At 70.1% G+C, this 110,173-nt stretch carries 110 protein-coding genes, 1 tRNA gene and 1 pseudogene (1 of these 112 cut by a window edge); 44 read left to right on the top strand and 68 right to left on the bottom strand.

Annotation, left to right across the window (positions count from 1 at the left end; translation table 11 throughout):
- A protein-coding gene (locus tag ASF71_RS21170; protein WP_056303810.1) for a hypothetical protein crosses the window boundary here: on the bottom strand, positions 1-970 show its 5' portion. It extends 152 nt beyond the left edge of the window; 970 of the gene's 1,122 nt are visible here — the first part of the coding sequence; it begins with the start codon at positions 968-970; its stop codon lies beyond the left edge, outside the window.
- A 180-nt stretch (positions 971-1,150) separates the two neighbouring features.
- On the opposite strand from ASF71_RS21170, the gene ASF71_RS21165 reads away from it, so the two are divergent.
- Positions 1,151-1,420, top strand: a complete 270-nt coding sequence (locus ASF71_RS21165) for a hypothetical protein (RefSeq protein WP_056303808.1) — start codon at positions 1,151-1,153, stop codon at positions 1,418-1,420.
- A gap of 58 nt (positions 1,421-1,478) precedes the next feature.
- Here the strand turns inward: ASF71_RS21165 and ASF71_RS21160 are convergent, their stop codons facing one another.
- Positions 1,479-3,218, bottom strand: coding sequence for an ABC transporter ATP-binding protein (locus tag ASF71_RS21160; RefSeq protein WP_056303806.1), 1,740 nt, complete (start codon positions 3,216-3,218; stop codon positions 1,479-1,481).
- A 271-nt stretch (positions 3,219-3,489) separates the two neighbouring features.
- Here ASF71_RS21160 and ASF71_RS23285 point away from each other — a divergent pair, with 271 nt between their 5' ends.
- On the top strand, positions 3,490-4,353 hold the full coding sequence (locus ASF71_RS23285) for a CAP domain-containing protein (protein WP_156373027.1): 864 nt from the start codon (positions 3,490-3,492) through the stop codon (positions 4,351-4,353).
- Between the two features lie 67 nt (positions 4,354-4,420).
- Here ASF71_RS23285 and ASF71_RS21150 read toward each other — a convergent pair whose 3' ends face one another.
- From ASF71_RS21150 to ASF71_RS21105, 10 genes are all read right to left on the bottom strand, one after another.
- Complete coding sequence (locus tag ASF71_RS21150) at positions 4,421-5,644, bottom strand: MFS transporter (RefSeq protein ID WP_056303805.1); 1,224 nt, start codon at positions 5,642-5,644, stop codon at positions 4,421-4,423.
- A 143-nt stretch (positions 5,645-5,787) separates the two neighbouring features.
- Positions 5,788-6,684 (bottom strand): helix-turn-helix domain-containing protein, encoded by an 897-nt coding sequence (locus ASF71_RS21145; protein WP_056303803.1) that lies wholly within the window; start codon positions 6,682-6,684, stop codon positions 5,788-5,790.
- 149 nt (positions 6,685-6,833) lie between these two features.
- Positions 6,834-7,298 (bottom strand): peptide-methionine (R)-S-oxide reductase MsrB, encoded by a 465-nt coding sequence (msrB, locus tag ASF71_RS21140; RefSeq protein ID WP_056303801.1) that lies wholly within the window; start codon positions 7,296-7,298, stop codon positions 6,834-6,836.
- A gap of 75 nt (positions 7,299-7,373) precedes the next feature.
- Positions 7,374-7,673 (bottom strand): cupin domain-containing protein, encoded by a 300-nt coding sequence (locus ASF71_RS21135; RefSeq protein WP_082506281.1) that lies wholly within the window; start codon positions 7,671-7,673, stop codon positions 7,374-7,376.
- 200 nt (positions 7,674-7,873) lie between these two features.
- Positions 7,874-9,436, bottom strand: coding sequence for an acyl-CoA carboxylase subunit beta (locus ASF71_RS21130; RefSeq protein ID WP_056303800.1), 1,563 nt, complete (start codon positions 9,434-9,436; stop codon positions 7,874-7,876).
- Between the two features lie 54 nt (positions 9,437-9,490).
- A complete protein-coding gene (locus ASF71_RS21125; RefSeq protein WP_235514667.1) occupies positions 9,491-9,835 on the bottom strand; it encodes a glycine zipper family protein in 345 nt (114 codons plus the stop codon).
- 221 nt (positions 9,836-10,056) lie between these two features.
- Positions 10,057-10,638 carry a xanthine phosphoribosyltransferase gene (xpt, locus tag ASF71_RS21120; protein WP_056303798.1) on the bottom strand — a complete coding sequence of 194 codons (582 nt, stop codon included), beginning with the start codon at positions 10,636-10,638 and terminating at the stop codon, positions 10,057-10,059.
- A 72-nt stretch (positions 10,639-10,710) separates the two neighbouring features.
- Entirely contained in the window at positions 10,711-12,420 is a 1,710-nt protein-coding gene (locus tag ASF71_RS21115; RefSeq protein WP_235514666.1) for a VanW family protein, read from the bottom strand.
- Positions 12,421-12,577: 157 nt separating this feature from the next.
- Positions 12,578-13,558, bottom strand: coding sequence for a phosphohydrolase (locus ASF71_RS21110; RefSeq protein WP_235514677.1), 981 nt, complete (start codon positions 13,556-13,558; stop codon positions 12,578-12,580).
- Positions 13,559-13,713: 155 nt separating this feature from the next.
- Positions 13,714-14,520 carry an enoyl-CoA hydratase/isomerase family protein gene (locus tag ASF71_RS21105; protein WP_056303794.1) on the bottom strand — a complete coding sequence of 269 codons (807 nt, stop codon included), beginning with the start codon at positions 14,518-14,520 and terminating at the stop codon, positions 13,714-13,716.
- Between the two features lie 392 nt (positions 14,521-14,912).
- Here ASF71_RS21105 and ASF71_RS21100 point away from each other — a divergent pair, with 392 nt between their 5' ends.
- From ASF71_RS21100 to ASF71_RS21090, 3 genes are all read left to right on the top strand, one after another.
- Entirely contained in the window at positions 14,913-16,163 is a 1,251-nt protein-coding gene (locus ASF71_RS21100) for an outer membrane protein (RefSeq protein ID WP_056303792.1), read from the top strand.
- 155 nt (positions 16,164-16,318) lie between these two features.
- Positions 16,319-16,687 (top strand): hypothetical protein, encoded by a 369-nt coding sequence (locus ASF71_RS21095; protein WP_056303790.1) that lies wholly within the window; start codon positions 16,319-16,321, stop codon positions 16,685-16,687.
- A gap of 74 nt (positions 16,688-16,761) precedes the next feature.
- Entirely contained in the window at positions 16,762-18,786 is a 2,025-nt protein-coding gene (locus ASF71_RS21090) for a DHH family phosphoesterase (RefSeq protein WP_082506291.1), read from the top strand.
- Between the two features lie 6 nt (positions 18,787-18,792).
- Here the strand turns inward: ASF71_RS21090 and ASF71_RS21085 are convergent, their stop codons facing one another.
- The 5 genes from ASF71_RS21085 to ASF71_RS21065 form a co-directional block, all read right to left on the bottom strand.
- Entirely contained in the window at positions 18,793-19,794 is a 1,002-nt protein-coding gene (locus tag ASF71_RS21085; RefSeq protein ID WP_056303786.1) for an aldo/keto reductase, read from the bottom strand.
- Positions 19,791-20,216, bottom strand: coding sequence for a MerR family transcriptional regulator (locus tag ASF71_RS21080; protein ID WP_082506280.1), 426 nt, complete (start codon positions 20,214-20,216; stop codon positions 19,791-19,793). Before ASF71_RS21080 ends, ASF71_RS21085 begins: the two co-directional genes overlap by 4 nt.
- 118 nt (positions 20,217-20,334) lie before the next feature.
- On the bottom strand, positions 20,335-21,357 hold the full coding sequence (locus ASF71_RS21075) for an SIS domain-containing protein (RefSeq protein WP_056303785.1): 1,023 nt from the start codon (positions 21,355-21,357) through the stop codon (positions 20,335-20,337).
- Positions 21,358-21,481: 124 nt separating this feature from the next.
- Positions 21,482-23,671 (bottom strand): DNA internalization-related competence protein ComEC/Rec2, encoded by a 2,190-nt coding sequence (locus tag ASF71_RS21070; RefSeq protein WP_056303783.1) that lies wholly within the window; start codon positions 23,669-23,671, stop codon positions 21,482-21,484.
- A 17-nt stretch (positions 23,672-23,688) separates the two neighbouring features.
- Positions 23,689-24,081: a helix-hairpin-helix domain-containing protein gene (locus tag ASF71_RS21065; RefSeq protein WP_056303781.1), complete on the bottom strand. Its 393-nt coding sequence runs from the start codon at positions 24,079-24,081 to the stop codon at positions 23,689-23,691.
- Between the two features lie 118 nt (positions 24,082-24,199).
- On the opposite strand from ASF71_RS21065, the gene ASF71_RS21060 reads away from it, so the two are divergent.
- Both ASF71_RS21060 and ASF71_RS21055 read left to right on the top strand, forming a co-directional pair.
- A complete protein-coding gene (locus ASF71_RS21060) occupies positions 24,200-24,817 on the top strand; it encodes a TetR/AcrR family transcriptional regulator (protein WP_056303779.1) in 618 nt (205 codons plus the stop codon).
- 40 nt (positions 24,818-24,857) lie between these two features.
- Positions 24,858-26,354 carry a 2-phosphoglycerate kinase gene (locus tag ASF71_RS21055; RefSeq protein ID WP_056303777.1) on the top strand — a complete coding sequence of 499 codons (1,497 nt, stop codon included), beginning with the start codon at positions 24,858-24,860 and terminating at the stop codon, positions 26,352-26,354.
- A 67-nt stretch (positions 26,355-26,421) separates the two neighbouring features.
- Here the strand turns inward: ASF71_RS21055 and ASF71_RS21050 are convergent, their stop codons facing one another.
- From ASF71_RS21050 to ASF71_RS21020, 7 genes are all read right to left on the bottom strand, one after another.
- A complete protein-coding gene (locus ASF71_RS21050) occupies positions 26,422-26,838 on the bottom strand; it encodes an organic hydroperoxide resistance protein (protein WP_056303909.1) in 417 nt (138 codons plus the stop codon).
- Positions 26,839-26,962: 124 nt separating this feature from the next.
- Positions 26,963-28,558 carry a flotillin family protein gene (locus ASF71_RS21045; RefSeq protein WP_056303775.1) on the bottom strand — a complete coding sequence of 532 codons (1,596 nt, stop codon included), beginning with the start codon at positions 28,556-28,558 and terminating at the stop codon, positions 26,963-26,965.
- A gap of 154 nt (positions 28,559-28,712) precedes the next feature.
- Positions 28,713-29,249 (bottom strand): hypothetical protein, encoded by a 537-nt coding sequence (locus tag ASF71_RS21040; RefSeq protein WP_056303773.1) that lies wholly within the window; start codon positions 29,247-29,249, stop codon positions 28,713-28,715.
- A gap of 50 nt (positions 29,250-29,299) precedes the next feature.
- Positions 29,300-29,950, bottom strand: coding sequence for a pyridoxamine 5'-phosphate oxidase (gene pdxH / locus ASF71_RS21035; RefSeq protein ID WP_056303772.1), 651 nt, complete (start codon positions 29,948-29,950; stop codon positions 29,300-29,302).
- Between the two features lie 28 nt (positions 29,951-29,978).
- Positions 29,979-30,443, bottom strand: coding sequence for a GNAT family N-acetyltransferase (locus tag ASF71_RS21030; RefSeq protein WP_056303770.1), 465 nt, complete (start codon positions 30,441-30,443; stop codon positions 29,979-29,981).
- A 58-nt stretch (positions 30,444-30,501) separates the two neighbouring features.
- Positions 30,502-31,326 (bottom strand): DNA-formamidopyrimidine glycosylase, encoded by an 825-nt coding sequence (locus ASF71_RS21025; protein ID WP_056303769.1) that lies wholly within the window; start codon positions 31,324-31,326, stop codon positions 30,502-30,504.
- Positions 31,327-31,388: 62 nt separating this feature from the next.
- Positions 31,389-31,715, bottom strand: coding sequence for a putative quinol monooxygenase (locus ASF71_RS21020; RefSeq protein WP_056303768.1), 327 nt, complete (start codon positions 31,713-31,715; stop codon positions 31,389-31,391).
- 62 nt (positions 31,716-31,777) lie between these two features.
- Here ASF71_RS21020 and ASF71_RS21015 point away from each other — a divergent pair, with 62 nt between their 5' ends.
- On the top strand, positions 31,778-32,419 hold the full coding sequence (locus ASF71_RS21015; RefSeq protein WP_056303765.1) for a pyroglutamyl-peptidase I: 642 nt from the start codon (positions 31,778-31,780) through the stop codon (positions 32,417-32,419).
- Here ASF71_RS21015 and ASF71_RS21010 read toward each other — a convergent pair.
- The 10 genes from ASF71_RS21010 to ASF71_RS20965 form a co-directional block, all read right to left on the bottom strand.
- Positions 32,416-32,730: a hypothetical protein gene (locus ASF71_RS21010; protein WP_056303763.1), complete on the bottom strand. Its 315-nt coding sequence runs from the start codon at positions 32,728-32,730 to the stop codon at positions 32,416-32,418. The two genes, ASF71_RS21015 and ASF71_RS21010, sit on opposite strands and share 4 nt — an antisense overlap.
- Positions 32,731-32,734: 4 nt before the next feature.
- Complete coding sequence (locus ASF71_RS21005) at positions 32,735-33,133, bottom strand: hypothetical protein (protein WP_235514665.1); 399 nt, start codon at positions 33,131-33,133, stop codon at positions 32,735-32,737.
- Positions 33,130-33,645 (bottom strand): hypothetical protein, encoded by a 516-nt coding sequence (locus ASF71_RS21000; RefSeq protein ID WP_235514676.1) that lies wholly within the window; start codon positions 33,643-33,645, stop codon positions 33,130-33,132. The genes ASF71_RS21005 and ASF71_RS21000 overlap by 4 nt, the downstream gene beginning before the upstream one ends.
- Positions 33,646-33,747: 102 nt before the next feature.
- Complete coding sequence (gene rplT / locus ASF71_RS20995; RefSeq protein ID WP_056303761.1) at positions 33,748-34,107, bottom strand: 50S ribosomal protein L20; 360 nt, start codon at positions 34,105-34,107, stop codon at positions 33,748-33,750.
- The gene (gene rpmI / locus ASF71_RS20990) at positions 34,107-34,304 is read right to left on the bottom strand and encodes a 50S ribosomal protein L35 (RefSeq protein ID WP_056303902.1); all 198 of its coding nucleotides are present in this window, start codon (positions 34,302-34,304) and stop codon (positions 34,107-34,109) included. Before rpmI ends, rplT begins: the two co-directional genes overlap by 1 nt.
- Before the next feature lie 124 nt (positions 34,305-34,428).
- Complete coding sequence (locus ASF71_RS20985; protein ID WP_056303759.1) at positions 34,429-35,277, bottom strand: GNAT family N-acetyltransferase; 849 nt, start codon at positions 35,275-35,277, stop codon at positions 34,429-34,431.
- Positions 35,278-35,498: 221 nt separating this feature from the next.
- On the bottom strand, positions 35,499-37,535 hold the full coding sequence (locus ASF71_RS20980; RefSeq protein WP_056303900.1) for an alpha-amylase family protein: 2,037 nt from the start codon (positions 37,533-37,535) through the stop codon (positions 35,499-35,501).
- 64 nt (positions 37,536-37,599) lie between these two features.
- A complete protein-coding gene (locus ASF71_RS20975) occupies positions 37,600-37,995 on the bottom strand; it encodes a Fur family transcriptional regulator (protein WP_056303757.1) in 396 nt (131 codons plus the stop codon).
- A gap of 83 nt (positions 37,996-38,078) precedes the next feature.
- Positions 38,079-38,801, bottom strand: coding sequence for a hypothetical protein (locus ASF71_RS20970; RefSeq protein ID WP_056303755.1), 723 nt, complete (start codon positions 38,799-38,801; stop codon positions 38,079-38,081).
- Positions 38,794-39,807, bottom strand: a complete 1,014-nt coding sequence (locus ASF71_RS20965) for a phage holin family protein (protein ID WP_200939759.1) — start codon at positions 39,805-39,807, stop codon at positions 38,794-38,796. Before ASF71_RS20965 ends, ASF71_RS20970 begins: the two co-directional genes overlap by 8 nt.
- Before the next feature lie 198 nt (positions 39,808-40,005).
- On the opposite strand from ASF71_RS20965, the gene ASF71_RS20960 reads away from it, so the two are divergent.
- From ASF71_RS20960 to crtI, 3 genes are all read left to right on the top strand, one after another.
- A complete protein-coding gene (locus ASF71_RS20960; RefSeq protein WP_082506288.1) occupies positions 40,006-40,584 on the top strand; it encodes a class I SAM-dependent methyltransferase in 579 nt (192 codons plus the stop codon).
- 230 nt (positions 40,585-40,814) lie between these two features.
- Complete coding sequence (locus ASF71_RS20955) at positions 40,815-41,714, top strand: phytoene/squalene synthase family protein (protein WP_235514664.1); 900 nt, start codon at positions 40,815-40,817, stop codon at positions 41,712-41,714.
- A 59-nt stretch (positions 41,715-41,773) separates the two neighbouring features.
- On the top strand, positions 41,774-43,459 hold the full coding sequence (gene crtI, locus ASF71_RS20950; RefSeq protein WP_056303752.1) for a phytoene desaturase family protein: 1,686 nt from the start codon (positions 41,774-41,776) through the stop codon (positions 43,457-43,459).
- A gap of 86 nt (positions 43,460-43,545) precedes the next feature.
- Here the strand turns inward: crtI and ASF71_RS20945 are convergent, their stop codons facing one another.
- The 6 genes from ASF71_RS20945 to ASF71_RS20920 form a co-directional block, all read right to left on the bottom strand.
- Entirely contained in the window at positions 43,546-44,697 is a 1,152-nt protein-coding gene (locus ASF71_RS20945) for a sensor histidine kinase KdpD (RefSeq protein WP_056303749.1), read from the bottom strand.
- Between the two features lie 98 nt (positions 44,698-44,795).
- Positions 44,796-45,227, bottom strand: coding sequence for a thioesterase family protein (locus ASF71_RS20940; protein WP_156373026.1), 432 nt, complete (start codon positions 45,225-45,227; stop codon positions 44,796-44,798).
- A 2-nt stretch (positions 45,228-45,229) separates the two neighbouring features.
- The gene (gene rbfA / locus ASF71_RS20935; RefSeq protein ID WP_056303747.1) at positions 45,230-45,517 is read right to left on the bottom strand and encodes a 30S ribosome-binding factor RbfA; all 288 of its coding nucleotides are present in this window, start codon (positions 45,515-45,517) and stop codon (positions 45,230-45,232) included.
- Positions 45,518-45,643: 126 nt separating this feature from the next.
- Entirely contained in the window at positions 45,644-47,122 is a 1,479-nt protein-coding gene (locus ASF71_RS20930; protein WP_056303745.1) for a LysM peptidoglycan-binding domain-containing protein, read from the bottom strand.
- Positions 47,123-47,214: 92 nt separating this feature from the next.
- Complete coding sequence (locus tag ASF71_RS20925; protein WP_056303743.1) at positions 47,215-47,703, bottom strand: hypothetical protein; 489 nt, start codon at positions 47,701-47,703, stop codon at positions 47,215-47,217.
- 67 nt (positions 47,704-47,770) lie between these two features.
- Positions 47,771-50,002: a vWA domain-containing protein gene (locus ASF71_RS20920; protein ID WP_056303741.1), complete on the bottom strand. Its 2,232-nt coding sequence runs from the start codon at positions 50,000-50,002 to the stop codon at positions 47,771-47,773.
- Positions 50,003-50,251: 249 nt separating this feature from the next.
- On the opposite strand from ASF71_RS20920, the gene ASF71_RS20915 reads away from it, so the two are divergent.
- Positions 50,252-52,264, top strand: a complete 2,013-nt coding sequence (locus ASF71_RS20915; RefSeq protein ID WP_056303739.1) for a DNA gyrase subunit B — start codon at positions 50,252-50,254, stop codon at positions 52,262-52,264.
- Between the two features lie 77 nt (positions 52,265-52,341).
- Complete coding sequence (locus ASF71_RS20910) at positions 52,342-52,971, top strand: cyclase family protein (protein WP_056303893.1); 630 nt, start codon at positions 52,342-52,344, stop codon at positions 52,969-52,971.
- Between the two features lie 4 nt (positions 52,972-52,975).
- Here the strand turns inward: ASF71_RS20910 and ASF71_RS23280 are convergent, their stop codons facing one another.
- Positions 52,976-53,869 (bottom strand): DUF1517 domain-containing protein, encoded by an 894-nt coding sequence (locus tag ASF71_RS23280; protein ID WP_162243153.1) that lies wholly within the window; start codon positions 53,867-53,869, stop codon positions 52,976-52,978.
- A 111-nt stretch (positions 53,870-53,980) separates the two neighbouring features.
- Between ASF71_RS23280 and ASF71_RS20900 the strand changes: the two are divergent.
- The 3 genes and pseudogenes from ASF71_RS20900 to ASF71_RS20890 form a co-directional block, all read left to right on the top strand.
- Positions 53,981-55,405: pseudogene (locus ASF71_RS20900) on the top strand (circularly permuted type 2 ATP-grasp protein); the annotation flags it as partial.
- Positions 55,406-56,034: 629 nt separating this feature from the next.
- On the top strand, positions 56,035-56,988 hold the full coding sequence (locus ASF71_RS20895; RefSeq protein WP_056303735.1) for an alpha-E domain-containing protein: 954 nt from the start codon (positions 56,035-56,037) through the stop codon (positions 56,986-56,988).
- 221 nt (positions 56,989-57,209) lie between these two features.
- Positions 57,210-58,034 carry a transglutaminase family protein gene (locus tag ASF71_RS20890; protein WP_056303733.1) on the top strand — a complete coding sequence of 275 codons (825 nt, stop codon included), beginning with the start codon at positions 57,210-57,212 and terminating at the stop codon, positions 58,032-58,034.
- A 64-nt stretch (positions 58,035-58,098) separates the two neighbouring features.
- On the opposite strand, the gene ASF71_RS20885 is transcribed toward ASF71_RS20890, so the two are convergent.
- The 5 genes from ASF71_RS20885 to ASF71_RS20865 all read right to left on the bottom strand — a co-directional run bounded on the left by ASF71_RS20885 (position 58,099) and on the right by ASF71_RS20865 (position 62,156).
- Positions 58,099-58,653, bottom strand: coding sequence for a YIP1 family protein (locus tag ASF71_RS20885; protein ID WP_056303731.1), 555 nt, complete (start codon positions 58,651-58,653; stop codon positions 58,099-58,101).
- Between the two features lie 183 nt (positions 58,654-58,836).
- A complete protein-coding gene (locus ASF71_RS20880) occupies positions 58,837-60,021 on the bottom strand; it encodes a mechanosensitive ion channel family protein (protein WP_056303729.1) in 1,185 nt (394 codons plus the stop codon).
- Positions 60,022-60,064: 43 nt separating this feature from the next.
- Entirely contained in the window at positions 60,065-61,096 is a 1,032-nt protein-coding gene (plsX, locus tag ASF71_RS20875; protein WP_056303727.1) for a phosphate acyltransferase PlsX, read from the bottom strand.
- Positions 61,086-61,691, bottom strand: coding sequence for an NYN domain-containing protein (locus ASF71_RS20870; protein ID WP_056303725.1), 606 nt, complete (start codon positions 61,689-61,691; stop codon positions 61,086-61,088). The genes plsX and ASF71_RS20870 overlap by 11 nt, the downstream gene beginning before the upstream one ends.
- A 93-nt stretch (positions 61,692-61,784) precedes the next feature.
- Complete coding sequence (locus ASF71_RS20865; RefSeq protein WP_056303723.1) at positions 61,785-62,156, bottom strand: DUF309 domain-containing protein; 372 nt, start codon at positions 62,154-62,156, stop codon at positions 61,785-61,787.
- A 247-nt stretch (positions 62,157-62,403) separates the two neighbouring features.
- Here ASF71_RS20865 and trxA point away from each other — a divergent pair, with 247 nt between their 5' ends.
- Entirely contained in the window at positions 62,404-62,736 is a 333-nt protein-coding gene (gene trxA, locus ASF71_RS20860; RefSeq protein ID WP_056303721.1) for a thioredoxin, read from the top strand.
- A 62-nt stretch (positions 62,737-62,798) separates the two neighbouring features.
- Here the strand turns inward: trxA and ASF71_RS20855 are convergent, their stop codons facing one another.
- Entirely contained in the window at positions 62,799-63,371 is a 573-nt protein-coding gene (locus ASF71_RS20855) for an alpha/beta hydrolase (protein WP_056303719.1), read from the bottom strand.
- Between the two features lie 51 nt (positions 63,372-63,422).
- On the bottom strand, positions 63,423-63,698 hold the full coding sequence (locus ASF71_RS20850; protein WP_056303891.1) for a hypothetical protein: 276 nt from the start codon (positions 63,696-63,698) through the stop codon (positions 63,423-63,425).
- A 191-nt stretch (positions 63,699-63,889) separates the two neighbouring features.
- Between ASF71_RS20850 and ASF71_RS20845 the strand changes: the two genes are divergently transcribed.
- The gene (locus tag ASF71_RS20845) at positions 63,890-64,852 is read left to right on the top strand and encodes an alpha/beta fold hydrolase (protein WP_056303717.1); all 963 of its coding nucleotides are present in this window, start codon (positions 63,890-63,892) and stop codon (positions 64,850-64,852) included.
- Positions 64,853-64,886: 34 nt separating this feature from the next.
- Here the strand turns inward: ASF71_RS20845 and ASF71_RS20840 are convergent, their stop codons facing one another.
- Entirely contained in the window at positions 64,887-65,591 is a 705-nt protein-coding gene (locus ASF71_RS20840) for a metallophosphoesterase (RefSeq protein ID WP_369815035.1), read from the bottom strand.
- A gap of 224 nt (positions 65,592-65,815) precedes the next feature.
- Here ASF71_RS20840 and ASF71_RS20835 point away from each other — a divergent pair, with 224 nt between their 5' ends.
- Entirely contained in the window at positions 65,816-67,180 is a 1,365-nt protein-coding gene (locus ASF71_RS20835; protein WP_082506275.1) for a sodium:proton antiporter, read from the top strand.
- A 101-nt stretch (positions 67,181-67,281) separates the two neighbouring features.
- Positions 67,282-68,184: an arginase gene (gene rocF / locus ASF71_RS20830; RefSeq protein ID WP_056303712.1), complete on the top strand. Its 903-nt coding sequence runs from the start codon at positions 67,282-67,284 to the stop codon at positions 68,182-68,184.
- Between the two features lie 4 nt (positions 68,185-68,188).
- On the opposite strand, the gene ASF71_RS20825 is transcribed toward rocF, so the two are convergent.
- Together ASF71_RS20825 and ASF71_RS20820 are read right to left on the bottom strand one after the other, a co-directional pair.
- The gene (locus ASF71_RS20825; protein WP_056303710.1) at positions 68,189-68,716 is read right to left on the bottom strand and encodes a hypothetical protein; all 528 of its coding nucleotides are present in this window, start codon (positions 68,714-68,716) and stop codon (positions 68,189-68,191) included.
- 65 nt (positions 68,717-68,781) lie between these two features.
- A complete protein-coding gene (locus ASF71_RS20820; protein ID WP_056303887.1) occupies positions 68,782-69,084 on the bottom strand; it encodes a hypothetical protein in 303 nt (100 codons plus the stop codon).
- 103 nt (positions 69,085-69,187) lie between these two features.
- Here ASF71_RS20820 and era point away from each other — a divergent pair, with 103 nt between their 5' ends.
- Positions 69,188-70,111, top strand: coding sequence for a GTPase Era (gene era / locus ASF71_RS20815; RefSeq protein ID WP_056303708.1), 924 nt, complete (start codon positions 69,188-69,190; stop codon positions 70,109-70,111).
- Positions 70,112-70,427: 316 nt separating this feature from the next.
- Here era and ASF71_RS20810 read toward each other — a convergent pair whose 3' ends face one another.
- A complete protein-coding gene (locus tag ASF71_RS20810) occupies positions 70,428-71,297 on the bottom strand; it encodes a GNAT family N-acetyltransferase (RefSeq protein WP_056303707.1) in 870 nt (289 codons plus the stop codon).
- 386 nt (positions 71,298-71,683) lie between these two features.
- Between ASF71_RS20810 and ASF71_RS20805 the strand changes: the two genes are divergently transcribed.
- Positions 71,684-72,265 (top strand): DUF4258 domain-containing protein, encoded by a 582-nt coding sequence (locus tag ASF71_RS20805; RefSeq protein WP_056303705.1) that lies wholly within the window; start codon positions 71,684-71,686, stop codon positions 72,263-72,265.
- Here ASF71_RS20805 and ASF71_RS20800 read toward each other — a convergent pair.
- On the bottom strand, positions 72,262-72,855 hold the full coding sequence (locus ASF71_RS20800; RefSeq protein WP_056303703.1) for a PolC-type DNA polymerase III: 594 nt from the start codon (positions 72,853-72,855) through the stop codon (positions 72,262-72,264). The two genes, ASF71_RS20805 and ASF71_RS20800, sit on opposite strands and share 4 nt — an antisense overlap.
- Positions 72,856-72,932: 77 nt before the next feature.
- Here ASF71_RS20800 and ASF71_RS20795 point away from each other — a divergent pair, with 77 nt between their 5' ends.
- From ASF71_RS20795 to uvrB, 3 genes are all read left to right on the top strand, one after another.
- Positions 72,933-74,222: a 26S protease regulatory subunit gene (locus ASF71_RS20795; protein ID WP_056303702.1), complete on the top strand. Its 1,290-nt coding sequence runs from the start codon at positions 72,933-72,935 to the stop codon at positions 74,220-74,222.
- A 46-nt stretch (positions 74,223-74,268) separates the two neighbouring features.
- Positions 74,269-75,735, top strand: coding sequence for a hypothetical protein (locus tag ASF71_RS20790; RefSeq protein ID WP_056303700.1), 1,467 nt, complete (start codon positions 74,269-74,271; stop codon positions 75,733-75,735).
- Between the two features lie 68 nt (positions 75,736-75,803).
- Positions 75,804-77,819, top strand: coding sequence for an excinuclease ABC subunit UvrB (gene uvrB, locus ASF71_RS20785; RefSeq protein ID WP_056303698.1), 2,016 nt, complete (start codon positions 75,804-75,806; stop codon positions 77,817-77,819).
- A 21-nt stretch (positions 77,820-77,840) separates the two neighbouring features.
- Here uvrB and ASF71_RS20780 read toward each other — a convergent pair whose 3' ends face one another.
- A complete protein-coding gene (locus ASF71_RS20780) occupies positions 77,841-78,305 on the bottom strand; it encodes a hypothetical protein (RefSeq protein WP_056303696.1) in 465 nt (154 codons plus the stop codon).
- 140 nt (positions 78,306-78,445) lie between these two features.
- Between ASF71_RS20780 and ASF71_RS20775 the strand changes: the two genes are divergently transcribed.
- The 6 genes from ASF71_RS20775 to ASF71_RS20750 all read left to right on the top strand — a co-directional run bounded on the left by ASF71_RS20775 (position 78,446) and on the right by ASF71_RS20750 (position 83,157).
- Positions 78,446-79,663: a zinc-dependent alcohol dehydrogenase gene (locus tag ASF71_RS20775; protein WP_056303694.1), complete on the top strand. Its 1,218-nt coding sequence runs from the start codon at positions 78,446-78,448 to the stop codon at positions 79,661-79,663.
- 72 nt (positions 79,664-79,735) lie between these two features.
- A complete protein-coding gene (locus ASF71_RS20770; protein ID WP_056303692.1) occupies positions 79,736-80,188 on the top strand; it encodes a putative dsRNA-binding protein in 453 nt (150 codons plus the stop codon).
- Positions 80,185-80,847: an HAD family hydrolase gene (locus tag ASF71_RS20765; RefSeq protein WP_369815034.1), complete on the top strand. Its 663-nt coding sequence runs from the start codon at positions 80,185-80,187 to the stop codon at positions 80,845-80,847. The genes ASF71_RS20770 and ASF71_RS20765 overlap by 4 nt, the downstream gene beginning before the upstream one ends.
- Before the next feature lie 25 nt (positions 80,848-80,872).
- Entirely contained in the window at positions 80,873-81,217 is a 345-nt protein-coding gene (locus tag ASF71_RS20760; protein ID WP_056303690.1) for a YraN family protein, read from the top strand.
- A gap of 45 nt (positions 81,218-81,262) precedes the next feature.
- Complete coding sequence (locus ASF71_RS20755) at positions 81,263-81,892, top strand: hypothetical protein (RefSeq protein ID WP_056303689.1); 630 nt, start codon at positions 81,263-81,265, stop codon at positions 81,890-81,892.
- 83 nt (positions 81,893-81,975) lie between these two features.
- Positions 81,976-83,157 (top strand): pyridoxal phosphate-dependent aminotransferase, encoded by a 1,182-nt coding sequence (locus ASF71_RS20750; RefSeq protein WP_056303687.1) that lies wholly within the window; start codon positions 81,976-81,978, stop codon positions 83,155-83,157.
- A 147-nt stretch (positions 83,158-83,304) separates the two neighbouring features.
- Here ASF71_RS20750 and ASF71_RS20745 read toward each other — a convergent pair whose 3' ends face one another.
- Complete coding sequence (locus ASF71_RS20745) at positions 83,305-83,889, bottom strand: nitroreductase (protein ID WP_056303685.1); 585 nt, start codon at positions 83,887-83,889, stop codon at positions 83,305-83,307.
- A 64-nt stretch (positions 83,890-83,953) separates the two neighbouring features.
- On the opposite strand from ASF71_RS20745, the gene ASF71_RS20740 reads away from it, so the two are divergent.
- The 9 genes from ASF71_RS20740 (at position 83,954) to ASF71_RS25620 (ending at position 93,957) form a co-directional block, all read left to right on the top strand.
- Entirely contained in the window at positions 83,954-84,706 is a 753-nt protein-coding gene (locus tag ASF71_RS20740; RefSeq protein ID WP_056303683.1) for an AIM24 family protein, read from the top strand.
- Between the two features lie 88 nt (positions 84,707-84,794).
- Positions 84,795-85,973, top strand: a complete 1,179-nt coding sequence (gene murG / locus ASF71_RS20735) for an undecaprenyldiphospho-muramoylpentapeptide beta-N-acetylglucosaminyltransferase (protein WP_056303681.1) — start codon at positions 84,795-84,797, stop codon at positions 85,971-85,973.
- A gap of 129 nt (positions 85,974-86,102) precedes the next feature.
- The gene (gene murC, locus ASF71_RS20730) at positions 86,103-87,464 is read left to right on the top strand and encodes a UDP-N-acetylmuramate--L-alanine ligase (RefSeq protein ID WP_056303679.1); all 1,362 of its coding nucleotides are present in this window, start codon (positions 86,103-86,105) and stop codon (positions 87,462-87,464) included.
- Entirely contained in the window at positions 87,461-88,342 is an 882-nt protein-coding gene (locus ASF71_RS20725; protein ID WP_056303677.1) for a UDP-N-acetylmuramate dehydrogenase, read from the top strand. The genes murC and ASF71_RS20725 overlap by 4 nt, the downstream gene beginning before the upstream one ends.
- Positions 88,343-88,345: 3 nt before the next feature.
- Positions 88,346-89,206 (top strand): cell division protein FtsQ/DivIB, encoded by an 861-nt coding sequence (locus tag ASF71_RS20720; RefSeq protein WP_235514663.1) that lies wholly within the window; start codon positions 88,346-88,348, stop codon positions 89,204-89,206.
- Positions 89,203-90,597 carry a cell division protein FtsA gene (ftsA, locus tag ASF71_RS20715; protein WP_056303675.1) on the top strand — a complete coding sequence of 465 codons (1,395 nt, stop codon included), beginning with the start codon at positions 89,203-89,205 and terminating at the stop codon, positions 90,595-90,597. The genes ASF71_RS20720 and ftsA overlap by 4 nt, the downstream gene beginning before the upstream one ends.
- Positions 90,598-90,733: 136 nt before the next feature.
- Complete coding sequence (gene ftsZ / locus ASF71_RS20710; RefSeq protein ID WP_056303673.1) at positions 90,734-91,813, top strand: cell division protein FtsZ; 1,080 nt, start codon at positions 90,734-90,736, stop codon at positions 91,811-91,813.
- 324 nt (positions 91,814-92,137) lie between these two features.
- Positions 92,138-92,620 (top strand): fasciclin domain-containing protein, encoded by a 483-nt coding sequence (locus tag ASF71_RS20705; RefSeq protein WP_056303672.1) that lies wholly within the window; start codon positions 92,138-92,140, stop codon positions 92,618-92,620.
- A gap of 86 nt (positions 92,621-92,706) precedes the next feature.
- Positions 92,707-93,957, top strand: coding sequence for a VanW family protein (locus ASF71_RS25620; protein ID WP_304437961.1), 1,251 nt, complete (start codon positions 92,707-92,709; stop codon positions 93,955-93,957).
- A gap of 9 nt (positions 93,958-93,966) precedes the next feature.
- On the opposite strand, the gene ASF71_RS20695 is transcribed toward ASF71_RS25620, so the two are convergent.
- From ASF71_RS20695 to ASF71_RS20675, 5 genes are all read right to left on the bottom strand, one after another.
- Positions 93,967-94,992 carry an endonuclease/exonuclease/phosphatase family protein gene (locus tag ASF71_RS20695; RefSeq protein WP_056303670.1) on the bottom strand — a complete coding sequence of 342 codons (1,026 nt, stop codon included), beginning with the start codon at positions 94,990-94,992 and terminating at the stop codon, positions 93,967-93,969.
- 97 nt (positions 94,993-95,089) lie between these two features.
- Positions 95,090-96,079 (bottom strand): 6-phosphofructokinase, encoded by a 990-nt coding sequence (gene pfkA / locus ASF71_RS20690; protein ID WP_056303879.1) that lies wholly within the window; start codon positions 96,077-96,079, stop codon positions 95,090-95,092.
- A gap of 155 nt (positions 96,080-96,234) precedes the next feature.
- Positions 96,235-97,077: a 16S rRNA (cytidine(1402)-2'-O)-methyltransferase gene (gene rsmI / locus ASF71_RS20685; RefSeq protein WP_369815039.1), complete on the bottom strand. Its 843-nt coding sequence runs from the start codon at positions 97,075-97,077 to the stop codon at positions 96,235-96,237.
- 61 nt (positions 97,078-97,138) lie between these two features.
- The gene (locus tag ASF71_RS20680) at positions 97,139-97,357 is read right to left on the bottom strand and encodes a hypothetical protein (RefSeq protein WP_056303667.1); all 219 of its coding nucleotides are present in this window, start codon (positions 97,355-97,357) and stop codon (positions 97,139-97,141) included.
- A 163-nt stretch (positions 97,358-97,520) separates the two neighbouring features.
- Positions 97,521-97,949, bottom strand: coding sequence for a hypothetical protein (locus tag ASF71_RS20675; RefSeq protein WP_056303665.1), 429 nt, complete (start codon positions 97,947-97,949; stop codon positions 97,521-97,523).
- A 114-nt stretch (positions 97,950-98,063) separates the two neighbouring features.
- On the opposite strand from ASF71_RS20675, the gene ASF71_RS20670 reads away from it, so the two are divergent.
- Positions 98,064-98,504: a 23S rRNA (pseudouridine(1915)-N(3))-methyltransferase RlmH gene (locus ASF71_RS20670; RefSeq protein ID WP_056303663.1), complete on the top strand. Its 441-nt coding sequence runs from the start codon at positions 98,064-98,066 to the stop codon at positions 98,502-98,504.
- Between the two features lie 115 nt (positions 98,505-98,619).
- Here the strand turns inward: ASF71_RS20670 and ASF71_RS20665 are convergent, their stop codons facing one another.
- The 6 genes from ASF71_RS20665 to mqnC all read right to left on the bottom strand — a co-directional run bounded on the left by ASF71_RS20665 (position 98,620) and on the right by mqnC (position 104,079).
- The gene (locus ASF71_RS20665; protein ID WP_056303661.1) at positions 98,620-99,639 is read right to left on the bottom strand and encodes an aspartate-semialdehyde dehydrogenase; all 1,020 of its coding nucleotides are present in this window, start codon (positions 99,637-99,639) and stop codon (positions 98,620-98,622) included.
- A gap of 199 nt (positions 99,640-99,838) precedes the next feature.
- Complete coding sequence (locus ASF71_RS20660) at positions 99,839-100,138, bottom strand: hypothetical protein (protein WP_056303659.1); 300 nt, start codon at positions 100,136-100,138, stop codon at positions 99,839-99,841.
- 88 nt (positions 100,139-100,226) lie between these two features.
- Entirely contained in the window at positions 100,227-100,547 is a 321-nt protein-coding gene (locus ASF71_RS20655) for a hypothetical protein (protein WP_056303656.1), read from the bottom strand.
- A 94-nt stretch (positions 100,548-100,641) separates the two neighbouring features.
- Complete coding sequence (locus ASF71_RS20650; protein ID WP_235514662.1) at positions 100,642-102,414, bottom strand: stalk domain-containing protein; 1,773 nt, start codon at positions 102,412-102,414, stop codon at positions 100,642-100,644.
- An 81-nt stretch (positions 102,415-102,495) separates the two neighbouring features.
- A complete protein-coding gene (locus tag ASF71_RS20645; protein WP_056303652.1) occupies positions 102,496-102,867 on the bottom strand; it encodes a hypothetical protein in 372 nt (123 codons plus the stop codon).
- Between the two features lie 15 nt (positions 102,868-102,882).
- On the bottom strand, positions 102,883-104,079 hold the full coding sequence (mqnC, locus tag ASF71_RS20640; protein WP_056303651.1) for a cyclic dehypoxanthinyl futalosine synthase: 1,197 nt from the start codon (positions 104,077-104,079) through the stop codon (positions 102,883-102,885).
- 128 nt (positions 104,080-104,207) lie between these two features.
- On the opposite strand from mqnC, the gene ASF71_RS20635 reads away from it, so the two are divergent.
- The 3 genes from ASF71_RS20635 to ASF71_RS20625 all read left to right on the top strand — a co-directional run bounded on the left by ASF71_RS20635 (position 104,208) and on the right by ASF71_RS20625 (position 107,829).
- Positions 104,208-106,841, top strand: a complete 2,634-nt coding sequence (locus ASF71_RS20635; RefSeq protein WP_056303649.1) for a DEAD/DEAH box helicase — start codon at positions 104,208-104,210, stop codon at positions 106,839-106,841.
- A 59-nt stretch (positions 106,842-106,900) separates the two neighbouring features.
- Positions 106,901-106,974 (top strand) — tRNA-Gln (locus tag ASF71_RS20630).
- Between the two features lie 252 nt (positions 106,975-107,226).
- A complete protein-coding gene (locus ASF71_RS20625) occupies positions 107,227-107,829 on the top strand; it encodes a DUF4384 domain-containing protein (RefSeq protein ID WP_056303647.1) in 603 nt (200 codons plus the stop codon).
- 51 nt (positions 107,830-107,880) lie between these two features.
- On the opposite strand, the gene ASF71_RS20620 is transcribed toward ASF71_RS20625, so the two are convergent.
- Together ASF71_RS20620 and menC are read right to left on the bottom strand one after the other, a co-directional pair.
- Positions 107,881-108,702 carry a GNAT family N-acetyltransferase gene (locus ASF71_RS20620; protein ID WP_235514660.1) on the bottom strand — a complete coding sequence of 274 codons (822 nt, stop codon included), beginning with the start codon at positions 108,700-108,702 and terminating at the stop codon, positions 107,881-107,883.
- Complete coding sequence (gene menC / locus ASF71_RS20615) at positions 108,699-109,808, bottom strand: o-succinylbenzoate synthase (protein WP_056303873.1); 1,110 nt, start codon at positions 109,806-109,808, stop codon at positions 108,699-108,701. The genes ASF71_RS20620 and menC overlap by 4 nt, the downstream gene beginning before the upstream one ends.
- Positions 109,809-110,173 lie beyond the last annotated feature (365 nt).

The following is a 110,173-nucleotide window of genomic DNA, read 5'->3' as shown; positions in this document are numbered from 1 at the left end:
ACAGGAAGTACGCCAGCCCCAGGGCCGCGAGCATCAGGATCACGGCCAGGAGGCGCAGGCGCCCGCCGAGGCCCGCCACCGAGCCCGCCTGCGCCAGCAGATCGGCCTGGGCGTCGCCCAGGGGGGCCGACACCGTGGACAGGGACGCAGCCTGCGGCGCTTCGGCCGGGGCGGCTGCGGCGACGAGTGTAGTGGGGGCTGGCCCACTTGGCACCGGCAGGACGGTAGATGGCGTGGCCGACGGCCTGGAAGCGGCTGGCGCTGGGGCCGCCTGGGGAGCCGGCGGTTGTTTCTGGCTTCCCGGATTCTGGGCGGGCGCCTTCTGGCCTGCCTGCTTCTGACTGGACGTCCCTGGGGCGGAGGCCGGCGCAGCCCCTGCGGGCGCCCCACCCGCCTGCCGACGGGGCGGCGGCGGCGTCACGACCTTCGGAGCAGAGCTGGACGCGGCAGCGCTCGCCGGCGCACTGGCCGGAGCCGTACCCTGGGTGCCCACACCGGGAAAAGCGGGACCGGCGACCGTCTGCGGCTGCTCGGGCAGATGGACGACCGGGCGGGCAGCGGGCGCCGGTGCCGGATCGGCCGACTTGGTGAGGCTGGGGACCGGGCCCGGCGTGGGGCTGGCCGTCGGCACTGTGCTGGTCGTTGGCACTGGGCTCGCCGCCGGCCCCTGCTTGGCCTGCGCGGTTACGTCGCGCACCTGCCGGAAGAAGGCCTGGACCTCGGCCGGGTCAAAGCCCACCAGACTGGCGCTCAGGGCGGTCCCGGCGGGCGTCTCGACGCGCAGGGTGCCCTCCTGGTCGCTGTGAATCCGGGCGAGGTCACGCAGGGTGACGCGCCGGGTGCCGGACTCGTCGTGGTACAGCAGGGTCGAGGCCGTCAGGACGAACAGGGCGTCCCCGCGCTCCAGAACCGCCAGGGACGGGTCCGGCAGGCCACTGGCCTTCAGAATCTGGTCGCTGCGTTCACTCATGGCTGGACCCCTCGGCTCGGGCAAATGGAACGGAAAACGGAACCTTCATCTGTGCGCCAGCATAGCGAGTTCGCGCCCCCGGACAGCGGCGCTCGGCCAGGACCCGGCGGCGGGCAGGCCATGAAGGCGCACGTAGGCTCCCCTCACGCAAGCGGGAGGCCCGGTTCTCAGACTGGGGACATGACCGACAATTCGAACCGCTACGGCAACGAGCCGCTGGGCAAGAGTGTGGAAGAAGTCGAGCAGGAGAGCAGCAACGTGGTCAATTCGCCGGTCGAGGGCGAGGCGAGGCGCGCGGGCGAGGAGACGTTCGTTCCCGTGATCGCCAACGCCAACGCGACGGGCGTCCCCGGAGCCATCTTCAGCAGCAGCGCGATGGTCGACCGGACCGGAACTGCCGACGACGGCACGGCCCGCACCCGCGACACCGATGAGAGCAGCGAGGCCTGAACCTCTTAGGGCAGCGGCGCGGCCCCACTCCCGGGGCCGCGCCGCTCGCTCTCCACGTTCAGTTCAGGGCCGGGGCCGGTTCGGTGTCGCGGAACTGCAACTCGTAGAGGTCGCGGTAGAGCCCACCTGCCGCCAGCAGGGCCTCGTGGGTGCCGTCCGCGACGATCCGGCCGCCGTCCATGACCAGAATCCGGTGGGCGTTACGGATGGTGCTGAGGCGGTGGGCGATGACGAAGGTCGTGCGCCCGACCATCAGGCGGTCGAGGGCCGACTGCACGAGCACCTCGGACTCGTTGTCCAGGGCCGAGGTCGCCTCGTCGAGGATCAGGATGCGCGGGTCCTTGAGAATCGCGCGGGCAATCGCCACACGCTGGCGCTGCCCCCCACTGAGCTTGACGCCGCGTTCGCCGACCAGCGTGCCGTAGCCCTCCGGCAGCGCGGTGATGAAGCCGTGGGCGTTGGCGGCCTGCGCGGCGGCCTCGACCTCGGCCGGCGAGGCGTCGGGGCGGCCGTAGAGGATGTTCTCAGCCACCGTGCCCGAAAATAGCAGGGTCTCCTGCGGCACGAGGCCGGTCTGGGCACGCAGGTCCGCGAGGTCGTAGTCGCGCACGTCGCGGCCGTCGATGCTCAGCGTGCCCGACGACACGTCCCAGAAGCGGGGAATGAGGTTGACCAGGGTGCTCTTGCCCGCGCCGCTGGGGCCGACGAGCGCCACGACCTGCCCGGCCGGCACGTCCAAGTTCACGCCGCGCAGCACCGCCTGGTCGCCGTAGCGGAAATCCACGTTCACGAAGGCCACGCGGCCCTCGGCGCGCTTGAGAGGCAGAGGCGCGGCAGGCTGAGGCAGGTCGCTGCGTTCGTCGAGCAGTTCGAAGATGCGCCCCGAGGCTCCGAGCGCCTCCTGGAACTGGTTGAAGACGCCGGTCAGGGCCGCCACCGTACCCGCCACCTGGGCGGCATAGAACAGGAAGGTGACGAGCGCGCCGGGGGTCAGGGCGCCGCTCATGACCTGCCGCCCGCCGTACCACAGCACCAGCGCCAGCGACCCGAAGGCCAGGAAACTCATGGTGCCCGACATCAGGGCCTGAAGCTGCGCGCGGCGCAGGGCAGCCAGGAAACTCCGGGTCACGCCCTGGCCGTAGCGCCCGCGCTCTTGCGCCTCGGCGGTGAAGCTCTGCACGACCCGCACGCCGCTGATGGCTTCCTCGGCGCTGGCGTTGGCCCCGGCGACGGCGTCCTGCACCTCACGGCTCACGCGGCGGATCCGGCGCCCGATGAGCACGGCCGTCCCGATGACGAGCGGAATGATCGCCAGGGTCAGCAGGCTCAGGCGGGCGCTGGTGAGAATAAGGAGCACGACCGCCCCGACGAGGCTGACCGACTGCGCGGCGAGCTGTGCCAGAGCCGTGCTGGTGACCGTCTGGACCGTGCCCACGTCGGAGGTGAGGCGGCTGGTGAGGTCGCCGGTCTTGTGATCCCCGAAAAAGCGCGGCGAGAGCGTGAGCAGGTGCCCGAACAGTGCCCGGCGCAGGTCGGCGACCACCCCCGCCCCCACCCGCGACAGCAGGTAGGCCTGCGCCGCCCCGAACAGCGCCGAGAGCGCGAAGATGCCCAGCAGGCCCAGCACCGTGCGGTCCAGCGGCCCGGTGTCGGCGCTGCCCACCCGCAGGAAGGAGGCGTCGATCAGGCGTCCGAACAGGGCCGGAAACACCAGATTCAGGCCGCTGGAGATGAGGGTAGCGACAAGCCCCAGCACGAACAACGCGCGGTAGGGTCGGGCGAAGGCCAGCAGCCGCATGAGCTGCCGGGGATCGCGCCGGGGCGGCGGTCCCTCACCGGAACCGGGCACGGAGGAGACGGAACGGCCGGGGCGCGCGAACATGGAGGCAGCTTACGCCTGTCCCCGTGCGCCCTTGTCCCGATCCTAAAAATGAGAATCATGTGTTTTGCTTGATGCCGAAAACGACACACTTGCGCCGTCTGGGCCGTGCTGCAACCACCCAGAACTTGATGAGAGATGAGAATTTTTAATTCATCCTTAAGAGGAAAAAGGGCGCTCTACTGTGCCCATGCACCTGACCGTTTCTCCGCGCGCCCGTCTGCTCGCCCTGCCCTTCCTGCTGTTGCTGGCCGCCTGTAGCCAGACCGGGACGCCTGCACCCGCCGCCGATACGGGCACCGGCCTGAGCACTCCGGCCAGCGAACTGCTGAGCGCCCAGGGCACCGCCGCCGCCATGACGCTGAACGTGGCCCAGACCGTACAGATCAACGTGCAGGTGAACGGCCAGGCCCCCACTCCCGGACAGCTCGTGTGGACCACTAGCAACGCGGGCGTGGCGACCACGACCCAGAGCGGCCTGGTCACGGCGCGCGGGGCGGGCAGCGCCACCGTGCGCGCGGCGCTGGCGAACAATCCCGCAGCCTTCATCGACTTTCCCCTCACGGTGCGCAGCGCGGCGACCACGCCTGTCCCCACACCCACGCCTACGCCCACACCGGCCCCCAGCACCCCCAGCGGCGACTTCGCGGCCCGCGTGCTCGCCCTGACCAACGCCGCGCGCGCCCAGGGTCAGACCTGCGGCACGACCACCTTCCCGGCCGTCGGCGCGCTGACCTACAACGCCGCGCTCGAACAGGCCGCGCAGGGGCACGCCGCCGACATGGCCGCCAAGAACTACTTCAGCCACACCAGCCAGGACGGCCGCGACTTCAGCGCGCGCATCACGGCAACCGGGTACAAGTGGTACACCATCGGCGAGAACATCGCCGCCGGCCAGACCACCCCCGAGACTGTTGTGGCCGGCTGGCTCAAGAGCGAGGGGCACTGCCGCAACATCATGAACGGCAGCTTCAAGGAACTCGGCGTGGGGTACGCCGCCAACGCCAGCAGCAGCTACCGCACCTACTGGGTGCAGGACTTCGGCGCGCGCTGAGCCGAGTCGGGGAGGGGGCGGCGCCGGGAAATCCTCTTCCTGATGCCGCCCCCTCTGATCTGCCCGGTCAGCCGGCGGCTCTGGCGTCCGGCACCCTGGGCACGGCGCTGCCCAGCAGGGTGCCCAGGGCCAGGACTGCTACCGCCGCCCCAGCTCCGAAGGTCGCGGACGGCCCCAGGCGCGAGTACAGCTGACCGCTCAGGAGCGGTCCGGCGACCTGGGCCAGTTCACCCACCGCCTGCACGCCGCCCTGCACCCGGCCCTGTTCGCTTTCGGGAATGGCCAGCGAGACCAGAGTGGTCATGCACGCGGTGTAGACGCCCTCGCCCAGCGCCAACAGCAGCACGCCCAAGTATACGAAGGCCGCCAGCGGGTGCAGGGGCAGCAGCGCCAGCACGCTCATGCCGACCACGCCCAGGCACAGCCCGGCCTGCGCCACCCGGCGTTCGCCCAGCGCGCGGATGAGGTACGGGAGCAAGATGCCCTGCGCCACGATGTCGCACAGCCCCGAGACCATCAGGACCGTGCCCACCTGCGCCGGCCCCCAGTGCAGCAGGTCGCGCGTCATGATCGGCAGCGCCACCTGCATGAGCGAGAACGGCAGGATGAACAGGGCGCTGACCGTCACCAGCCGCCGCACGAGCGGGAAGGCCAGGGCGCCGCGCAGTTGCAGCAGCGGGTTCAGGTGCGCGGGCCCGAAGTCCGGCCGGCGCTTTTCGGGGGCCAGGGTTTCGGGTAGCGCGGCCCAGGCCCACAGCAGGTTGAGCAGGGTGACGCCCGCCGCCACGAACACGGGCACGCCCGTTCCGAAGTGCGAGAGCAGGCCGCCCACCGCTGGTCCCACGATCATGGCGGCGCCGACCGTCGCGCCGATCTGTCCAAAGACCTGGGCGCGCCGGTCCTCCTCGGTGCTGTCGGCGACGTAGGCGAACAGCGCGCCCATGCCGCCCGCCGCCACGCCGTCGACCGCGCGCCCCAGGAACAGCATGAACAGGCTACCGCCGATGCCGAACAGCAGGTAGCCCAGCGCCGAGCCGAGCAGGGTCAGCAGGATGACCGGGCGGCGGCCGAAAGCGTCGCTCAGGGCACCGAGTACCGGCGAGCCGAAAAAGGCCAGCAGCGAGGTGGTGGCCGCCAGCAGCCCGATCACCACGCTCTGCTGGCCGGGGTCGGAAACGTAACGCGCCACGATGAAGGGCAGCACCGGAAAGACCAACGACAGGCTGAGGCCGAACAGAAAGACCGTGAAGAGCAGGAGCAACAGAGGCGGACGTTTGGAGGCAGAGGTCATGGGCACACGCTAGGGGCGCGGCCCCCTCCCGGCATTGGAAAAATGCGACAGCCGTGGCGCGCTTGGCGTTCAGCTCCGCAGTCCGGACCACCTGCGCCCTCCGCACAAGCCCAGTCCCGCGCCGGCGGTCCCCGAAACCCAGATCATTGCGGTTCAGGCTGGTCCGGGCCAGTCCAGAACTCGGACGACACCTCCAGGTCCAGCGGCAGGTCCAGAGGCCGGTCGCCGCTCGCCAGCAGCACGTCCAGGTCGAGGGCGTGGCGGCGGCGCGCGGCGAGGGCGGCAAAGGTGCCGGGGGTCATGCTGGACAGCGCCCTGAACTCCCGGATGAGGTGGGCCTGATCGAAGAACCCCAGCTCGAAGATCAGCTCGGCCACCGGCACCTCCGGGTCCGTGCGAATCCGGAGGTTCGCCGCGTCGAAGCGCACCACGCGGGCCAGGGTCTTGGGACTTACGCCGACCTGCTGCGCGAACTGCCGCTCCAGCGTGCGCGGGCTGAGGCCCAGCTCGGCCGCCAGGTCGGCCACGCGCACCGTGCCCGAGGCCTCGTAGATGCGGCGGGCCGCCTGCACGCCCATGCCTGTCTCGCCCTGGGCCCCGGCGAGGTGCAGCAGCCGGGTTTCGAGCGCCTCCTGGGCGGCGGCCCACTCGCCCAGCCGCACGAGCGCCACCACCTCGCGGCCCCAGGGGCTGGCGCTCAGGGAGGTGTTCAGGGCACCCGGTGCCTCCTGGGAAGTCCAGCCCAGCAACTGCCGCGCCCCCCAGGGGTACAACTCGGCCATGAGCACGCGTAGGCGGCCCTGCCCCACCAGGCGTTGCGACTGCACCAAGAAAGGGGTCAGTACGACCGGCTGGGCGAGTTCCAGCGTATCGGCGCTCGGCCCGGTCCAGATGGCTTCGGCCGAGAACATCAGGCGCATGGTGCGCTCGGGCATGTCGTAGTTCAGCTCGGGCCACGCGAGGTCCATGTCCTCGATCTGCCAGTAGCACTGGACAAATTCGCTCAGACGCGGGTCGGGGGCGGAGCGCCGGAAACGCATGGTCTCAGTCTGGAGGGCGGGGGCGCCTATGCAAACCCTGAGCCAACTGACACTGCGCCGACCAACACCGGACCAACACAGGGCGGGCCGCCCCAGAAGGACGGCCCAGCCGGTATCAATCCCTGGAGCACTTCAGCGGAGCGGCCCGGTCAGCGGAACAGGGCGGCGTACTCGCCGTAGCCCTCAGCTTCAAGCTGGGCCGCCGGTACGAAGCGCAGCGACGCCGAGTTGATGCAGTAGCGCAGGCCGCCTTCCTCCTGCGGGCCGTCGGGAAACACGTGGCCCAGGTGGGAATCGACGCCGCGCGAGCGCACCTCGGTGCGGGCGTAACCGATCTTGTAGTCGGTGTTCTCGGTGAGCGACACGTCCTTGAGGGGCCGCGTGAAGCTGGGCCAGCCGCAGCCCGCGTCGTACTTGTCCTTGCTGGAGAACAGGGGCTCGCCCGACACCACGTCCACATAGATGCCGTCCTCGTCCGTGTCCCAGTGTTCGCCGGTAAACGCGCGCTCGGTGCCCTCGTGCTGCGTCACCTGGTACTGGATGGGCGTGAGGCGCTCGCGCAGTTCAGTGTCGCTGGGCTTGGCGTAGGTCCGCTGGGCGGGAGACTGAGTCATGTCCGGACCATAGCGCCGGGACGGCCACAAAGGCTGGGCAGCGGCTCAAGAAACGGCCATGAAAAGGTGCACGTGTTACTCGCCGTGGCCCGCCCGGTACGCCTCGGCGCTCACCTGTTCGAGCCACACCCCCGCTCGGCCGTCCTGCGCTTCCTGAAGGGCGATGTGGGTCAGGGCGGTGGTGGCCGTCGCCCCGTGCCATTGCTTCTCGCCGGGGTCAAAGCGCACCACGTCGCCGGGGCGGACCGTCTCGACCTCGCCGCCCTCGCGCCCCACCCAGCCCAGGCCGGCGGTGACGATGAGCACCTGCCCCAGCGGATGCGTGTGCCACGCCGTCCGGGCGCCCAGCTCGAAGGTCACGGAGTTACCGGCCATCTGGGACGGAGCCTGAGCCGGATACAGGGGATCAATCCGGACCCGGCACGTGAAGAACTCGGCGTCTCCTGCCTGCGAAGGACGCGAGGGCGGCGCGCATGATCTGCATGTCCGGAGTGTAGGCCCGCCCCTTACCGCAGTGAGACCGCAGCTAGGACAGGAAGTGCTGCGCGTTCCCTCATGCGCGCCTCGCCCCACGCCTACAGGGGAATGTTGCCGTGCTTCTTGTAGGGGCGGGCCTCCTGCTTGTCCCGCAGCATCTCGAACGACTGGATCAGGACACGCCGGGTCTCCTCCATCGGGATCACGTCGTCGATATAACCCTTGCCCGCCGCCACGTAGGGGTTGTCAAAGGCGTCCTTGTAGTCGGCGATCTTCTGGGCACGCATGGCCTCTGGGTTCTCGGCGTTCTGGATGTCGCGGCGGTACACGATATTGGCGGCCCCCTCGGCGCCCATCACGGCGACGGCGGCGGTGGGCCAAGCGTACACGGCGTCCGCGCCCATATCACGGCTGTTCATGGCGAGATACGCCCCGCCGTAGCTCTTGCGGGTGATCAGCGTGACCTTGGGCACCGTCGCCTCGGCGTAGGCGTACAGCATCTTGGCGCCGTGCCGGATGATGCCCGCATGTTCCTGCGCCACGCCGGGCAGGAACCCGGTCACGTCCACCAGCGTCAGCACCGGCACGTTGTAGCAGTCGCAGGTCCGGATGAAACGTGCGGCCTTGTCCGAGGCGTCGATGTTCAGTGTGCCCGCCATGACGCGCGGGTTGTTGGCGACGATGCCTACGCTGTGGCCCCCCAGCCGCGCGAAACCGCACAGGATGTTTCTGGCCCAGTGCGGCTGAATCTCCAGAAAGGTGCCGTCGTCCACGAGTTCGTGAATGACCTCGTGCATGGCGTAGGGCCGGCGCTGGTCGGGCGTCACGATCTCCAGCAGCTTGTCGTTGCGGCGGTCCACAGGGTCGTTCGTGGGCACCACCGGGGGCTGCTCGCGGGCGTTCTGGGGCAGGTACGAGAGCAGGTCACGCACGCCGGCCAGCACCGCCGCGTCGCCGTCGTAGGACAGGTGCGCCACGCCCGACTTGCGGGTATGCACGTCTGCGCCGCCCAGGGCGTCGAAGGTCACTTCCTCACGCGTCACCGACTTGATGACCTCGGGGCCGGTAATGAACATGTAACTGCTGCCCCCGCTCATCAGGATGAAGTCGGTCAGCGCCGGGCTATACACGGCGCCGCCCGCGCACGGCCCCAGAATCGCGCTGATCTGCGGGACCGCGCCCGAGTACACCGCGTTGCGGTAGAAGATCTCGCCGTAACCCGAGAGACTGTCCACGCCCTCCTGGATGCGGGCGCCCGCGCTGTCGTTCAGGCCGATGACCGGGCAGCCCGTCTTGGCTGCGAGGTCCATGATCTTGGTGATCTTCGCGGCGTTCATCTTGCCCAGCGACCCGCCCAGTACCGTGAAATCCTGGCTGAATACGAACACCTGCCGCCCGTGGATGGTGCCGCGCCCCGTCACCACGCCCTCACCAGGGGCCTCGACCCCCTGCATGAGCCGCCCGCCCTGGTGCTGGGCAAAGGTGCCCAGTTCCAGAAAACTGTCAGGGTCGAGCAGCGCGTCAATCCGCTCGCGGGCGGTGAGCTTGCCCCCCAGGCGCTGCTTGTTCTGGCGTTCGGGGCCGCCGCCTTCCTCGACCCTGCGGCGGCGCGCCTCCATCTCGGCGATGAGTTCCTGAAGCTCGATACCCGGTTGTGTCATTGCCGCCATGCTACCCAAACGGGCGCTAGGACGCGAGGCAGGACCTGTCCGGACTCAGCGGCTCGGCAGTTCGCTCAGCAGCGCTCTGGCCGACTCGGCAACCTCGGGGTCGGTGAGCAGCAGGTACTCGCGAGCGCGCATCCCACCGATGCTCGTGAAGTCGCGCCGCCCGCCCGACAGTGCGTAGCCGATGAGGCCCCACACCACCCCGAAGATGCCGCCGATGACCACGCCGTAGGCCACCAGACCGATAAAGCTGCCCTGGCCCAGTCCCAGCGCCGCGAAGATCAGGCCGATGAACAGGCCCATGCCCATACCCTGCCCCAGCCCCAGCCCGGCGGCGCGGCCCCAGTCGAGGCGGCCCGTGACCTGTTCGATGGTCTGGAGGCCCTCGCCCACGAAAGTCTACGGCGCGCTGCGCGGCGGCGTAGGTCTCATAGCTCGCCACGTTGACGCGGGCACGCTGGTCGGGGATGAGGTCGGCGGCGGGGTTCGGAGGACGGGTCATGGCAAGAAGCTCCTTAGGATTCCCAGCCTGGCCCCCGCTCCCGCACGGCTCTTGAGGCGCGGCCCAAGGCCTCTTCAGCCGGCCCTGACCTCGCCTTTAGAGACGGCTCCCGTCAGCGGCCCACCTCCACCACGATGCCCTCGGCCTCACTCATGCGGACGATGTTGGCGAGGGTATGGATCGGAATTTCGAGGTCGGCGAGACGGTCACGCCCGTGCTCGAATTCCTTCTCGATCACGCAGCCCAGGCCTAGTAGCGTCGCCCCGCTCTGGCCGATGATGTCCGTCAGAGAACGGACCGTGCCGCCCGAGGCCAGGAAGTCGTCGATGATGATGACCCGGTCGCCCGCTCCCAGAAACTCGCTGCTCACGAACAGGTCCACCGTGCCGCCCTTGGTGCGGCTCACCGACTGGGCCGTGTAGGCGGGCTCCTTCATGGTCAGGGGCTTTTTCTTGCGGGCGTACACCATCGGAATCCCGAGTTCCATCGCGGTCGCCAGCGCGGGCGCGATGCCGCTCACCTCGATGGTCAGGATCTTGCTGGGCGACAGGGGCGCGAAGTGACGCGCGAACTCCCGGCCCATCTCACGCGTCAGGGCCGGCAGAAGCTGGTGGTTGACCAGCCCGTCCACTTTCAGAAAGCCCCCCGGCAGGATGATGCCCTGCGCCCTGATCTCGTCCACCAGCGTCTGCATATGGGGCGAGTGTAGCGGGGCGGCGCGCGCGGCGCGGCAGGCTGTCCAGTGGCCCCTCCTTTCCCTATGGCCTCAGCTCGGGCCGACCTCGTACACCGCGCGCCAGGGCTTGTAGACCGTACTCACCTTGTCGGTGCGGGTTCCCGAAGCGTCCTTGATCGTGCGGGTGATGAACAGGTTGTAGCCGTCGGCAGCCCAATCCACCTGCTTGGTGGTGCCGGGGCGCAGCCGGGCGTTGGTGACGTACTGCGGGGCCGGGTGCGGCGTACGCGAGAGGATGGTCGCCTTGCTCACCGACACGCTGCGCTCGGGTTTAATGCCCCACACCTGCACTTCCAGGGTGCTGCGCGCGTCGTTGTTCACGGTGCGGATGAGCAGGGGCGCGCCGGTGTCGTTCTTCATCTTGAGGTCGACGCCGGGGTCGTACACGGCCGCCTCGAACCCCACCTGCGGCTCGTAGTAGCCCACGCGGTAGGAGTGCTGGCTGCGCTCGACGACCGGCAGTCCCGCCTGGTACAGCGCGCGGAAGGTCGTGGTGCTCACCTGGCATACGCCGCCGCCCAGACCGTCCACCGTGCGTCCACCCGAGATGATCAGGCCGCCGACAAAGCCGTTGTCGGGCGTGATGCTGCCCAGCGACTGGAGGAAGCTGAAGATCCCGCTTGCCGGCACCACGGCGCCGTTGATCTTGGCCGCCGCGTTGGCGACATTCGCGCGGCGTTCGGGGCTGCTGCCGTAGTACGTGCTGTACCCGGTCGTGATGAGCTCGAGTTTGGTCGGGTCGGGCAGCGCCGCGGCCGTCAGGGTGGGCTGGCTGACCTTGGAGGCGAAGACGACGCTGCTGCTCGCCGGGTCCGTGATGGCCTTGCGCAGGGCCGCGAGCGCCGCCGCGCGGTCGGCCACGCGCCCCGCCTTCTCGGGCACGCGCACGAGCTTGCCGCCCTGGGTGGCGTAGCGGGCGTTCTGCGCGGGCTGGTCCACCGCCGTGCTCAGGAGCGTGAAGGCCGCGCCGATGGTCTTGTCGTCAAGGACGATGCCTTCGGGCCGCACCCAGAACAGGTCGGCCACCTGGAGGGCCGTGAGGGTGCCCTTGCGGTCAGTGCCCTCCAGCGTGGCGCTCAGCGGGCGCATGAGACGGTTGCCCAGGTCGGCGTAGCCCTGGAGCTTCTCGGCCGAGTTGTTGGCCTTCCACTCGGCGACTGGCACCTTCACGGCCGTCTGCGCGGGGTCGGCGGCGTAGGCGCTCACAGCCGCGTCAATGTCGGCCTTGCGGCCCGGCGTGTCCTTGGTCAGGACGGCGTAACGGCGGGTCTTGGCGTCGAAGCCCACCGTCGCGGGCTTGGGCTGGGTGTTCAGGCCGCCGGTGAGCGCCTTGAGGGTCGCGCGCGCGGCCTCCGGGTCCACCTTCACGACGAGCGGAAAGTCGCGTGTGGCCTGCTGCCCGATCATGTTCTGGAGCTTTTCGACCACGCCGCGCTCCTGCGAGAGCTGCTGCGCGGGGCGCAGGCTCGCCTCGGCGTCGGCCTGCCAGCCGAGCTTGTCGGCCGCGAGGGTCCAGGTCTTGTCGGCCGCCGTGACCGTCACCTGCGGCGCCGCGGCGCCTTTCTCCCGCAGCGCGCTCAGGGCCGCCTCGGTGGTCAGACCGCCCACAGGGATACCGCCCACCGTCAGCCCCGGTGCCAGCGCGCCGCTGTCCTGCGTCGCCACACCCATCGCCAACGCGCCGCCCAGCAGCACCAGCGCAGCCGCTCCCCCCAGTCCGTACCTCATCGCCCCCGTCATTCTGCCCAGTCTAGAGAAAATCCCTGACCGAACATGAAAAAGACGACACGCTTCTCAAGGATGAAGGGTGTGCGGGTGGAGGGAGGCGGGCGTCAGAGGCCAGGGTAGGACGGGGTGGGCCGGGCGTCAAGACAGCCCGGGCCCGCCCCATGGTCCGCTAGCGGCTCTCGGCGCTGACCCCGAGGTTCTGGGTGATGGCGTCGGTGACCTTCTTCTGGGTGTCCTCGACCTCAACACGTACGCTTTCGCCGCCCTCCAGGTCCATCACGAAATGGTCTCCGTCGAGCCGCACGCGGGAGAGGATCTGCTCCTCGCCCTGCGGCCGTATGGCGGCGCGCAGTTCCACGAAGTTGCGCATGGGCGTGCGGATCACCTTGGGGGCCAGTACCTCCTCGACCTGGAAGATGCCACCGGAGTTGTTCATCGTCACGCTGATCAGGACCGGCTTGCTGCGCCCGCGCTCGATAACCACCTGGTCCACCGCCAGCGCGCTGATCGAGTGGATGTCCACGCTACCCAGCGCGAAGGCCTTGCGCCCACGCCCCTTGGTGATGTCGGTGCCGTCCGCGACCGCCACAATGCCGCCCTCGATGGTCAGCGGGGCCGGGCTGAGGTCGTGGCTGTTGATGGCCCCCAGAATGAAGGACCGCACCTTGACCCGCTTGAAGGGATCGGCGTACAGCGGCCCCATGATGCGGTCGAGAATCGGCAGGGCCAGCGCCACCCCGTGCGCCTCGTGCCCGGCGCGGTGAATCTGGTTGCCGATGTCGTGCAGCATGGTCCCCAGGATGATCGCCAGGAACACGTCTTCGGCGTCGCCCACCCCGCTTTCCATAATGTCGGTGCGCACCCCGGCGCCCAGCAGCAGTTCGGTGATCGCCAGGCTGGCCGCCCCCGTGATGAAGGCGTGCACGCGGCCGTGGTCGTTGTAGCCGAGCTTGCGCATGGTCACGTAGTTCGCCATGTCCCAGTGCGCCAGCGCCTCGGGATCGGCGCGCAGGGCCTCGTAGGCAGCCAGCGCCCTGGGATAGGCGCGCAGATCGGCGCGGATGGCCCGGCTGGCCTCCTCGATCAGTTTGGCGCGCGGCGTGGTGAACTCGACCACCCGGCCATCCGCCGGAACCGCGGCCGCCTCCATCTCACGCACAGCGCCGTCCGAGACATTCAGGGTTAGCTTAGGGTCGTGGTGGCGCTCACCGCTGGCACCCGCACCGGCCTCCTGCGTCTGCGAGAGCTGCGTCTCCTGGGCGCCGCCCTCCAGATGGACGCCCCGGCTCTCCTGGTCGCCCGCCATCATTCCCCCTTGAATTCGGCGCGGCGCTTGGCCAGGAAGGCGCCTGTGCCCTCGCGGAAATCGCTGGTGGCGACCGTCAGGCCGAACAGGTCAGCTTCGATCTCCAGACCCGCTTCGAGCGAGGTATCCAGCCCCCGGCGTACCGCTTCCTTGATGAGCGACAGGGCAATGGGCGCGTTTTTCAGCATCTGTTCGGCGACCTCGCGAGCACGGCGCAGCGGCTCGTCCGCCACGTAATTCACCAGCCCCATGCCGAGCGCCTCCTCGGCCGTAACCTGGCGGGACGTGAGCATCAGATCAAGTGCGCGGCCCGCGCCGATCAGGCGGGCCAGACGCTGCGTGCCCCCGAACCCCGGAATCAGGCCCAGCGAGGCCTCAGGCAGGCCCAGCTTGGCTCCTGGCGAGGCCACGCGCACGTCGCACGCGAGCGCCAGTTCCAGGCCGCCCCCGAGCGCGAAGCCGTTGATGGCGGCGATGACCGGAATAGGCAGCGTACTCAGGCGGCCCATCACGTCCTGGCCCGAGAGCGAGAGCTCGCGGCCCGCATACACGCCGTCGAGACTGCTCAGCTCCGAGATGTCCGCCCCGGCCACGAAGGCCCGGTCGCCGCCCCCCGTGATGATCAGAACCCCGATGTCGGCATGGTCGGCGATGAGGTCAGCCACCTGGGCCAGTTCGCCCAGCAGCGCGCCGTTCAGGGCGTTCAGGGCCTGGGGGCGGTTGACGGTCAGGACCGCGATGGCCCCGTGCTGGTCGAGGGTCAGGTGGTCGAATTCGTATTCGTCGAGCAGGTAGTCGCCGGTCATGGCCGCATGCTGACACGAAGTCCTCATGGGCGCGCCGAGAGAAACAACATTGACCGCTCGGCCCCGGATGATGCCCAGGTCCAGAGGATTCAGGCGACCAAAGATGAACCCGCCCTCATGAACTCGGAGCATGAAGAGGTATGGGCTTTTCACATCTCGCCCAGCCTCTTCCCGTCTCAGGCGCTTTTTCCTGCTCTCACGTTTCAAGACTATTTTCACACCGGACGCACATTCTGAGCGGGTCAGGATCAGATTGGGACTTTGAGAAGCAGAGCACAATGCCTGGGGGGGCCGTAATTCACAGCTTACTCATATCGTCTGCCTAACGTTGACGGCAGGAAAGTCGGTTTCGGGCGCTCAACTGTGCCCTTTTCCGATCAAAGGAGTCTGCTATGCGTAACACCCTCATGATCTCGTCCATCCTCGCCCTGGGCCTCGGCGCCGCCAGCGCCCAGACCGCGCCCGCGACGACCCCCGCTCCGGCCACCACCGCCCAAGTCACGCAGTTCAGCGACGTGCCCGCCGGCCACTGGGCCAAGGACGCTGTGGACCGCATCACGCAGTGCGGCCTGATCCAGGGCTTCCCTGACGGCACCTTCCGTGGCAACGAGAACCTGACCCGCTACCAGGCCGCGTTGATCTTCCACCGCCTGCTCGCCAGCGGCGCCCTGAGCAACTGTGGCCTGAGCCAGACCGACATGACCACCGTCATGAACGGCATGCAGGAAGTGGCCCCCGAACTGGCGGCCATCAGCGCCCGCGTGACCGACCTGGAAACGGCCAACGCCGCCCAGGCCGCCCGCATCACCGCCCTGGAAGAGCGCATCAACACGGCGGCGACCGGTACCGACACCGCCGACACCGCTGCCCTGAGCGCCCGCATCGACGCCCTCGAAGCCGCCATCCGCAACATCCCCGCCGGCCCCCAGGGCCCCGCGGGTCCCCAGGGTCCTGTCGGCCCGACCGGTCCCCAGGGCCCGGCCGGCACTGCCGGAGCCTCAGCCACCGTCGTCACCACCCCCACGACCACCACGCCGACCACCACCGCCCCCACCACGGTCGTCATTGGTGACATCGCCCCCGACGTCACGGTAGCCAACACCAGCAACCTGTACGCCGGCGTGAGCCTCGGCGCCAAGGGCGTCGCGTCCAGCGAGCAGTGCCGCGCTCCCTTCAACCGCAGCGCGAACGCCGGTACCGTCGGCTACTGCCTGAGCGGTGGCGCCCTGATCGGCACCAAGAGCGTCTTCGGGCCCATCGGCGCCCGCATCGCCGCCGAGTACCAGCCCGGTCAGAACGGCGTGAACGCCGACGCCGCCCTGACCTACAACCTCGACACCGGCAGCAACCTCGGCGTGTACGTCGGCGCCGGCCTCGGGATCACCAGCAGCCAGGCGCGTGGCACCACCACCAACGCCGGTACAGGCAACGCGACCGACGTCTATGCCCTGGGCCTCGCAGGTGTCGAGTACCGCGTGACCGACAGCATCGCCGTCTTCGGCGAAGCCAACGGCCGCTACTACCTCAGCAACAAGGGCCGCGGCACGGGCCTGGCGTACACCACGAACGCCAACGGCACGACCAACACCGCTACCCGCGGCTTCAACGTCGGCGGCAAGGCCGGCCTGAAGTTCTACTTCTGATCCTTACCCTCTGAACCGGAGGCCCCACAGCGGGGCCTCTTTTTTTGGCTCTTTTCTACCGGGGATTTTCTCCTGTGGACCGTTCATCTTTCCACTACTGGCACATAAGACTGGGCACGGCCAGGCCAGGGCGCGATGCTCTATGCTGCGGCCCGATGCGCGTGATGCCCTTTGTGCAGGTGCTGTTGCTGCTGGTGCTCGCGGGGTACCTGCTGCTGGTGGCACTGGAGAACCCGCAGCCGGTGCGGCTGCCCCTCCCGTTCGGACGCGGCGAGTGGCTGACCGGCACGGGCGCGGCGATGGGAATGTTCGTCGTGGTGGGTGGGGCCTTCGTGGCCCTGCTGCTGCTGCCGCTGCTGTGGCGCCAGGGGGCCCGGCGCCGCCGAGAGCGCCGCGAACGGCGAGCGCTCGAGGGCCGGCTGACTGCCACGCTCCAGGCCCGACTGGGCGCGCTGCCGGTAGCGGCGCCCGAGTCCAGCCCGGCTCCCACCAGGAACGAGCCGGCCGTGACGGAGACCGCGTGAAGGCCGCCGTAACTCCTCCCCCGCCCCGCTGGCTGCTCTCCCCTCCGGCCAGCCGAGCCGAACTGCTGGCAACCATGCGGATCTGGAACGTCTCGCCGGCCCTGGCGCAGGTCATTGCCGGGCGCGGCATGACGCCGGAGCTGCTGGAGGCGCCCCTGCGCCTGAGCCCCAACCCGGCGCTTTACGAGGCCGCGCGGCAGATCGTGGCGGCGGTGCGGGCCGGACAACGGATTCGAATTCACGGCGACTACGACGCCGACGGCGTGAGCGCGACCGCCGTGCTCGTGCTGGGCCTGCGCACCCTGGGGGCCGACGTGCACGGCTTCATTCCCCACCGGCTGAACGAGGGGTACGGGGTGCACCCAGACCGTGTGCCGGAACATGCCGGGGCCGCCGACCTGCTCGTGACGGTGGACTGCGGCGTCACCAACCTCGACGAGGTGCGCGCGCTGCTGGAGGCGGGTACGGCCGTGATCGTCACTGACCACCATGCGCCGGGCCCCGACTTTCCGGCGTGTCTGGTCGTGCACCCGCACCTCACCGACGGCTTCGACGCCGGCGTACATAACCTGACCGGCGCTGGAGTGGCCTACCACCTGCTGTGGGCGGTGCGCGCCGAGCTGGGGCTGGACGAGCCCCGTGACCTCGCGCCGCTGGCGACGCTGGGCACGGTCGCCGACGTGGCCCCGCTCGTCGGCGAGAACCGGGCGCTCGTGCGGGCCGGGCTGGAGGCGCTGCCGGACACCACGCTGCCCGGCCTGCGCGCCCTGCTGCGGCACACCGGGGTCCCCCGGCCCACCGCCCGCGACGTGGCCTTCGTGCTCGCGCCGCGCCTGAACGCCGCCGGACGCATGGGCGCGGCCGACCTCGCGCTGGAACTGCTCATCACCCCGAGCCCCGCCGAGGCCGAGCGCTTGGTGACGTACCTCGACACCCTGAACCTCGAACGCCGCAGGTTGCAGGACGACATGTTCGCCCAGGCGCTCGCCCTGGCCGACCCCGCCGACCCGGCCCTCGTCCTGACCCACCCCGACTGGCACCCCGGCGTGATGGGAATCGTGGCGAGCAAGCTGCTCGAAACGTTCTACCGCCCTGTCTACATCATGGCGCAGGGCAAGGGCTCGGTGCGCAGCACGCCCGGGATCAGCGCGGTCGGGGGGCTGCGCGAGAGTGGCGACCTCCTGAAGCGCTACGGAGGGCACCCCGCCGCCGCCGGCTTCTCGGTGGACGAACGCGACTTCCCCGCACTACGGGACCGCCTGCACGCCTACGCCCGGAGCTTTCCGGTGCCGGTGCCGGCCGTGCGCCTCGACGCCGCGCTGCCCCCTCGCTGGGCCACGGCAGAACTCGACGCCGAGACGGCGCGGCTCGAACCCTTCGGCGAGGGCCACCGCCGGCCGCTGTGGCACCTGCGGGGCGAGCTGGAAGGCCAGCGGCTGGTGGGCAAGCGCGGCGACAGCCTGCAGTTCCGGCTGGGCGGCCTCAAGGGCGTGCGGCACGGGGCCGGGACCCTGCAGGAAGGCGGGGCCGACCTGGGCGCCGAGCTGGCTACCAACGAGTGGCGGGGCCGCGCCAGCCTGGAATGGCGCGCCGAGGCCCTGCGCCCAGCCGAGCCGCTGGACCTCGTGGGCCAGACGCAGAACACGGCCGCAGATCTTCCCCGCCTAGACCCTCAGGAGGCGGTCGCGCACCTGCGCGACGGAGCAGCGGCGTACGCCGAGAACGGCGTCGGACCCTACCTGCAGGGACAGGTTCCAGGCCTGCGGCTCCTGGGACCGGGCGAGGAGCTGGCAGTAGACCAGACCCCCGAGGTCATCCTGTACGCCCTGCCCGCCGAAGCCGACCTGCGGCGCTGGCTCGCGCAGGGCCGGGTGGCCTTCGCCTGGGGTCCCAAGACCCTGAAGGACCTGGAAAGCGCCGAACTGACCCCGCTGGGCAGCGTCACCCCGGAAGCGGCCGCCGACGCCTACCGCCGCTGGCAGTGGGCCCACCACTACCGCGTCCTGAGCGGCGCGGGCTGGGCCGCCTCCGTGCGGGCGATGCTGGGCCCGGAGGAACCCACCCCGGCGCCGCCCGACGCGCTGGCGGCCCAGCGCTGACCGGCTTCAGCGGTCGATGCTGCTCATGTTCGGGTAGCGGTCGCCGACCGCCGCACCGACCGGAAACACGGCGTCCAGCTGGGCGAGTTCGGTTCCGCTCAGGCTGACCTGCATGGCCCCGGCGTTGTCCTCCAGGTACTTGACCCGCTTGGTGCCGGGAATGGGCACGATGTCCTGACCCTGCGCGAGGAGCCACGCCAGGGCGAGCTGCGAGGGACTGCACCCCTTCTGGGCGGCGAGGTCCTGCACGGCCTGCACGAGTTCCAGGTTCTTGCCGAAGTTCTCGCCCTGGAAGCGGGGGTTGTGGCGGCGGAAATCGTCCGGCTCGAAGTCCTCGGGAGTCTTGAACTGGCCGCTCAGGAAACCGCGCCCCAGCGGGCTGTAGGGCACGAAGCCGACGCCCAGGTCGAGGCAGGTCGGCAGGATCTCGGCTTCGGGGTCGCGGGTCCACAGGCTGTACTCGGTCTGGAGGGCCGTGATGGGGTGAACGGCGTCGGCACGGCGGATGGTCGCGGCGCTCGCCTCGGACAGCCCCAGGTAGCGCACCTTGCCCGCCTGCACGAGCTCGGCCATGGCGCCGACCGTGTCCTCGATGGGCGTGCCCGGATCCACGCGGTGCTGGTAGTACAGGTCGATGTGGTCCACGCCCAGGCGCTTCAGGCTGGCATCACAGGCCTGGCGCACGTACTCGGGCCGGCCGCTGATGCCCAGAAATTCGCCGTTCTCGCCGCGCATGTTGCCGAACTTGGTCGCCAGTACGACCTCGTCGCGGCGGCCCTTGATGGCCCGACCGACGAGTTCCTCGTTGCGGCCCACGCCGTACATGTCGGCTGTGTCGAGGAAGGTGATGCCCAGGTCCAGGGCGCGGTGGATGGTACGAATGGACTCGGCCTCGTCGGCGTCGCCGTAGAACTCGCTCATGCCCATGCAGCCCAGGCCCAGCGCCGAAACGGTGAGGTCGCGCAGCTTGCGTGTGTGGGTCGCCTTAGAAGGATCGGGGGAAGTCATCGGGTCTCCTGTAGAGCCGGCCGTGCCGGAGAAAGGGGGGAAGGAAGGGGGACGCCGCCATACAGCGCGATCTTGCGGCGGATGGCGGTCAGATCGGCCTGGAGGTCGCCGAGCCGCGCGAGGACCGCTGCCTCGTGGCGAAGGAGCAGCTCGCGCCGCGCGTCCACCGTCGCCTCGCCCCGCTCGGTGAGGGCCACGTACTCACGCAGCCCCGCCATGCCCATGCCGGTGCCCCGCAGGTGCAGCAGGAAGCGCAGCCGCGCCAGTTCGGCTTCGCCGTAGAGACGCTTGCCCCCGGCCACGCGCGGCACGCCGAGCAGGCCCTCGCGCTCGTAGTAGCGCAGGGTATGGGCACTCACGCCCAGCAGAGCCGCCGCTTCACGGATGGGGAGAGGGGCAGGGCACGGGGCAACGGTGGGCACCTCCGAACGCTACGCCTTCGAGTGCGCTCCAAGTCAAGCGGCGAGGAGGCGTGCAGGGTTCAGGCGACCTTCATGGGTGCGTGCCCGGCCTCCCCTCTCCTCCTCACACTGCTTACTCTCAGTTCAGGTCGTCGTCCAGATCGTCGGTGTCGTCCTCGTCGTCCCAGCGGTCGTCCTCCCGGCCGGTCTCGTCGTCAATGAGGTCGTCGGCCCTGCGGCGGCGCGGGGCCGGCTCGCTGGTGCCCAGGGTGTCCTCGCCGGCCTCGCCCGCCAGGACCGCCTGAGCGCGGGCCAGCATGGGCGGGTCGGAGGGCGACTGGTCGTAGCGCTCGGCGAGGTAGGCGGCCACCCACGCCCCGAAATACCACAGCGCGAGCTGCCCCGCATAGCCGCCCTCCGACCCGGCGGGGTAGGGCACCTGCAAGACCTCGTCGATGCGGGATTCGAGCACCTCGCGCGCCACGTGCAGCGCGGCGTCGGCCTCGCCCAGGATGACGGCGACGCGGCCGTCGCCCTTCTCGTGCTGGGCCTCGAAGGCGCCGGTCACGAAGGGCAGCGCGTCGCCGGCCACCGGCACGGCCAGCGTCTTGCCGGTGCGCGCCAGCAGGCTCTGCCAGGCGTGCGGCAGGGCGTCGGCCTCGGGCGCGGCGAGCAGCAGCGGCGAGCGGCCCCACAGGCTCCAGGCGAGGTCGCGCGCGGGGTTATTCTCCTCGACCTCGGGCGCGCAGCGGGCGGCGAGATCCGCGATCAGGGTCTCGGCCGCCCGCGCCTCCTCGGCGTGGCCGCTCGCGTGCGCGACGTACTGCGCGTAGTGGTAGGTGGCGAAGGCCCCGGCCGGAATGAGCACGTCCACGTCCTCCGGCTGGCCGCCCGTGCTCGCGCGCCGGGCGGTGGCCCCGGCGACCTCGGCCAGTTCGGCGTAGGTGCGTGCGGCGTCCTGCACGTCGGAGCTCGACAGCACGAATTGCGTGCCCGCGCGCGTGAAATTGACGCCGATCAGCGGAGAGAGCAGGTGAGCGGCGAGCGTGCCCTCACCCACCCCGACCACCGCGAAGGGGCCGGTCTCGGGCCGGTCGGGACCGGCGTAGCTGCCCGGCAGGGCACTGAGCAGCCGCAATACATCGGAACGGGAAGGGGCCATGCGCCCAGGGTAACGCCGCGACGGAGAAGCGAGTAGGAGCGGGGAGCCGTTACCACCTGTTCGGGGCTATGCCCAGACCCCGGCGCCGACTCGGCGCGCTGCTGTACCGGCACTGGAGGAAAACTCAGGGCAGCGGCCAGCGCACCGTGCCCTGGAGGTCGGTGCGCCACACCCGCGCTCCGGCTCCGGCGAGGCGGTCGAGCACGGCGGCGTTGGGGTGGCCGTAGGTATTGCGCGCGCCGACGCTGATGAGGGCGTCCCGGGGAGCCGTCTGGGCCAGGAAGGCCGCGTCCGTGCTGAAGCGGCTGCCGTGGTGCGCCGTCTTGAGCAGGTCGAGGCGCCCCACCCCGATCTGGCCCTCGACCGGGTCGGGCAGGTCGCCGAGCAGCGCGGCGTGCCAGTCGCCGTCGGTGACGCGCAGAGCGACCGAGTTGGCGTTGTCCTCGTCACTCCAGGGGGCGCCCTGCGGCCACAGCACCGTGACCTTTACTCCCGCCGCCGCCACCTCGTCGCCCCGGCGGACCTCGCGCACGGGCACGCCGCGCTCGTGGGCCGCGGCCAGGACGGCGGCCAGCACCGGATCGTCCTCCTTGCGCTGCCCGATCCACAGCTCGCCTACCGGCAGGCCGCGCAGCACAGCTGCGAGACCCTCGATATGGTCGGTGTCGGCATGGGTCGCAACCGCCACGTCTATTTTCCGGACGCCCAGCGCCCGCAGCGCCGGCAGCACCGTGCGCCCCCCCACATCGTAGTCGGACCCGACCGAACCGCCCGCGTCCACCAGCAGGGTCAGCCCGGGAAGGCGGAGCAGGGTGGCGTCGCCCTGCCCGACATCCAGAAAGACGAGTTCGCGTGCGGGCCGCAGCGCGCCGGGCAGCCAGGTCAGCAGGGCGCAGGCGAGGACGGTGCCCAGTGCCGCCGGTCCCCGCACCCGTCCCAGCAGCCACAGCGTCCCCGCCAGCGCCGCAAGCGCGTAGGCCGCCAGCCCGCCGAGTCCCACCTGCCCCCAGCCCAGGACCGGAGCGCGGCCGAATGCCTCGGCCAGCCACAGCAGCAGCGAGGCGAGCGGCGATACGAGCACGTTGACCGGCGCGGCCAGCGGCCCCAGCAGCCCGGCAAGAAAACCCAGCGGCACGAGCGCGGCCATGACCCCCTCGGCCAGCAGGTTGGCGGGCAGGCCCACGAGCGGCAGCTGCCCGAAGGTGGACGCGATGACCGGCAGCGTGCCTAGTTCGGCCAGCACGGTCGCTGCCAGAGCCAGCCGCAGCGCGTGGGGCCAGCGCCCCGGCAGCCTCGCCGCCAACCGCGAGGAGAGGGTCAGGGCGAGCACGGCCAGGAACGAGAGCTGAAAGCCCACGTCCAGCAGCCACAGCGGAAACAGCAGCAGGCACACGAGCGCCGCCAGCGCCAGCGTGCCCGGCACGTCGGGCCGCCCGCGCCCAGCCCACAACCCGGCCAGTACCGCCATACCCATGACGACCGCGCGGGTGATGCTGGGCGAGACACTGACGAGCACCGTCAAGTAGGGCACGAGCAGCGCGAGCGGCAGCCCGTAGCGCAGCCAGGTGGGCGCCCCCAGCCGCGACAGCATGAAGATCAGCGCGCCGGTCAGCAGCGCCACGTTCTGGCCCGACAGCGCCATCAGGTGGGCCAGCCCCGCGCGGTTGAAGGCGTCGCGCACCGCGTACCCTTCGGCGAAGTTCTCGCGCCCCAGGTCGCCCCGGTCGCCGAGTTCGACCGCCTCCATCAACGCGGTGTTGCGTGGAGACAGGCCGGCGGCCAGGCCGCGCCGGAACCAGCCTCGCACGCCCCCTTCGGGCTGGCTGGCCCGGACCCGCGTGCCCACCAGCACTGCGCGCGGCGTGGGCAGAAAGACGCCCCCCTGAGCGCGCAGCCAAGCCGCCTGATCGAAGCCGCCCGGCACCCCGCGGCCCTCCGGGCGCACGAGGCGGCCCGAGACCTCCAGTCGGCCCGGCGGCTGCGGGGGCCGGGGACTGAGGGCCAGCCGGGCCGGTGGATCCCGCAGGGTCAGGAACTGGCCGTCCCAGTCGCCTGTCAGCGTGACCTGCGCGCCGACCCACGGCGCGAGGCGGTCAGGCTGGGCCGTCTGGAGGCGCTCGCTGCCGTAGCCCAGTCCAGCACCGGCCAGCGCCAGCGCGACAAGCAGAGGACGGCCTCCCAGCAGCCCCAGCCCGGCGCCGAGCAGCGCCACCAGCGAGCCCCATCCCAGTCCCAGCCCGAGCAGAGTGCCACCTATGACCCCGTACGCGGCTGGAACGGTCCAGGCCAGCCGCACGCCTGCGGGGCTGGACACTGCTCCGGACGTGGCCGTCACTGGAAGGCGACCAGCGGCCCGAGGCGTTGCATGGCGGCGGGACCGATGCCGCGCACCCGGTCGAGGTCGGCCAGCGAGCGGTAGGGCCGCCCCGCAGTGAGGCGGGCCGCGAGCGCGGGGCCGATTCCGGGCAGGGCTTCGAGCTGCTCCTGGGTGGCCGTGTTCAGATTGAGCCGGCCACTGATGAGGGGGCGCACGCTGGAGGTGGTGGCATAGGTCGGCGGCTCGGCGCTGGCTGGGGAGGCCGAGCCGGCAGCCGGTGGCAGCGCGGTCCGCATGACCTGTGGCGCGTGCGCGCGCGGCCACAGCGCCGGACCCAGCGTCAGGCCCGCGACCGCCAGCGTTCCGAGGACGAGGGCCACGGTCCAGGGCTGATCGGCAGACTTCATCTGACCTTCAGAGTATTGAGCCGGTCTCGCGGCGCTCTGACAGCGGCCCAGCGGAACGGCCGCCATGAATGTTGGACAGGGTGCAATTTTAGACCCGGCGCGCTATACCGTAGGCATCATGGATTCGTCATCGCTGAGGGAGCGTCAGAAAGAACGCCGGCGCGCCCGTATCTACGGGGTCGCCATCGAACTGTTCAAGCAGGGCGGCTTCCAGACGACCACGGCGACGGACATCGCGCGGGCCAGCAACGTCTCGCGCGGCACCTTCTTCAACTACTACCCCTACAAGGAAGCGGTGCTGCTCGACTACGGCTCGGAGGTCATGGAGCGGCTGCGCGACCACGCCGAGAGCCGGCTGGCCCAGGGCACGCCGCCGCTGGGCGTCCTGTACGAGATCTGGGACCGGCTGGCCGAGGAAAATGCCCGCGAGCGCGACCTGTTTCCGCCGCTGGCCTACGAGGTCATGAATCCTAATCCCGAGCGCGCCCGCACCGCGTACCAGGCGCTGCCGCTGAGCAAGGTCATCGAGCTCATCCTGCGCCCGCTGCACCAGTCCGGCCAGATGCGGACCGACCTGAGCCTCCAGCGCATCAGCAACCTGATTGCCGACACGTACCTGATGGTCGCGCTGCGCTGGAGCGCCTACGGCACCGAGCGTCCCCTGCAAGAAGAGATGCGGCTCGCGCTGAATCTGCTGCTCGAAGGTGCGGTGCGGCGCGAGCCTGTGCGGACGTGATCCGGCTGCGGCGCATGTCTGGCGTGGACCGGGGGGCAAGATGACCCAGCCGGAACTCACCGTCGGCACGGCGCGCCAATCCTGGCCCTTCAGCCGGGGGCTCGTCGTCGAGTCGCTCGTCACGGCCGGAGCCAGCGGCCTGCAGGCGGCGGCGGCAGCGCGGCGCATCGAGCAGGAAATGCGGCGGCTGCGGCGCAGTCCCATCTCGCCGGCCGAGTTGCAGGACCTCATGGTCGAGGTGGCCGCCGACGTACTGGGGCCGGAGATCGCGCGGGCGGCCGCCACCTACACCCCGGCCTTCACCGACATCATGGTGCAGGCCAAGAAAGGCGACCTGCCCTTCAGCCGGGGCGTGCTGTCACGCACCCTGGAAGACGCGGGGCTCTCGCCGCGCGACGCCTACGCGACCGCCAGCGCCGTGGACGTGAGGATGCGCCGCTCGGGCGTGCGCGGCCTGGACGCCGAAGAACTCGACAACCTCACCGAACTCGTGCTCGCCGAGCGCTACGGCGAACACCTGCGCCTGACCTACCGCTACCTGCGCAACAACCGGGGCCGGCTGGCTGTGATGGGCAGCGACGGCGGCGCGCCCAGTCCCTTCTCCAAGGGGCTGCTCGTGCAGTCGCTGCTCGCGGCGGGCGTCGCGCCCGACGTGGCCCGCAAGGTGGCGCGCGTGACCCAGCGCGACCTGCGCGGCCAGGACGATCGCGTGACGCGGCGGCGCGACATCCGCGAGAAGGTCGAAGCCCTGCTGCGCGACGAGGTCGGGCCCGACATCAGTGCCCGCTACCGCCTGCTGCGCGTCATCCGGCAGCCGCCGCGCCCGCTCATCGTGCTGCTCGGCGGCGTGAGCGGCACCGGCAAGAGCTTTCTGGCCGCCGAGATCGCCTACCGCTTGGGCATCGCCCGCGTGGTGAGCACCGACTCGATCCGCGAGGTGATGCGCGCGATGGTCTCGCCCGCGCTGCTGCCCACCCTGCACGCCAGCACCTTCAGCGCCTGGGAGGCTCTGGTGCCGCCGGGTCAGCCGCGCCCCGAACATCCCGACAAGGCCGAGCTCCTCGCGGGCTTCCGTGAGCAGGTGCAGCAGGTCAGCGTGGGCCTGGGGGCCGTGGTGGGCCGCAGCGTGCAGGAAGGCACCAGCTTGGTGCTGGAGGGCGTGCACCTCGTGCCGGGCTACCTGCGCGCCGAGGACTTTCAGGGCGCCCTCATCGTGCCGATGCTGGTCACGCTGCCCGACGCCGGCGAGCATCGCCGCCACTTCGAGAGCCGCGACAGCGAGACGGCCGCGAACCGCCCCCTGCACCGGTACATGAAGTACTTCGAAGAAATCCGGGTGATGCAGGAGGTCCTCGAACGCCTCGCCGCGCAGGAGGACGTGCCGCTCCTCGACGGCCTGACCCTCGACGAGAGCGCCGATCAGGCCGTGGACGTGGTGCTGCGGCGCGTGATGGTCGCCCTGACCTCCCAGGAGCGCGCCGAACTGCTGGGTGAGGACACCGAGCTTTCGCCAGACGGGCGGGACCCGGTGGGGTGAGGCCCCAGGAGTGAACGGCAAAACAGCAGGGGCGCGCTAGGCTCCCCCGCTTTCCTGTACCGCAGACTTACGCGACGGTCAGGGTCGTCTCGACATTGCCCTTGGTGGCGACGCTATAGGGGCATACGTCGTAGGTGGCGTCCATCAGGGCCTGCGCCTGCTCGCGCTCCAAACCGGGGAAGGTGCCCACGAGTTCGACGTTGAGCGCGAAGGCCAGCCCGGCGCGCTCCAGGCCCACACGGGCAGTGACGGTGCTGCCCTCGGGGATCTCGACCTTCTGGCGGCGGGCCACCACGCTCAGGGCGCCCTGAAAGCAGGCCGCGTAGCCCATGGCGAACAGCTGCTCGGGGTTGGTGCCGGGGCCGTCGTCGCCTCCGATGGCGGCGGGCACGCTCAGGTCGAGGTCCAGACGGCCATCGGTGCTGCGGGTCTTGCCGGCGCGGCCTCCGGTCGCCACGGCTTCTGCGGTGTAGAGGTTACTCATGAGAGGCATCATCCTCCCCCCTGCGGCAACAAACGTCCCGCTGTACTGCCGCAGGTGCTTTATGAAACAAAGTGAAAGGACGCTCCCTGCCCGGCTGCGGGTCGGGGGCGTCCTCCGGGCTGGCTCAGGCGCTCGGCTTGGCTTCGGGCGCGTGGGGGCCGGCCCCGTTGGCGGTGGCCGGAACGGTGCCCGCGCCGCGCAGGAGACTCAGGAGGTTGACACCGGTCGCGGTCTCGACCTGCTCGACCATCCCGATGATGTTGGTGGGCAGCGTTTGAACCGCGCTGCGGGTGGCGCGGCCGTCGCCCGAGTCGATGACCGTGAGCTTGTCGATCTGCATGCCCTGTACCGACGCGGCGAACTGTTCGACGATGCCCGGCAGCATGTTCAGGACGTAGGCGCGTTCGCCCTCGGGGCCGGCCTGACGGAAGGCCTCGACCATCAGCGCGACGGCCTGGGCCTTGGCGCGGCCCTCTTCGACGATCGGCGCGGCGGCGGCCTGCGCCGCGAGCAGTTCGGCTTCGCGGCGGGCGCGGGCCGGGGCCACCACGTCGGCTTCCAGGCGCTTCTGGTTCAGGACTACGCGCTCCTGCTCGAGCTCCTGTTCGGCGACCACGCGGGCGCGCTCGGCGTTCACCTTGGCCTCGTTCTCGCGGGCGGCGGCGACCGCCTCCAGCTCGGCGCGGCGGATACGCAACTCGTTTTCGCGCTCCAGAATCGCCTGCTGGGCCGTGGTCTGGGCGATGGTGGCGCGCTGCCTGGCCTGCGCCTCGACCTCGGCCGCCTCGGCGTTCTGCTGCGCCTCAATGATGCGGGCCTGGCGCTGCGCCTCGGCCCGGCGCTGTCTCAGGGTGGCTTCCAGGGCCGCCTGCTCCTGCTCGAAGCTCTGCGTGGCGCGCACCTTGGCGAGTTCGGACTCGACGGCTGCCTCGTTCTGGCGCGAGAGCTGCACGGCGCTCAGTTCGGTCTTGCGGACTTCGAGTTTGTTCTGCTCTTCCAGGATGGCCTGCTGCGCGATGGCCTGTGCGACCTGGCTGCGCTGCAGCGCCTGGGCCTCGGACTGCGTGGCCTCGGCGTTACGCTCGGCCTCGGCAATGCGGGCCTCCTTGAGCACCTCGGCAGTCTGGCGGCGGCCCAGCGATTCGAGGTAGCCCGCCACGTCCGACACGTTCTGGATCTTGAGCGTGTCGAGCTTGATCCCGAGGTTGTGCATGTCGTGCTCAGCCTCGTCGATGAGCGACTCGGCGAAGCGCAACCGGTCCTGGTTGATCTCCTCGGGCGTCAGGGTGGCGATCACGCCGCGCAGGTTGCCTTCCAGCGTGTCGCGCACGATGTTGGTCACGGCCTCACGCGGCACGTCCAGAAACCGCTCGATGGCGTTGCCGAGTTGCGGGTCTTCGGCGTTGATCTTGACGTTGGCGACCGCGTGGATACGCAGGGGAATACCCCCGCGCGAGAAGGCGTTCTCGACCGTAAGGTCCAGCGGAATGGTCGTGAGGTCCATCCACGACACCTTTTCCAGGATGGGAATGCGGAAGGCCCGCCCGCCCCGGATGACCCGGTAGCCGACGGTGTCGCCTTCTTCGGTCTTGCGGCTGCGCCCCGAAACGACGAGCACCTTGTTCGGCGGCACCACGATGAGAAAGTTCTGGATGAGGACGAGCACCAGAACGATCCCGAGCAGAATCAGTCCAGCAGTGACGAGGGTGGGGGTCAACATGATCTTTCCTCCACAGATGAGTACGCGGTGAAGGGGGCAGAGGTTCCCGCTCCGCATCCGGGGCGGTCACGAGCGACTGGCCTGGATGCGCAAGGCCCCCTTCCGCGGAGGGAAGAGGGCCACAGAGGTTTGGAGCCGGAAGGATGCGGCGCGTTCAGGCGCCGTCCCAGAATTTGACCTCCAGCACGCCGCGCTCCTCGGCAATCACTAAAACCGGGTCGCCGGAGCGCAGTACGTCGGCGCTGCGCGCAGGACGCTGCTCCAGCTGCCCACCGACCGTCAGGGCCACCTTGCCCAGGCGCTCCGGCTGGCCGAGCTGCCCGGCCGCCGGAGGCACCAGGACCTGCCCGGTACGCCCGGAAAGCCGCCCGGCCCGCGCACCCACCTCGCCCCGCGCGCGCACCACACCGAAGGCGAAGGCCGTGAAGCCCCCCACCGCCAGCCCCGTGACCAGGGCCATGACCAGCCGCGCCGTACCGCCCAGCCCCAGCAGGCCGCCGACCACGCCCGCCAGCCCGAAAAACGCCGTGAAACTGACCAGGGCCCGCAGCGAGAACCACGGCGCGAGGTGGCCGCCCCCGTGCTCGGCTTCGGGCGAGTGCCCGCCCAGGTCGCCGTCGTGCCCCCCCAGCAGCGACAGGGCCAGCAGCCCGCCGCCTACGATCAGGCAGATGAGATAGAGATCCAGCATAAGATGCCCCCTTATGTCCAGGAATACGCGGCGGGGGCGCCCGGAGTTGCCTAGGGCATCAGGCGCTGAACCGTCCAGCTCTCCCCTTCCCCGGCCCGCGCGTAGCGGAAGCGGTCGTGCATGCGGTTGTGCCGGCCCTGCCAGAACTCCCATTCCTGCACCGCGAGGCGGTACCCACCCCAGAATTCGGGCCGGGTCACCTCGGTGCCATCGGGAAAGCGGGCGTGCAGGGCAGCGAATTTGGCCTCCAGTTCGGCACGGTCCCCAATAGGCGCGCTCTGCGGGTCGCTGGCGTGCGCGGCGAGCTGGCTCTCGCGCGGGCGCTTGTGGAAATACGCGGTGGCCTCGGCGTCCGGCACACGCGTCACGCGGCCCCAGGCGCGCACCTGCCGCTCGTGCTGGGGCCAGAAGAACAGTGCCTCGGCCTGCGGGTTGGCGGCGAGGTCGCGGCCCTTGTGCGAGCCGAAGTTGCTGTAGAAGGTCAGGCCGTCCTCGCCGGCCCCGCGCAGCAGCACCGTACGCACGCTGGGGCGGCCCGAGGCGTCGGCGGTCGCCAGCGACAGGGCATAGGGTTCGGGCAACCCCGCGCCGATGGCCTCCTGCAACCAGCCCTGAAACTGCGCGAGGGGATCGGCGTTCAGGTCGGCGCGGCGCAGCTCGGCGCGGTCGTAGGACAGCCGCAGGGACGTGAGGTCGGTCATGGGGCGAGGGTACACCCGGCGGGCCGGGTCAGGCCGGCAGGCTCAGCCGCATGTCGTGACGGTCCAGACCCGGCCCGTAGAAGTCGGGCTGGATACGGACCGTCCCGAAGCCCAGCCGCGCGAAGAACGGCGCGCTGTGCTGCGTGGTGTCCAGCACGACCGTCCGGACCTCCGGGGCGTGTCGGCGCAGCCAGGCCAGGCGCGCCTCCCACAGCGCGCGGCCGTAGCCCCGGCGGTGGCGCGACCGCTCGACCATGCCCCAGGTCAGCCCCGCCTCCTGCCCGCCGGGCCGCACGTACACGCCTCCGCAGGCCACGACCTGCCCCTTCTCCTCCATCACGAGGTACGGGTCAGCCGGAGACGGGCCCACCAAGTCCGCCAGAAAGGCGGCGTAGTCCGGGCGCTCAGCCTCCGCGAAGAACCGGGGCGTGTTGCTGCCGAAGAGGGCCAGACAGGCGGCTTCGTCGTCGGGGTGGTAGAGGCGAACGTTCACGCCTCATCCTGACAAGTTCGCCGGCGCGCCCGCCTCCGCCATCCGGCTCTTGACCCGCCTAGCGCACCACCTGACACTGCGGGCAAAAATGCGTGCCGCGCTGCCCGAGCACCACCTTGGCAATGGGGGTGCCGCAGCGGGCGCAGGGCTGGCCGGCCCGGCCATACGCCTGATGCCGGCCCTGAAAACCGCCCTTTTCGCCGTCGTGCTGGCGGTAGTTGCCCTCGCCGTTGCCCAGCGAACTGCCGCCCGCCTCGACCGCCTGGGCCATCACCTCGCGTACCGCCCGGTACAGCCGCGAGGCCTCGTCCGCATTCAGCGCGGTCTGGGCCGGGTGGATGCGGGCGTGCCACAGCGCCTCGTCGGCGTAGATGTTGCCCACACCGCTCACTGGCTTCTGCGACAGCAGCCAGGGCTTGACGGCCCCCGCCGTGGCTGCGCGCGCCACGAAGTCCTCTTCGCGGAAATCCCCGGAGAGCGGCTCGGGGCCCATGCCCGCCAGGGTCGGCATCCCCGCGTACTCGCCCGGCCGCACGACCACCATCTTGCCGAAGCGCCGGGGATCGTCGAAATGCAGCGTGCCCGCCCCGGTCTCCAGCGTCACGCGGGTGTGCTTGCCCGGTTCGAGCCGGAAACCACCCGTCATGCCCAGGTGCACGATGAGTTCGAGGTCATGGGGGCCGTCGTCGGCCGCGTCGGCGGCGGCGAGCTGGAGCATCAGGTACTTGCCCCGGCGGGTCAGCGCCTTCACGCGCTTGCCCACCGCCGCCTGGGTGTCCTGGTAGCGGCGCGACGGTTCGTGCGTGACGGCGGTGATGATCTGACCCCGCAGCAGCGGCTCGATCTTGCGGCGGGTGGTCTCGACTTCCGGCAGTTCCGGCATATGAGGGCCAGCATAGGCCGCAGGCCGGGCCCCCGTCTGGAAGCCCCGCCGCAGAGGAAGGCTCAGTCCTGCGCGTCCACGTTCACGTCCGAGAGGCGCACGACCTCGGGCGGGGCCACCAGCCAGGGACCGACCTGGGCGCGGAAGGCGGCGTAGTGGTCGGTCGCGCCGTGGGCCGTGACGGCCGCCGCATCGTCGTAGCGCTCCTGAATGTGGAAGCGGGGGCCGTCCTCGTGCTCCTCGCGCAAGATGTCGTAGCGCCGGCAACCGGCTTCCTGGCGGCTGGCCACGGCCATGCGGCCGAGCAGGGCCTCGACGTCCGCCACGTGCATGGCCTGGGGCGTCAGGATGGCGAGAACGTTCACGGGGGTCCGGGCTTCGGCGGTCATGCCGCCCAGTGTGACGTACCGGCGCGCCCCGCACCTTGAGCGTCCGCGTATCCTGCCCGCACATGCCCACGCTGCTGCTCACCGGCTTCGAGCCGTTTCATACGCACCCCGACAATCCCAGTGCCCGCGCGGCCCAGGCGCTCGACGGGCTGGAGCTGCCCGGCGACTGGCGGGTCCACGCGGCGCTGCTGCCGGTCGAGCCGCACGCGGCGGCAGGGTTGCTGCTGCCGCTGCTCGACCGTCTGCGCCCGGACGCCGCACTGCTCACCGGTCTCGCGGCGGGGCGGCCCCAGGTGACGCTGGAGCGGGTCGCCGTGAACGTCATGGATTTCGACATTCCCGACAACGCCGGGCGCACCTACCAGGACGCGCCGGCCCACGCACATGCCCAGGCTCCGGCGGCCGTACTGAGCACCCTGCCCCTGCGGGCGATCCTGGCAGCTTGGCATTCGGCGGGGGTGCCCGGCCACATCAGCAATACGGCCGGGCTGTACGTGTGCAACTTCGTGATGTACCGAGCCCTGCACCACCTCCAGGAGACGGGCCGGGCCGGGGTACCGTGCGGCTTCCTGCATGTACCGGCGAACGCGGCGGTCGCCCTGGCCGCGCCGCAGGGGCGCCCACCCATGCCTTATCTGCCTCAGGACGAAATCACGCGGGCGGTCCGCCTCGCCGCCGAGACGGTCACGCGGACCCTGGCCTAGGGAAAGGGCGCGCGGCCCGGCTGCCAGCTCCCCGCGGGGCCGCCCGACCAGTGCCACTCGCCGCCCTGCCCGTCGCCGCCCTGGGGCCGGGTCAGCAGCGCCGCCCGGACCGCCTCCAGCGGTACGCGCCGGGCAAAGCGGGTGCGGGCGTGCCACGCAGCGAGCGCCGCGCCGGGGTCGCCCGGCCGCAGCCCCCGCAGCGCCGCCGCGGCACGGTTGACCGCGAGGTCGAACAGAGCGTCCGGCACCGCGCCGCCCGGCGTCTGGCCCGCCTCGCCGGGCTCGGTCAGGAAGGGACGGTCCTGGGGCACGGGCCTACGCGCTGCGGGGCCGGTCGGCCAGCGCCGCGATCTGGCCCGCGTGCCACACCGTCTGGCGGGCGTTCAGGCGCAGCAGCTCGGCCACACTCATGTCTTGCCCGGCGTAGGTCAGGCTCTGGGCCAGGGCCCCGTCGCTCAGGGCGCGCGTGGCCTCCACCTCCCAGGCCATCAGGCGGGCCAGGCCGAACTCGTCGGGGGGAGACGGCGTGCCGGTCACCGCCGCGATCACGGCCCAGACGTCACGTTTGGTCACGGCGAGGGCCGAGGTCAGCGCGCCGATACGGGGATGGGGCTGGCCCTCCACGCCGCTCAGGGCCGCGCGCACGCTCTGCGCGGGGGCATGCGCGGCCTCGTCGAGCAGGGCGGCGAGCTGCCCCGGCGTGAAGGCGCTCACGAGAGCCGGAAGGCCTCGCCCTCACGCCGGAGCAAACCGCGTCCCAGCATCCGCTCGGTGGTGGCCTGGGCCTGCGGAGCGCTCAGGGGGCTGCGCTCGCTGAGGTCGTTCAACGTGAACTGGCCGCCCATACGGTGGGCCAGCCGCAACACCATGCGCTCGTGGATGTCGGGGCGGCGTTCGCCCCCTACCTGGGCGCTGCGCCCACCGAAAAACCACCACATCAGGGCGGCCACAGCCACCCCGATGAGCAGTTCGAGCGGCACGAGGCGGGTCGCCAGGTCGGGCGCCACGAACCGTTCTGCCAGGGCAAGCACCTGCGCCCGCGCCGCCTCGACCTGCGCGGCCCCCGCGCCCGACTCGGCGAGTCGCCGCGCCGCCGAGCGGGCCCGCAGCACGCCCATGACCCCGGCGAGGTCCCCGCGCACGTAAATGACCGAAAAAGACAGCAGGGCCGCTGCCAGGCCCGCCACCGCCGAGAGAATCATCCTTGCCACGTTCACGCCCCGCATGGTACGCCCGCGCGGGGCAGAGGGCTGTTCTGCAGGCACAAAGAAGGGCGCGCCGCCTCCCCAGATTCGGGAAGGCGGCGCGCTCAGGGTGCCGGGCTGGGCTCAGCCCTGCTTGGCGGCCTGCGAAGCGGCCACGAGGGCCTTGAAGGCTTCGGGCTCACGCGCGGCGAGATCGGCCAGCACCTTGCGGTTGAGGTCCACACCGGCGAGCTTGAGGCCGCCCATGAAGGTCGAGTAGTTCATGCCGTGAAGGCGGGCGCCCGCGTTGATACGCTGAATCCACAGACGGCGGAAGTCGCGCTTCTTGTTACGGCGATCGCGGTACTCGTAGGTCGCGGCGTTCAGCAGCGTCTGGAAGGCGTTGCGGTACTGCTTGGAGCGGCTGCCCCAGAAGCCCTTGGCGCGCTTCAGGACCTTCTTGTGGCGGCGGCGGCGGACGATGCCGGTCTTGACGCGAGGCATTATCTACCACCCAGCATTAGTTTCATGCGCTTCCACTCGGGCTTGGCGAGGACGAAGCCCTTGCCCTTGCCGCGAATCTCGTCGCCGCTCTTGCCGGTGTTCTGGTGGCGCTTGCCACTCTTGAACGCCATGACCTTGCCGGTCGCCGTGATCTTCACGCGCCGCTTGGCCGCCTTCAGTGTCTTCATCTTGGGCATGTCGCCCTCCTTGCTGGTCCGGTCGCTGACCCCTGCGGGCCGCTTCCGTCCGGGGGTCGGGGCCGCCACCGCCTCACTTCGGCGGCGGCCGTTGGTCGCCCCGCCCCACTTGACCAAGAGAAGACTATACGCGGTCCGGAGCGTGCAGAGCAAGGGGAAGGTAGACCTCCTGTACGGACGTGTCGAGCGCGCCGTGCCGAGCGAGGATCCGCCGCATGGCCAGATTGTCCGCGCCAGTGGCCCCAACGTGCCGCCCGAAGCGCTTTGCCACCCGCCCGAGCAGATGCGCGTGCAGCCGGGTGCCGTACCCCTGACCGCTCAGGCCGGGCCGCACACCAATCAGGTCAATCATGCCCAGGTCGGGCGTGTGGCCCGGCCGCACCGTTCCCAGGGCGCACGGCCGGTCGCCTTGCCCGAACAGGGCCACGAACTCCTCGTCCTCCTCCGGCACCCAGTCGGCGCGGCCCAGATCGGCCAACAGGGCGCGCACGGCGGGGTCGTTGACGCTGGCCTCCCGCGCCGCAGGGTCGGGCACCGAGACGTAGGCGCGCAGGTCGGTCTCGTACAGCACGTGGGTTTCGGTGTGGCGCCATCCGGCGGCCAGGGCCGGAGCGGCGCCGAGCGGGGCGAGGGTGCAGTCGAGAATCAGTCGGCGGTCCAGCGACACCTGGGCACGCGCTGCCCCCAGCAGCGCCGTGATGGCCGCCGCAGGGGAGCCGGGCCGCAGACGGGGAAAGAGCGGCACGGCGGGGTTGCCGGCCAGCAGCAGGGTGCCCTCGACGCCGCGCGGGCCACGCAGGATGAGCACCTGACCGAACTGGACCTGCCCGGTCGCGATCCGGCCACGCAGGCGTTCCACGCCCCGGGACGCGTCCTCGCGGTCGGGGTGCAGGACGTACAGGTCGTCCAGGGTCTCGGCGGTGGCGGGCGTGACGACGAAACGGTCGGCCGCTGTATTCGGGAGCGTATTCAAGAGTGGTGACCTCGTGACGGCAGGTCACCGGCAGGGCGGCGGAACTTCTCTAGAGACCGCTTCCGGTGATCCGGAGACGAACGGACAACGCGGTACGGAAGAAGGGATGCGGCATGAGAAACCTCCTGTGGCCCTACGCGAGATGCCCCCAGGGTAGGACGCGGGGCCAGGCCCCCGATACCCGCCGGATGGCCTAGCCCCGCGCTTCTTTCCTGGCTGGCCTAGTTCTGTTCGCCCACCAGCCACAGCGCGCGGTAGGCCCCGAGCGACACGCTGGGGCGGCCCAGCTCGAAGGTGTGGTCGCCGAGCTCGTCGGTGGCCACCGACCCCAGATGTTCGCGCAGCACGTAGGCCGGCAGCGTCACGCGCTCCTCGCTGAAGTTGTAGACCTGGAGCATCACGCCGAGCGGGTGGTCGCGGCGCAGCATCAGGATCCGGGGATCGGGGCTGGGCACCGGGCGGCTCTCGATGCTGGCGTGCAGGTGCGGCGTGGCGGCGCGCGCGCGGATCAGGGCGCGCAGGCCGGCGTTCACGCGCCCGGCCGGGGTGCCGGCCTGGGTCTGGACCGCCGCGGCCAGCGCCCAGTCCATGCGCGGGCGGTGCACCCAGCGGTTGTCAGGCGCGTGCTCGGGCAGGTCGGCGAAGGCGTAGTCGTTGAGGAGCGCCAGTTCGTCGCCCATATACAGCAGCGGCACGCCGCCGAAACCCAGGGTGACGGCGTGCAGCAGCAGCAGCCGGCGCACGGCGAGTTCGGTCAGGCGTTCGTCACCGCTCTCCAGCGCCTGTTCGAGACCCGCGAGACTGGCGGCCGTCCCGCTGATGCGCCGGTCGCCGGTCGCCGGGTTGTACTGGAAGACCAGACCCCGCGCGAAGGTTCCCGGAAACATGCCGCTGTAGAAGTCCGAGAGGAAGTGACGGTGTCCCTGCCCCGAGACGCCCACCCGCGCGGCGTCGGCGTCGCTGATGGCCCAGCCGATGTCGTCGTGACAGCGCACGTACATGCCCCAGGTGGTGTTCGTGGGCTTGGGCGGAAAGGCCCGCAGCGCTTCTTGCATGAGCCGGGTGTCGCGCGAGGCGAGCGTGCTCCACAGCTGCACCATCAGGCTGTTGTGGTAGGCCATGTCGCTCACCTTGCCGTGGTGGTCGCGCGTGCCCAGATAGTGGATCAGGTCGTGCGGCGCCACGATGGCCTCGGCCTTGAAGGCCACCGCCGGCGCCACGATGCGCGCCGCCGCCCGCAGCGCCCGCGTGAGCTGGTGCACCTCGGGCTGGTTCTGGCAGTCGGTGCCCAGCCGTTTCCAGATGAAGGCGATGGCGTCGAGCCGGAACACCTCCACGCCCCGGTTGGCGAGGTACAAGATGATGTCGACAAACTCCGCGAACACCTCGGGGTTGCTCCAGTTCAGGTCCCACTGGTAGGTATTGAAAGTCGTCCAGACCCAGCCGCCCGAACCGTCGGTCTGGGGGGCGGGCGGCGCCGCCTCTGCGGGGGCGGCCTTCTTGCGGCTCCCCTTCTTCGGTTTGGGGGCCTCGGCGGGCGCGGGACTGTCCAGCACTCGCCCCAACGAGGGATCAAAGGTGAAGTTGCCCGGCGCGAAATCCGGGAATACTTCGGGCAACGTGTGCTCGTAGGCGCCGGGCAGCGTGCGGTCGGGAAAGATGTGGAAGTAGTCGCGGTATTTCGCCTCGCCCGCACGCGCGCGCGCCGCCCAGTCGTGCTCGTAGGCGACGTGGTTGAGCACGAGGTCGAGCACCAGGCTGATGCCCCGGCCGCGCAGCCCCTGAGCCAGCGCCGAGAGGTCGTCCACCGTGCCCAGGTCGGAGCGAACGGAGCGGTAGTCGGCCACCGCGTAGCCGCCGTCGTTCTCCCCCTCGCGGGGCCTGAGCAGCGGCATGAGGTGGAGGTACCGCACACCCAGGTCCGACAGGTAGTCCAGATGCTCGCCCACCCCGCGCAGCGTGCCCGCAAAGCGGTCGGCGTAGGCCACGTAGCCCACCATGTCGGGCGACTGGAGCCAGTCGGGACGCAGGAGCCGGGCCTCGTCGAGCCGTTTCAGGTCGGCGGGGCGGGCGTGGAAGGCGTGCAGCATGATCTCGAGAAGCCGCTCGACCAGAGCCGGAGTCTGCTCGCCGTAGACGGCCCGCAGGCTGCTCTCCAGGTCGTCGCCGTGGCGCTCCAGGCGCAGCGAAAAGGTGTCGGCGTCGCGGTCGTCGTCGAAAGCAGTCCGCAGCCGGGCCGAGAGGTCTGGATTGAGCATCTCTCCCAGCATACGGCGCCATCTGGGAGCGGTTCCAGGGGTCAGGCCGCCGGCAGGCCGCGCTTCAGCTCTGGGACGCGGCGCACTGCGGGCAGCGGCCGTAGAGCGTGACCTCGTGCGCCTCGACGATGAACCCACCGGGATACACCGTGCCGCGCGGCAGGGCGACCGGGCAGGTATGCAGCGTGAACACCTTGCCGCAGGCCGTGCAGGAAAAGTGGTGGTGGTGCCCCCGGCCCGAGGCCTCGTACAGCGTCTCGCCGTCGAGGGTCACGGGATGGATGCGGCCCTGGTCGGTCAGCAGTTTGAGGGTGCGGTACACCGTGGCGATGCCGAGTCCCGGCAGGTCACCCTGGGCACGCCCGAGAACCTCCGCGACGCCCAGCGGCCCCTCGGCCGTGTCGAGGACGCGGGAAATCACGTCTCGCTGGCGGGTGCTGCGCTGGGCGGTGGCGGTCATGAAGGCAGGGTAGCAAAACTCAGGCGGGCCAAATCGGGAGCGGCCCACCCTTACCGGGTGAGCCGCCGCCGAGTCTGCGCGACTCAGTGGGCGTTGGGGTTGGCCTTTTCCTCGGGCGACAGGGGCGTGCCCTGGGCCTTGGCCTCGACATGGCTGGCCGGCATGGGCACGATGCCGGGGTGCGCCTGCGCCCGGGGCGGAGCGCTGCCGTCGGCCGACGCCTGTGCGCTGGCACTCTCGGCGGCGGTGGGCAGCGAGGCGCCGCCGTCCGCAGGCCGTTTCAGGAAGGCGGCCGTACCGGTGGGCGATTCCGGGCGGGTTGCCGGGGTGTCCGAGCGGGCTGCCGAGGCCGGGCGCACCGGCATGGCCTGCCGACCAGTGGTGGCAGTCGGCCGCGCGCCGGCCTGAGGGGCCTGACCAGCCTTTTCCAGCAGACCGCTGGCGATCTCCTCGAGTTTGGGCGACAGCACGCGGTCGGTCAGGGTCTTGACCGCCAGCGTGGCGAGGGTCGCGGCGAGCGCGCCGCCGACACTCTGGCCCTGCTGTTTCTGCTGAGCCTTGACCAGTCCCTTCTGGTGCTTGACAGGACTACCGGCGTCCACGTAGATCTTCTTGCTGCGCCGGAACTGCCGCCCCACGACCATCCCGACCAGGGCGCCGACCGCCGAGGCCCCGCCCAGCATCTTCAGGGGTTCTTTCTGCATCTGCACCTGCAGGTTGGCACGCTCGGCCAGAGCGTCGATGCTCTGCTTGAGGCGTTCGCGGGCTTCTTCCTGCTCGGTGCGGTACTCGGAGTGCTCAGTCACGGCGGTCCTCCTTACCGAGTTTCACGGTGTCGACCCGAACGGTTCCGGTGTCGGACGCGCCGACTTCGGCTTCCTTCATGTCCTCGCGGTAGGTCGGCGCCGTGCTGACGGGAATACCGGGCGCGTCTTTGAGCACCACGGGTTCCTGAATGTTGGGATCGTGCTTCTTGTGGCCGTGTCCGCCGCCGTGGCTGGGGGCCGGGCCCGCGGGCAGCGTGCTGCCTTCGAGCTTGTCGTTGATACCGGTGCTGTACATCTGGGGCTTGCCGTCCTCGTCGGTTTCGTAGACCGGCACGGTCACGGTGCCGCCCTCGACGCGCACGGTCGCCGCGCCGTCCTCTCCGTTGAGCACCCGGCTCTCGCCCGCCGCGTAGTTGATGGCGTCGCGGGGAATCTCGGGGTTGGGACGCACGCCGCCCGTGGCCTGGTCGGTGTACTGGCTGCTGGGGTCCCGTCCCGAGGTGCCGGTGGTCGAGACGTGGCCGGGCACACCGACCGGCTCGGGCTCGCGGCCCTTGCCCAGGGTGACCGACGCCAGCGGCACACTGCCCGCCGGAGTGCCCACAGCCGCGCCCTTCTTCTCGTGGTCGGCCCGGGCCTTCTCGGCCCGCTTGTCGGCCTGGTACTGGGCTTCGAGACGCTCGTCCTCGGTCATGGGCCCCTCCTTGCGCTTGGGCTGGCCCAGGTCGTCGTCGGCCGACAGTTTCTTCAGGCCCAGAACGATCAGGGCGGCCGTCAGCGCAAAGCTGAAGAGCGCGATGAGCAGCGCGGCGGCCCAGGCCCCCAGACCCAGACGCATCAGGCCGTAGAACACGAACAAGATGAGGAAGACGAGGCCCAAGAGCAGGGGCCCGACCGCGCCCAGCATGAGAACGACGCCCAGACCCTTGGCCTTGATGACGGCCGTGAGTTTTTTCAACAGCCCGCTTAGTTCCGACTTGACCAGCACCAGGGCCGCGTCGAACACGTCGATCAATGCGCCGCCCATACTCTTCTTTTCTTCCATTATGTCCTCCTGGCCCAGCGCCCCGAGCGCGCCGGCCAGCCTCCCTCTGGGCAGGCCAATCTCCAGAACAGCATAATGAACACAATGCGACCGGAGCGGCACCCCAAAGATTCCCTCAATCATTCTCATGCCGTCTCCGTGCCTACACTCACGCGGGCGCAGCTCAGCAACCTTGCGCCCCTCACGGCCCGCGGGTACATGCTGTGGCGCGCGCAGTCGCTGACCCTGCTGAGCGGCCAGCCTTTTGGTTTGGAGCGCGAGCGGGCGCTCTTTCTCGGAGAATGCCGTCCCAGTGCTGGAGAACGTTGGCTGGACGCGGGCACGAGCGCCGGGTTCTACGCCGGGGTACTGGCCGCTCAGGGTTGCGCCGTGCTGGCCGCCGACCTGAGCCCCGCGATGCTGCGCGAGGGCCAACGCCGGGAGACTTCGGCGCTGATCGACTGGGCCATGCTCAATCTCGAGGACAGCGGCCTGCCGGACGCCAGTTTCGACGGTGTGACCGTCGGCGCCACCCTGAACGAGACCCACGATCCGGCCCGTTTCCTGGGCGAGCTCGCCCGGGTGCTGCGGCCCGGCGGCCAGTTGTGGCTCATGTACTTGGCGCGCACGGGTGGCCCCGGTCAGACCCTGCTCGGGGCCCTCGGCGGTCTGAGCTTTTTCGATCCGGCCTGGACGGCGCGGCAGGTGCCCGGGCTGCGCCGGCGTATGGCCTGCCGGAGCGGTAGCGTGCAATTTGAACATTTTCTTAAGGAAGCCGGGCGACCGGGCGATGTGTAACAAAGCGTGAGATTGCCTCCCTGCCCCTCCCCGTACACTCGGGCTATATGGATTGCGTCTGTCGCGCGTACCCCCCGGCCCCGTCCCGGACCGGTCGGACGTGATTCCGGGTTCAGTGCTCTGCGGCTGTGCCCACCTTCCTGGAGGCCACGCCGCTCCGGTTTTCATGGCCGGATCACGCCGCCGGTGCGCCCGCCCCCCGTTCGAGCCCGTCTCAGAGGACCCTGCCCGTGACTGACTATGCTCCGCCCGCACGCCCTCCCGTGGCCGACCCGGCTCTGGGGCGGGCCCTGCGGCATTGCCAGGCCGTGACCCGGGAACACAGCAAGACTTTTTACCTGGGTTCGCGCTGTTTTCCTGGCAAACAGCGCGCCGCCGTGTGGGCCGTCTACGCCGCCTGCCGTGAAGGTGACGATATTGCCGACGGGGGCGGCTCCGACGTAGAGGCGCGGCTGGCCGACTGGTGGTCGCGGGTACAGGGTGCCTTCGCTGGCCGGCCGAGCCAGCACCCCACCGACACCGCCCTGGCCTGGGCCGTGCGTGAGTACCCTATTCCGCTGAGCGCCTTTTCCGAACTGCACGAGGGCCTGCGCATGGACCTGCGCGGCCACAGCTACGCCGACATGGATGACCTCACGCTGTACTGCCGCCGGGTAGCGGGCGTGGTGGGGTTCATGATCGCGCCGATCAGCGGTTACGAGGGCGGCGAGGCCACCCTGGACCGGGCGCTGCGACTCGGCCAGGCCATGCAGCTCACGAACATCCTGCGCGACGTGGGCGAGGACCTGTCACTGGGACGGGTCTACCTGCCGGCCGAGGTGCTGGCCCGCTACGGTCTGAGCCGCGCGGACCTGGAACGCGGCGTGGTCACGCCTGAGTACCGCGCCATGCTGCGTGACCTGACGGCCCAGGCCCGCGCGTGGTACGCCGAGGGCCGCGCGGGTATCCCGCTGCTGCGCGGCCGCGCCCGGCTGGCCGTCGCCACCGCCGCCCGCGCCTACGAGGGCATCCTGGACGACCTGGAGGCCGCCGGCTACGACAACTTCAACCGCCGGGCCTACGTCAGTGGGCGGCGCAAACTGATGATGCTCCCGCAGGCCTGGTGGGAACTGCGCAGTTCACCCGCCTGAGTCCACCCTTCTCCTCATTCCACGCTGCCGCCCAGTTCCGGCGGGAGGTTTCTCCGACCATGACTTCCGATTCTTCCCTTTCCCATCCCGCCGGCCCCGGACAGCGCAAGCGCGCCCTGATCATCGGTGCCGGCATCGGCGGCCTGAGCCTGGGCATCCGGCTTCAGAGCCTGGGCTTCGACACGACCATTCTGGAACGCCTGGACGGCCCGGGCGGCCGCGCCTACCAGAAACGCACTGAGGACGGCTACGTGTTCGACATGGGGCCGACCGTCATCACGGTGCCGCACTTCATCGAGGAACTGTTCTCGCTCGAGCGGGGCCACGCCGCGCTGACCACCCCCGACTACCCGCCCCACACCCTGAACGGTGAGCGGGTCCGCGAGGGCGACAGCGGCGGCCCGCGCACCCGCGAGTATGTCAATCTCGTCCCGATCCTGCCCTTCTACCGCATCGTGTTCGACGACGCCACCTTCTTCGACTACGACGGCGACCCCGTCAGCACCCGCGAACAGATCGCGCGACTGGCCCCGGAAGACCTGGAGGGCTACGAGCGATTTCACCGTGACGCGCAGGCCATCTTCGAGCGCGGCTTTCTGGAACTGGGGTACACCCATTTCGGCGACCTGCCCACCATGCTGCGGGTCGTCCCCGACCTGATGAAGCTGGACGCGGTACGGACCCTGTTCTCGTTCACGTCGCGGTATTTCAGTTCGGACAAGATGCGGCAGGTGTTCTCGTTCGAGACGCTGCTCATCGGCGGTAACCCGCTGAGCGTGCCGGCCATCTACGCCATGATCCACTTCGTCGAGAAGACCTGGGGCGTGCACTACGCGATGGGCGGCACGGGCGCGCTCGTGCAGGGCTTCGTGCGCAAATTCCGCGAACTGGGCGGCACGGTGCGTTACGGCGCGGGCGTCGAGGAGATTCTGGTCGAGAACGGCCGGGGCGGTCCGGTACGTGCCCCCGTCGGCCCCCGCGTCGCGCGCGGCGTGCGGCTCGAAAGCGGCGAGGAACTGCGCGCCGACATCGTGGTGAGCAACGGCGACTGGGCCAACACCTACCTCAAGCGCGTGCCCACCGCCGCCCGGCTCGTCAACAACGACCTGCGGGTCAAGGCCGCGCCGCAGAGCATGGGCCTGCTGGTGATCTACTTCGGGTTCCGCGACGACGGACAGCCGCTGAACCTGCGCCACCACAACATTCTGCTGGGGCCACGCTACGAGGCGCTGCTGCGCGAGATCTTCAGAAAGAAGGTGCTGGGCCAGGACTTCAGCCAGTACCTGCACGTCCCGACCCTCACCGACCCGGCGCTGGCCCCGGCCGGGCATCACGCTGCCTACACGCTCGTGCCGGTGCCCCACAAAGGCAGCGGCATCGACTGGTCGGTCGAGGGACCGAAACTCACCGGGCGCGTGCTGGACTACCTCGAGGAACGCGGCTTCATCCCGGACCTGCGCGCCCGCCTGACCCACTTCGAATACGTGACCCCAGACTACTTCGAGGGCACGCTCGACAGCTACCTGGGCAACGCCTTCGGTCCCGAGCCGGTGCTGGCCCAGAGCGCCTTTTTCCGGCCGCACAACCGCAGCGAGGACGTGCGCGGCCTGTACCTCGTCGGTGCGGGCGCGCAGCCGGGCGCGGGGACCCCCAGCGTGATGATGTCGGCCAAGATGACGGCCCGCCTCGTCGCCGAGGACTTCGGTATCCATCCGGAGCTTCAGGGCGCGGCAGCCGACGACTGAGCCGTCTCCAGGCGCCCCGCGAAATTGCCGCCGGGCGCCTGGACGAGCTGCCAATCACGCGCCGGCCCCAGACTGTCCGGCTGGCCTCAGCTCAGGAGTTCGACGAAGTCGTCGTCCTCATTGTCCTGGGCAAAAGGCAGCGAGAAGGCGAACCGCGACCCCTTGCCGCGCACGGACTCGACGCCGATGTGGCCGCCGTGGGCCTCGACCGCCATCTTGCAGAAGGCCAGGCCCATCCCGGTATCGAAGCGGCCGTGCAGGGTCAGGCGGCTCTGCTCGAAGGCGGCGAAGAGGTTGGGCAGATCGTCTTCCGGGATGCCTTCGCCGTCGTCACGCACGCTGACCGAGAGGTCCGGCCCGTCGGTGCGTACCTCGACCGCGATCAGGCCGCCCTGGCTCGTATGTTTGAGGGCGTTGCTGATGAGGTTCGCCATGACCCGGCGCAGGATCTCGGCGTCGGCGTTGACCGGGCTGAAGCCCTGCTCGACGTGAATCTGGAGATTGCGTTCTCTCAGGCCGCTGCCCACATCGCCCCGCGCGAGGTCCATCACTTCGCTAAACATGGGACTGAACATGAGTTCGCGGCGCAGGTTCATCTTGCCCGCCTGGATCTTGCGGACATCAAGCATGTTCACGGCGAGGTGCAGCAGGTGCTGGGCCTCGTCGCGCGCCACCCGCAGCAGCTCGCGCGAGTCGGGCGGCAGCCGGGTGTCGTCCTCGACAACCTCCAGCAGTCCCATGACGGCCGCGATGGGGTTTTTGAGGTCGTGGACGAGCATGTGCACGAGCTGGTCGCGCACCCGTTCCTCGTGCTCCCAGGTGTCCATGCGGCGTTGCAGGGTCGCCACGCGTTCCAGTGCGTCGGTATGCGCCTGCGAACGCGCCAGCATGTTCCGGACCTGTAGGGCCAGCGCCTCCGGTGAGGTCGCGTCACTCGCCAGTCCGTCTGCCCCGGCGGCCAGCAGTTCGCCCAGGCCCTGGGTGCCCACCGCCAGCCACTGCGTCGCCGCGAGTTCGGCGCGGCGGCGCAGGATCGGCAGTACCTGGGCCAGCGGCGTACCGGGCGTGTCGGTGTAGAGCAGTACGACCTGCGGGGCGCGCAGGTTGGCCTCGCGCAGCAGGGTGTCGCTGTCGGGCAGGTATCGCACCTCCGCGACGCGCAGGGCCGCGGCCAGCGCCGGGGCGTGACCGCGCTGCGCAGAAACGACCAGCACGAGTGGAAGTGGGGAAACCGTCATGACTCAGAGAAAGTTTACCCCGGCTTCATCTGCGGAATGTCACTTTCCCCTCACCTCTCGTCCATGTTCGCCCACGTTCGTTCGTGTGGCCACCCTCATCAGGGCTTGAGTCGCTCCAGAACGTCGTCGGGCATCCGGACAGGGCGGTAGTTCCGGTCGGTGGCGATGTGGTGCGTCTCACCGGTCGCCAGCAGTTCGGGCGGCGCCCCCTCCTCGCCCAGGCGGTGCAGGGCATAACTGAACTTGAGGGTACGGCTTCGCAGCTCTGAGACGCGGGTGGTCAGCCGTAGGCGGTCGTCGTAGCGGGCGGCGCGCCGGTACTGCACGTGCAGGCCGCTGAGCATGAGGTAGTAGCCGCGCGCCTCGATCTCGGCGTAGGGAAGTCCGAGCTCACGCATCAGGTCGCTGCGGCCCACCTCGAACCACACCGGGTAGGTGGCGTGGTGGGCGACCGCCATCGCGTCGGTTTCGGCGTAGCGCACCCGGAACTCCGAGGTGAAACTGCGGTCGGCGGAAGGAAGGTCAGGCACGGTCAGAGGGGTGAGTCGGCCGCCGAGCGGAACTCCAGGTTGGGGGTGCGGCGCATCTTGACCTGGGAGGCTATCTCGCGCTGGAGGTGCCCACGCGCGTGGGTCAGGGCGTCGAGCAGTTCGGGCATATCGGCGCCCATCGCGCTGACGTATACGCGGGCCAAGGTGTAGTCGGGCGCGACCTGCACCCGCTCGACGGTCACGATCATGGGCACGCGCGGGTCGCGCAGGCCGGCGATGGCTTCACTCAGCACGCGCTGAAGCTGCGACTGGATCTGGGCGGGTTTCATGGCTGCCCCCCGCAGGGACGTGCGAAATGGGTCATCCCGCCATGCTAGCGCCTGAAGCCCTTCCCTGAACTCCGCGGGCGCCCGCCCAGCCCTGCGGGTCGCTTCATTGTCCGGTCCCCTGCCCCTCTACCGGGCGTACCGGCGCCCCGTGTAGTTGGCGAAGACCCCGATGCCGTAACTCACCTTGCGCACGCTGTCGAGGACCGCCGCGCCGTTCCAGGCTAGCCCCGCGCTGCTACCACCGTCGAGGAGCAGCGCGTCGCGCGCGCCCAGGCTCGCCATGACCTTGCCCATCTCGACGGTGGTGAGGCGGGCGTGGGTGGTCACGAGAAGCAGGTCGCGGTTGCTGAGCAGCCCCACCGCGCTGCGCGCCGCTCGCCCGAAGAGGGCCGGGTCCTGAAAGATTCCGCTGTAGGTATGTTGCACCGCCCCGCGCGTCACGATACGCGGCCCGGTGGCGACGACCGTCTCCATGCCCGACCAGCTCGTATCAAGCGGACGGCTGAACAGCGCGGTGGTGCTGGCGGCGATGCTCGCGCGGTTGTCGGGCGTGATCGCCAGCGCGGCCGGAATGCGTCCCCACGTCAGCAGCCGCCCCTGCATGACGATGTCGCCGGCCGGCGCGTAGGTGTGCGGGTGAAAATAACTGCCGTTGACCACCGCCCGCGCGCCGCTCGTGCGGGCCAGGGAACCCACCGTGGCCCCACTGGCAAAGCTCAGGCCGCGGCCAGGCAGCACCGGCGCCACGAGCACGTTGCGCCAGCGCAGGTCTACCTGCACGACCTGGACGGGGATGTTCAGGGGACGCGCGGCGCGGTAGCTCACGGCGCTGCGCAGCGCCGCCGGGGGCACCGGTACCGCCACGCGGCTGGGCACCAGCACCTTGGCCCCCGGCACGATCATCTGGACGGTGGACAGGCCGTTCAGGCGCCGCAGGGCGTCGGGGGTGGTGCGGTAGCGCGCGGCGAGGCCCGTCGCGGTCTCGCCCCGGCCCACCCGCACGTAGGTGTAGACCAGCCGCGACTCCTTGCCGGCGGGCAGGGCGGGGACCCGCACCACCGCGGGTGCGGCCGCCACCGTGCCGCGCGGGGGTACCCGCAGGCGCTGGCCCGGCTGGAGCAGGGTGCCCTTCAGGCCACTGGCCTGTTGCAGAGCCTCCACGCTGACCCCCGCCCGGCGCGCGATCACTCCCAGCGTGTCGCCGCGCTTGACGGTATATATCCCGCCGCTGCGGCTGACCGCCGGCGCGGCAGGCTTCACGGGGTCCGGTACCGGTGCAGGTCTGGCAGCCGCTGGCTTGGCAGGAGGTGGCTTGACCAGCGCTGGTTTGACTGGAGCGGCGACCGGCCTGGTGACGGCGGCGGGAGTCGCCGGAGGGCGCAGGCGCAGCACCTGCCCCACATGGATGACGTTGCCGCTCAGGCCGTTCCAACGCCGCAGCTGAACCACACTGAGGTGATGGGTCCGGGCGAGGCGGTACAGGGTGTCGCCGGCCTTCACCTTCATGGTGACGGGCCGGACAACCGGGGTCGTGGGTGCGGCCCAGGCCGGCGCACCGGGCACCGGCAGGGAAAAAAACAGCAGAGTCAGGGCAACACGTCGCATCCGGTGCCCACTTGAACACGGCGCACCGGACGCCGGATGAACTCAAACTGACCGGAATCTCATCCGGAAAAGGACACCGCCGTCTTCAGGGCTCAGCCGCCAGTCACCGAATTGCCGGGAAACACCGCCACACGCGCGACCATGTACGCCACGCCGTACAGAAACAGGGTCACGACCGGCAGGTACCGCAGGCCCTTCTTGCGGTCGAGGATGCGCCCGGCAATGAGGACCTCGATGATGAACAGGCTCAGCAGCGCGAAGACCGCGTACATCCAGTGTTCGCCGTCGCGTTTGGCGTCCACCGGCAGGCCGTATTTGGTCAAGCCGCCCCCCACGTCGGTCGAACTGGGCACCTTGAGGCCGCCCAGGGCCAGCGCCACCCCGGTCACCGCCGGCAACAGAAAGGCGAGCCAGGTCACGCGCACCCACACCACGAACCCCGGCCGCACCTCGCCCTTCAGGGCCGGCGCGAGGCTCCACACGAACAGCACGAGCGTGATGAGGGTCAGCGGCGTGGTGATGAGGGGCACCGGCAACAGCGGGGGCAGGATGTACCCGTGAATGAGCCGCAGCAACTCCATACCCCGCAGCGTAGCGTGCCCGGCGCCCTGGCCGCAGGTCAGGTGACCCGGACCCGCCGGAAGCCGCTCAGCGTTCGGGCAGGCCGAGTTCGGTCTGGGGGGGCAGGTAGGTACCAGGGCGCAGCGGCTGCGGGTCCCCTACGCGGTTCAGGAGCAGGTCGGCGGGCAGATCGGCCAGCAGGATTCGCCCGGCCGTGACGCTCACCTTCAGGCCGCGCAGCGCCGGCGCGCCGAACGCCTCGCCCAGATCGGTGATCCCGGACGGCAGGCTCAGGGCGTGGGTGGCGTAGGGCCCGGCCACCTGCACGTTCACGCCGTCGGCCCGCAGGGTCAGCGGCAGCCCCAGGCCCACCAGCGACCCCAGCGGGGGGTGCGGCACGCGCGAGGCGTCGGCCAGCGCCACGTCCAGCAGGGTCCCGGGCCGCACGACGTCGCCGGGCCGCAGCAGCCGGCCGCTCTGGCGAACTTCGAGGTCGTCCGGCACGTGCAGCAGACGCAGACCGTCCCGGTGCTGCTCGGCGCGCACGCCGCTCAGGTGAGGGACCCGGGAGAGCAGGCCGATGTCGAAGGGCCCGCCCAGCGGCGTGGGAACGCTGCTCAGTTCGCCGCCCACCATGACGAGGGCCAGCGTGCGGTCCTCCTTGTAGGTCAGGCCCTCCACGGTGGGCACTGCTCCGGCCGCGAAACTGTGCCGCGCCGCAGGGACGGCCGCGCTCCGCGGGGCGGGACCTCCGCTGCCCGCGCCGCGCCGGCGCCGCAGGGCCAGGGCCGCCAGGGCCAGCAGCAGCGCCCCCCCCAGCACCCACAGGCCCCAGCGCGGGGCGCCGCGGGGCGCCGCCGGACCGGTCGGGGTGGCCCCGGCCTCCGGCCCCTCTCCGACCGGGGTCAGCACCACGGTCTGGCCCGCTCCCGCCTGCGGTCCCGCGAATACCCCCGGCAGCGCCAGCGTCTCACCGGAAGCGAGGATGAGCCGGGCGGAGACCTCCTGACCTGTGGGACTCTGGCCCGCTTCAGCGGCGCGGCGCAGGCGCACGGTGAACTCGTGCGCGCCCGGCTGCGTCTCCAGGGCCGTCTCCAGGCCGGCGGCAGCCCCCCCCGCGTCGCCGGGCAGCTCCAGCCGCGCGCCCGTCAGGTCGGTGCCGGGCGAGACACGGTAGCGCAGCACGGTGTCCTCTCCAGGCGACAGCGTGCGGTCGGCTCCGGGGTTGAGCCACTGCCAGCGCGCTCCGCCGGCTGCAGCATTCACAGGAGCGGCGGCCTGTACCGCGCGGCCCCCTGACCCGGCCGCGGAGTCTCTGCCCAGCACCCCGCGCACCCAGGCCAGCCAGCCCTGCGGAGCGGCGGGCTGCGGCGGCAGGTTCAGGGTGAGCAGCACGCGCTGGGGCGGCAGGCCCTCCAGAGCGGTGCCAGTGGTGGACGCAGCGCCCGCCGGCGCGGCGCACAGCAGCGCCGCCGTGCCCTGCGGCACCTCCACCCGGACAGAAAGCCGGGTCAGGCCGCCTGAGGCCTGTAGCTGGGCGAGGGCGATCTCCGCGCCCCCCGGCCCCCCGAGCTGCAACGGCGTACCGTCGGGGTAGGGAGCCGGCACCTGCGCGGGGTCGGTGACAGTGACCGGCACGGTGCCGCGTACGCGGCTCAGGTCCGGCACGGTGCCGACCGGCAGACTCAGGCCGCGCGCGTAGCCGCTGCCCGCCAGTGCCGAGACCGCCTCGGCGGGAATCTCGGTGCCCAGGGCGAGATAGGTCAAGCGGTCGAGGGCGCCGCGCCCCCGGAAGGCCGCGAGCGCCTGCGCCGCGCTGACCCGGCGCCGGGGATTGTTGTCGATGCCGTCCGTGAGGAGAAACACGTCGGTGAGGTAGCGCTCGCCCCCGGCCAGCGGCGACAGGGCGTCGCGCAGGCTGCGGTACAGGTAGGTGTTCGAGCCGTCGGCGCGCAGAGCCGCGAGGTCCCGCGCGAAGGTATCGGCGTCGGCGGGCAGCGCGTAGCCCCGGCGAGTGCGCAGGCCGCCGTCGAAGGTGATGAGGTCCACACGGTCCGGCCGGGCCGCCGCCACGTAGGCGCTCACGCTGGCCTTGACCCGGCCGAAGATGTCGGCCCGACCGTCCCCGATGCCGCGCATGCTGCCGCTGGTGTCGAGAACGAACACGGCGCGCGTGAGGGTGGGCAGCGTACCGGCAGGCAGGGTGCAGGACTCGGCCGCCGTAGGCGTGGGGACGGGAGCCGCCGGCGAGGCAGCCAGGGCGAGGCTCCCGCACAGCAGCGCGGCGGTGAGACGGAAGGACAGGGCGGCGCGGGGCATCGGCCCCCTATTGTGCCCCCTGACGGCGGGATGCGGAAGCGGAGCGCGGGGCGAGGCGCCCCCCGGCTCCGCCCCGCGCAAATCACCCCACCTATTCTGTCCACTACAGAATAAATTTGACCGTTTTCAACCTTCGGAGTATACTGAGGGACCGCTGGAAAGGCGGCCCAGTGCGCGTCTTTCCCCCGATTGACCCCCCTTGAATTCTCTGGACCAGGACCACCAGTACCAGGGTGGCCGAGGAGATCCATGACCAGAACTGACGAACCTTCCACCGTGACCGAGCTGACCGCGCAGGCCGGCCCGAGCGCCGACTACACCGCCGACCACATCACCATGCTCGAGGGCATGGACGCCGTACGCAAGCGCCCCGGCATGTACGTGCAGGGCGGCACGGGTGTGGACGGCTACCACCAGCTCCTGACCGAGATCATCGACAACGGCATCGACGAGGGCCTCGCGGGCTTCGCGACCGAGGTGCGCATCACCATGCACGCCGACGGCAGCGCCTCGGTGATCGACGACGGGCGCGGCATTCCGGTGGACATCATGAAGTCCAAGGGCCGCCCAGCCATCGAAGTGATCTTCAGCGAGCTGCATGCGGGCGGTAAGTTCGGCCAGGGCGCCTACAAGGTGTCCGGCGGCCTGCACGGCGTCGGCTCGACCGTGGTGAACGCCCTCTCGACCTTCCTCGACGTGCACGTCAACAAGGGCGGGCGCCTGTACCACATCCGGTTCGAGAAGGGCGTACTGGCGACTCCCCTCGAAGACCTCGGCCCCACGCCGGACGACGTGACGTGGGCGACGAGCGTGGCCTTCCTGCCCGACCCGGCCATCTTCAAGGAGTTCGACAACCAGTTCGACTACTCGCGCATCCGCAACCGCCTGCGTGAACTGGCGTACCTGACCGGCCTGAAGATCGTCATCTGTGACGAGCGCACCGAACTGCACGGTGGCGAGATCAAGCAAGAAGAGTTCTTCGAGAAGGGCGGCATCGCCAACTTCGCCCGCGCGCTCGTCACCGACGACACCAAGCTGCTCTATGACCAGCCCATCGTGATGCGCGGCCGGAGCAACGACGTCGAGGTCGAGGTGGCGTTCATCCACGCCAACACCTACGCCAGCGACAACATCCTGACCTACGCCAACATGATCCGCACCCGCGACGGCGGCACGCCGCTGACCGGGTTCAAGACGGCGTATACCCGCATTCTGAACAAGTACGCCCGCGACAAGAACATGATCAAGTCAGGCAACCCCGTGCCCAGCGGCGACGACCTCCTCGAAGGCATCTACTGCGTGGTGTCGGTCAAGCTCGGCGAGCCGCAGTTCGAGTCGCAGGCCAAGGTCAAGCTGCTCAACAGCGAGGCCCAGACGGCCGTGAACGCGGTGGTCGGCGAGAAGTTCGCGGAGTTCCTCGAAGAGAACCCCAAGATCGGCAAGACGATCGTCGAGAAGGCCGCCGAGGCTGCCCGCGCCCGCGAGGCCGCACGCAAGGCCCGCGACATCGTGCGCCGCAGCAACCCGCTGGACAACGAGGACCTGCCCGGCAAGCTTGCCGACTGCTCGTCGCAGGATCCCTCGGAGAGCGAACTGTTCATCGTGGAAGGCAACTCGGCCGGCGGATCGGCCAAGGGCGGACGTGAAAGGCGCTTCCAGGCGATTTTGCCGCTGCGCGGCAAGATCCTGAACGTGGAAAAGGCCGAGCTCAACAAGATCTTGAAGAACGCCGAAATCCGCAGCCTGATCGGCGCCATCGGGGCGGGCGTCGAGGGCACGGGCGACCAGATGCACTTCGACCTCTCGAACCTGCGCTACCACAAGGTTGTGATCATGACCGACGCCGACATGGACGGCGGGCACATCACGACGCTGCTGCTCACCTTCTTCTTCCGCTATATGCGGCCTATCGTCGAGCAGGGCCACCTGTACATCGCGCAGCCGCCTCTCTACAGGATTACCGTGGGCCGCGAGAAGAAGGGCACCTACCTCTACAACGAGGAAGAGCTCAAGCGGCATGTGGCGCAGGCCACCCGTGACGGGCGCAAGTACGAGATCCAGCGCTTCAAGGGGCTGGGCGAGATGAACGCCGAGCAACTGTGGGAAACCACCATGGACCCCGAACGCCGCGTCCTCAAGCGTGTGAGCATCGACGACCTGATCATCGCCAACGAGATCTTCGACGCCCTGATGGGCAACGACGTGGCCCCGCGCAAGGAGTTCATCCGCGAGAACGCGAGGTTCGCCGAAATCAGCGTCTGAGCCCGAACTGCACCCAGGCCCGCCCGGCAACGTGGCGGGCCTTTTTTCTTGCTGCCCGCTATCCTGCGCGCATGCCCATGCAAGACATCTCGCGTCTGCTCACGCCCGGCCACCCCACCTGGCCCGGCGACGCCCCCTACCGCCTGACCCCGGTGGCCCGCATCGCCCAGGGCGACAGCGTGAACACGGGCGAGCTGGCGACGAGCACCCACACCGGCACCCACGTGGACGCGCCCTGGCATTACGACGACGCGGGCGTGCGTCTGGACGAGGTGCCGCTGGAAGTGTACGTCGGTCCCTGCCAAGTGCTGAGCGTCACCCCGCAGGACGGCTACGTGACTCCCGACGCCCTGGCGGGCCTGCCCGACGTGCTGCCGCCCCGGCTGCTGCTGCACACCGGGCAGCCCGCCCACTGGGACACCTTTCCCGAGGACTTCACGGCCCTGACCCCGAGCTTCGTGCACGAGATCGCCCGGCGCGGCGTGCGCCTCCTGGGAACCGACTGCCCCAGCGTGGACCCGATGACGAGCAAGACCCTGGAGGCCCACGCGGCCTGCCGCGAGACCGGCGTCCTCATTCTGGAGGGCCTGAACCTCAGCGCCACGCCCGACGGCGACTACGACCTGATGTGCCTGCCCCTCCCCCTGGCGGGCGTGGACGGCGCCCCGGCGCGGGCGGTGCTCCTGCCCGCCGGCACGCTGGCCTGAGGCTTCAGAGCTTGCCCAGGTCCGGGTATTTGCCGAGGGCCTGGTTGTCGGTCAGGAACTCGCCGGGGGTGTCGGGGCTCCAGATGACCTGCACCTCCTCGATGTTGCCCTTCTGGGCCAGTTCCTCCAGCACGGCCCGGAGCTGTTCGGCGTTCTGGGGCCCGGGGGGCAGGGCGCGCAGGGTGCGGGTCGTGACAGCCCCGAGCGACACGGCGAAATACAGCGGCGCGCCGTCTGCCCGCGTGGAGGTGTCGGCCTGCACCTCGGGACCGTCGTCGCGGCCGTCCTGCTGGTTGCTCGTCGTCTCGACCGTGAAGGCGGCGCGGGCCAGGACGGCGAGGGCCGCGAGCCGGCGGGTCATGGCGCCGGAGCGGCCCCGTTCGACGACCGCGTGTCCGTAGACCCAGTCGGGGCTGGCCTTCAGGGTCGCCCGGACAGCCTGCCGGAACATCTCGGGCAGCTGGCCCGCCGCGTCCGCGTCGGCGCTGCGGGCGATCTTGCCGATGCGGCGCTGCAACTCGGGCGACTCGGCGAGCAGCAGCTGCACGAACACCACGCTGCGCGGCACGAACAGGCTGAGCGCCAGTTGCCATACGAACACCAGCAGGAACACGGCCGCCCCGGCAAACACGAGCACGAGGAAGACCTCGACCACCCAGTCGGGCACACTGTCGTCTGGCGAATCCGTGCCCGGGGACGCCGTCCCTGACGATGTGGAGGACCGCGTTCCCGACGACCCCGAGAAGGTGGACCCCGACGAACCGGAGCCCGAGGAGGACGAGCTGCCCCCGGTCGAGCCGCCGAAACTCCCCCCACTCTGCGCCGTGACCGGAGACGCCAGAGCCAGGGCAACGAACAGCAGGGCGGCACACAGCCGGCGCAGGACACGGAGTTTCACTGGGCCGAGCATAGCGGGCCCTGACCGGCGCCGGGGCTGTCTGGCGCCGTTCTGGCGCGGCCCACGGCGGGGCCGGTATCCTGAAGTGACCGCACGACATGGGGAGGCGAGATGAGGTACGAACCGGGCAACAGGTTTTACGACGAGATGTTTACCCCAGAGGGGCAGGTTCGGCCGCATTATCAGGGCGCGCATGACTACATAGACCGGCTGGGCACAGCAGAATTCAGCCGGCGACACGAACTGCTGGACATGGCCTTCCGCAACCAGGGCATCACCTTCACGGTGTACGGCGACGCGCTGGGCACCGAGCGTACCTTTCCCTTCGACCCCGTGCCGCGCATCATTCCGGCAAGCGAGTGGGCGCATGTGGAGGCCGGGCTCAAGCAGCGGGTCAAGGCCCTGAACGCCTTCCTGGGTGACATCTACGGCAGCGCGCAGATCCTGGGCGACGGCGTCATTCCGGCCGAACTCGTCTACACGTCCTCGCACTTCCGGCGCGAGGTCCACGGGGTCAAGGTACCGCAGGGCATCTATACCCACATCGTGGGCACCGACCTGATCCGCGACGAGCGCGGCGAGTACCTCGTACTCGAGGACAACCTGCGCTCGCCGAGCGGCGTATCGTACCTGCTCGCCAACCGCCAGGCCATGACCCGGATCTATCCGGGCATGTTCGAGGACCAGGGCGTGCGGCCGGTGGGGCACTACGCCACAGCGCTGCTCTCGCTGATGCGCTCAATGTCGCCGCGCGACCGGGGCACCGTGGTCGTGCTGACGCCGGGCATGTACAACAGCGCGTATTTCGAGCACGCCTACCTCGCCCAGCAGATGGGCGTGGAACTCGTCGAGGGCCGCGACCTGTTCGTGGACGGCGGCCGGGTCTGGATGCGCACGACCGGCGGCCGGCAGCAGGTGGACGTGATCTACCGCCGCGTGGACGACGACTTCCTCGACCCGCTGGCCTTCCGGCGTGATTCGGCGCTGGGGGTCGCGGGCCTCGTGGACGTGTACCGCCAGGGCCGCGTCGCCATCGCCAACGCCATCGGCACCGGGGTCGCCGACGACAAGGCCGTGTATGCCTACGTGCCCGACATGATCCGCTACTACCTGGGCGAGGCGCCGATCCTCAATAACGTGCCTACCTATTTGGGCTGGAACGCCGATCACCTCGAACACATCCTGGCGAACGCCGCCGAACTCGTGATCAAGGCGGTCGGCGAAGCGGGCGGCTACGGCATGCTCATCGGGCCGGCAGCGACGCGCGAGGAAGTCGAGACCTTCCTGGTCAAGGTGCGCGCCAACCCGCGCGAGTTCATCGCCCAACCGGTGGTGGGGCTCTCGCGCCATCCCACCTTCTACCCCGACTCGCAGGAGTTCGAGGCCGCGCACATCGACCTGCGGCCCTACATCCTGTGCGGCCCGCAGGAGACGACCATCGTTCCCGGCGGCCTGACGCGCGTGGCGCTGCGCCGGGGCAGCCTGGTCGTCAACTCCTCACAGGGGGGCGGCAGCAAGGACACCTGGGTGCTGGAACACGACGGCCCCGCCGCGCCCCAGGGCATGAGCCAGATCATGCACGGCGACGCCCTGGGCACCCAGAGCCAGTCGCAGAGCCAGTACCAGGGCGGCTTCGGCTCGGTGCCCCTGGGCCTGGGGGGACCGCAGGGCCTGGGCGGCCAATCGCAGAGCCAGACCCAGACCGGCGGCGGCAGCCAGAGCCAGTCGCAGTCCCAGAGTGCGCCCCAGGCCCAGGGCGTGCGCCACGACCACGCCCTGGGACACCTGACCCCCGGCATTCAGACCGGAACTGTGTCCAGCGAGGACGAGGCGCCCGAGCGCTCCGCAGCCGTGCGCCGCGCCCAGGAACACGCCGCCGAGCAGGCGCGGGTCGCCGCCTACGAGCAGAGCCAGGTGCAGTACCTCGTGCAGACGGACGGCAGCACCCAGACCGGGCCTCAGCCCCGCCAGGAGCAGTCCGGCGAGACTCCGGCCAGCACGCCCGAACCGGCGCCGCTGCGCCAGCACTCCTATCAACAGGAAATGGAGAAGGAGGAACTGGCCCCTGAGCCGGACCGCGCGCCACACGCCGAAGGCACGCCGGGCCAGCACTCGTACCAGCAGGAACTGGAAAAAGGCACCCTGAACCAGGGAGAGGAGAACTGATGCTGCTGCTCTCGCGCCTGGCCGAGAACCTGTTCTGGATCGGGCGGTATATCGAGCGGGCCGAAAACACCGCCCGGCTGCTGAACGTCAACTACTACGCGACCCTGGAGACCGCCGGGCGAGCCCGCGAATACTGGATGCCGCTGCTGGAACTCACGGGCGGCGACACCGAACTGCGCGCCAAGTACGGCCGCCTCGACGCCCGCGCCATCAGCTCGTGGCTGGCCTTCGACCGCGACAATCCCAGCTCCATCGCCAGCAGCGTGGCCCACGCCCGCGAGAACGCGCGCGGCCTGCGCGACCGCCTGCCCAGCGAGATGTGGGAGACCCTGAACCGCAGCTACCTGAACCTGTGCTTCGGCAACGAGGCGGTGCTCGACCGCGACGGCCTGTTCGAGTACTGCGCCGCCGCCCGCGACGCCTCGCAGTTCTTTTTCGGCATCGCCTTCGCCACGTTGCCGCGCGACGAGGGCTGGTCGTTCCTGCGGGCCGGGCAGATGCTCGAACGCGGCGACAACACCCTGCGCGTGCTGCAGAGCCGCTACCGCGGGATCGACGCCAGCCTCGTGACCGACCCGGCGGGCCGAGCGCTTCAGGAACAGCGCTGGGTCAGCGTGCTCAAGGGATCGAGCGCCTACGAGGCCTACCGCAAGCGGGTCCACACCGGCATCGACATTCACCGCATCGGTGAGTTCCTGCTGCTCGACGAGTATTTTCCCCGCAGCGTCCGCTACAGCGCCGAGAACCTGTTCGAGGCCCTCTCGCAGATCGAGCGTTGTCATCCCGGCCAGCATCCCGAGATCGCGCGGCTGGCGCGGTGGCTGGTGGCGCGGCTGCAATACTCGCGCATCACCGACATTCTGGGGGGCGAGGACCCCTCGCTCGAAGAGTTGCTGGGCGACTTCAACCGCGTGGGGGCAGCCATCAACGCGGCCTACTTCCAACAGGAATAGGCGGACCATGCGCCGTGCACTGCGGACCCAACTTCGTCCGTCCGGGCACGGTTTCCGCGTCCAGTGGAGCAGAACAGTGAACAACTCCTGCCACCGCGCGCGACTCGTCTGAACTGTATGAACACGCCGTCCCGGCAAACGTGCCAGACTGCCCGCGTCAGAAGAGGCCCGGCCGAGGCCTGCCCCCTGGGGCACTCCGCCGGGCTGCCAGAGGCCCCTGTATGCGCTGCGAGATCCGGCACACCACCGAGTACCACTACCCCAAACCGGCCTGGGATTCCTTCAATCAGGTGCGGCTGCACCCCATTCAGGAGGTGCGGCAGACCCTGCGTTTCTTTCACCTGAACGTGACGCCGGACGCTGAAGTGACCTCGCACAAGGACTACTTCGGGGCCATCGTGCACCACGTTCACGTTCACGAGCCGCACACGCATCTCCTGATCGAGGCGCAGGCGCTCGTGGACACCCACCCCGTCACCCTGCCGCTGCCCGCCCCCATGAGCGTGCTGCGCGGCGTGCGCAGCCACCACACCGAGTTTCTGGTGCCCAGCCCGCGCGTGCCGTCCGGGCCGTGGCCGGAGCTGTTCGGCGTCGCGCGCCCCGGCCCCGACGACGACCTGCCCGCCTTCCTGATGTCGCTGACGACCACGCTCTACCGCATGTTCACTTACGACCCGGGGGCGACGGCCGTCAATACGCCGCTGGCCGAGTTCGCGCAGCTCAAGCGCGGGGTGTGCCAGGACTTCACGCACGCCATGCTGGGCATCACACGGCAACTGGGGATTCCGGCGCGCTATGTCAGCGGGTACCTCTACAGCGGCGGCGAGATGCTGGGAGCCGAGGCCACCCACGCCTGGGTCGAGTGCCTGATTCCCGGCTACGGTTGGCTGGGCTACGACCCGACCAACAACTGTCTGGCCGGCGAGAAGCACATCAAGATCGGGCATGGCCGCGAATACAGCGACGTGTCGCCCGTACGCGGCACGTACTACGGCGGCGGTCAGGGCAAACTCGACGTGGCGGTTCACGTCTACGGTGAGCAGTAATGAGCAGCACAGGAAAGGAAGGGGGCAGCCGTGCTGGCTGCCCCCTTCCTTCCGTGCCCCGACCTCAGAAGACGACGGCGAGCACCAGCCCGACCACGAAGTACGCCAGGCCCGAGAGGACCAGCGTCACCACTGAGCTGACCGGATCGCGCAGGTTCATGCTCGACTGCGCGGCGAGGTAGCCGAAGTAGATCATGGCGACGGCGATGACCAGACCGGCCAGCCAGCCCAGGATGGGAATGATCCCGATCAGGGTGCCCAGGATGCTCAGGGGCACGTAGAACAGCGCGAAGGAGTAGGCCACCTCGGGGAAGGTGCCGGTTCCCCGGAACAGCGAGCGCCCGATGAAGTACACCAGCCCCGTGAAGGCGAAGAACTGAAGCGGAATACCGATCAGGCGGCTGAAGAACTGGGTCAGCGGGTTGACACCGCTGTGGAAGATGCCGAAGAAGCCCGCGATGACGGCCGACACCAACGCGGCCAACACCACGTACAGCAGGGCCTGGTTCAATCCGCCCCGGCGCTCGAAGCGCTCGAAGGTCTGCGGACTGGGCTGCACGAGAACGGCGGTACTCTGGGCGAACATGTCCTGGATCTGGGCGGTGGAGGAGCGGGTCATGCTCCACAGTACGCGAAAATATCCACAGAGTTTCCAGGGGGCAGCGCTGGGCAGACCTTGGGGATTTCCTGCCTTCCCGGCCCCCTGGCAGCCTCTTCCGGGGACCGGGAAAACCCTGGAGCCTCGGGGGCTCCGGTCGGCGGGTCGCCGCGGGGCTCCGGCCCAGCAGCGGGACCTCACGGCTCAGGTCAGCTCGCCCTCTTCGGGTTCGCGGGTAAGCGAGGGCTGGACCGGGGCCTGGGAGCGGTTCTGGCCATCCAGACTGCCGTGGTCCCTGGGCGCGCGCACGAGCCGGATCTCCAGGGGGCGGTCGCCGAAGGTCACGCCGCGCTGGGGCGAGGGAATCTCGATGCCCTGCTCGTCCATGGCGATCTTGATGCGCCGGTTGAACTCGCGCCCGATGGCGTATTGGCTCTTGGGCTGCACCTTGAACAGTGCGCGCAGGGTCACGCCGTCGGGCGCGAGCTGCGTGACCCCCTGCTGCTCGGGAGCCTCCAGAAAAAAGCCGTTCCACTGCTCGTCTTTGTAGATCTCGTCGCTCACGCGCTCGAGTACCTTCAGGGCGTCGTCGATATTGGCGGTGTAGGTCACGTCCACGGTGGCGACCACGCGAGACCAGTCCTTGCTGCTCACACTGACCGTGTTGATCTGGCCGTTGGGAATGATGTGCACCGTGCCGTCCATCGCGCGCAGGGTGGTCACGCGCAGGTTGAGCCTCTCGACGCCGCCCGAGAGCGCGCCGCCGTTGACCGTGATCACGTCGCCCACCCCGTACTGGTCTTCGAGCAGGATGAAGAACCCCGTGAACACGTCGCGCACGAGGCTCTGCGCGCCGAAACCCACCGCCAGACCCAGGACCGAGACGCCCGCGAGCAGGCTGTTGGCGTTGATGCCCAGCGCCTGAAGACCCGCGATCACGCTGATGATTGCAATGGCGACCTTGAGGGTACTTTCGACCGCGCCCTTGAGGGTCTGCACGCGCACGCTGCGGCGGTTGAACTCCTGATCCGGCACGACCCGGCGGCTGACCAGCCCGACGAAATTCCAGGCGATGAGCGCCAGTGCCACGATGACCACTGTCTGCCCCGCGCTGTTGCGGAAGCCCCCCATGATGTCCTGGCCAAGATCGAACAGCACCGGTACGTTGGGCAGATACGCGACGTGCGTGGCGACCGAGAGCCAGCCCACCACGACCGTCAGCATCCAGAGTGCGCGCAACCCCAGTGTCAGTGGACGGCTCAGGTGCGGTTCGAGGCGGCGCAGCACCGTCCGCCCGAAGCGGAACAGGGCGTAGGCCACGAGCAGGGTAATCGCCAAGCCGATCCAGACCTGCGGCTTGGCGAATTGGGTTTGAATCTGTTCCCACATGAGCGCCAATCTCTCATGAGACAGTGAGGGTTTGGCGTAGGGCTCAGTCCTGGGAGGCGGGAGCCGCGAGCGCCGCTTCGAGGCGCGAGATGAGCTGCGCCTCATGGGCACGCTCGGCGCGCAGCAGGGCGTTTTTGACCGCGCGGGCGTCGGCGCTGCCGTGCCCGATGAAGGTCAGGCCGCGCACGCCCAGCAGGATGCTCGCGCCGTAGGTACTCGGGTCCATCCGCTCGGCCAAGCCGCGCAGCGCGCCCCGCACGAGCAGGCCGCCGACCTTGCTCTTCAGGGTGCTGCCCAGGGCCTCGCGCACCCAGCCGAAGAGCACCTTGGCCTCGCCCTCGGCCAGCTTGAGGACCACATTGCCGGTAAAGCCGTCGGTCACGACGATGTCGGTGGTGCCGCGCAGGATGTCGCGGCCCTCAACGTTGCCGTGAAAGTTGACCCCCTGCCCGTGCGCCGCGCGCAGCAGGCCGTGGGCCTCGACGACCAGCGCGCTGCCCTTGTGGTCCTCCTCCCCGATGGAGAGCAGGCCGACTGTGGGGTTTTCCCGGTCCTCGACCACCCGCAGGTAGACGGTCGCCAGCCGCGCCCACTGCGCGAGGTAGGCGGCCTTGACGTCGGCGTTGGCGCCCACATCGAGCAGCGTCGTGAACCCTCCCTGCGCCGGCAGGTGCGTGAGGATGGCGGGCCGGTCCACGCCCTTGATGCGGCCCAGGGTGAGAAGCGCCGACGCCATTGTCGCGCCGCTGTGGCCCATGCTCACGGCGGCGGCGGCGCGGCCCTCCTTGACCAGGGCCGTGCACACGTTGATGCTCGCCTCGCGGCGGCTGCGCACGTCGCTGGCGTGATCGTCCATCCCGATCACGTCAGCCGCCTCGACGACCTCGATGGGCAGGGCCGCGCTGCCCGTGTGCTTGCCCAGCTCGGCGTGCAGGGCCACGCGGGGGCCGACGAGCAGCACGCCCACGCCGCCGCGCGCCGCCTGCACCGCGCCCTCGACGTTGGGAGCTACCCCGTGGTCGCCGCCCGCCGCGTCGAGCGCGATGGGCAGGCGGACCGGAGCCTCAGCGCTCATCGCCCCCACTCAGGGCGGCCGAGGAGGCGTAGAAGGGACGCTGGGCTTCCCGCTGGGCGTCGCTGCCGCGGCCCGACTCGCTGGGCAGGCGGTAGCCGGGGCGCTCGACCTCGGTGCGGATGTCCTTGAAATCCACGTACTCGTCGGCAGCGTTGCGCAGTTCGTAACTCGTCATCTCGGGAATGCAGGCGACGACCACGCGCTTGCCGCGCGCGCGCAGGGCCTCGACAGGGCGCTCGAAGTCGCCGTCACCCGTCAGGAGCACGGCCACGTCGTAGCGGTCGGCACCGGTGAGCAGGTCAGTCACGAGTTCGATGTCCAGGCTCGCGCGGCGGTAGGTGTCGCCGTGTTCGTCGGTCGCCTCGCGCAGCGGCCGGGTGCGCACCGTGTAGCCCATGTAGGTCAGCGCGTCGATGAAGCGCTTCTGCTTGTCGTCCATGGGCATGGGCACGGCCGTGTAGTAGAAGGCGTTGTGCAGCGTGCCGTAGGCCGCGAAATGCTCCAGGATCTTGCGGTGGTCGAAGTTCCAACCGAGGCGTTTGGCCGCCGCGTACACGTTGGCGCCGTCAATAAAGAGTGCAATACGTTCTGTCATGGGAGTCTCCGGAACTGCGGCCGCCCGTCCGGGGGCCACCACGCAGGATACCGGATCACCGGCCAGGGGCGACAGTCCGCGGCCCACCCAGCGTCAGTCCGGCGCGGCGCCCGGCCGGGCCAGCACCGGGCCCCGCAGCTGAGGCCGCTGCCCCGCAGTGTGCAGCGCGGCCCACACCTCGGCCCGCAGGGCGACGAGGTCTACCCCGCCGTACTCGCCGGGCAGAGAGTCCAGATACGCCCCGGCCTTGTAGAAGTTGCGGTGGGTCTCGCTGCCCATCTTCCAGCGCTTGTGGAGGGCGGCGGCGAGCAGAATCAGCGCCTGGACGAAGCGGCGCTCGTCGCCCGACGCGCGCATCCACTCGGCCTCCCAGGCTTCGTGGGCCTCCCACCACTCGCCTGCCCCAAAGAGCTCTGCGCCGCGCCGCAGTTCGGGCCGCAGCTCCGGACAGAGCCCAGTCCTCATGCGTCTTGCGCCGGGAACCTGAACCACCCGGAAGGGCGCAGGGTCGGCCCCGCGGGAAGGCCGGCCGGCCTGTCCTGCCCCGGCCAGACTTCCTCCGTGACCGCTGGGAGCGCGGGGCGGGTCCTTGGACTCATGGCCGCAGCATAGGCGCGATTGTCGCCCCGCACACGCGGAGTTAAACCTCCGCTTAGGGCCATGCCCATGCATTCCCTATCTCCAGGTAGGCCCGCAGGTGTAGAGTCGGGGCATGAAGCCTGTGGAACTCACGGATACCAACTTTACGAACGAGATCAGCGAGGGCCTGACCCTGGTCGACTTCTGGGCGCCCTGGTGCGGTCCCTGCCGTATCATCGGGCCGGTCATCGAGGAGCTCGCCGGCCAGTACGAGGGCCGCGTCAAGGTGGGCAAGGTCAACGTGGACGACAACCCCCAGACCTCAGGCCAGTTCCGGGTCATGAGCATCCCCACGATGATCCTGTTCAAGGACGGCCAGCCGGTCGAGGGCATGGTCGGCGCCCAGCCCAAGCGCGCCTTCGAGTCGCTGCTCGACAAGCATCTCGAACCCGCCGCCGCCAACTGAGCCTTCACTGAACAGGGCCGCCCACCTTCTCTCGGGGGCGGCCCTTTTGCTGCGCCTCCGGGTCAGAAGCGCACGATGTCCGGCGGCGTCCAGGCGTGCAGGGCCTCGGACAGCAGAATCTCGCCGTCGGGCCAGGGGCCGTGTCCACTGGCGATGTTGATGTGCCCGACCTCGCCGGCCGAGACGTACTCGGCCTCCCAGGCAGCGGCGAAGGCCTCGGCGCGCTCGGCACTCACGTAGGGGTCGTTCTCGCTGGCGACCACCAGGGCCGGAAAGGGCAGCGGCGAGAGGGGGAGCGGGGCCATCGCGCACACCGCCGGGGCGAGCTGGCTCATGTCGGCCTGCTCGGGGTCGGTGGGCGACACGAGCAGCGCGCCGCGCACCCGTTCGTGGCCGCCGTACAGGCTGGCCCAGTGCACGATCGTCAGCACGCCGCAGGAATGCCCGACAAGCACGAGTTCGCCGGGGGTCGCTCCGATAACCTCCTGCAGGCGATCGGCCCAGGCCTGGGGAGTGGGGGCGTCGGGGTCGTCCTGCTCGACCCAGGACGCGCCGTACTGCTCCTGCCAGAGGCGCTGCCAGTGGCCGGGGCCGCTGCCGCCCAGGCCGGGCACGATCACGAGGTGGGGGGTCATGCCCGGTACTCTATCCCGGCCCCGCGCCGCCCTCTCCCCCACCCGTTCCCCCTATGCCTCGCCGGGAACATGCACGCTGTCGATCTGCACGCCGTAGCGCAGCAGCACGGTCTTGAGGCGCTGCATGGCCTGCACGGCGGCGGCGCGGTCCCCGGGCAGGAAGGCCAGCGTGAGGCGGGCGCTGTGGCCGGGACGCGGTTCCTGCGCCTGCACCTGAAGGGGCCTGGCGAAAGCGGTGTCCGTCATCACGTCGCGCAGGATGCGGGCGAAAGTCAGCTCATCCACGCCGTCGAGCGTGAAGGCGATGCCCTGGCGGGAAGAAGTCATGCGGGGCAGCATAGTACAGGGGCGAGCCGGAGCCGGTCCCTGCTGGGAAGCCGGGAGGCCGCGCGCTACGGCCGGTCTGCGGCGCCAGAAAAACGCGGCCCCGGCACGGAACAGTCCAGGACGGGCAGTAGGCGTCCAGAAAGGCACGCAGACCTCTTCATTTTCAGGGTGACCTCCCTAGAATGCCGGACATGACCGGTTTCGACCCCGACGCTGCCCCGACCGACCCTGCCCACGAGGACGACACCTTCTTCGAAGAGCGCCTGAACGGCGCCGATCTCTACTTCGAGGTGGTGGGCCCCCCCGAGAGCCCTGACCCGGCGCTCGTCTTTCTGCACGGGGGACCGGGCTACAACAGCTACTCCTTCCGCTCGCTGTTCGGTGACCGGCTGGCCGAGGCGATGCCGGAGCGCCGGGTCGTGTACCTCGACCAGCGCGGGGCGGGGCGCAGCGGTCCCCTGGAGGACACCGACCAGGGCGGAGACACCCTGGACCTCGATACCCTGGTCGGTGACCTGGAGGCCGTGCGTGAATTTCTGGAGCTCGACCGCATCGTGCCGCTGGGCCACGGCTTCGGGGCACTGATCGCACTGGAGTACGCCCGGCGCTACCCGCTGCGGGCGGCGCGGGTCATCGTCGTCAACCCCTGGGTGCACTTCCCTGGGCTTGCTCTGACCCTGCTCGAAGAAGCCTCGGCCCTGAGCGGTACGGAAGTCGAGGACCCGGCCGACGACGTGCGCTCCGCGTCGGCGGACGGCGAACACGCTCCGGTGGGCGCCGCGCGGATCGAGGCGGCGTTTTCGCGCCTCAATGCTCGCGACCTGCTCAATGCGCTGCAGTTCCGCGATCCCCAGAGCCGGATGCACCTGGAATTCGCCGATACCGAGGGCCAGCTCATTGGCGGCGGGGAGGTGCAACAGGCCCTCGTCAACCAGGGCCTCTGGGAATTCGAGTACCCGCCTTTCCTGCAGGAGATCCGCCGCCCGGTTTTCGTGATCGCGGGCGCGCACGACCGCACGAGCTACCCGGAGCAGGTGGGCTGGGTGGCCGACCTCGCGGGCGGCGACGTGACGGTGCTCGACACCGGCCACTATCCCTGGCTCGACGACGAGGACGCCTTTGCCGAGGCGCTCGAAGAGGCCCTGACGCGCTGAACCACCCGGCAACGGGAGAGGCGGCCACAGCGGTTCAGCCGCCGGCCTCCCCTCCCCCGACCGGCACGTCCAGGACGTGATACCCGTAGGCGTTCACGACCCGGGCGCCACTGGCTTCGTCGGTGTAGTCGAATTTCTTGCCCTCGTACTCATGGATGTGACCGTGGACGACGAGCCGGGGCCGGCGGCGCAGCATGAACCGGTTGAGCTCGGCGCAGCCCCGGTGGGCGTAGTCGCTGCCGGCGTGCGGTCCCTCGGGCGGCGCGTGCGTGAGGAGGATGTCCACCCCCCGGCGCGCCTTCCAGGCAAGTCGCCCCAGCCCCCAGCGGGCCTCGCGGTCGCTGTACTGGCCCTTGCCGCCCACGCGGTAACGCGGCACGCCGCCCCACCCGGCGACGCGCAGTCCGGCGGCCTCGACCACGCGGCCATGCGCCGCCACGACGCCGCGGGGAGGGACCCGCTTGTCGTCCTCGGTCACGTACTCGTTCTCGTGGTTGCCGTGAACATACACGACCGGCACCGGCAGCTTGCTCGCCAGAAATTCCAGGTAGGACCCGGACAGGTCGCCCGCCGCCAGCACGAGGTCCACCGCCGGCAACCCCTGCGGAAAGCCCTCGCGGTACACGAAAGGGTGCGTGTGGTCGGCCACCACGAGCACCCGGCGCGTGGGCACGCGGTCCAGTGACGTGGACCCCGTGAGGGCGGGCGAGGGGGGCTGATCGGAAACAGGCTGGGTCATGACAGAGACAGGAACGGCCAGAACGCCGGCCGGAGCCGGACCGGAAACGCTTGAAGGGGCGCTGGTAGGAGAGGGATCGCCGGGAAGCCGGGCGCCCGGTGTCTGGCCGCTGCTGACCCGGAGCTTAACCCGCGCCGGCCCACGAACGACTTTACGCGGCATTGAGGCACGGGCAGCACCCCTGGTGCCCGGTACACTGCCTCCACGATGAGCCCGCGTCCCCGATGAGTCTGCCTGCCCTGGTCGCCCTGCTGTTCACGCTGACGGCGCTGCTCAGCGCGCTCAATGCCCGCTTTCTGCGGCTGCCGCCGACCATCGGGGTGCTGCTGGGCGGGCTGATGCTGGCGGCGGTCGTGGCGGCGCTTGGGGCCCTGGGCGTGGCGCAGGCAGCCGGGGTACGCGGGCTGCTGCTGGCCGTGCCCTTTGACCGCCTGGTCATGGAGGGCCTGCTCAGTTTCCTGCTGTTCGCCAGCGCCGTGCAGACGGACGTTGGGGCGCTGCTGCGCGAGCGGGGCATTATCGCCGGGCTGGCGGTCGTGACTACCCTGGTCACCATGCTGACCCTGGGCGGCGGGTTGTACCTCGTGACCGGCTGGCTGGGGCAGCCGCTGACGCTGGCGCAGGCCCTGCTGTTCGGGGCCATCGTCGCGCCGACCGACCCGGTGGCGGTCATGCCGCTGCTCGAGCGCGCCGGAGTGCCCGAGCGGCTGCGCGCCCTGGTCGCCGGCGAGAGCCTGTTCAATGACGGCGTGGGGGTGGCGGCGTTCACGGTGCTCTCGGCAGCGGCGGTCGGCGGGGCGGCGGGCACAGACGGCCCGCTGGACGTGGGCCGCATCGGCGCCCTGCTGGCGCGCGAGATGCTCGGCGGCATCGTCCTGGGGGCGCTGCTGGGCGTCCTCACGGCGCAGCTCACCCGGCTGGCACGCGATCAGGCGACCGCCGTGCTGCTCTCGCTGGCGCTCGTCACGGGCGGCTACGCGCTGGGCGAACTGCTGGGCGTGTCGGCCCCGGTGACGGTGGCGGCGGGCGGCGTCACCCTGATCCTGCTCCTCCGGATCGGCCGGGCGCGGCGCAAGGAGGCCGGGCGCCTGTCGTTGCAGGAGGCGCGGGACACGGCGCGCATCCGCAGCTTCTGGGAGGTGCTCGATCAGGTGCTCAACGCCGTGCTGTTCGTGCTGCTGGCCCTGGAGGCACTCGTGGTTAACCTGCGGCCCGAGCTGCTGGGGGTCGGCGTGATCGTGGCCGTGCTCAGTGTCGCGGCGCGCGGCCTCGGGGTGTGGCTTCCCCTGACCCTGTACCAGACCCAGGCGCAGCGGGCAGGACCGCACAAACGCCAGGTGCTGAGCGCCCGGCGCCTGAACCTGCAACCCTTCGCGCCCTATACCCGCCGCCTGATGACCTGGGCCGGCCTGCGCGGCGGCGTGGCGCTTGCCCTGGCCTTCAGCCTGCCGGCCGGCGAACTGCGCGACCGCCTGCTGTTCCTGACCTACGTGGTTGTGCTGTTCAGCCTGCTGGGCCAGGGCCTGACCGTGCCGCTGCTGGCCCGCCGGGCTGTGGCCGCCGACCCCGGCCCCGGACCTTCAGCATGAATATTCAGCCGCATAGCCCGCCGGCCGCGCCAGGAGCCAGCCGGGCGAAATAATGTTGCAGAGCTGAGGCATACGCCGTCCCAGGCCCTAAGCTCCTATACATGGACATCTCTATTCTGGGCATTCCGATGGACCTGGGGGCCGGACGACGCGGCGTGGACATGGGACCCTCTGCGCTGAGAAACGCGCACCTCGCCGCGCGGCTGCGCGACCTCGGACACGTGGTCAGCGACCTGGGCGACGTGGACGTGGCCCTGCCCGAGACGCTGGACAAGCACGCCCACAGCGGGCTGGCCTTTCTGGACCCCATCCTGGCGGCCTGCCGCGCCACCGTGGACCGCCTCGCCGCGCTGCCGGCCAGCACCTTTCCGGTCACGCTGGGGGGCGACCACAGCGTCAGCATGGGCACCGTGACCGGCGGCGCGCTGCGTGGGGGCACCGGCCAGGGCGCACGTACGGGGCTGATCTGGGTGGACGCCCACACCGACTACAACACGCCGGGCAGCAGCCCCAGCGGCAATGTCCACGGGATGCCGGTTGCTCACCTGACCGGTCTGGGTGACGCGCGCCTCGCCGCACTGGGAGGCGGCTGGCGCGTGCACCCCGAGGACGTGGTCATGATCGGTATCCGCAGCGTGGACGTCCACGAGCGCGAGCTGCTGCGGGAAGCCGGGATCAAGGCCTACACCATGAAGGACGTGGACCAGCTCGGCATCACCCGCATCCACGAGGAGACGATGGAGCGGCTGGCCCACACCGAGCGCCTGCACGTCTCCTTCGACGCAGACGCCCTGGACCCCGCCGTGTGCCCCGGCGTGGGCACGCCCGTTCCCGGCGGGCTGACCTACCGCGAGGGTCACCTCCTGATGGAGCTGCTCTCGGAGTCGGGCCGCGTGACCGGCCTGGACATCGTGGAGGTCAACCCAGTGCTCGACACCCGCAACCAGACTGCCGAGATCATGGTGGGCATGGCTGCCAGCCTGCTGGGCCAGCGGATTTTGTAGGGCGTCAGCGAATTTCGACGGCGAGGGGCACAGTTCCCGTGGAGGTCCCGTCCGAGAAGGTCAGGTCAGCCACTTCCAGGCCGCGCTTCGCCTGGGCACTCGCCGTCACCTTGAGCAGCACGCGCATTACGTTCTGGTAGCTGATCTGGACATAGTCACCCGAATGGGTGGTCCGGTCGACTGGTCTGGCGATGGTCGCGCGAACCAGCGAGACCTGCACCCCCGCCGGCAGCCCGCTGGCGCTCATGCGCAGCCAAGCCGCCTCAGCTTCGGGACCAACGACACTGACCTGGTCGCTGTACACCGAGCTCCCGAAATTGATCTTCAGTTCCTTGTAGCGCGTGTCCGAAACTCCCAGCGCCCTGCCGGGGTAGGTGTACTGGGCGTACACGGTCTGCCCCGGCGCGACCACCGTCGCGTCGTCGGTATCGCTGTGAACCACGGGGCTGTAGCTCTGGCTGCCCGTCTGGGTGGGGGCACAGGCGCTCAGGCCAAGGGCGAGGAGGGTCAGGGCAGATACGGCAGCTTTCATGGGTCCACCCTACTTCAGACATGAAGACCGGATGAGCAGATGTGTCGGCCCCACGCCGCCCGGTTTCACACCGGCAGACTGCGCGGCACCCCGGAGAGATAGGGGGCAGCCGCCTCGAACCCCTCCAGCGCGCCGGGAATGAGGCGCCAGTCGTCGTCCTCCCGCGCCGCGCGCCCGTCCCTGACCATGCGGTTGAGCTCGGCCTCGACGCGCTGCCCAACCCGGCGCAGGGGCATCGCGGCTACGTCTTCCACGCCCGACCATTCCAGAAAAGCGCGGTGGAAGTCGGGCAGGGCGTCAAGGCCCACACGCGTCTCCAGGTCACGCCACGAGAGGCCGGGGGCAGAATCGGGCTGAGGAGTAGGCATGCCCTGTTGTAACGCGGCGAGGCGGGGGTCCGCGCGGTCCATTCCCTTCATGCGCGCCGGCCAGGGCACGGTCGGGTGCGGCGGGCCGTGAGACAATACAGGGATGACGGACCTCTTTCCCACGCCCGGCGAAACCCAGACCCATTCGGGGTTCGTGGCCATCGTCGGCAAGCCGAACGTCGGCAAATCCACCCTGCTCAACGCCTTTCTGGGCACCAAGGTCGCCCCGACCAGCCCCCGCCCCCAGACCACCCGGCGGGGCGTACGCGGTATCTACACCACCGAAGACCGGCAGCTCGTGTTCGTAGACACGCCGGGCGTGCACAAGCCCAAAGACGCCCTGGGCAAGTACATGAACAACGAGGTCCACAGCGCCCTGGCCGATGTGGACGCGGTCGTGTGGGTCGTGGACCTGCGCCACCCGCCCACCGACGAGGACCGTCTGGTGGCCCACCAGGTGCGCGACCTGCCCAAGCCCCTGTTTCTGGTGGGCAACAAGACCGACGCCGCCAAATACCCCGACGAGGCCATGAAGCTGTACGCGGCGCTGCTCGAAGGCCGCACGGCCGACCTGAGCGAAATGAGCCTCTCGGCGCAGAACAGCACCGGCAGTGTGGCGGCGCTGCGCGAGCAGATTCTGGAACTGCTGCCCGAGAACCCCTTCTTCTACCCGCAGGGCGGCGCTTCGGACCAGTCGCGCGAGATGTGGGCGGCCGAGATCATCCGCGAGGAAGCCATGAAGAAGCTGCGGGACGAGCTGCCCTACGCCGTCGCCACCCGCGTGAACACCTGGACCGAGCGCCAGGACGGCCTCCAGCGCATCGAGGGCGAGATCGTGGTCGAGAAGAACGCCCACAAGGGCATGGTGATCGGCGCGGGCGGCAAGCAGCTGCGCGAGATCGGGCAGGCGGCCCGCAAGCAGCTCGAGGTCTTCCTCAACCGCAAGGTCTACCTGGGCCTGGAAGTCATCGTGATTCCCGGCTGGCGCGAGGACGAGGAAGCCCTGCGCGAACTGGGCTACGAGTAAGAGCGGAGCAGGGCCGACCCGCACCTCTCAGGCGGGCCGGACATGTCGGGCACTTCCCCGGCATGTCTTTTTGCTGTTTCAAGCCTCTGCAGTCGCTCCTCGCTGGGCTCATGGGAGCCCGGGCTGCGCCGCCACGCTACCGGGTTCACGCCCGCGTGCCAGGTCACGGGGAGACGTCCTGGGCGTGAAGGCCGTGACGAACCCCTTCGGGGAGGAGGATGGCAAATCGACCGACTACCGGGACGTGAGGTGGGCACTTCCCGAGAAGACGGCCAAGTCCGACAGCATGTTCCGACTCTGGCCACGCCAGACGATTTCAGGCCTCCTCCTCGCCCTCCAGCAGATAGGTGACGATGCTGCGGCAGTGGGTCATGCCCGCGCGGGCGTACAGGGCGCGGGCCGCGCGCATGTGGTCGTGGGCGCGGGCGCGCAGGGTGCGGACCTCGGGAAAGAGGGTCAGCTCGGCGGCGCTGAGGTGCAGCAGGGCGCGGCCCAGCCCCTGACCACGCTCGGCGGGATGCACGGCGATGTGCGTCAGGTCGGCGCGGCCTTCTTCGGGGCACAGTTCCATCTCGGCGAAGGCGACCGCCTGCTCGCCGCGCCACAGCACCAGCAGGCGCACGTCCGGCCGCGCGCAGTGGGCGTCGTACTGCTCGGGAGTCCAGTCCAGGCGGCCGGCCCAGGTGTCCTCGGACGCCCGGTACAGCCAGCGGTACACCTCGAAGGGCAACTCGGTCCCCAGCAGGTGACCCTCCGGCGTGCGCGCCGCGCGGGCCAGCCCCGAGACCGGCGCTCCGTAGAAGTCGGTGGTGTGCATCGGCGTCAGGCCGGCGGCCTCCAGCGCGGCGCGCACCGGAACGTTGTCGCGGGCGCAGAAGGCATAGACCGGCAGGCCGTCGGCGCTCTGCACCGCGCGGGCCGTGAGTGCCCCGAGGGCCAGTGCGCCGCCCGGATCGGCCAGCGGGCCTTCGAGAACGAGGCCGCCCCGGAAGGGCGAGAGCGCGCAGTAGGCCAGCACGCCGTCCTCGCCCTCCTGCACGAAGCACAGGCTGTCCTCGCATTCGAGCTGAAATTCGTTCAGCGCGCGGGCATCGGGCGCGAACACTTCACGCTCGGGGGCGTCGTCCATCCAGTTCAGGAGCGCCAGCACGTCGGGAGCGTCATGGGCCTGCATCGGGCGAATCATCCTGGACCTCCTGTAGCAACGGGAGAAGTCGGAGGGGCGACCTGCGAAAAAGGAAGAAGGGTTCGGTGAGCCCAGCCTAGAAGCTGCCCGGCGTCACTGTCTGCCCGGAGCGTCACCGCGCGCGGGGGCGGCGCTGTGCTATGCTCCGCATATGCCCTGAATAGGGTACGTCGCCTGCCTCCCCGTCAACACGAAACGCGTGTTTGAAGGGGCCTTTTCTTTTTTGGGAAGGTGGCGTGCGGCGCCCGACCAGGAAACGAGGCCGTGGGGCAGGAACTTCTTCGGGAGGTGTCGCCGTGACCAGATCGTCCAGCAAGCCAGGCAACCCCGCTGCGCCCCGACAGGCGCAGTCCCAGAAGGCCGCTCCGTCCGCCTTGAGCGCGGCGGTGCAGACCGGCCACGACCTGTTGACCCTCCGGGCTCAGCTGTCCCGCGCCGAGAAGGCGGCCCGGCGCGCGCCCACCCCGCCGCCCGCCCCCAGCGCGGCGCGCCCCACACCCCTCAAGCCGCAGCGCGAGGTCGAGCTCGACGGCGTCGCCACCGACGATTTCAGCCTGTCGCGGGCCCACGCGCGGCTGCGCGACGCCGTGTACGACGCCCGCTACCACATCTGCGACCACGCCACGCAGCACGCCCGCGCCGAGGGCTTCCTGGAGCACGACATCATGACCGTGCTGCTCTCGGGCCGGGTGCGCGCCGTCTATCCCGAAGACCGGCGCTGGCTCGTGTGCGGCTATTTCGAGGCCTGCGGGGTGCGGCTGCCGCTCCACGTGGTCGCGCAGCACTATGTGGGCGGCCACGTGGACATCGTGACGGCCTTCGTGCCCAAGCACCCACACCACATCATCAGCCGCGCCCGGCTGGCCGTGATGCTGCGCTACGACGACGAACGGGTCCGGGTGCGTACGGCCGCGCCCGGCAACCGCCCCGGTTACCGCAGCAAGGGCCGCTGGAAAAAGAGCGCCTAGCCCCGTCTGGCCGGCCCCCGCCGCGCGGCGGGGGTCTGTCCGCCGGCCGCCTGCTCCTGACCGAGCATCTCCACGAGGCGCAGATAGGCCTGCGCCGTCACCTGCACGTCTCCAAAACTGCGGTGGCGGCCTCCCGGCGCGAATTCCAGGCCCAGACGCTCGGCCAGCACGGTCAGGTTGTGGGCACGTTCGCGCGGAAAGGCGCGGCGCGAGAGCTGCACAGTGCACAGCTCGGCGGCCGGTTTCCACAGCAGGCCGTGGCGGGCGGCGCCCACACGCATGAACCCCGCATCAAAGCCGATGTTGTGCGCCACCACCGCCGAGTCGCCCACGAAATTGAGGAACTCGGGCAGTACCTCGGCCAGCGTGGGAGCGCGCTCGACCATCTCGTTGCTGATGCCGTGGACCTGCTGCGCGCGCCAGGGAATGAGCAGCCGCTCGCCCCCCGCGCCGGTGGGGCGCACCAGCGTCTCGTACTTCTCTTCCTCGGCGATCCGGCCGTCCACGACCCGCACCGCGCCGATCTCGACCACCGCGTCGCGCTCGGGCGAGAGGCCGGTCGTCTCCAGGTCGAACACCACGACATTCACGCCCCGAGCATAGCGCCGCCGCCCCTGGGCCGCAGAACGGGCACGCCCGGTGCGCCCGGCCGCATTACAGTACCCCCATGACAGACTCGGTCATCGGGGCGTTGCGTGCGGCGCTGGACGCCAGCCCAGACGACGCCGGACTGCGCGAACACCTCGCGCGGCTGCTGCTCGACGCCGGCCGGGGGCCCGAGGCGCTGGCGCTGCTGCGCGCCGGATTGGCCGCCGATCCCACGCAGCAGCGCGTGCTGGCGCTGGCCGTCCGGGCCGCCGACCTCGCGGGCGACGCGGCGGCGGCCACGGCCTACCAGACGGTGCTCAACGCCCTGTACCTCAGTGAGCAGCGCCCCCCCGAGCAGCAGGCGCCGGCGGCGGCAGGCAGCCCTCCTGCCGGCGGCCGGCCCGCGCCCGAATATTGGGCCGGCGAGCGGCACGGCATGGATTTCCCCCCGCCCCACGACGAGGCCGACCGGCCGCACCTGACGCCCTTCGACACGCGCTGGCAGGCGCTGGGGGGCGGGGTCACGCTGCGCGACGTGGTGGGCATGACAGACCTGAAAGAGCGGTTGGAACGCTCGCTGCTGGGGCCGCTGCGGCAGCCTGAACTGGCCCAGGCGTATGGCAAACGCGCCGGTGGGGGCCTGCTGCTCTACGGCCCGCCCGGCTGCGGCAAGACGTTTCTGGCCCGCGCGGTGGCGGGCGAGCTGGGCGCGGCCTTTCTGGAGGTCACGGTGGCCGACGTGCTGGACATGTGGCTGGGCAACGCCGAGCGCAACGTGCGCGCCCTGTTCGCCTCGGCGCGGCGGCGCGCGCCCTGCGTGGTGTTTTTCGACGAGGTGGACGCCCTAGGGCGGGGGCGGCAGCTCACGCGGCACAGCTCGCACTCGGTCACGCAGACCCTGCTGCGTGAACTCGACGGGCTGGGAGGCCGCGAGGGCGTCTTCGTCATGGCCGCCACCAATGCTCCCTGGGACGTGGACAGTGCCCTCAAGCGGCCCGGCCGTCTGGGGGCCACGCTGCTCGTGCCACCGCCCGACCTCGCGGCGCGCGAGGCCATGTTCGGCGAGTTCATGCGGGGCCGCCCAACCAGGGACCTGGACAGCGCGTGGCTGGCCCGCCAGACCGCCGACTACAGCGGCGCGGACATCCGCCACCTGTGCGACGACGCGGCCGAGCGGGCGCTGGCCCAGGCCATGAAACGCGGCACGGTCCAGCCAGTCGGTATGGCCGAGTTCAGGGCGGCGCTCCGGGACACCCGCCCCTCGACCCGCGAGTGGCTGATGCAGGCACGTAACCACGTCCTCCACGCCAACGAGGGGGGAACCTACGACGAGCTGGCCGAGCTGCTGCGCGGGAAGCGGCTGCTGTGACGCGGCCTGAGCGCGCCTGCGGTCCCGCCCCCGGCGGGGGCCCGGCATGAGCGGGGACTGGGCGGACCCCGGTCCCTGGACGGCGCAGCCGACCGGCGAGGACGACCGCGCCCGGCTGCTGCGGCAGATGGGCGCCCTGAACGACCTGGGGCGGCCCGCCGAGGCCCTGCGGCTGGCCCGCGCCTACCTCGCCCACGATCCGCACGATCTCGCGGTGCTGACGGCGGCGAGCCGCTGCGCCCTGGCTCTGGACGACAGCGCGCAGGCCGGCGAACTGGCCCGGCAGGCGGCCGCCCTGGCCCCCGGATGGTCCACACCTCTGGCACTGCTGGCCCAGGCGCAGCGGCGCAGCGGCGACCTCTACGGCGCCCACCTGAGCGCCCTGGACGCCCTGCGCCTGGACCCGGAAGACTCCCTGGCCCTGTTCGAGGCCGGGACCATATCGGCCATCCGGGCCGAGAGGACCGTCTGGCTGCGCCGCCGTTCCCTGATCGCGGGGGGGCGGCAGGCGGCCGATACCCTGGAGTGTCTGGAACCCGAGTGGGCCGACGCGCCGGCGCTGCACGCCCTCCTGAGTGCGGTAAACGGTGACTGGGCACGCCATGACCGCGAGGTCGCGCGGGCCCTGGCCCGCGATCCGGAGAGCACCCTGGCGCACAACATCGCCCTGATGGGCCGGGAACTCCGGGGCGGCCCCGGCGTCCTGAGCGCCCTGCTGGAACGCCTGCGCGCCCAGCCCGACAACAGTTACGCCCGCTCCACCCTGCGCGCGCAGTTTGGCTACGAGGTCTGGCGGGCCGGGTTCGCGCGGCACTGGTGGCTGCGGCCGCTGCACGTCGCGCTGTACCACGTGGCGTTTCTGGTGCTCGCCATGCCCGTGTACCTGGTCTGGCGAACCTGGCGCGTCTGGCATTACCGGGAGGCGTACCGGGCCGCCTTCCTGCCGGCCGAGCGCCGCCGTCTGGCATGGCGCTACGGCCTGCTGTGGGCGGGCAGTCTGGGACTGGCACTGCTTGCAGTTCTCGGGCGACTGTGGCCCCGGACGTTCACGAACGGTACCGCCCTGTACGGCCCGTTCTGGCTGCTTGTGGGAGCGGCGCTGCTGAGCGTGACCCTGCCCGCCGCCTTCACCGGCCGCGGCGGCCTGTTCGGCGCCGACCCCGAGGCCCCCACGGCCGCGCACCCGGCGCCCCGGCCCTGGACCGTGGGCCGGGCGCTGTGGCCCCTGCTCGCGGGCCTGCTCACCCTGGGCGGCGTGCTGACCTTCCTGACAGGCCTGTGGGCAGCCCTGACGGGCAGCGAATCGCCGACGGCCGAGACCGGCGCCGGCCTGGGCATTCTGGCCGTGGTGGCGGCCCTGCCCGCGCTACTGCTGGCGCGCGCCGTCCACTGGGCCCGTTTCGGACCGGGCGTGCCCATGCGGATGTCGCTCCTGGACGCCGCGCTGTCACTGATGACGCTGCTGTTCATGCTGGCCTTCGTGGGCGACGTGTGGCGGGCCGTCGCGGGTTAAGGATCGCGCTTCCCCACCTCGCCATTTCGCTTACCTTCCCCCTTACGCCCGGGGCGTAAACTGTCAGGATGTTAAGCGTCAAGTCCGAATTCACGCCGTCGGGCGACCAGCCGACCGCGATCCGCTCGCTCGTGGACGGTCTGGACTCGGGCCTGCGCTTCCAGACACTGCTGGGGGCGACCGGCACCGGCAAGACCTACTCGATGGCGAAGGTCATCGAGGAGACTGGCCGCCCCGCCCTGATCATGGCCCCGAACAAGATCCTCACGGCGCAGCTCGCCTCTGAGTTCCGCGAGTTCTTTCCCGACGCGGCCGTCGAGTTCTTCGTCAGCTACTACGACTATTACCAGCCCGAGGCCTATGTACCGGGCAAGGACCTGTTCATCGAGAAGGACGCGGCGGTGAACCAGGAGATCGAGCGGCTGCGGCACTCGACGACCCGCAGCCTGCTGACACGCCGGGACACCATCGTGGTGGCGTCGGTGAGCTGCATCTACGGCCTGGGCGACCCGAAGGAGTACACGGCACTGAACGCCGTCATCAAGAAGGGCGGCGTGATGCCCCGCGACGAACTGCTGGGGCGGCTGGTGAACATGCAGTACGAGCGCAACGACATCGAGCTGATGCCGGGACGCTTCCGGGCCAAGGGCGAGATGGTCGAGGTGTGGCCCGCCTACGACGAGCAGCCCCTGCGTATCGAGCTGTGGGGCGACGACGTCGAGCGCATCAGCGTGGTGCACCCGCTGACGGGCGAGCGCCTGGCCGACCTCGACGCGACGGTGGTCTACCCCGCCAAGCACTACGTGAGCAGCGCGGGCAACATCGAGCGGGCCATCGTGGGCATTCAGCAGGAACTCGACGAACGCCTCGAATACTTCCACTCGGTGGGCAAGCTCGTCGAGGCGCAGCGCATCAAGGAGCGGACCCTCTACGATCTGGAGATGCTCAAGGTGCTGGGGTACTGCTCGGGGATCGAGAACTACTCGCGGCACATCGACGGCCGCGTGGTCGGCGCCACGCCGTACACCATGCTCGACTACTTTCCCGACGACTTCGTGACGTTCATCGACGAGTCGCACGTGACGGTGCCGCAGATCGGCGGGATGGCGAACGGCGACCGGGCGCGCAAGCAGACCCTGGTGGACTTCGGCTTCCGGCTGCCCTCGGCGATGGACAACCGCCCCCTGAACTTCCAGGAATTTACGGACAAGACGGGCCAGACGGTGTTCGTCTCGGCCACGCCCGGCGCCTTCGAGCGCGAGGTGAGCGATTCGGTGGCCGACCAGATCATCCGCCCGACGGGCCTCATCGACCCGCCCGTGACGGTGCGGCCCATCCAGGGCCAGATTGAGGACCTGCTGGGGCGCGTGCGCGTGAAGGCAGCGGCGGGCGAGCGGACCCTGGTCACGACCCTGACCAAGCGCATGAGCGAGGACCTCACCGAATACCTGCTGGAAAAAGGGGTCAAGGCGCGGTACATGCACTCGGACATCGACACGGTGGAGCGTCAGGTCATCATCCGCGACCTGCGGCTCGGGCACTACGACGTGCTCGTGGGCATCAACCTGCTGCGTGAGGGCCTGGACCTGCCCGAAGTGTCACTGGTCGCCATTCTGGACGCCGACAAGCCGGGCTTCCTGCGCAGCGAGCGGGCGCTCGTGCAGACCATCGGGCGCGCGGCGCGCAACGTCAACGGCGAGGTCATCCTGTACGGCGACACGGTCACGCCCGCGATGCACTCGGCGATGGAGGAAACGGCCCGGCGCCGCGAGAAGCAGGAAGCCTACAACCTGGAACACGGCATCACGCCCCAGAGCATTCGCAAGGGCGTGCGCGACGTGATCCGGGGCGAGGAGGTGGCCGCCGAGATCAGCAGCGAGAACGTGGGCAACGACGTGGACAGCCTGACGCGTCAGCTCACCGATCTAGAACTCGACATGTGGCAGGCCAGTGAAGACCTCGACTTCGAGAAGGCCGCCTCGCTGCGAGACCAGATCCGCGCCATCGAAGCCAAGTTGCAGGGGAAGGAGTTCAAGCAGGCCACCGTGCCAGGCCAGAAGGCCAGGAAGCGCGGGCGGCGCTGAGGAGACTCAAGGACGGACCATTCAGCGCAGACGCTCCAGTGTGCAGGTCCCGTCGCTCAGCGGCCGGAGACCCCGCAACAGGGCCTCGCGGGAGAAGTCGCTCCCCTTCTGGGCGTTGTTCAGCCGCTCGCTGTTCCACTCCGTCGAGCCGTAAAGCAGAACGCCGTGGGCCACCTTCGCACCTGGGGTGAACTGGGCGAAACAGCGTATTGAATTGAGTTCCATGATCGTGGCATCTATGCCTCTTTCTCTGGGAGAAAAGAGCATGGCGCCGCCCCCGATCAGTCCTTCGGCAGCGTAGACCTGATCTGGCGAATCTCCGGGCAGGAGGCGGCCGAGTTTCAGTTGTAGGCTGACGCTCAGACCATCCCTGCGGGTCGCGTTCAGCGTCCAGACCTGCCCGGCAGCGGGGGGCGACTGAAGGGCGCCGCCCCCCGCAGAAGCTACCGGCGACAGAAGGAGGAGGCCCAGGATCAGCACGCGCATAAAGCGAGTGTAGAAGGGTAGGGCAAAGACAGGCCGCTCATTTGCGTCTCCCTAGACTCAAGGCTGAATCCCTGTTCAGCCAAGGCCGCCTTGGCCGCAGGCTCACGCCCGGCGCCCCCAGGGGCGATAGACCTGGAGACATGAAAGCAGTCGTATGGCACGGTATCGGCGACATTCGCCTGGACGACATTCCCGAACCCCGCGTCGAGGACCCCACCGACGCCGTCGTGCGCCTGACTGCCAGCGCGATCTGCGGCACTGACCTGCACTTCATCCGAGGCACCATGAGCGGGATGGTTGCCGGCACCGTGCTGGGGCATGAGGGCGTGGGCATCGTCGAGCAGGTGGGCAAGGACGTGCGCAACTTTGCGCCGGGCGACCGGGTAGTCATTCCCTCGACCATCTCGTGCGGCTCTTGCCCCCCCTGCCGCGCGGGCCACACCTCGCAGTGCGACAACGCCAACCCGGGCGGCCCCTCCGCGGGCACGGCCTTCTATGGCGGCCCCAAAGCGGCGGGAGCCATTGACGGGATGCAGGCCGAGAAGGTGCGCACGCCCTACGCCAACTCCAGCCTCGTCAAACTGCCCGACAACGTGAGCGACGACCAGGCGATTTTGCTCTCGGACATCTTCCCCACTGCCTATTTCGGGGCCGACATCGCGGGGGTCAAGGAGGGCAGTGTCGTGGTGGTACTGGGCTGCGGGCCGGTGGGGCAGTTTGCCATCATCAGTGCGCGGCTCCTGGGCGCAACCCGCGTGATTGCCGTAGACCGCCTGCCCGACCGCCTGGAGATGGCCCGCAAGAACGGCGCCGAGGTCGTCAATTTCGACGAGGAAGACCCGGTGGAAGCAGTAAAACGCCTGACGGGCGGCGTGGGGGCTGACAACGTAATCGACGCGGTGGGCATCGACGCGCAGCACGCCGACCACGGCCCGGCCAAACCCAGCGCCGAGGAAGCCAAGACTTTCGAGCAGCAGGTACAGGAAGTCGCCCCCGACGCCGCCCCCACCGGGGACGGCCAGTGGGTGCCCGGCGACGCGCCCTCGCAGGCGCTGGAATGGTCCATCGAGATGGTCAAGAAAGCGGGCCAGATCGGCATCATCGGCGTGTACTCGCCCGAGATGACGACCTACCCCATCGGCAAGGCCATGAACAAGAACCTGACGCTGCGCATGGGCAACTGCGACCACCGCGTCTACATTCCCCGGCTGGTGGACCTCGTGGCGGCGGGCGTCGTAGACCCGGCGAAAGTGCTCACCGAGCACGAGCACCTCGGAGACGCCATCGCGGCCTTCGAAGCCTTCGACAAGCGGCAGCCCGGCTGGATCAAGGTGGAACTGGTCCCTCAGTCCGGTTGATCCTGGCCCGCACAAGACGCGGCCCGGCCCACGCGCACCCTGCGCCGGGCCGGGCCGCGCTACGCTGAGGCCATGAACCCAAAGGGCGACCTGATCGCGCGCACGCAGACGCTGGGCCTGGGCACCCCGACCTTCGGGGCCGAGGCCGAGGGGCCGCCCCACGACCGCACCTTCCGCGCGCAGGTCACCGTGGGCGGCGAGATACTGGGCCAGGGCGAGGGCCGCAGCAAGAAGGACGCCGAGCGCGCCGCCGCCGAAGCCGCCCTGCTCATCCTGAGCGGCCGCGATGAAGGTGAGCAGGAAGGGCCGGACGCGGAGGACCAGCAGGCGCAGGGTGCTCCCAAGGACACCGCCCCGGCGGGCCGCTGGCCGATCTACGCCGCCGTGCTGGCCGAGGCGCTGGAAGTGGCCCTGGAAGTTGCCGACGAGGACGCCGACCTAGACGACGTGCGCCGTGAGGCCGCCCGCCTGTACCGCGACCTCTTGGCCGACCTGGGCCACGGCCCGGAAGAGGACGCCGAGTGAGACTGCCCGCGCGCCCGGCCGGCGTGCTGTTCGACATGGACGGCGTGCTGACCGACAACAACGTCTTTCACCGTCAGGCCTGGGTCGAGGTCGCCGCCGAGATTCTGGACCTGCGCCTCAGCGAGCACGACCTCGACACGAAGGTGGACGGCGGGCGCAACCCCGAGATCATCGAGCGCCTGACCGGCCGCGTGCCGGACGCCGAGTTGGCGCAGCGCTTCCACGACGCCAAGGAGGGCCGTTACCGCGACCTCGCGCGCGGCGCGTTGCGGGAGGTCCAGGGCCTGAGCACGTACCTGGAAGCCCTGGAGGCGCGCGGCATTCCCTACGCCCTGGTCACGAGTGCCGACCACGTGAACGTCGAGTTCGGGATGGAGGCACTGGGCTTCGGGCACCGTTTTCAGACCCGTGTGCTGGGCGAGGACGTGTCGCGAGGCAAGCCCCACCCCGAACCCTTCCTGCTGGGGGCGGCGCGCCTGGGTCTGGACCCGGCGCAGTGCCTCGCCCACGAGGACGCGGTCAACGGCGTCAAGAGTGCGGCGGGCGCGGGCTGCACCGTCGTCGCCCTGCGGACCACCGCCCCCGAGGCGGCGCTGCTGGCCGCCGGGGCTACCCTGACCGCCCCCGACTTCACCGGCTGGGCCGATTGGCTGGTCTGAGTCCGGGCTGCGCGGCGCCTCTAAGGTGAAAGGCGCCGACGCCGAGACCCGTGCGGCCACACATCTGGCCGCGCTGGGGCGCGAGATCGTGGCGCGCAACTACCGCATTCCGGGCGGCGAGATTGACCTCGTGAGCCGTGAGCTGGACGGCACCCTGGTCTTCACCGAGGTCCGGCAGCGGCACACGGCCCGCTACGGCGGCGCGGCCCAGAGCGTGACCCCGCGCAAGCTTGCGCTGATGCACCGCGCCGCCCTGAGCTACCTCACACGCGAGTGCGGGCGCGACGATCTGCCCTGCCGCCTGGAAGTGCTGACCATCGACGGCCCGGCCGAGACCGGCATCCTGGCTGTCATCCCGCTGGAGCCGTAGATCTGCGCCTCACCGGGCCGCCTCGCCCGCTACAGTGAGCATCAGATGAACTTCGTGAAGTCACTTTCAGTCCTGCTCGCTCTCTCGCTCACTGCAACGGCAGCCGCGCAGGAAGGCACGCCAGTCTTCGTACAGCCGCCCCAGACCCAGACCCAGACCCCGCAGCCGCCTGCACAGCCGACCGTCCCGGTCCTGTCCCCCGTGCAGGCACTGCCGACTCCTGCCGCAGTCCTGGCCAGCGCTGCCCCGGCTCCTGCGCCCGACGGCGTGACGCTGTGGGGCGGCCTCTCCTCGGAACTCTATATCCTGTCGGGCCTCACTGCGGGGCTCAGCGTGCCTGTGTTCCAGACTCCGGCCCTGACCGTATCGGTGCGCGGCGCCCTCGACCTCGTGCTCGTTCCGCTGCCCGATCTGCCCGTGGCGGCCGCCCCCCTCATCGGGGCCGACCTGCTGCTCAGCACGCGTTCGCGGGGCGTCAACGTGTATGGTGGACCCGGCGCAGGAACCTTGCTGGGCCTAGTCTCCTGGGTGGGAGGCACTGCCGGCCTGCGCGGCACCTTCAGTACGGATGGACGCTGGGGCTACTTCGGAGAATTCAAGGGCCGGTATTTCCTGGACAGCGATGTGGGGATCTTCTCGCCTGGCGCACGCTTCGGCCTGACCTACCGCTTCTGAGCCGGGAGGGGCGGGCTGCCTTCTCCCGCCCCCTCTACACCTCCGCCCTCCGTCCGGGCCGCCCCGGCGCTAGCCTACGCGCCATGAGTCCCCAGTCCGAAGCGGCGCCCCGGCTTTCCCAGCGGGCCCTGAGCCTCAAGCCCTCCTCGACGGTGGCGGTCACGTCGCGCGCGCTGGAGTTGCAGCGTCAGGGCGTGGACGTGATCTCGATGAGCGTGGGCGAGCCGGATTTCGACACGCCGCCGCACGTCAAGGCCGCCGCCATCCGCGCCATCGAGGGCGGCAAGACGAAGTACACGGCCGTGAGCGGCATTCCCGAACTGCGCGAGGCCATCAGCGCCAAGTTCCGGCGGGAGAACGGGCTGGAGTACGCGCCCTCGGCCGTCACGGTGACCAGCGGAGGCAAGCAGGCCCTCTTCAACGCCTTTTTCGCGCTGCTCGACCCCGGCGACGAGGTTCTCATCCCCGCGCCCTACTGGGTCAGCTACCCCGAGATGGTCGCCCTGACCGGCGCGGTGCCGGTCCCGGTGCCGACCACGCCGGAAAGCGGCTTCGCGCTCGACCCGGCTGAACTGGAGGCGCGCGTCACCTCGCGCACCCGCCTGATCGTGCTGAACAGCCCCGGCAACCCGACCGGCGCCGTCTTTCCGCCCGAGGTGCTGGCCGAGGTCGCGCGCATCGCCCAGAAATACAACCTCCTGATCGTCACCGACGAGATGTACGAGCATCTGGTGTACGGCGCCGAGCAGGTCAGCATCGGCACCTTCGCGCCCGAGCACACCCTGACCATCAACGGAGCGAGCAAGGCCTACGCCATGACCGGCTGGCGCATCGGCTACGCGGGTGGGCCGCAGGGCGTGATCACGGCCATGAACGCCTTGCAGTCCCAGAGCACCAGCAACGCGAGCAGCATCGGGCAGTACGCCGCCCTGGCCGCGCTGGAACAGCACGGGGAGACGGCGCGCTTCATCGAGATGGCCCGGACGGCCTACCACGCGCGCCGCGATCGCATCGTCGCGGGCCTGAACGCCCTGGGGCTGCCCACACCCACGCCGCAGGGGGCCTTCTATGTCATGGCCGACACGCGCCGCATCCATGACAACGAGCTCGAAGCCGCCCGCATCCTCCTCGACGAGGCGCGCGTGGCCGCCGTCCCCGGCACCGACTTCGCCGCGCCGGGCCAGATCCGCCTGAGCTACGCGACAGACATGGACACCATCGAGGAAGTGCTGCGGCGCATCGGTGAGGTGGTGGCGCAGCGTTAGACGAACACTTTACGGCGATGTCCTACTCCGCTGAAGGGTGAACTGCACCCCCTTTGCGCCACTGCACACCGCCGTTCTCACGGGTTCTCGATCCTCTCGGGTCAGGGGAATTGTGGCAGGACCCTGCAACTTCCCTGACCCCCGTGGTCAATCCCTGAACCAGCGCACCTTGTCCTGTGCCGGCCCGCGCTTGCCCACTGGCCACTCGCCCGCCATGTGGCCCAGGTACAGCATTCCCAGCGGCGTGCTGTCCTCGGGAAAGCCCAGGGCGCGGGCCGTGTGGGGGTGCATGCTGGGCACGTTGCTGATCCACTTGCTGCCCAGGCCCAGGGCGCGCGCGGCGAGCAGCAGATTCTGCACCGCGCAGGCAGCGGCCCACTGCTCCTCGTGCAGCGGCATCCTGGGCTTCTCGGCGGGCTGGGCGGCCACCACGATCCACACCGGGGCCATGCGCTGACGCCCCCGCTGGGTCTCGCGGGCCTCGGGGGCGGGCTCCTCCTTCCCCTGGCTCAGCGCCAGCGACTCGGCGAGGGCATCGGCCAGTTTCAGGCGACCCTCGCCGGTGAAGACTGCGAAGCGCCACGGCTCGGTGCGGCCGTGGTTGGGCGCCCAGTTGGCGGCTTCAAGCAGGGTATTCAGGGTCTGTTCGTCGACGGGATCGGCGCTCAGGAGTGGCAGGTCCACAGTGCGGCGCTCGCGGATGGCGCTGAGGGTATCCAGGGGGGAGATCATCGCTGCCCAGGGTAACGCCGGGGCGCGCGGGAACCCGGCGCGGGGCGGGCGCGTAACGCAGGGCATGACGAATTCCGACGGCACCTACAGTCTGCGCGACTTCCTGAGCAAGACGGCCGAGCGCGACAATCCCGGCGACGTGTTCGAGCTCGAATCCAGCAAGATGCTGGAGGTCAAGGTGAACGGCCGCGTCTGGAGCAAGCTCGGCGCCATGATCGCCTACAAGGGCAACCTCAGCTTCAAGCGTGAGGGCACCCTGGAGGGCGGCCTGATGAAGGCCCTCAAGCGCGCCGTGAGCCAGGAGATGAGCCCCTTGGCCAAGATCGAGGGCCGGGGAGTGGCGTACCTCGCCGACCAGGGCAAGGAAGTGCAGATCCTGCGCCTGGCCGGCGAGAGCCTGAACGTGAACGGCAACGACCTGTTGGCCTTCGAGGACAGCGTGCAGTACGACATCACCATGCAGCGCCGCATCGCGGGGATGGCGGCAGGCGGCCTGTTCAGCGTGCGGGTGCAGGGCCACGGCATGGTGGCGATCCTGAGCCACGGCAAGCCGCTGACCCTGCGCGTGAGCCCCAACGAGCCGCTGTTTACCGACCCCAACGCCACCATCGCCTGGAGCGGCAACCTGCAGCCGCAGCTGCGCATGGACTCCTCGCTGCGCTCCATGATCGGACGCGGCGGCGGCGAGACCTACCAGATGGTCTTCCAGGGCGACGGCTTCGTGGTCGTACAGCCCTTCGAGGAATTTGAGGCGGGCATGGTCGGGGGCGGCAGTTCGCACGGCAGCAGCGGCGGCCTGGGCGACCTGTTCGACTGAGCGCGGGCCGCCACACTGGCCATGGGGCAGGGGACGTCCACCTCCAGGTTGACCTCCCCTGCCCCCGCGCGCTCTACACTCGGCCCCGATGAGCTTGGTCGTGATGGCAACAGGCGGCACCGGGGGCCATATCTACCCGGCGGTGGCGACCGCACGCGAACTGATCCGGCGCGGGCACGCGGCGATGCTGCTGGGCCAGCGCGGGGGAATGGAGGAGCGGGTGGCCGCTGAACAGGGGCTGCTGTTTCACGGGGTGGACGCCGGCAAACTCGCGCGCAGCGGGCAGGGCATGGCCGATCCGCGCGAGTTGCTTCGCGCCGGGCAGGGCGTGACCCAGGCCCGCGCCCTGCTCCAGAAGCTGCGGCCCGCCGCCGTAGTGGGCTACGGGGGCTTTGCCAGCCTGCCGGGCGTACTCGCCGCGCAGAGCCTGCGCCTCCCGACCGTCCTGCACGAGCAGAACGCCCTGCTGGGCCTCACGCAGCGCCTCGCGGTGGGGCGCGCGCAGGCCGTCGGCACGGTGTACGACACGGTGCGCGGCCTCTCGCCCGACAAGGCCACCCTGGTCGGGATGCCGGTGCGCGAGGAACGTCTGGACCGTGCCGAGGCCCTGGAGCGCCTGGGTCTCCAGCCGGGCCGCCTGACCCTGCTGATCATGGGCGGGTCGCAGGGATCGCTGTTTCTCAACGACAACGTACCCGGCGTGCTGCGCGGGCTGTTCGGCAACTCGGGCGTGCTGGGTGGCGAACTGCCCCAGATCGACTTCGACTTCCGCAGCGGCGACCTCAGCCTGACCCCGGCGGGCGGCCCGGCGCAGGCTGTGCAGGTCCTGCACGCCACCGGGCGGCGCTGGCTGGAGAAGGTGGGGCCGGTGGTCCAGGACTGGCCCTGGTACCGCGCGACCGACTACGTGGACGCGGTCGCGGCGTGGTCGGCGGCCGACCTGGCAATCACGCGGGCAGGCACGAGCACGCTGGCCGAGGCGGCCTTTCACGGGGTGCCGCTCGTCATGGTGCCGCTGCCCGAGTCGGCCGAAAACCACCAGCTCCACAACGCGCAGGCGGTGCAGCTCTCCGGGGCCGGGCGACTCGTCGAACAGCGCCGGGTTCTCGACACTGGGACGGAAGCCGGGGCCGGAGGGCTGGCGCAGGCGGTGTTAGAGTGTGCGCAGCCGGAGACCCGCGCCGCCATGACGGCGGCGGCCCTCGCGCGTGCTCAGCCGGGCGCGGCGGCCCGCTTCGCCGACCTGATCGAGACGCGCCTGCGCTAGCGAGCTGCCCCCATGACCCAACCCTCACCGACCCCCCCGACCGCCCCCGGCCTGAACGCGACTGGCCCCGACGCTCAGCCCTCTTCCCCCGTTTCCTCCGCGCCGCATCCCGCACTGCACTACCACCTCATGGGTGTGGGCGGGATCGGTATGAGCGCCTTCGCGCGGCTGCTGCGGGCCCGCGGCCACCGCGTGAGCGGCTGCGACGAAGCCGCCACCGAACTCACCGCGCAGCTCGAGCAGGAAGGCGTGGCGGTGGCCAGTGGGCACAGCGACGCGCATGTCGCGCCCCAGGCCTTCGGGCCGGAGTTCGGCCCGGTGGATGTGCTCGTCGCCTCCGAGGCCGTTCCCAAGACCCATCCCGAACTCGTGGCGGCGCGGGCAGCCGGCATTGAGGTCCGGCCCCGGATGGCGCTGCTGGGCGAACTGCTGGGCAGCGGCCCCAGTGTTGGCGTGATCGGCACCCACGGCAAGACGACCACCACAAGCATGATCGCGGTCGCCATGCAGGGCGCGGGCCTGGACCCGTCGGCCTTCGTGGGCGGGCTGGTGCCCGAGTTCGGCAGTAACGCGCGTGTGGGCGAGGGGCCCTTCGTGGCCGAGGTGGACGAGTCCGACCGGGCCTTCGCGGAGCTGAGCTGCGAGACGGCCGTGTTCACCAACGCCGAGGACGACCATGTGGGCGGCGATCAGGCGACCTACTGGAATACGGTTGAGGAGCAGCACGCGGGTTTCGCACGGTTCGTCGCGGGTTCGGAGCGTGTGCTGCTGTGCGCCGACTGGCCGGGCCTGGACGAACTGTGTGCGGGCGCCCGCGAGCGCCTGAGCTACGGCCAAGCAGCGGATGCCGACTACCGTGCCGTAGACCTGCGCCCCGACGCCGAGGGCACCGCCTTCACCGTCACCTTCCGGGGCGAGACGCTGGGCGAGGCCCGCGTGTCGCTGCCCGGCGTCCACAACGTCCTGAACGCGCTGGCGGCGCTGGCAGTCACGCACCTGTACGGCGGCGACTTCACGCGGGCCGCCGCCGCCCTGGCCGCCTTCGGGGGACCGGGCCGGCGCTGGCAGCGCGTGGGTGAGCTCAACGGCGCCCTGATCGTGGATGACTACGCGCACAACGCCACCAAGGTCGCCGCTGCCGTGCAGGCCGCGCACCAGACCGGCCGCCGCGTGCGCGTGGTGTTTCAGCCGCACCGCTACCTGCGCACCCAGCAGAGCTGGCCCCGGCTGGCCGACGCCCTGATGGCAGCCGACGAGGTGCTGCTGCTCGATATCGCCGCCGCCTCCGAGCCGCCCATCGAGGGAATCCACGCCACCCTGATCTCGGAGCGCATGACCGAGCAGGGGCACCGGGGCGTGCAGTACCTCCCCGACCGCGCCGAGGTCGTGCGGCGGCTGCGCAATACAGCCCAGGCCGGCGACATCATCGTGACGATGGGCGCAGGCGACGTCTGGAAACTCGGGCGCGAACTCGTCGGAGAGCCCGGATGACTGCGGCTCCGCAGAGCCGTACCGGCGCCCGCGTCGAGCGTCTGCCCTTGGCCCGCTTCACGACTCTGGGTGTGGGCGGCGAGGCCGAGGTATGGTTCGTGGCCGACCACGCGCAACTCGCCGAGGCCATTGGGGCGCCCTACCGGGTGCTGGGCGGCGGCAGCAACCTCGTGATCAGCGACGCGGGGGTCCCCGAGCGGGTGGTGCGCCTGACCGGCGAGCTGGCCGGCCGCGACCTGGAGCCCGACCCGGCCCTGAGTACCGGCACCGAGATCGTCACCGGCTGGATCGGCGGCGGCGTCCCCCTGCCCGGATTGATCCGCACCTTGCAGAAACTGGGGCTCTCAGGGCTGGAAGGCACGGTCGGCATTCCGGCGCAGGTCGGCGGCGCAGTGTGGATGAACGCGGGCACCCGCTACGGCGAGATGTTCGGCGGCCTGCACACGGTCGAGATCGTGACGCCGGAGGGCACGCGGCAGGTCACGCCGGACGAGCTGGACTGGGGCTACCGCCAGAGCGGTATCGCGCGCGGCGAGGTGGTGTCTCGGGTGCGGCTGCGCCTGACGCGCAGCACCCCGGAAGCCGTGCTGGAGAAGATGACCCACGCCGACACCGCCCGCAAGGGCCAGCCCAAGATGAAGACGCCCGGCTGCGCCTTTAAGAATCCCGGCGGCGTCAGCGCGGGCAAACTCATGGACGAGGCGGGGCTCAAGGGCGCGCGGGTGGGTGCCGCCATGATCGCGCCCGAGCACGCCAACTTCATCGTGAACCTGGGCGGCGCGACGGCGGCCGACGTCCACGCCCTGCTTGACCTCGCCCGCGAGCGGGTGGGCGTGCCTATGGAACTCGAATATGAACTCTGGCCGGAGCGCGGTTAGGCCGTGGCCCGTCGCCGCAACGCCTACCGCGACCCCCTGCCCGGTCCACCTGCCGGGCAGGGGCCGCCGGACCCGGTTCCCGAAATCGCATCTCCCCTCCCCGAGGTTCAGGTGGCTGAGCTGGAGGTCCAGGCCGACGTCATGGTCTCCGAAGAGGTCGCCCCTATGCCCGAAGACGTGCGCCCGCGCCGGCAACGCCGCGCCCGCACCGGCCCCAGCCTGGGCGAGCGGCTACGGCGTGTGCGGCCCTGGGTGTGGTGGGCCTCGGGGGGCAGTGTCGTGTTCGTGGCCGCACTGGCGGCGAGCTGGCTGCTGCTGCCGGTGCGGACCGTGACCGTCAGCGGCAACGGACACCTCAGCACGGCCGAGGTGCGCCGCCTCGCGGGGCTTGACCCCGTGCTGGGCAGCGAGTTCGGCTGGCTGTATTACGGGCGCTGGCGCGCGCGCGGGCTGCTGGACAGCCCCTGGGTGGCCTCGGCGCGCGTGACCCGGATCTTTCCCGACCAAGTGAGCATCGAGGTGACCGAGCGCCGGCCCTTCGCGCGCTGGCAGCCGCCGGGCGGTGAGGCCGTCACGCTGGCCGAAGGCGGCGAAGTTCTGCCGGACGGCCCCACTACCGGCCTGCCCGTCCTCAGCGGCTGGGGGCCGGACCGCCTGAAGACCGCCCTGACGGCCGCCCGCGCGCTGTCGCGCTACACTGTGCAATCGGCCGCATATACCCCCAGCGGTGTCACCGTGCGAACGGCGAACGGCAGCGTCTGGAGCGGCGACCTCAACTCTCTCTTGAAGTACGCTGGGAGCATCAGCATGTACCCGAACCAACACATCAACATTTATCCTTGGGGGGTGAGCGTCCAGGAATGAGGGACAGTACCATCATCGTGGGCCTCGATATCGGCACCACCAAGATCACAACGGTCATCGGCGAGGTCATGCCGGGCGGCAGCGTCGACATCATCGGTGAGGGCAGCGTCCCCAGCGAAGGCATGAAGCGCGGCAGCGTGGTCAACCTCGACCGCGCGACCCAGGCCATCCGGCAGTCGGTCCAGGCGGCCGAACGCGTCAGCGGCGTCAAGGTCCACGACGTGTTCGTCAGCGTGGCGGGCAACCATGCCAAGGCCATCACCAGTCACGGCTTGGCGGCCATCCGGCGTCATCAGGAGATCAACCAGCAGGACGTGGACCGCGCCATCGAGAACGCGCGCGCGGTGCCGCTTGATCCCAACCTCGAAATCCTGCACACGCTGCCCCAGGAATACGTCGTGGACGGCCAGGAGGGCATCAAGAGCCCGGTTGGCATGCATGGCGTGCGCCTGGAGGTCGACGTGCACATCGTCGCCGGAACCGCCGGCCCCCTGCTCAACCTGCGCCGCTGCGTGCAGGAGGCGGGGCTGGCGGTCGAGGGCTTCGTGCTGCACGCCTTGGCCTCGGGTCTCGCCACGCTGACTGCCAGCGAGCAGCAGCAGGCGACCATCGTGATCGACATGGGGGGCGGCACCACCGACATCGGGGTGTTCAAGCGGGGCAACCTCGCCCACAGCGCCAGCATTCCCATCGGCGGCGAGCACGTCACGGCCGACCTCGCGCAGATCCTCAAGATCCCGATGGAGGAAGCCGAGAACGTCAAGCGGCGCTACGGCGCGGCCCTGCCCGAACTCGCCGATCAGGACCTGACATTGGAGATCACGACCTCCAACGGCACGACGCACGCCATCAGCGCCTTCGAGCTTTCACGCGTCATCAAGCCGCGCATCAACGAGATCTACGGCATGATCCGCGACGAGATCGACCAGGCCCTGGGTCCTGTGGAACTCGTGGCGCAGTCGGTCGTCCTGACCGGCGGAGCCGCCCAGCTACGCGGAGCCGTGGAACTGGCGCGTGACCGCTTCCGGCTGCCGGTACGCCTAGGCCAGCCCCGCGGCATCCAGGGGCTGAGCGACATCGTCAGTGGACCCGGCCATGCCTGCGGCGTCGGCCTGGTTCTCTACGGCATCGCGCAGGACGGCAAGGTTCCGATGAGCGTCTCCACCGAGGCGCCGGCTCCGGCCCACGCTCCCGAACTGCCGACCATTGGCCGCGCGCCCACCCCGGCGCCGGCTACGGTGGTGACGGCCGCTCCCACGCCGGCGCCGCAGCCGGTGACGGCCACGCCCGCACCGGCGCCGGCCGAGGCCAAGGCGCCAGCTCCCAAAAAGGAGAAGGCGGGCGCGAGCTTCGGGGACCGGATCCGCACGATGCTCAAGGACTGGTTCTAGATCTCTTCCCCGGAAGCAGGGGCCACCCAGGCGGTGGCCCCTGCCCCTCCCCGAAAACGGGTGCGCTAGACTCGCCCCACTGACACACCGGTCCAGTTGACGTACCCAAACACCCTCTGGACGTGAAGGAGACAAGATGCAAGCGGCCAGAATTCGCGTGATCGGCTTGGGCGGGGCGGGCAACAACGCCGTGAACCGCATGATTGAATCGGGACTCGAAGGAGTCGAATTTATCGCGGGCAATACCGATGCCCAGGTGCTGGCCAAAAGCCACGCCGAGGTCCGTATTCAGCTCGGCGACCGCCTGACACGCGGCCTGGGCGCGGGCGCAGATCCCGAGGTCGGCGAGAAGGCCGCTTTGGAGGACCGCGAGCGGATCAAGGAATACCTCGACGGCACCGACATGCTGTTCATTACGGCCGGCATGGGCGGCGGCACCGGCACGGGCAGCGCCCCGGTCGTGGCCGAGATCGCCCGTGAAATGGGCATCCTCACGGTCGCCATCGTGACGCGGCCCTTCGGCTTCGAAGGCCCCAAGCGCATCCGTGTGGCCGAAGAGGGCATCAGCAAGCTCACCGACCGCGTGGACGGCATGATTGTGGTGAACAACCAGAAACTGCTGACCGCCGTGGACAAGAAGGTCTCCTTCCGCGAGGCCTTCCTCGTTGCCGACCGCGTGCTGTACTACGGCGTCAAGGGCATCAGCGACGTGATCAACGTCGAGGGCATGATCAACCTCGACTTTGCCGACGTGCGCAACCTGCTGGCCAACTCGGGCACGGTGCTCATGGGCATCGGTGCCGGGCGCGGCGACAAGATGGCCGAGGAAGCCGCCATGAGCGCCATCCATAGCCCACTGCTCGAACGCGGCATCGAAGGCGCGCGCCGCATCCTGGTGAACGTCACGGGTGGCTACGACATGAGCATGACCGACGCCAACGAGATCGTCGAGAAGATCCGCGAGGCGACCGGCTTCGAGGACCCCGACATCCTCTTCGGCATCACGCCCGACGAGGCGGCCGGCGACGAGGTGCGCGTCACCGTGATCGCCACAGGCTTCAGCGACAGCGCCTTCAGCGGCCTTCCCGCCCAGCCCGGCGCCTCACGCGGCAGCACCATCGACACCATCGTGCGTCCGGTGCGCGGCGGCAACGCCGGCAGCTACGACCCCAAGGACTACGACATCCCCGCGTTCCTGCGCAACGTCGGCGGCTGAGTCGTCCTTAAGGCCACACGGCCGCTGCTTCCTAGTTGGAAGCAGCGGCCGTTCTTGATGCACCCCAGAACAAGCCGTCACAACTGCGCAGCTACCTTGAGGTCAGCTTCAGGCAGGCTTGAGCTGAACTTGAATTTCATTTGATATCAAGGATTCTGTGGGCGTCGCTACTTCATGTGAGTTTCTCCGAATCTAAGGTCTGATGACAAGACAGGCAGCCAACTTCGGCGTAGCTCTCAGGAGCTGTGATGTAGAAGGTCCGGTCTTTGATAGAAGCAGCCGAAGTTGAGTAGTCAAGCCAGCTCATTCAAGGAGAGTGCCCCCATGAAGACCAAGACCCTGCTGACCACCGCCCTGCTGATGACCGGCCTCGCCCACGCGGGCGGCGGAAGCGCCGTGCCCTCGGGCAACACCATCGCCGCGATCGTCGCGAACGACCCCAACTTCAGCACCCTGCTTACGGCGGTGCAGGCGGCTGGCCTGACCTCGACCCTGAACGGCGCAGGCCCCTACACGGTGTTCGCGCCGACCAATGCGGCCTTCGCCAAGATCCCGGCGGCCCAGCTCAACGCCGTCCTGAACAACCGCGAGCAGCTGCGCGCCCTGCTGCTCAACCACGTCGTGCCGGGCCGCGTGACGGCCGCACAGGTCCAGAACCTGAGCAGCGTGACCACGGCCGGCGGCGGCACCCTGAACGTGATGGCCAGCGGCGGACAGGTCATGATCGGCGACGCGACCGTGACCCGCGCGAACATCGCGGCGAGCAACGGCATCATTCACGTGATCGACACGGTGCTGATGCCCTGAGTCAGGCCACACCACGGACAGACCGGCGCAGGCCCGTACGCGGCCGGCCGGTCTGTTTTTCTGTTCCCCTGCCCGAGGAGCGCCCCATGAAGATTAAACCCGGTTGGCTCGTCCTGAGCGCCCTGACCCTGGGGCTGCTGAGCCTGGGCCTACGGCCTGCGGCCTCTCCTCCGGCCCAGGCCGTGGCCGTGGCCGGAATACCGTCCGCCGCCCTGCCTGCACCTGTGGCCCAGACGCCTGCCTCCACATTTACCCTGACCCTGAACGCAGCCGAACCGGTCCTCGTGGGTGGCAGGATCGAGCGGCCAGCGGTGATGCGCCGTTTCGAGCTGAACCTGACTCCCGAGGAGCGCGCCGCTCTGCGGAAAGGCGACCCCCTGACGCCCCTGCGCGCCGAGCTGAACCGCATCTACCGCGAGGTCGAGGCCCGTACGCCGCAGGACCTGAGCTTCGCCGAGGAGGGAGGACGCTGGGTCGGCCGCGCGCGGACCGGCTGGACGGTGGACCGCGCGGCGACCGAGACGGCCCTGCGCCGGGCGGTGGAGGCCGGCGCAGGCGGCAGCACCCTGAATGTGATCCTGCGTGCCCCGGAACGCAGCGTGCGCTGGGCCCAGGCGCAGGGGCTGACGCATCTGGCCGGGGGCGAATCCTCCTTCGCGGGGAGTCCGGAGTTCCGGGTGCAGAACATCCGGGTGGGGGCCAGCCGGGTTGACGGCACCTGGGTCGCGGCGGGGCGCAGCTTCAGCTTCAACCGCGCGGTGGGGCGGATCAATGCGGCGAACGGCTTCGTGCCGGGCTACGTGATCACCGGGGGGAGCCTGAGCAAGGAGGACGGCGGCGGGATCTGTCAGGTGAGCACCACGGTGTTCCGGGCAGCCTACGCGGCGGGGCTGCCCATCACCGAGCGCCACGCCCACTCGTATCAGGTGGCCTACTACGGCGACCCCGGCATGGACGCCGCCGTCTACGCGCCGAGCAAGGACCTGCGCTGGCGCAACGACACGGGGGGGCCGCTCCTCGTGCAGGCGAGTTGGGACGTCGAAGCTGGGCGACTGCGGGTGGACCTCTTCGGCCGCGACGACGGCCGGCAGGTACAGGTGGCCGCGCCCAAGGTCGGAAACAGCCGCCTGCCACCCGACCCGACCTTCCTGGCCGACCCGGCGCTGGCGGCCGGCGAGACGCGGCGACTGGACATGCCTGCCCCCGGCGCGCGTGTCGCGGTGGTGCGGCAGGTACAGCTGAAGAGCGGCGCGGTGCGCGAGGATGTGACGCGCAGCAGCTACCGCCCCTGGGGCGGCGTGTTCGTGGTGGCGCCTGGGGACAAGCGGCTGCAGTGACGCGGGCGCCTAGGGCTGCGCCGCGCCCTCTACCGCCGGAGGCAGACGCAGGCGCACGACCAGGGCGCGGTGGTCGCTCAGGAGGTCGGGCAGGGCCTGCACATCCTCGGCCTGGGCGCCGCGCAGCCAGACGTAATCGGTGCGGGCGTAAGGGGCACGGGCATGATGCGTCAGGCCGAACCAATGGCCCGCCTGCGGGAAAGCGTCCCGCAGGCCCAGGACGCTCAGGTCCCGGTGCAGCTCCCCTCGCGGAGGGGCACCCAGGTCGCCGGCCAGCAGCAGCGGCTCTCCTCCGGCCTCCGGCAGCCGGGCCAGCACCTCAGGCAGTTCACGCCGGGCAACCAGGCGGTGCATGGTCCGATCGGACAGGACGCGGCCCACCGCCAGGTCGGCGGCGTCCGGGCGCAGCCCGAGACTGGGCAGGTGGACGTTGACCACCGTCACCTCCTGCCCGGCGGCCCGGACGCGCGCGAGCAGGACCGAGTGCGGCGTCTGCGGGAAGGTGATGGTGCGCGACCCCAACAGCGGCAGCCGGGTCAGGATCAGCAATTCGTCGCGGCGCAGCACCGTCCAACCCGGAAAGGCGCGGCGCAGCGCCGCCTCGTAGGGCTGGGCCTTGCCGGCACGGTCCAGCCCCTCCTGCAGGGTCACGAGGTCGGCCCGCTCGCGCGCCACCAGGGCAGCCAGCGTGGTGGGCGACGCCGAGGCGAAACCCGTGTTCAGCGTCAGCAGGGTCAGGGGAGCCCCGTCCGGCAGGCGTTCGGCCCGCGGCAGCACCGCGCCCGCCTGAAACACCGCGAAGGCCAGGGCCACCCCCAGGTTCCAGATCACCCAGCCGCCCTTGCGGCGGCGCGCGGCGAGAAAGGCGAGCAGCAGCGGTAAAAGCAGCAGCGGCAGGGCAGGCACCTGATCAAGCAGGGCCAGCCACCACCAGGTCTCGGACCACTGCCGCGCGAGTACGCCCCAGGCAAGCGAGAAGGCGGCGAACAGCAGCGACCAGAACCGGAGGTGGGACAGTGGGGCGGAGTGCGGCATGAGGCCTGCCGATGCTAAGGCCTGAACGCGCAAGACGGAGCGGGTCGGCCCCGGCGCACACTAAGGAGGCCGGGGCCGCCGGACAGGGCTCAGGTGCTCAGATACTCAGAGTCTTGGCGCAGCGGTACAGGTCGCGGTTCACGTCCTTGCGCTTTTCCCAGGTCTCGTGCAGGGGGGTGTAGACGATGCCGCCGCTGCCGCGCCCGACCATCACGCCCTTTTCGCCGTCCATCAGGGCGTACACGGCCGCCTCGCCCAGCCGGCTCGCCAGCACGCGGTCGCTGCTGACCGGCGCGCCGCCGCGCTGGATGTGGCCCAGGATGCTCACGCGCGTCTCCAGGCCGGTGCCCGCGGCGATGGTGTCGGCCACGCCCTGCGCCCCGCCCGGATAGCCCTCGGCCACGATGATGATGCTGCTGGCCTTGCCCTTGGCGACGCTGGCCTTCACGATCTCGACCACACCCGCGACCGACTTGGCGTCCTCGGGAATGAAGACCTCCTCAGCGCCGCCCGCCACCGCCACGTCCAGCGCGATGTGCCCGGCGTGGCGGCCCATCACCTCGATCACGAAGATGCGCTCGTGCGAGGCGCCGGTGTCGCGCAGTTTGTCCACGGCGTCCAGCGCCGTCTCGACCGCCGTGAAATACCCGATGGTGTGGTCGGTGCCGTACAGGTCATTGTCGATGGTCCCCGGCACGCCGATGACCGGCACGCCGTGTTCTTCCTGGAGATAGTGCGCGCCGTGGAAACTGCCGTCACCGCCGATGACGATCAGTCCGTCCACGTTCCAGTCGCGCAGGACCTGGGCGCCTTTGGCCCGGCCCTCGGGGCTGCGCCAGGTGTGCGAGCGGGCGGTGAGCAGGATGGTGCCGCCGCGCTGGATGGTGTTCGCCACGTCGCGCGGCCCCAGGACCGACAACTCGCCCCGGTGCAGGCCCGAAAAGCCCCGGCGCACGCCGACCACTTCCACGCCCTGTTGGGTCGCGGTGCGGACCACGGCGCGGATGGCCGCGTTCATGCCCGGCGCGTCGCCGCCGCTCGTCAGGACCGCGAGACGCCGGATGCCGGCAGGGTTGGGGTGCTGCATCTCGGGGTTTTCGGCCGCGCGGGCGGCCTCGGTCAGCGAGGCTTCGGGAATGGCCGTGTCGTTGATGTGGGCGTCGTTCAGGGATTCGTTCATGGCAGGAAAAGCCTCTCTGGGAGCAGGGAAGGGGAAAGGCGGTCACCGCCGGGAGGCGGCCCTCAGGGCGCCGTGACCTGAAGCGCTAGCGTGTAAGCGTCATTCTTACGCAAACCCGCCGCCATCAGGCGCTCACGTATATCCCTGACCCCCAGGCCCTCGCCGGCCCAGGTGCGGGCCAGTGCGGCGTGGTCGGGGACGTCGGCGGCGGCCTCCTCGGGCGGGCGGCCCCCCACCGTCAGCACGATCTCGCCGCGCACGCCCCCGGCAGCCCAGGCGACCAGCTCGGCCAGGGGGCCCCGGCGCGTCTCCTCGAATTTCTTGGAGAGTTCGCGGGTCACGCTGGCGGGGCGCGCCTCGCCACATGCGGCCGCCAAGTCCTCCAGGGTGGCATGCAGGCGGTGGGGGCTCTCGTACAGCACGCTCGTCTCGGCGCGCGCGGCGATGGCCGCCAGGCGCTCCTTGCGCTCACGGCCGCTGCGGGGCAAGAAGCCCTCGTAGGTAAAGCGGCCCGCCGGCAGCCCCGAGAGCACCAGCGCAGGCACCAGGGCCGTCGCGCCGGGCAGCACCTCAACCGGGATCTCAGCCGCGATGGCTGCCGCGACCAGCTCCGCACCGGGATCGCTCAGGCCCGGGGTGCCTGCGTCGGAGACATAGGCGAGCCGGGGGTATTTTTCGAGGACCGCGGGCGCCCGGTGCATGGTGTGGGCGTCGAGCCGCACCAGTGGCCGCCCGATGCCCAGGTGAGACAGCAGCGCGCCCGTGCGCCGGGTGTCCTCGCAGGCGACCGCGTCGGCGCCGCGCAGCACTTCCATAGCCCGCAGGGTGATGTCGCCCAGGTTGCCGACCGGCGTGGGCACCAGCCACACCCGCGCGCCGGCAGGCAGCTCGGTCGCCCCGGACAGTTCCAGTTCGGGCCGCTCCGGGACCTCCAGCACATCGTCCAGGGGGCCGGTCAGGTCGGGGTCACTCGTCACGGGAAGGCAACCGGCTTTCGAGCGCGAGGCCGGGGTTGGGTTTGACCCGCACGCGGACCTTACGCGACGAGCGTTTGATGACGTTGGAGATGCGCGCCCGCAGCAGCTCGGTCTCGCCGACCGTCACGGTCACGACCGTTCCCTCGGGCAGCCGGGCGCCGATCACCACGACCACGCCGTTCTCCACGATGCCCTTGTAGGCCCTCATGCGGCGCTCCCAGGAACGCCGGAAGCGGCACGTCTCCGGCGCCCTTCTTTCCCTTGCGCCGGGGACGCGCGCAGCCCTCCGCTCTCTGGCCGGAGTCCTTCTGAAGTGGTGGGCAGGTATGTCATATGGCCGCCCCTATTGTGCCCGCTTCCGGCGGGAACTGTCACGCCTCCCGCCGCTGGGCCTGCCGCTGCCGGCGCTCGGCCAGCGACAGGGCCTCGCGCAGCGCCACGATCTCCCCTTCACGCGCCCCGCCCAGCCGGGCGTAGCGGTCGATGACCTCGGCGGCCTCGCGGCGGCGGTCGAGCCGCAGCAGGATGCTGCCCAGGTGTTCGCCGTGCACGAAGTAGGCGCGCGGGTTGGAAGGATCGGCCGCCACCTGCGCGCGCGCCGCCGCGAGGCGCTCCAGGGTCACGCTGTGCCGGCGCACCTGAAAGCGCACGAGGTAGGCGGCCGTCACAAAGGTCAGCAGCGCGCCTACGACGGACGCCGCCCAGGCTTCGGGCACGCCGAACTGGGCCGCAAGGCGCACCGAGATCGGGAACCAGAACGCCAGCACGACCACCACCGCCAGGGTGGCCGCGTAGTTCACAGCAGGCCTCGCCGCAAGGGGGACATGCCAAGCAGTTTAGTCCACGCCGCGCCCGCCGACCGTTCCTGACCGTGCCTTCGCGGAGTCCGGCCCAGGCACGGTAGCCTGGGCCGGATGCGGCTGCACCTGATCACTGTCGGAGAACCGAAACTCGCCTATGCCCGCAGTGGCTGGGACGAGTACGAGAAACGGCTGCGGCGCTACCACAAACTTCAGGTTAGCCGCGTATCCGGCAAGACCCAGGCCGCCGAGAGCGAGGCCGTGCGCCGGGCGGCGGGCCGCGCGCCCCTGATCCTGCTCGATCCGCGCGGACGGCAGTACAGCAGCGAGGACCTGAGCGCGTATCTGGACGCCCAGGGTCTCGCGGGGCACGGCGAACTGGCCCTCGCCATCGGTGGCCCCGAAGGTCACACGGACGACCTGCGCGTCGGAGCACACGCCCTATGGAGCCTGGGCCTGCTGACCCTACCCCACGACCTCGCCATGCTGGTGATGGTCGAGGCCCTTTACCGCGCCGCGACCATCAGCGCGGGCGAGCCCTACCACCGGGGGTGAGAGGGCGGTGGTTGGTGGGGAGGAAGTAGGAAAGGCCCCGGGGGCTTGTGGCTCGTAGCTTGTAGGAGAGGGGTAGGAACTGGTCGGCTCTCCCACTTCTTACCCACCTGCGGAGCTACGCCCGCTGCTTTTCCTTCAGCGCGCCCTGCTGCTGGAGGTACTCCGCGATCTGCACGGCGTTCAGGGCGGCGCCCTTCAAAAGCTGGTCGCCGGCCACGAACAGGTCCAGCCCCCCCTCGAACACCAGCGACGGACGGATACGGCCGACCTCCACGTCGTACTTGCCGCTCGCGGTCAGGGGCATGGGGTAGAGCCTGCCTGCCGGGTCGTCACGCACCTCGACGCCCGCTGCACTGGCCAGCAGGGCGCGGGCGGCCTCGGGAGTGGCGGGGCGCTCGAGGTCGAGCGTGATGGCCTCGCTGTGGGTACGCAGGGTGGGAATGCGCACGGCGGTGCAACTGATCTGCAACGATTCGTCTTCCAGAATCTTGCGCGTCTCCCAGATCACCTTCATCTCTTCCTTGGTGTAACCGTTGTCCTGGAAGGCGTCGATGTGCGGAATGACGTTGAAGGGAATCGGATGCGCAAAGACCTCCGCCTCCGCTTCCTGGCCGTGCAGCACCTTGTGGGTCTGGGTGAGCAGTTCGTCCATGCCCTTCTGACCAGCCCCGCTCGTCGCCTGGTAGGTGCTGACGATCATGCGCCGGACGCCGTATTCACGGTGCAGGGGCGCGACAGCCACCACCGCGATAGCGGTCGTGCAGTTGGGATTGGCGATGATTCCCTTGTGGCGCAGCGCGGCCGGCCCGTTGACCTCGGGCACCACCAGCGGCACTTCGGGGTCGTAGCGGAAGGCGCTGGAATTGTCGATGACCACGGCGCCCCCCTCGACCCACCTGGGCGCGAGCGCCTGACTCACGCTGCCGCCCGCCGACGCCAGGATCAGGTCGGCGTCAATGGCGCCTTCCGGCGTCACCTGCACCGTCAGGTCCTCTCCCCTGAACTTCAGGGTGCTGCCCGCCGAACGCGGCGAGGCGTACAGCAGCAGCTCGTCGAAACGCAGGCTGCTCTTTTCAAGTACCTGCAACAGTTCGTGCCCCACGGCCCCGGTGGCTCCCACAATCGCTACGCGCATCTGTGCCCTCCTGTATGTCGAAACGTCCAAAAAAAACCGCCCAACGCGATATGCGGGGCGGTGGCCGAACACGGGCCACGCCCCTAGGGAGTAGTAATAATCGCGCGGCCGGACATGACCGCAGCGTAGGGGCTGGGGGGCCGGGGGTCAAGCTGCCTGCCTAAAGCTCGCACTCACGGGGCGCGGCCGGAGACCCGGGCTATTTTCTCCGGCGCAGGAAACTGAGCCAGCCGGCGCGCTCGGGCTGCCGGGCCGGGGCGAAGTCTTCGAGCCGGATCTCGGGGGCGGGGTGCGGAGCAGCCTCCCAGCCCTCCCCCACCGCGATCACTCCGCCGTAGCGCCCAGCGGCATACAGGGCGTGTGCGTGTTCCTCAACCTCGGTGACGGCGCGTGGATCGGCGAGCGACTCAAGCATGGCGAGCAGGCTCTCGTCCTCGCAGGTCCAGCAGCCCCGCGTGAAGACGGCTTCCTTTCCGTAAATCCGGATCTTGACGGGCATGGGGTCTGAGCCTCCGTGGATATGGGATGGGATGTAGCCCCAGCATAGCGCTCCGCTGCGGGCTGCACCCTTCCGGGTCCTCGGGGTCCTACTGCACGACCACCGCGCACCACTCGGCCGGCTGGGTGTCGTCGTGGCCCGCATGGCCGGACTTGCCGGTCTGGTCGCACGTGAAGCTCACCAGCGGCAGGGACCGCTCACCCAGGCTCAGGACGTATTTGCCGTGCTCTCGGGCCCCCGGCACCCGGCTCTCGCTGCCGGTAAAGCTCACACCGACCGCCTGCCCCGTCTCTATGCCGGCCACATCCGACTCGGTGACTTCTCCGCTGAACTGCCGGTGAGGGTCCGTAACGGGCCCTGTCCATGCCCCGCGCACCACGATCGTCTGCCGGCCGGTGTTCTGCGTCATGACCGCATGACACCATGCCGGAGCCGGCCCTGGATGTGGAAGCGCTTCACCATTCGGGAAGTCACCAGGGCCGGCCGACCTGACCCTGGCGCGGTCAGGGCTGGTAGGTCTTGAGACCGCCTCCCTGGCCGAGCTGGGGCCGGGCGCGGTAGAAGACCAGGCTCACCGGCAGGTTGCTGCCACTGGCCGGAATGAAATCGATGTTGAGCTGGTCGGACAGGGGCCGCCACAGCATCACCGGCTGATCGGGGAGCAGGGCGTTGCCGGTGCGCGGCAGCTTGATCGCCTGGGTAATCGGGCCGTCCACGATGTTCATGGCACCCCGGTACAGACCGCCGCGCGGACTGAGGGCCACGGCCGTGCCCGCCGCGCCGTTGACCTCCAGGTCGTACAGCACGCCGTAGTTGCCGCTCAGACGCATGGGCTGACCGGTCAGGCGGTCCACCCCCATGACCACCGGGTCCACCTGCCCGTCCCCGATCACGATGCGGGCGGGCAGGGTGGTCAGGTTCACGCGCAGCGAACGCACCGCGCCCGGAAAGGTGCCGCGCTGGTGCCGGCCGTCCAGCGGCAGGTACGGAAGCTGCTGCATGACCTGCTGGGTGGGCGGCAGGCCGTCTTCCAGAAACAGGAAGGTCAGCTCGACCCGGCCGCTCGTCGTGAGGTCCTGCAGCACGTTCACGCCGCTGCCCGCCCCCAGCGTGGGGCTGGCGTAGGCGGCGGCCGTCTGCCCCGGCGCGAGCGTCAGGGTCTGGGCAGCCGTGCTGGCGAAGTATTCGAGCAGCGTGACCTGCCCGAGCTGGCCCTCGACGCGGGTCGGGGCCGTTTCGCCCAGGCGCTCGGTGCGGACCTCGACCGGGCGCGTCTCCAGGTTGCGGGCCATGACGTACAGCCGCGCCGGCCGCCCCAGCGCGTTGAGGTGGTAGGCCAGCAGGCGCGCGCGGCCCTCAACCGTGTCTTGGTACAGCACACCGCTCTGGGTGGGGGCCTCGGGACTGTCACTGAACAGCAGAGGGAAATTGGGCCCGGCCACGAGCTGCGCCGGCGCCGCCGGGTAGGTCAGCACCTGCGCGTCGGCGAAACTCTCGCCAGGGTCGGCGTACTTCAGGGCGTAGGTCAGCGGTGTGTCGATGGGCGTGCCCTCCACGCGGATGGTCCGGGTAAAGGGCGCGCTCTGGAGGCCACGCGCGTTCGTGACCTGCAGCGAGATGGTGTACGTGCCCGGCTGGAAGTACACCTCCTGCCGCCCGGTCCAGCGCCGCGCGGTGATGTCGGCGCCGTCTGGGTCGAAGGGGTACTCGGTGTAGACCACACGCTCGCCCGGCGCGTACACGTTCTTGTCGGTCGAGAAGCGGGCCTGGGGCGACAAGGGATTGCCGCCATCGCGCAGCGCCGTGATAGTCAGGGTGCGGCCAGCGTTGTCGCTGCTGAAGTTGGCCCCCAGCGCGTCGGCCAGCAGGCGAGCACTGACGTACAGCACGCCCCCCACCGACGCCACGTTGCCCTCGGGCTGCGCCGCGCCGGCCAGCGAGGCGCTCAGGCGCGCCGAGTCCACACTCAGGCGCCCGAGCTGCAGCGTGGCGCTGCCCACCAACGGCTGCCCCAGCAGCGCCGCCGCCTCACGCAGCGGCAGCATGACCCGGCCCTGTACGTTGCGCGGCGCGGCCTGCAGGCGTACACTTTCTCCATTCAAGTACGCCGCGTTCTGGTCGGTGCTGACCGTCAGCTGCACCGCCCCGACCGAAGCCACGGCCGCCTGAGCCGGAGAGGTGACGGCAGGCAGGCCTAGCAGGAGCGCCGCCCCCAGGGCAAGCGTTCTTTTTCGGGTATGGAAGTTCCGGACAGCGCGGCGCACAGCAGACAGCATCTCTCGAGTATGCCGGGTGAAGCTGACGCCCGTCTGCCGGCTACGTTCCGGTGGGCTTAACGTCGGTGGTGTGCCGAGAGGCTACCCCGCACACCACACGAGCAGGCGCGCAGGGCGTCCGCTGGCTTCCAGCGAGCGGGCCAGGGCATACCAGGCGAGCAACTGCGCGCCCAGGTCGTCGTGACGGCGGCTCAGGGCGAGGGCGGCAGCCAGCTCGCCCAGGTCGGCCACGCTCAGGGCCGTCTCGTGCGAGACCGGGTCGTCGCCGAAGAGCAGGTGCGCGTCGAGCAGGGTGCTCAGATCGCCAGGACGGCCACAGGCCCACAGCCCGCGGCGCTCCAGTTCGCGGCGCAGAGCGGTTCCGTCGGCCACATGCAGCTGGGCTTCGAGCCGCCAGACGTCCGCGCCCCGGCTTTCACAGGCGACTCCCAGACTGCCCGTGACCTGTGTCATCTCCGGCCCTCCGGGCTACTGCCCGGCGCCCACGGCGCGCTCGGCCTCTGGGTTCTCGGCGCCGCGTGCCAGGATGGCCGGCGCATCGGGCCACTCGATGATCTGAAAGCGGCTGTTGCGGATGGCCGGGGTAAAGCCCGCGTCCACCGCGATGCGCACGAGTTCGCGCACCGTAGCGCGGTGCCGCCCGTGCCCGCCCGCCGCCGACACCACGTTTTCCTCGAGCATGGTGGAACCGAGGTCGTTGGCGCCGTAGTACAGCGCAGCCTGCGCGACCTTGAAGCCCTGCGCGGGCCACGACGCCTGGATGTTGGGGATGTTGTCCAGCGCGATGCGCGCCACCGCGAGCTGCTGCAGGTATTCGTGCGCGGTTGCGCCGGGAGCCTTGCCGTGCAGGCGGGTGTTCTCGGTCTGGAGGGACCACATCGCGAAACCGGAAAAGCCGTTGCCGCCGTACAGCGCGTTGGCCCGGTCCTGCTGGTCGCGGATCTTCAGGAGGTGACGGGCGCGCTGGGCGTAGGTCTCGCCGAAGCCGATGACCATCGTGGCGATGGTGTAGAGCCCCTTGCGCTGCGCCGCGTCGATGATCCGGAACCAGTCGTCGGAGCGGATACGTGCCGGGGCCGCCTTGGCCCGCACGTCGTCCTCGAGGATCTCCCCGCCCGCGCCCGGCAGCCCGTCAAGGCCCGCCGCGATCAAGATGTCGAGCAGTTCGTCGAGGCTCATCCCGAAGGTCTTTTCCATGAACAGCACTTCTTCGGGCGAGAACGCGTCGATACGGATGGTCGGATGGTGCGCCTTGACGTGCCGCAGCAGCCCCGTGTAGTAGTCCAGCCCCAGTTCGGGGTTCACGCCGCCCTGAAGTAGGATGCGCGTGCCGCCGACCTCTTCGAGCTCCCGGATCTTGGCCGAGATTTGCTCATAGTCCAGCGTGTAGCTGTCCTTCTGGCGGCGCGTGCGGTAGAAGGCGCAGAAGTTGCAGCCCACGTTGCACACGTTCGTGTAGTTGATGTTGCGGTCGATCAGGAACGTCACCACGTCCGGGTCGCGGCGCTCCAGGCGCAGGCCGTTGGCGACGGCGGCGACCTGGGGCACCGGCAGACGGAACAGGGCTTCGGTCTCGGCCACGTCCAGGCGCTCGCCGCTCGCGGCCCGGTCGAGCAGGGCCGTGGCGACCGCGTCAGCGGTGGGATGTGCTGCGGGGGCCGTCATACCCAGGAGCGTAGCACCGGCGCCGGGGGGCGTTTGTGCCGGCTGACCGCGTGTCTCCGGCCGGGTCCTACCCCCCACCGTGACCCAACTTCCTCCGCGCCCAGCGGCCGCGCCCTACACTCGGGGGCGTGTTTGCCGCCCGCTCGCCCTATGCCCGCCTGGAGCTGTTCCTGCGCGACATCCTGGGCGGAGGGGCGGCGCTGCTGCACGAGGAGGAGGTGCAAGAGGCCCGCACCGTCCCCGCTGCCGAGCTGGGTTGGTCCCCAGCGGTGCGCGCGGGCTTCGGCTTTCCCGAGGTCTACGCGCATCAGGCCGAGACCTACCGCCTGATGGCCGCCGGCCAGGACGTGATCGTCACGACCCCCACCGCGAGCGGCAAGACGGGCGCCTTCTTTCCGGCCGTGTTCGAGCGCCTGGAACGTGACCCGGACGCCACAGCGCTGTTCATCTATCCGCTCGTGGCGCTGGGGCAGGACCAGCGCGACAAGTTGCGCACCTTTCAGGAACGCGGCGGGTTTCCCTGGGAGATCGCGGCCTTTCACGGCCAGGCCCAGCCCAGCGAGGTGTTCCGCAGTGACGTGCGGATGGTCACGGCCACGCCCGACAAGCTGCACTGGTCGCTGGACCGCCCCGCCGTCCGCGCCTTCCTGAAACGCCTGTCGTTCATCGTGCTCGACGAGGCGCACACCTATCGCGGGGGCTTTGGCAGCGAGGTCGCGGGAATGCTGCGCCGCCTGCTCGACCTCGCGCGCGCCCTGGGCGCCGCCCCGCAGCTCGTGCTCTCGACCGCCACCATCGGCAATCCGGCCGAGTTCGCGCGCGAGCTCACCGGCATAGACGTGACCGAGGTCCGCGAGTCGGGCGCGGCGCGGCACGGCAAACGCTATTACCTCGCCGACCACAGAGGTCAGCCCCGGCGCTTCTGGGACGCGGTCGTGAGTTCCAGCGCCGCGCACGGCCTCAAGACCCTGGCCTTTTTCCGGGGGCGCTCGCGGGCCGCACGGCTGTACGGCACCTACCGCGCCCAGCCGGGGTACGCCCGGCACGCGCACCTGTATATGGCCGGCACCAGCGACCGCGAGGGCCGCCTCTCCGAATTCCGGCGGGCCAAGTCGGGGGTCATGTTCGCCACCAACGCGCTGGAGGCCGGGGTGGACATCGGCGACCTGGAGGTGGTCATCATCGACGGCTATCCGGGGTCACGCATGGCCTTCCGGCAGATGGCGGGGCGCGCGGGGCGGGTCGCGTCGGGGCTGGTGCTGTATCTCCCGGCCCTGAACGAACAGGGCGTACCGCAGCCGGTGGACGCCTTTTACAGCAACGCGGGCAACTTCCATGAACTGCTGACCGGCCCCATCGAGAAGGCAGTCGTGGAGGCGGCCAACCCCTACCTCGCCCCCCGGCACGAGGGCCGCGCGCAGGAGGAACGTCGGGCAGCGGGCCTGGAGACGGGCGCCCCCCTGGTCCGCAGCCGCTACTGGAACCTGCGCGGCGAGGGCAGCGCCAAATTCGCGGTCATAGAGGTGGGCGAGTGGGAGCGGCTGGGCCCGAAGGCCTTCGACGCGCCGCTCGAATCGCCCAGCCAGCACTACGCCCTGACCGAGAAGCACGAGGGCGCGGTGTTTACCCTCGACGGCCAGGGCTACAAGGTGGCGCGCTGGGAGGCGGCCCCGCCCGGCACCGCGATCCTGGTCGAGAAGTACGCGGCCGCCAACCTGTTCACCCGCGGCCTGCACGCGACCTCGGTGCGGCCGGTGATGATGGGCGAGTGGGTGCGGCGCGGCCCCCTCGTGTACCGTCACGGCGAGGTCCTGATCCGGCGGCAGTACACCGGGTACACGATGATGCGCCAGGTCTTCGAGCGCGTCTGCACCGGCTGCGATCGCGAGCCCGGCCCCTTCGAGCGCGTCTGCGGACACTGCGGCGGGCGCATCCAGGACCGGATGCAGGACCACAAGCTCTCCGAGCACCTGTACGACGAGGCGGTCGAGCTGCCCCCCTTCCGCACGAGCGCGCTGGAGATCGGCCTGGACCCGGCGGCCACCGAGCGACCCACGGCGGTCGCGCATACCCTCAAGCACCTGCTGCTCAAACTCACCCCCGAGCGCGTGGCCTGCGACGAGGGCGACCTCGCCGGAGCCTTCCGCGAGGGCCGCGACACCTACTTCTTTCTGTACGACGACTGGCAGGGCGGCCTGGGCGTGTCGCGCCGCGCCTTCGAGAGCATGGACGACCTGCTGCGCCGCGCCTACGCCCTGACCACCAAGACCTGCTGTACGGCCGAGGGCGGCTGCTACGAGTGCATCGCCGTGAGCCGCTGCTTCTCGCCCTTCCTGCCCAGCGGCGAGCGCCGGCCCACCGACAAGGCCGCCACCGCCGAACTGCTGCGCGGCCTGCTCGGCGAGGCGGTCCCTGCCCCGGCCGAGCGCCCCGCACTGCCCGACCTGCCCCCGGCCCTGCCGCCCGCCTGGCCCCTCCAGGCGCGCGAACTGCTCGACCTACACGGCCTCTCGCTGCCCGAGGTGAGCGCCCGCCTGGGCATTCCCAGCCGTGAGATCCAGCGCGCCGTGAACACCACCCAGCCGCTGCGGCTGCGGCATGTCAAGTTCGGCGACGGCGTCTTCATGCAGGGCTCGGGCCAGGGAGATCGCCGCGAGGTGCTCGTGTATTTTCCCGGTGTGGGCCAGAAGAAACTGCTCCTGAAATTCGCGGGCCTCACGGTCGTCGGGCCCGGAAGTACCGCCGCTACCGCCACACCTTGACGCCCCGCACCCGCGGCCGGCATACTGTTATGCGCTGCAAACGGCTCCGGCCGCTGTCTAGGGATATGGTGTAATGGCAGCACAGTAGATTTTGGATCTGCTTGTCTAGGTTCGAATCCTAGTATCCCTGCCACAAGACCGGAATCACCAGCACGGCGCCTCCTAAAAGTGGAGGCGCCGTTTTCTGTGCCGAGGTCTGGCCGGCACGTCAGTCTCCGGTCAGCTTTTTCACGTTCCTGACGCGGTCTTGAGCGTCGCACCCGCCTTCATCTTGCGTCAGCTGGGACTCACGGCCCGTCAGGCGCGGGGGGCTACGGTGAGGTCAGGAACAGTCCGGCGCCGCCCACGCGGTGGCCCCACCCTTCACCGGACAGGAGGAACGACCATGAAGAAGCTGCTGACCACCCTGACCCTGAGCACCGCCGCCCTGTCGAGTGTCCTTGCCCCCGCCTTCGCCGCGCCCGTCATCAGTGCCCAGAGCATCATCGTCAACCCGGTCCAGACCACCCTGACCGCCAAGGTCTGGGTCAACAAGGACCCCAGCGGCACCCAGACACCCAACTACCGCGTCGGTGAGCCGATCACGCTCTACACGAGCGTCAACGAGAACTCCTATGTCTACCTGTTCAACGTGAACCCCGACGGCACGACCGACCAGATCCTGCCCAACCGCTACAAGACGGGCGGTAACTACGTGCGTGCCGGCCAGACCCGCGCCTTCCCCACCACGGGCGACCAGTTCACCTACACGGTGGGGGGCCCCACCGGTCTCAACCGAGTCCTGGTCGTTACCAGCCGCCGTCAGCTCAACCTCAGCGAGCTGAGCACCTACACCCAGGGCCAGGCCTTCGCCACCGTCAAGCCCCAGACCAGCCAGGGGCTCGCGCAGGCGCTGAGCATCGTGGTGAACCCGGTCAACCCCGTCGCCCAGCCGGTCCCGCAGACCGACTGGCAGAGCGACACGGCGTTCTACAACGTCACCTACTGAGGGTCAGTTTCCCTGATGTTCACCAGCCGCCTCCTTATCGGGGGCGGTTTTTCAGGGCTGCGTCAGCACGTAGTAGGCCCGGTCCCTGTCCCGCGCGAGGTCGCTCACCACGTCCCCTGCCGAGAGCCGGGCCGAGAGCACTTCGCGTAGGGCAAGCCCCCACGCGCGCCGCTGCCCGTCGTCCGGCAGGTCATGGGTGGGGACCTCGGCGAGAAAGGGACCGGGACCTGCCAGCTCCCGCAGCTGCGGCCAGCCCCGGTCGTCGGCCTCCAGCAGCACCTCGCCCTGCGGCGCGGGGGCCGGGCGCTCCTGCTGCGGGCGGGTCAGGTCCCACTCGATCATCAGGCGGTCGGCCGGAAACGCGGCCTCGCGGTCGTCGTCCAGCGCGTACCAGTCGGGGTGGTAGCTCACGGCCCGCGCGCCCAGCTTGCCCAGGTTCAGGCGGGCGTTGCGGGCGACCAGGGGGTCAAAGGTCCAGGTCATCCGTGTCAGACCCTGGGCCAGCGCCCTCTCCCGCTGCGCGTGCTTGAGGGCCACCGCCAGCCCGCCGCCCCGGCATTCGGGCCGCACGGCCAGCAGGTGCGAGTGATGCCACAACTCGGTCTCGCCCCGAGCTCCCTGACGCAGCGCTGGAAATCCGTAGGCGAAGCCCAGCGGCCGGCCTTCCGGCTCCCCGGCCGGGTACGCCGCCAGCACCACCGCGCCCGTCGCCGCCCCGATACGGAACATGGTGCCGGGCAGGACCTCGCGGTCGGCGTAACCCCACGCGGCCACCTGCACCTCCTCCAGCGCGCGCAGGGCCCAGGGATCGGTCACGTCCCGGATGACGAAGCTCTGCGCGGGCGCCGCGTCCGTGGCCGGTCCAGGTATCAAGGCCGCAGCTCCTCGTGCAGCTCTGTCACTTCCGCCAGATACTCGCGGTCGAGCGACACGCCCGTGCCCACCCCGGTCGGAACAGGCATCACGCCGTCGACCGCCTCCAGCGGCTCGCGGATCAGGTCACGGTCCCAGTAGCGGCTCGCGCTGCTCGTGTCGCCCGGCAACCGGAAGTTCGGCAGCGTCGAGAGGTGGATGTTGTGCGCGCGGCCCACACCGCTTTCCAGCATGCCGCCGCACCAGACCGGCGCGCCGAAGCTCGCGGCCACGTCGTGAACTCTGCGCGCTTCGGCGAGGCCGCCCACCCGCGTCACCTTGATGTTGATCACCTGCGCGGCGCCCAGCGCCAGCCCCTTGCGGGCGTCGGCGGCGGTGGTGATGCTCTCGTCAAGGCAAAGCGGCGTCTGGATCCGCCGGCTCAGCTCGGCGTGGTCCACGAGGTCGTCCCAGGCCAGCGGCTGCTCGATGTAGATCAGGCCGTAGGCGTCCAGCGCCCGCAGCCGCCCGGCATCGGCCAGCGTATAGGCGCTGTTGGCGTCCACCGTCAGCCGGATCTCCGGGAAGGCCTCTCTCACGGCCCGCACCGGCTGCACGTCCCATCCGGGCTTGATCTTGAGCTTGATGCGGCGGTAACCCTGCTCGACATGCCGGCGCACGGTTTCGACGGTCGCGGCCTCGTCCGGCTGGATACCCAGGCTCACGCCCACCTCGACCTCACTCTTCGTGCCGCCCAGCAGGGTGCCCAGCGGCACGTCCAGGCGCCGTGCCCACAGGTCCCAGGCAGCCATCTCAACCATCGCCCGCGCCATCCGGTTGCCCCGGAAGGTCCCGAGCGCCGCCTCCAGCGCCTCGGGGTTGGCGAAGGTGCGGCCCAGCACGCGGGGTAGGAACACGTCTCGCAGCAGGGACAGGGCCCCCGCGACCGTCTCCTCGCGGAACATCGGCGCCGGCTCCATGCTGCCCTCCGACACGCCCTGCAGACCGTCGCCGTGTAGCACGAGCAGCGGAATCAGTTTCTCGGTCTGCACCCCGAAACTCGTCTCGAAACGGAAGCGCAGCGGCAGCCGGGCCACCACGATCTCAGCAGCGTCTATTCGCAACATGCCCCAGTATGCCCCGGCCCGGCGCATCCCAGGTTTCCGCTGTGCAGTACGCGCTCCCCCGGAAGTTCAATGAACCTTGACCCGGGACGCTTGACAGATCGGCAGATGCTCGGTATCTTTTCTGAGCCTCAAGCGAGGCGAGCAGCATGAAAGCAGAAGAGAGGGTGCGAGAGCAGGAACATCCGACAGGATGTGCGAGCGGTTTTCTTCGGAAGACTCCAGACTCGAGAGGTCGCAAGACCACAGGCTGGTCTTCGGACTGGCAGTACAGCCTCTGAGAGGCAAGCCAAGCGCAAGCTTGGATCAACAGATCAATCCCAGTCTCCGGACTGAGTTGAATCCACTTTTTGGAGAGTTTGATCCTG

Origin of the sequence: Deinococcus sp. Leaf326, from assembly GCF_001424185.1 — a bacterium.
Lineage (GTDB): Bacteria > Deinococcota > Deinococci > Deinococcales > Deinococcaceae > Deinococcus.
This window is presented reverse-complemented; position numbering and strand designations above follow the sequence as displayed.

Bases quoted from the DNA above. Each gene is read 5' to 3' on its own strand.
- ASF71_RS21165 (WP_056303808.1), top strand. From the start codon at position 1,151: ATGACCGACAATTCGAACCGCTACGGCAACGAGCCGCTGGGCAAGAGT.
- ASF71_RS21160 (WP_056303806.1), bottom strand. From the start codon at position 3,218: ATGCGGCTGCTGGCCTTCGCCCGACCCTACCGCGCGTTGTTCGTGCTG.
- ASF71_RS23285 (WP_156373027.1), top strand. From the start codon at position 3,490: ATGCACCTGACCGTTTCTCCGCGCGCCCGTCTGCTCGCCCTGCCCTTC.
- ASF71_RS21150 (WP_056303805.1), bottom strand. From the start codon at position 5,644: ATGACCTCTGCCTCCAAACGTCCGCCTCTGTTGCTCCTGCTCTTCACG.
- ASF71_RS21145 (WP_056303803.1), bottom strand. From the start codon at position 6,684: ATGCGTTTCCGGCGCTCCGCCCCCGACCCGCGTCTGAGCGAATTTGTC.
- msrB (WP_056303801.1), bottom strand. From the start codon at position 7,298: ATGACTCAGTCTCCCGCCCAGCGGACCTACGCCAAGCCCAGCGACACT.
- ASF71_RS21135 (WP_082506281.1), bottom strand. From the start codon at position 7,673: ATGGCCGGTAACTCCGTGACCTTCGAGCTGGGCGCCCGGACGGCGTGG.
- ASF71_RS21130 (WP_056303800.1), bottom strand. From the start codon at position 9,436: ATGACACAACCGGGTATCGAGCTTCAGGAACTCATCGCCGAGATGGAG.
- xpt (WP_056303798.1), bottom strand. From the start codon at position 10,638: ATGCAGACGCTGGTGGACGAGATCAGGGCGCAGGGCATCATCCTGCCG.
- ASF71_RS21115 (WP_235514666.1), bottom strand. From the start codon at position 12,420: ATGACGGGGGCGATGAGGTACGGACTGGGGGGAGCGGCTGCGCTGGTG.
- ASF71_RS21110 (WP_235514677.1), bottom strand. From the start codon at position 13,558: ATGGAGGCGGCCGCGGTTCCGGCGGATGGCCGGGTGGTCGAGTTCACC.
- ASF71_RS21105 (WP_056303794.1), bottom strand. From the start codon at position 14,520: ATGACCGGCGACTACCTGCTCGACGAATACGAATTCGACCACCTGACC.
- ASF71_RS21100 (WP_056303792.1), top strand. From the start codon at position 14,913: ATGCGTAACACCCTCATGATCTCGTCCATCCTCGCCCTGGGCCTCGGC.
- ASF71_RS21095 (WP_056303790.1), top strand. From the start codon at position 16,319: ATGCGCGTGATGCCCTTTGTGCAGGTGCTGTTGCTGCTGGTGCTCGCG.
- ASF71_RS21090 (WP_082506291.1), top strand. From the start codon at position 16,762: ATGCGGATCTGGAACGTCTCGCCGGCCCTGGCGCAGGTCATTGCCGGG.
- ASF71_RS21085 (WP_056303786.1), bottom strand. From the start codon at position 19,794: ATGACTTCCCCCGATCCTTCTAAGGCGACCCACACACGCAAGCTGCGC.
- ASF71_RS21075 (WP_056303785.1), bottom strand. From the start codon at position 21,357: ATGGCCCCTTCCCGTTCCGATGTATTGCGGCTGCTCAGTGCCCTGCCG.
- ASF71_RS21065 (WP_056303781.1), bottom strand. From the start codon at position 24,081: ATGAAGTCTGCCGATCAGCCCTGGACCGTGGCCCTCGTCCTCGGAACG.
- ASF71_RS21060 (WP_056303779.1), top strand. From the start codon at position 24,200: ATGGATTCGTCATCGCTGAGGGAGCGTCAGAAAGAACGCCGGCGCGCC.
- ASF71_RS21055 (WP_056303777.1), top strand. From the start codon at position 24,858: ATGACCCAGCCGGAACTCACCGTCGGCACGGCGCGCCAATCCTGGCCC.
- ASF71_RS21050 (WP_056303909.1), bottom strand. From the start codon at position 26,838: ATGAGTAACCTCTACACCGCAGAAGCCGTGGCGACCGGAGGCCGCGCC.
- ASF71_RS21045 (WP_056303775.1), bottom strand. From the start codon at position 28,558: ATGTTGACCCCCACCCTCGTCACTGCTGGACTGATTCTGCTCGGGATC.
- ASF71_RS21040 (WP_056303773.1), bottom strand. From the start codon at position 29,249: ATGCTGGATCTCTATCTCATCTGCCTGATCGTAGGCGGCGGGCTGCTG.
- pdxH (WP_056303772.1), bottom strand. From the start codon at position 29,950: ATGACCGACCTCACGTCCCTGCGGCTGTCCTACGACCGCGCCGAGCTG.
- ASF71_RS21025 (WP_056303769.1), bottom strand. From the start codon at position 31,326: ATGCCGGAACTGCCGGAAGTCGAGACCACCCGCCGCAAGATCGAGCCG.
- ASF71_RS21020 (WP_056303768.1), bottom strand. From the start codon at position 31,715: ATGACCGCCGAAGCCCGGACCCCCGTGAACGTTCTCGCCATCCTGACG.
- ASF71_RS21015 (WP_056303765.1), top strand. From the start codon at position 31,778: ATGCCCACGCTGCTGCTCACCGGCTTCGAGCCGTTTCATACGCACCCC.
- ASF71_RS21000 (WP_235514676.1), bottom strand. From the start codon at position 33,645: ATGCGGGGCGTGAACGTGGCAAGGATGATTCTCTCGGCGGTGGCGGGC.
- rplT (WP_056303761.1), bottom strand. From the start codon at position 34,107: ATGCCTCGCGTCAAGACCGGCATCGTCCGCCGCCGCCGCCACAAGAAG.
- rpmI (WP_056303902.1), bottom strand. From the start codon at position 34,304: ATGCCCAAGATGAAGACACTGAAGGCGGCCAAGCGGCGCGTGAAGATC.
- ASF71_RS20980 (WP_056303900.1), bottom strand. From the start codon at position 37,535: ATGCTCAATCCAGACCTCTCGGCCCGGCTGCGGACTGCTTTCGACGAC.
- ASF71_RS20975 (WP_056303757.1), bottom strand. From the start codon at position 37,995: ATGACCGCCACCGCCCAGCGCAGCACCCGCCAGCGAGACGTGATTTCC.
- ASF71_RS20965 (WP_200939759.1), bottom strand. From the start codon at position 39,807: ATGGAAGAAAAGAAGAGTATGGGCGGCGCATTGATCGACGTGTTCGAC.
- ASF71_RS20960 (WP_082506288.1), top strand. From the start codon at position 40,006: ATGCTGTGGCGCGCGCAGTCGCTGACCCTGCTGAGCGGCCAGCCTTTT.
- crtI (WP_056303752.1), top strand. From the start codon at position 41,774: ATGACTTCCGATTCTTCCCTTTCCCATCCCGCCGGCCCCGGACAGCGC.
- ASF71_RS20945 (WP_056303749.1), bottom strand. From the start codon at position 44,697: ATGACGGTTTCCCCACTTCCACTCGTGCTGGTCGTTTCTGCGCAGCGC.
- rbfA (WP_056303747.1), bottom strand. From the start codon at position 45,517: ATGAAACCCGCCCAGATCCAGTCGCAGCTTCAGCGCGTGCTGAGTGAA.
- ASF71_RS20930 (WP_056303745.1), bottom strand. From the start codon at position 47,122: ATGCGACGTGTTGCCCTGACTCTGCTGTTTTTTTCCCTGCCGGTGCCC.
- ASF71_RS20925 (WP_056303743.1), bottom strand. From the start codon at position 47,703: ATGGAGTTGCTGCGGCTCATTCACGGGTACATCCTGCCCCCGCTGTTG.
- ASF71_RS20920 (WP_056303741.1), bottom strand. From the start codon at position 50,002: ATGCCCCGCGCCGCCCTGTCCTTCCGTCTCACCGCCGCGCTGCTGTGC.
- ASF71_RS20915 (WP_056303739.1), top strand. From the start codon at position 50,252: ATGACCAGAACTGACGAACCTTCCACCGTGACCGAGCTGACCGCGCAG.
- ASF71_RS20910 (WP_056303893.1), top strand. From the start codon at position 52,342: ATGCAAGACATCTCGCGTCTGCTCACGCCCGGCCACCCCACCTGGCCC.
- ASF71_RS20895 (WP_056303735.1), top strand. From the start codon at position 56,035: ATGCTGCTGCTCTCGCGCCTGGCCGAGAACCTGTTCTGGATCGGGCGG.
- ASF71_RS20890 (WP_056303733.1), top strand. From the start codon at position 57,210: ATGCGCTGCGAGATCCGGCACACCACCGAGTACCACTACCCCAAACCG.
- ASF71_RS20885 (WP_056303731.1), bottom strand. From the start codon at position 58,653: ATGACCCGCTCCTCCACCGCCCAGATCCAGGACATGTTCGCCCAGAGT.
- ASF71_RS20880 (WP_056303729.1), bottom strand. From the start codon at position 60,021: ATGTGGGAACAGATTCAAACCCAATTCGCCAAGCCGCAGGTCTGGATC.
- plsX (WP_056303727.1), bottom strand. From the start codon at position 61,096: ATGAGCGCTGAGGCTCCGGTCCGCCTGCCCATCGCGCTCGACGCGGCG.
- ASF71_RS20870 (WP_056303725.1), bottom strand. From the start codon at position 61,691: ATGACAGAACGTATTGCACTCTTTATTGACGGCGCCAACGTGTACGCG.
- ASF71_RS20865 (WP_056303723.1), bottom strand. From the start codon at position 62,156: ATGAGGACTGGGCTCTGTCCGGAGCTGCGGCCCGAACTGCGGCGCGGC.
- trxA (WP_056303721.1), top strand. From the start codon at position 62,404: ATGAAGCCTGTGGAACTCACGGATACCAACTTTACGAACGAGATCAGC.
- ASF71_RS20855 (WP_056303719.1), bottom strand. From the start codon at position 63,371: ATGACCCCCCACCTCGTGATCGTGCCCGGCCTGGGCGGCAGCGGCCCC.
- ASF71_RS20850 (WP_056303891.1), bottom strand. From the start codon at position 63,698: ATGACTTCTTCCCGCCAGGGCATCGCCTTCACGCTCGACGGCGTGGAT.
- ASF71_RS20845 (WP_056303717.1), top strand. From the start codon at position 63,890: ATGACCGGTTTCGACCCCGACGCTGCCCCGACCGACCCTGCCCACGAG.
- ASF71_RS20840 (WP_369815035.1), bottom strand. From the start codon at position 65,591: ATGACCCAGCCTGTTTCCGATCAGCCCCCCTCGCCCGCCCTCACGGGG.
- ASF71_RS20835 (WP_082506275.1), top strand. From the start codon at position 65,816: ATGAGTCTGCCTGCCCTGGTCGCCCTGCTGTTCACGCTGACGGCGCTG.
- rocF (WP_056303712.1), top strand. From the start codon at position 67,282: ATGGACATCTCTATTCTGGGCATTCCGATGGACCTGGGGGCCGGACGA.
- ASF71_RS20825 (WP_056303710.1), bottom strand. From the start codon at position 68,716: ATGAAAGCTGCCGTATCTGCCCTGACCCTCCTCGCCCTTGGCCTGAGC.
- ASF71_RS20820 (WP_056303887.1), bottom strand. From the start codon at position 69,084: ATGCCTACTCCTCAGCCCGATTCTGCCCCCGGCCTCTCGTGGCGTGAC.
- era (WP_056303708.1), top strand. From the start codon at position 69,188: ATGACGGACCTCTTTCCCACGCCCGGCGAAACCCAGACCCATTCGGGG.
- ASF71_RS20810 (WP_056303707.1), bottom strand. From the start codon at position 71,297: ATGATTCGCCCGATGCAGGCCCATGACGCTCCCGACGTGCTGGCGCTC.
- ASF71_RS20795 (WP_056303702.1), top strand. From the start codon at position 72,933: ATGACAGACTCGGTCATCGGGGCGTTGCGTGCGGCGCTGGACGCCAGC.
- ASF71_RS20790 (WP_056303700.1), top strand. From the start codon at position 74,269: ATGAGCGGGGACTGGGCGGACCCCGGTCCCTGGACGGCGCAGCCGACC.
- uvrB (WP_056303698.1), top strand. From the start codon at position 75,804: ATGTTAAGCGTCAAGTCCGAATTCACGCCGTCGGGCGACCAGCCGACC.
- ASF71_RS20780 (WP_056303696.1), bottom strand. From the start codon at position 78,305: ATGCGCGTGCTGATCCTGGGCCTCCTCCTTCTGTCGCCGGTAGCTTCT.
- ASF71_RS20775 (WP_056303694.1), top strand. From the start codon at position 78,446: ATGAAAGCAGTCGTATGGCACGGTATCGGCGACATTCGCCTGGACGAC.
- ASF71_RS20770 (WP_056303692.1), top strand. From the start codon at position 79,736: ATGAACCCAAAGGGCGACCTGATCGCGCGCACGCAGACGCTGGGCCTG.
- ASF71_RS20755 (WP_056303689.1), top strand. From the start codon at position 81,263: ATGAACTTCGTGAAGTCACTTTCAGTCCTGCTCGCTCTCTCGCTCACT.
- ASF71_RS20750 (WP_056303687.1), top strand. From the start codon at position 81,976: ATGAGTCCCCAGTCCGAAGCGGCGCCCCGGCTTTCCCAGCGGGCCCTG.
- ASF71_RS20745 (WP_056303685.1), bottom strand. From the start codon at position 83,889: ATGATCTCCCCCCTGGATACCCTCAGCGCCATCCGCGAGCGCCGCACT.
- ASF71_RS20740 (WP_056303683.1), top strand. From the start codon at position 83,954: ATGACGAATTCCGACGGCACCTACAGTCTGCGCGACTTCCTGAGCAAG.
- murG (WP_056303681.1), top strand. From the start codon at position 84,795: ATGAGCTTGGTCGTGATGGCAACAGGCGGCACCGGGGGCCATATCTAC.
- murC (WP_056303679.1), top strand. From the start codon at position 86,103: ATGGGTGTGGGCGGGATCGGTATGAGCGCCTTCGCGCGGCTGCTGCGG.
- ASF71_RS20725 (WP_056303677.1), top strand. From the start codon at position 87,461: ATGACTGCGGCTCCGCAGAGCCGTACCGGCGCCCGCGTCGAGCGTCTG.
- ftsA (WP_056303675.1), top strand. From the start codon at position 89,203: ATGAGGGACAGTACCATCATCGTGGGCCTCGATATCGGCACCACCAAG.
- ftsZ (WP_056303673.1), top strand. From the start codon at position 90,734: ATGCAAGCGGCCAGAATTCGCGTGATCGGCTTGGGCGGGGCGGGCAAC.
- ASF71_RS20705 (WP_056303672.1), top strand. From the start codon at position 92,138: ATGAAGACCAAGACCCTGCTGACCACCGCCCTGCTGATGACCGGCCTC.
- ASF71_RS25620 (WP_304437961.1), top strand. From the start codon at position 92,707: ATGAAGATTAAACCCGGTTGGCTCGTCCTGAGCGCCCTGACCCTGGGG.
- ASF71_RS20695 (WP_056303670.1), bottom strand. From the start codon at position 94,992: ATGCCGCACTCCGCCCCACTGTCCCACCTCCGGTTCTGGTCGCTGCTG.
- pfkA (WP_056303879.1), bottom strand. From the start codon at position 96,079: ATGCAGCACCCCAACCCTGCCGGCATCCGGCGTCTCGCGGTCCTGACG.
- ASF71_RS20680 (WP_056303667.1), bottom strand. From the start codon at position 97,357: ATGAGGGCCTACAAGGGCATCGTGGAGAACGGCGTGGTCGTGGTGATC.
- ASF71_RS20670 (WP_056303663.1), top strand. From the start codon at position 98,064: ATGCGGCTGCACCTGATCACTGTCGGAGAACCGAAACTCGCCTATGCC.
- ASF71_RS20665 (WP_056303661.1), bottom strand. From the start codon at position 99,639: ATGCGCGTAGCGATTGTGGGAGCCACCGGGGCCGTGGGGCACGAACTG.
- ASF71_RS20660 (WP_056303659.1), bottom strand. From the start codon at position 100,138: ATGCCCGTCAAGATCCGGATTTACGGAAAGGAAGCCGTCTTCACGCGG.
- ASF71_RS20655 (WP_056303656.1), bottom strand. From the start codon at position 100,547: ATGACGCAGAACACCGGCCGGCAGACGATCGTGGTGCGCGGGGCATGG.
- ASF71_RS20650 (WP_235514662.1), bottom strand. From the start codon at position 102,414: ATGCTGTCTGCTGTGCGCCGCGCTGTCCGGAACTTCCATACCCGAAAA.
- ASF71_RS20645 (WP_056303652.1), bottom strand. From the start codon at position 102,867: ATGACACAGGTCACGGGCAGTCTGGGAGTCGCCTGTGAAAGCCGGGGC.
- mqnC (WP_056303651.1), bottom strand. From the start codon at position 104,079: ATGACGGCCCCCGCAGCACATCCCACCGCTGACGCGGTCGCCACGGCC.
- ASF71_RS20625 (WP_056303647.1), top strand. From the start codon at position 107,227: ATGAAGAAGCTGCTGACCACCCTGACCCTGAGCACCGCCGCCCTGTCG.
- menC (WP_056303873.1), bottom strand. From the start codon at position 109,808: ATGTTGCGAATAGACGCTGCTGAGATCGTGGTGGCCCGGCTGCCGCTG.